Origin of the sequence: Flavobacterium sp. JAS (assembly GCF_020991455.1) — a bacterium.
Taxonomy (GTDB): domain Bacteria; phylum Bacteroidota; class Bacteroidia; order Flavobacteriales; family Flavobacteriaceae; genus Flavobacterium.
Map to the genome: position 1 here is coordinate 173,015 of NZ_JAJMOX010000004.1, position 115,343 is coordinate 288,357.

At 33.2% G+C, this 115,343-nt stretch carries 107 protein-coding genes (2 of these 107 running past the window's edge); 58 read left to right on the forward strand and 49 right to left on the reverse strand.

Annotated elements, in window-relative coordinates; genetic code table 11:
• The 5 genes in view from LPB88_RS06695 to LPB88_RS06715 are tightly spaced (at most 43 nt apart) and all read left to right on the forward strand, a layout consistent with a single transcriptional unit that may run on beyond the window.
• Positions 1-162, forward strand: the final stretch of a protein-coding gene (locus tag LPB88_RS06695) for a hypothetical protein (RefSeq protein WP_230713849.1). It extends 831 nt beyond the left edge of the window; the window shows 162 of its 993 coding nt (coding positions 832-993); its start codon lies off the left edge, out of view; it ends in the stop codon at positions 160-162.
• A 6-nt stretch (positions 163-168) separates the two neighbouring features.
• The gene (locus LPB88_RS06700) at positions 169-1,473 is read left to right on the forward strand and encodes an MATE family efflux transporter (protein ID WP_230713851.1); all 1,305 of its coding nucleotides are present in this window, start codon (positions 169-171) and stop codon (positions 1,471-1,473) included.
• A 10-nt stretch (positions 1,474-1,483) separates the two neighbouring features.
• Positions 1,484-2,503, forward strand: a complete 1,020-nt coding sequence (locus tag LPB88_RS06705; RefSeq protein ID WP_230713853.1) for a glycosyltransferase — start codon at positions 1,484-1,486, stop codon at positions 2,501-2,503.
• Positions 2,504-2,546: 43 nt separating this feature from the next.
• On the forward strand, positions 2,547-3,584 hold the full coding sequence (locus LPB88_RS06710) for a hypothetical protein (RefSeq protein WP_230713859.1): 1,038 nt from the start codon (positions 2,547-2,549) through the stop codon (positions 3,582-3,584).
• Positions 3,556-4,851 (forward strand): O-antigen ligase, encoded by a 1,296-nt coding sequence (locus LPB88_RS06715; protein ID WP_230713862.1) that lies wholly within the window; start codon positions 3,556-3,558, stop codon positions 4,849-4,851. The genes LPB88_RS06710 and LPB88_RS06715 overlap by 29 nt, the downstream gene beginning before the upstream one ends.
• Here the strand turns inward: LPB88_RS06715 and LPB88_RS06720 are convergent.
• The gene (locus LPB88_RS06720) at positions 4,828-5,904 is read right to left on the reverse strand and encodes a glycosyltransferase (protein ID WP_230713864.1); all 1,077 of its coding nucleotides are present in this window, start codon (positions 5,902-5,904) and stop codon (positions 4,828-4,830) included. The genes LPB88_RS06715 and LPB88_RS06720 overlap by 24 nt on opposite strands.
• Before the next feature lie 184 nt (positions 5,905-6,088).
• Here LPB88_RS06720 and LPB88_RS06725 point away from each other — a divergent pair, with 184 nt between their 5' ends.
• Positions 6,089-7,072: a UDP-glucuronic acid decarboxylase family protein gene (locus LPB88_RS06725; RefSeq protein ID WP_230713865.1), complete on the forward strand. Its 984-nt coding sequence runs from the start codon at positions 6,089-6,091 to the stop codon at positions 7,070-7,072.
• A gap of 32 nt (positions 7,073-7,104) precedes the next feature.
• Positions 7,105-7,872 (forward strand): glycosyltransferase family 2 protein, encoded by a 768-nt coding sequence (locus tag LPB88_RS06730; RefSeq protein ID WP_230713867.1) that lies wholly within the window; start codon positions 7,105-7,107, stop codon positions 7,870-7,872.
• Positions 7,873-8,226: 354 nt separating this feature from the next.
• Here LPB88_RS06730 and LPB88_RS23785 read toward each other — a convergent pair whose 3' ends face one another.
• From LPB88_RS23785 to LPB88_RS06740, 3 genes are read right to left on the reverse strand one after another with little or no spacing between them, the layout of a single operon-like run.
• Positions 8,227-8,469, reverse strand: coding sequence for a hypothetical protein (locus tag LPB88_RS23785; RefSeq protein ID WP_255673682.1), 243 nt, complete (start codon positions 8,467-8,469; stop codon positions 8,227-8,229).
• A gap of 54 nt (positions 8,470-8,523) precedes the next feature.
• Entirely contained in the window at positions 8,524-8,757 is a 234-nt protein-coding gene (locus LPB88_RS23790; RefSeq protein WP_255673683.1) for an ORF6N domain-containing protein, read from the reverse strand.
• Positions 8,758-8,799: 42 nt separating this feature from the next.
• On the reverse strand, positions 8,800-10,110 hold the full coding sequence (locus tag LPB88_RS06740; protein WP_230713869.1) for a phenylacetate--CoA ligase family protein: 1,311 nt from the start codon (positions 10,108-10,110) through the stop codon (positions 8,800-8,802).
• Between the two features lie 134 nt (positions 10,111-10,244).
• On the opposite strand from LPB88_RS06740, the gene purD reads away from it, so the two are divergent.
• Positions 10,245-11,519 (forward strand): phosphoribosylamine--glycine ligase, encoded by a 1,275-nt coding sequence (purD, locus tag LPB88_RS06745; RefSeq protein ID WP_230713871.1) that lies wholly within the window; start codon positions 10,245-10,247, stop codon positions 11,517-11,519.
• Here the strand turns inward: purD and LPB88_RS06750 are convergent.
• Positions 11,511-11,741, reverse strand: coding sequence for a uracil phosphoribosyltransferase (locus LPB88_RS06750; protein ID WP_230713873.1), 231 nt, complete (start codon positions 11,739-11,741; stop codon positions 11,511-11,513). The two genes, purD and LPB88_RS06750, sit on opposite strands and share 9 nt — an antisense overlap.
• Positions 11,742-11,881: 140 nt before the next feature.
• Between LPB88_RS06750 and LPB88_RS06755 the strand changes: the two genes are divergently transcribed.
• Positions 11,882-12,811: a DUF6427 family protein gene (locus LPB88_RS06755; RefSeq protein ID WP_230713875.1), complete on the forward strand. Its 930-nt coding sequence runs from the start codon at positions 11,882-11,884 to the stop codon at positions 12,809-12,811.
• Here the strand turns inward: LPB88_RS06755 and upp are convergent.
• Complete coding sequence (upp, locus tag LPB88_RS06760; RefSeq protein WP_230713877.1) at positions 12,806-13,459, reverse strand: uracil phosphoribosyltransferase; 654 nt, start codon at positions 13,457-13,459, stop codon at positions 12,806-12,808. The genes LPB88_RS06755 and upp overlap by 6 nt on opposite strands.
• Before the next feature lie 110 nt (positions 13,460-13,569).
• On the opposite strand from upp, the gene LPB88_RS06765 reads away from it, so the two are divergent.
• Positions 13,570-14,175 (forward strand): DUF4254 domain-containing protein, encoded by a 606-nt coding sequence (locus LPB88_RS06765; RefSeq protein ID WP_089354134.1) that lies wholly within the window; start codon positions 13,570-13,572, stop codon positions 14,173-14,175.
• 39 nt (positions 14,176-14,214) lie between these two features.
• On the forward strand, positions 14,215-15,222 hold the full coding sequence (locus LPB88_RS06770; protein WP_230713879.1) for a glycosyltransferase family 9 protein: 1,008 nt from the start codon (positions 14,215-14,217) through the stop codon (positions 15,220-15,222).
• A 93-nt stretch (positions 15,223-15,315) separates the two neighbouring features.
• Here the strand turns inward: LPB88_RS06770 and LPB88_RS06775 are convergent, their stop codons facing one another.
• Together LPB88_RS06775 and LPB88_RS23795 are read right to left on the reverse strand one after the other, a co-directional pair.
• Positions 15,316-15,714 (reverse strand): hypothetical protein, encoded by a 399-nt coding sequence (locus LPB88_RS06775; protein ID WP_230713881.1) that lies wholly within the window; start codon positions 15,712-15,714, stop codon positions 15,316-15,318.
• A 259-nt stretch (positions 15,715-15,973) separates the two neighbouring features.
• Entirely contained in the window at positions 15,974-17,026 is a 1,053-nt protein-coding gene (locus LPB88_RS23795) for a ferredoxin--NADP reductase (RefSeq protein WP_255673684.1), read from the reverse strand.
• 127 nt (positions 17,027-17,153) lie between these two features.
• On the opposite strand from LPB88_RS23795, the gene LPB88_RS06790 reads away from it, so the two are divergent.
• The 25 genes from LPB88_RS06790 to LPB88_RS06910 all read left to right on the forward strand — a co-directional run bounded on the left by LPB88_RS06790 (position 17,154) and on the right by LPB88_RS06910 (position 43,101).
• Entirely contained in the window at positions 17,154-18,614 is a 1,461-nt protein-coding gene (locus LPB88_RS06790; protein ID WP_230713882.1) for a DUF5687 family protein, read from the forward strand.
• A 114-nt stretch (positions 18,615-18,728) separates the two neighbouring features.
• Positions 18,729-19,424, forward strand: a complete 696-nt coding sequence (locus LPB88_RS06795) for an ABC transporter ATP-binding protein (protein ID WP_230713884.1) — start codon at positions 18,729-18,731, stop codon at positions 19,422-19,424.
• Positions 19,425-19,513: 89 nt separating this feature from the next.
• Positions 19,514-22,123 carry a tetratricopeptide repeat protein gene (locus tag LPB88_RS06800; RefSeq protein ID WP_230713886.1) on the forward strand — a complete coding sequence of 870 codons (2,610 nt, stop codon included), beginning with the start codon at positions 19,514-19,516 and terminating at the stop codon, positions 22,121-22,123.
• Between the two features lie 2 nt (positions 22,124-22,125).
• A complete protein-coding gene (locus tag LPB88_RS06805) occupies positions 22,126-22,539 on the forward strand; it encodes a polymer-forming cytoskeletal protein (protein ID WP_230713888.1) in 414 nt (137 codons plus the stop codon).
• Positions 22,505-22,726, forward strand: coding sequence for an AtpZ/AtpI family protein (locus tag LPB88_RS06810; protein WP_255673685.1), 222 nt, complete (start codon positions 22,505-22,507; stop codon positions 22,724-22,726). The genes LPB88_RS06805 and LPB88_RS06810 overlap by 35 nt, the downstream gene beginning before the upstream one ends.
• A complete protein-coding gene (locus tag LPB88_RS06815) occupies positions 22,726-23,109 on the forward strand; it encodes a hypothetical protein (protein WP_230713893.1) in 384 nt (127 codons plus the stop codon). Before LPB88_RS06810 ends, LPB88_RS06815 begins: the two co-directional genes overlap by 1 nt.
• A 134-nt stretch (positions 23,110-23,243) precedes the next feature.
• Positions 23,244-24,419 carry a F0F1 ATP synthase subunit A gene (gene atpB / locus LPB88_RS06820; RefSeq protein WP_230713894.1) on the forward strand — a complete coding sequence of 392 codons (1,176 nt, stop codon included), beginning with the start codon at positions 23,244-23,246 and terminating at the stop codon, positions 24,417-24,419.
• 40 nt (positions 24,420-24,459) lie between these two features.
• Positions 24,460-24,663, forward strand: coding sequence for an ATP synthase F0 subunit C (gene atpE / locus LPB88_RS06825; protein ID WP_039113322.1), 204 nt, complete (start codon positions 24,460-24,462; stop codon positions 24,661-24,663).
• 83 nt (positions 24,664-24,746) lie between these two features.
• The gene (locus LPB88_RS06830) at positions 24,747-25,238 is read left to right on the forward strand and encodes a F0F1 ATP synthase subunit B (protein WP_089354123.1); all 492 of its coding nucleotides are present in this window, start codon (positions 24,747-24,749) and stop codon (positions 25,236-25,238) included.
• Between the two features lie 4 nt (positions 25,239-25,242).
• Complete coding sequence (gene atpH / locus LPB88_RS06835) at positions 25,243-25,773, forward strand: ATP synthase F1 subunit delta (protein WP_089354122.1); 531 nt, start codon at positions 25,243-25,245, stop codon at positions 25,771-25,773.
• 39 nt (positions 25,774-25,812) lie between these two features.
• Positions 25,813-27,390 (forward strand): F0F1 ATP synthase subunit alpha, encoded by a 1,578-nt coding sequence (gene atpA, locus LPB88_RS06840; RefSeq protein ID WP_089354121.1) that lies wholly within the window; start codon positions 25,813-25,815, stop codon positions 27,388-27,390.
• Between the two features lie 91 nt (positions 27,391-27,481).
• Positions 27,482-28,342, forward strand: coding sequence for an ATP synthase F1 subunit gamma (atpG, locus tag LPB88_RS06845; protein ID WP_230713897.1), 861 nt, complete (start codon positions 27,482-27,484; stop codon positions 28,340-28,342).
• A 396-nt stretch (positions 28,343-28,738) separates the two neighbouring features.
• Positions 28,739-29,416: a hypothetical protein gene (locus LPB88_RS06850; protein WP_230713900.1), complete on the forward strand. Its 678-nt coding sequence runs from the start codon at positions 28,739-28,741 to the stop codon at positions 29,414-29,416.
• Positions 29,416-30,537, forward strand: a complete 1,122-nt coding sequence (locus LPB88_RS06855) for a hypothetical protein (protein ID WP_230713902.1) — start codon at positions 29,416-29,418, stop codon at positions 30,535-30,537. Before LPB88_RS06850 ends, LPB88_RS06855 begins: the two co-directional genes overlap by 1 nt.
• Before the next feature lie 28 nt (positions 30,538-30,565).
• The gene (locus LPB88_RS06860) at positions 30,566-32,380 is read left to right on the forward strand and encodes an OmpA family protein (protein WP_230713904.1); all 1,815 of its coding nucleotides are present in this window, start codon (positions 30,566-30,568) and stop codon (positions 32,378-32,380) included.
• 45 nt (positions 32,381-32,425) lie between these two features.
• Complete coding sequence (locus LPB88_RS06865; protein ID WP_230713905.1) at positions 32,426-33,196, forward strand: ABC transporter permease; 771 nt, start codon at positions 32,426-32,428, stop codon at positions 33,194-33,196.
• Between the two features lie 2 nt (positions 33,197-33,198).
• Positions 33,199-34,029 (forward strand): ATP-binding cassette domain-containing protein, encoded by an 831-nt coding sequence (locus tag LPB88_RS06870; RefSeq protein ID WP_230713907.1) that lies wholly within the window; start codon positions 33,199-33,201, stop codon positions 34,027-34,029.
• Positions 34,030-34,037: 8 nt separating this feature from the next.
• On the forward strand, positions 34,038-35,570 hold the full coding sequence (locus LPB88_RS06875; protein ID WP_230713909.1) for an AAA family ATPase: 1,533 nt from the start codon (positions 34,038-34,040) through the stop codon (positions 35,568-35,570).
• Positions 35,571-35,955: 385 nt separating this feature from the next.
• Positions 35,956-36,402: a GNAT family N-acetyltransferase gene (locus LPB88_RS06880; protein WP_230713911.1), complete on the forward strand. Its 447-nt coding sequence runs from the start codon at positions 35,956-35,958 to the stop codon at positions 36,400-36,402.
• 97 nt (positions 36,403-36,499) lie between these two features.
• Positions 36,500-37,960, forward strand: a complete 1,461-nt coding sequence (locus LPB88_RS06885) for a lipopolysaccharide biosynthesis protein (RefSeq protein WP_230713912.1) — start codon at positions 36,500-36,502, stop codon at positions 37,958-37,960.
• A 28-nt stretch (positions 37,961-37,988) separates the two neighbouring features.
• The gene (gene dut, locus LPB88_RS06890; RefSeq protein ID WP_230713915.1) at positions 37,989-38,423 is read left to right on the forward strand and encodes a dUTP diphosphatase; all 435 of its coding nucleotides are present in this window, start codon (positions 37,989-37,991) and stop codon (positions 38,421-38,423) included.
• A 157-nt stretch (positions 38,424-38,580) separates the two neighbouring features.
• Positions 38,581-39,597 carry a sugar phosphate nucleotidyltransferase gene (locus LPB88_RS06895; RefSeq protein WP_230713917.1) on the forward strand — a complete coding sequence of 339 codons (1,017 nt, stop codon included), beginning with the start codon at positions 38,581-38,583 and terminating at the stop codon, positions 39,595-39,597.
• Positions 39,598-39,646: 49 nt separating this feature from the next.
• Entirely contained in the window at positions 39,647-40,999 is a 1,353-nt protein-coding gene (locus LPB88_RS06900) for a lipopolysaccharide assembly protein LapB (protein WP_230713927.1), read from the forward strand.
• 15 nt (positions 41,000-41,014) lie between these two features.
• Entirely contained in the window at positions 41,015-41,797 is a 783-nt protein-coding gene (locus tag LPB88_RS06905; RefSeq protein WP_230713929.1) for a DUF4292 domain-containing protein, read from the forward strand.
• Positions 41,798-41,820: 23 nt separating this feature from the next.
• Positions 41,821-43,101, forward strand: a complete 1,281-nt coding sequence (locus LPB88_RS06910; RefSeq protein ID WP_305070312.1) for a murein hydrolase activator EnvC — start codon at positions 41,821-41,823, stop codon at positions 43,099-43,101.
• A 45-nt stretch (positions 43,102-43,146) separates the two neighbouring features.
• Here the strand turns inward: LPB88_RS06910 and LPB88_RS06915 are convergent, their stop codons facing one another.
• Positions 43,147-43,566, reverse strand: a complete 420-nt coding sequence (locus LPB88_RS06915; protein WP_230713935.1) for a CBS domain-containing protein — start codon at positions 43,564-43,566, stop codon at positions 43,147-43,149.
• Positions 43,567-43,795: 229 nt separating this feature from the next.
• Here LPB88_RS06915 and rbfA point away from each other — a divergent pair, with 229 nt between their 5' ends.
• The 4 genes from rbfA to LPB88_RS06935 all read left to right on the forward strand — a co-directional run bounded on the left by rbfA (position 43,796) and on the right by LPB88_RS06935 (position 47,657).
• Positions 43,796-44,188, forward strand: a complete 393-nt coding sequence (gene rbfA, locus LPB88_RS06920; RefSeq protein ID WP_042564857.1) for a 30S ribosome-binding factor RbfA — start codon at positions 43,796-43,798, stop codon at positions 44,186-44,188.
• Between the two features lies 1 nt (position 44,189).
• Positions 44,190-45,389: an FtsX-like permease family protein gene (locus tag LPB88_RS06925; RefSeq protein ID WP_230713937.1), complete on the forward strand. Its 1,200-nt coding sequence runs from the start codon at positions 44,190-44,192 to the stop codon at positions 45,387-45,389.
• Positions 45,390-45,560: 171 nt separating this feature from the next.
• Positions 45,561-46,988: an MATE family efflux transporter gene (locus tag LPB88_RS06930; RefSeq protein WP_230713939.1), complete on the forward strand. Its 1,428-nt coding sequence runs from the start codon at positions 45,561-45,563 to the stop codon at positions 46,986-46,988.
• A gap of 66 nt (positions 46,989-47,054) precedes the next feature.
• Complete coding sequence (locus LPB88_RS06935; protein WP_230713941.1) at positions 47,055-47,657, forward strand: N-acetylmuramoyl-L-alanine amidase; 603 nt, start codon at positions 47,055-47,057, stop codon at positions 47,655-47,657.
• Between the two features lie 50 nt (positions 47,658-47,707).
• Here the strand turns inward: LPB88_RS06935 and dusB are convergent, their stop codons facing one another.
• From dusB to hutH, 34 genes are all read right to left on the reverse strand, one after another.
• Positions 47,708-48,700, reverse strand: a complete 993-nt coding sequence (gene dusB / locus LPB88_RS06940) for a tRNA dihydrouridine synthase DusB (RefSeq protein ID WP_230713949.1) — start codon at positions 48,698-48,700, stop codon at positions 47,708-47,710.
• Positions 48,701-48,850: 150 nt separating this feature from the next.
• Positions 48,851-50,140, reverse strand: coding sequence for a phenylacetate--CoA ligase family protein (locus LPB88_RS06945; RefSeq protein ID WP_230713951.1), 1,290 nt, complete (start codon positions 50,138-50,140; stop codon positions 48,851-48,853).
• Positions 50,137-51,804, reverse strand: coding sequence for a C45 family peptidase (locus LPB88_RS06950; RefSeq protein ID WP_230713953.1), 1,668 nt, complete (start codon positions 51,802-51,804; stop codon positions 50,137-50,139). The genes LPB88_RS06945 and LPB88_RS06950 overlap by 4 nt, the downstream gene beginning before the upstream one ends.
• Positions 51,805-51,812: 8 nt before the next feature.
• Complete coding sequence (locus LPB88_RS06955; protein ID WP_230713954.1) at positions 51,813-53,333, reverse strand: NAD(P)/FAD-dependent oxidoreductase; 1,521 nt, start codon at positions 53,331-53,333, stop codon at positions 51,813-51,815.
• 1 nt (position 53,334) lies between these two features.
• Complete coding sequence (locus LPB88_RS06960; RefSeq protein WP_230713955.1) at positions 53,335-57,015, reverse strand: 1-acyl-sn-glycerol-3-phosphate acyltransferase; 3,681 nt, start codon at positions 57,013-57,015, stop codon at positions 53,335-53,337.
• A 97-nt stretch (positions 57,016-57,112) separates the two neighbouring features.
• A complete protein-coding gene (locus tag LPB88_RS06965; protein ID WP_230713956.1) occupies positions 57,113-58,291 on the reverse strand; it encodes a DUF2062 domain-containing protein in 1,179 nt (392 codons plus the stop codon).
• An 18-nt stretch (positions 58,292-58,309) separates the two neighbouring features.
• Positions 58,310-58,795, reverse strand: a complete 486-nt coding sequence (locus LPB88_RS06970) for a hypothetical protein (RefSeq protein ID WP_230713958.1) — start codon at positions 58,793-58,795, stop codon at positions 58,310-58,312.
• 2 nt (positions 58,796-58,797) lie between these two features.
• Positions 58,798-59,169, reverse strand: a complete 372-nt coding sequence (locus LPB88_RS06975; RefSeq protein WP_230713960.1) for a 3-hydroxyacyl-ACP dehydratase — start codon at positions 59,167-59,169, stop codon at positions 58,798-58,800.
• Between the two features lie 4 nt (positions 59,170-59,173).
• Positions 59,174-59,776 (reverse strand): porin family protein, encoded by a 603-nt coding sequence (locus LPB88_RS06980; protein ID WP_230713962.1) that lies wholly within the window; start codon positions 59,774-59,776, stop codon positions 59,174-59,176.
• Positions 59,777-59,812: 36 nt separating this feature from the next.
• The gene (locus tag LPB88_RS06985; protein WP_230713964.1) at positions 59,813-60,448 is read right to left on the reverse strand and encodes a hypothetical protein; all 636 of its coding nucleotides are present in this window, start codon (positions 60,446-60,448) and stop codon (positions 59,813-59,815) included.
• Positions 60,414-61,049, reverse strand: a complete 636-nt coding sequence (locus LPB88_RS06990; RefSeq protein WP_230713966.1) for an outer membrane lipoprotein carrier protein LolA — start codon at positions 61,047-61,049, stop codon at positions 60,414-60,416. The genes LPB88_RS06985 and LPB88_RS06990 overlap by 35 nt, the downstream gene beginning before the upstream one ends.
• Positions 61,039-61,815, reverse strand: coding sequence for a polysaccharide deacetylase family protein (locus LPB88_RS06995; RefSeq protein WP_230713968.1), 777 nt, complete (start codon positions 61,813-61,815; stop codon positions 61,039-61,041). The genes LPB88_RS06990 and LPB88_RS06995 overlap by 11 nt, the downstream gene beginning before the upstream one ends.
• Positions 61,812-62,873 carry a beta-ketoacyl synthase N-terminal-like domain-containing protein gene (locus LPB88_RS07000; protein WP_230713970.1) on the reverse strand — a complete coding sequence of 354 codons (1,062 nt, stop codon included), beginning with the start codon at positions 62,871-62,873 and terminating at the stop codon, positions 61,812-61,814. Before LPB88_RS07000 ends, LPB88_RS06995 begins: the two co-directional genes overlap by 4 nt.
• Positions 62,870-64,069, reverse strand: a complete 1,200-nt coding sequence (locus tag LPB88_RS07005) for a beta-ketoacyl-[acyl-carrier-protein] synthase family protein (RefSeq protein ID WP_230713972.1) — start codon at positions 64,067-64,069, stop codon at positions 62,870-62,872. Before LPB88_RS07005 ends, LPB88_RS07000 begins: the two co-directional genes overlap by 4 nt.
• 79 nt (positions 64,070-64,148) lie before the next feature.
• Entirely contained in the window at positions 64,149-64,406 is a 258-nt protein-coding gene (locus LPB88_RS07010) for a phosphopantetheine-binding protein (protein WP_089350234.1), read from the reverse strand.
• A gap of 2 nt (positions 64,407-64,408) precedes the next feature.
• Positions 64,409-65,023 carry a 3-oxoacyl-ACP synthase gene (locus tag LPB88_RS07015; protein WP_230713975.1) on the reverse strand — a complete coding sequence of 205 codons (615 nt, stop codon included), beginning with the start codon at positions 65,021-65,023 and terminating at the stop codon, positions 64,409-64,411.
• A 1-nt stretch (position 65,024) separates the two neighbouring features.
• Positions 65,025-65,507, reverse strand: a complete 483-nt coding sequence (locus LPB88_RS07020) for a hypothetical protein (RefSeq protein WP_230713977.1) — start codon at positions 65,505-65,507, stop codon at positions 65,025-65,027.
• Positions 65,508-65,532: 25 nt separating this feature from the next.
• Positions 65,533-66,063 (reverse strand): hypothetical protein, encoded by a 531-nt coding sequence (locus LPB88_RS07025; RefSeq protein ID WP_230713979.1) that lies wholly within the window; start codon positions 66,061-66,063, stop codon positions 65,533-65,535.
• Positions 66,064-66,277: 214 nt separating this feature from the next.
• Entirely contained in the window at positions 66,278-67,429 is a 1,152-nt protein-coding gene (locus LPB88_RS07030) for a beta-ketoacyl synthase N-terminal-like domain-containing protein (protein WP_230713981.1), read from the reverse strand.
• 99 nt (positions 67,430-67,528) lie between these two features.
• Positions 67,529-67,978, reverse strand: coding sequence for a thioesterase family protein (locus LPB88_RS07035; protein ID WP_230713983.1), 450 nt, complete (start codon positions 67,976-67,978; stop codon positions 67,529-67,531).
• Entirely contained in the window at positions 67,953-69,236 is a 1,284-nt protein-coding gene (locus LPB88_RS07040; protein WP_230713985.1) for an ABC transporter permease, read from the reverse strand. The genes LPB88_RS07035 and LPB88_RS07040 overlap by 26 nt, the downstream gene beginning before the upstream one ends.
• Positions 69,226-69,978 carry an ABC transporter ATP-binding protein gene (locus tag LPB88_RS07045; protein ID WP_230713987.1) on the reverse strand — a complete coding sequence of 251 codons (753 nt, stop codon included), beginning with the start codon at positions 69,976-69,978 and terminating at the stop codon, positions 69,226-69,228. The genes LPB88_RS07040 and LPB88_RS07045 overlap by 11 nt, the downstream gene beginning before the upstream one ends.
• 7 nt (positions 69,979-69,985) lie before the next feature.
• Positions 69,986-70,984, reverse strand: coding sequence for a BtrH N-terminal domain-containing protein (locus tag LPB88_RS07050; RefSeq protein WP_230713989.1), 999 nt, complete (start codon positions 70,982-70,984; stop codon positions 69,986-69,988).
• Positions 70,984-71,388 carry a hypothetical protein gene (locus tag LPB88_RS07055; RefSeq protein WP_230713991.1) on the reverse strand — a complete coding sequence of 135 codons (405 nt, stop codon included), beginning with the start codon at positions 71,386-71,388 and terminating at the stop codon, positions 70,984-70,986. Before LPB88_RS07055 ends, LPB88_RS07050 begins: the two co-directional genes overlap by 1 nt.
• A gap of 23 nt (positions 71,389-71,411) precedes the next feature.
• A complete protein-coding gene (locus tag LPB88_RS07060) occupies positions 71,412-71,876 on the reverse strand; it encodes an ABC transporter permease (protein ID WP_230713993.1) in 465 nt (154 codons plus the stop codon).
• 7 nt (positions 71,877-71,883) lie between these two features.
• Entirely contained in the window at positions 71,884-72,315 is a 432-nt protein-coding gene (locus tag LPB88_RS07065; protein ID WP_230713995.1) for a hypothetical protein, read from the reverse strand.
• Positions 72,315-73,448: a beta-ketoacyl-ACP synthase III gene (locus tag LPB88_RS07070; protein WP_230713996.1), complete on the reverse strand. Its 1,134-nt coding sequence runs from the start codon at positions 73,446-73,448 to the stop codon at positions 72,315-72,317. Before LPB88_RS07070 ends, LPB88_RS07065 begins: the two co-directional genes overlap by 1 nt.
• Before the next feature lie 16 nt (positions 73,449-73,464).
• The gene (locus LPB88_RS07075) at positions 73,465-74,367 is read right to left on the reverse strand and encodes a dialkylrecorsinol condensing enzyme DarA (RefSeq protein WP_230713998.1); all 903 of its coding nucleotides are present in this window, start codon (positions 74,365-74,367) and stop codon (positions 73,465-73,467) included.
• A 277-nt stretch (positions 74,368-74,644) separates the two neighbouring features.
• Positions 74,645-75,526 (reverse strand): lipid A biosynthesis acyltransferase, encoded by an 882-nt coding sequence (locus LPB88_RS07080; protein WP_230714000.1) that lies wholly within the window; start codon positions 75,524-75,526, stop codon positions 74,645-74,647.
• Positions 75,526-75,780, reverse strand: a complete 255-nt coding sequence (locus tag LPB88_RS07085; protein WP_230714003.1) for an acyl carrier protein — start codon at positions 75,778-75,780, stop codon at positions 75,526-75,528. Before LPB88_RS07085 ends, LPB88_RS07080 begins: the two co-directional genes overlap by 1 nt.
• Entirely contained in the window at positions 75,773-77,008 is a 1,236-nt protein-coding gene (locus tag LPB88_RS07090; RefSeq protein ID WP_230714307.1) for a beta-ketoacyl synthase, read from the reverse strand. Before LPB88_RS07090 ends, LPB88_RS07085 begins: the two co-directional genes overlap by 8 nt.
• 155 nt (positions 77,009-77,163) lie before the next feature.
• Positions 77,164-77,895, reverse strand: a complete 732-nt coding sequence (gene fabG / locus LPB88_RS07095; protein ID WP_230714005.1) for a 3-oxoacyl-ACP reductase FabG — start codon at positions 77,893-77,895, stop codon at positions 77,164-77,166.
• Positions 77,896-77,951: 56 nt separating this feature from the next.
• A complete protein-coding gene (locus tag LPB88_RS07100) occupies positions 77,952-79,169 on the reverse strand; it encodes a WG repeat-containing protein (protein ID WP_230714007.1) in 1,218 nt (405 codons plus the stop codon).
• Positions 79,170-79,208: 39 nt separating this feature from the next.
• The gene (hutH, locus tag LPB88_RS07105; protein ID WP_230714009.1) at positions 79,209-80,729 is read right to left on the reverse strand and encodes a histidine ammonia-lyase; all 1,521 of its coding nucleotides are present in this window, start codon (positions 80,727-80,729) and stop codon (positions 79,209-79,211) included.
• A 101-nt stretch (positions 80,730-80,830) separates the two neighbouring features.
• Here hutH and LPB88_RS07110 point away from each other — a divergent pair, with 101 nt between their 5' ends.
• The gene (locus tag LPB88_RS07110; protein WP_230714010.1) at positions 80,831-82,084 is read left to right on the forward strand and encodes an NAD(P)/FAD-dependent oxidoreductase; all 1,254 of its coding nucleotides are present in this window, start codon (positions 80,831-80,833) and stop codon (positions 82,082-82,084) included.
• A 31-nt stretch (positions 82,085-82,115) separates the two neighbouring features.
• Positions 82,116-82,484 (forward strand): hypothetical protein, encoded by a 369-nt coding sequence (locus LPB88_RS07115; RefSeq protein ID WP_230714013.1) that lies wholly within the window; start codon positions 82,116-82,118, stop codon positions 82,482-82,484.
• A 49-nt stretch (positions 82,485-82,533) separates the two neighbouring features.
• Here the strand turns inward: LPB88_RS07115 and LPB88_RS07120 are convergent, their stop codons facing one another.
• The 5 genes from LPB88_RS07120 to LPB88_RS07140 form a co-directional block, all read right to left on the reverse strand.
• Positions 82,534-83,139, reverse strand: a complete 606-nt coding sequence (locus LPB88_RS07120) for a hypothetical protein (RefSeq protein WP_230714015.1) — start codon at positions 83,137-83,139, stop codon at positions 82,534-82,536.
• Between the two features lie 193 nt (positions 83,140-83,332).
• Complete coding sequence (locus LPB88_RS07125) at positions 83,333-85,033, reverse strand: sodium/sugar symporter (RefSeq protein ID WP_230714017.1); 1,701 nt, start codon at positions 85,031-85,033, stop codon at positions 83,333-83,335.
• Positions 85,034-85,302: 269 nt separating this feature from the next.
• On the reverse strand, positions 85,303-86,364 hold the full coding sequence (locus LPB88_RS07130; RefSeq protein ID WP_230714019.1) for a UDP-glucose--hexose-1-phosphate uridylyltransferase: 1,062 nt from the start codon (positions 86,362-86,364) through the stop codon (positions 85,303-85,305).
• A gap of 17 nt (positions 86,365-86,381) precedes the next feature.
• Positions 86,382-87,542: a galactokinase gene (gene galK / locus LPB88_RS07135; RefSeq protein WP_230714020.1), complete on the reverse strand. Its 1,161-nt coding sequence runs from the start codon at positions 87,540-87,542 to the stop codon at positions 86,382-86,384.
• Positions 87,543-87,601: 59 nt separating this feature from the next.
• Entirely contained in the window at positions 87,602-88,657 is a 1,056-nt protein-coding gene (locus tag LPB88_RS07140; protein ID WP_230714022.1) for an aldose epimerase family protein, read from the reverse strand.
• Positions 88,658-88,759: 102 nt separating this feature from the next.
• Here LPB88_RS07140 and LPB88_RS07145 point away from each other — a divergent pair, with 102 nt between their 5' ends.
• From LPB88_RS07145 to fsa, 3 genes are all read left to right on the forward strand, one after another.
• Positions 88,760-89,758, forward strand: coding sequence for a GntR family transcriptional regulator (locus LPB88_RS07145; protein WP_230714030.1), 999 nt, complete (start codon positions 88,760-88,762; stop codon positions 89,756-89,758).
• Positions 89,759-90,327: 569 nt separating this feature from the next.
• Positions 90,328-92,382, forward strand: coding sequence for a transketolase (locus LPB88_RS07150; RefSeq protein WP_230714031.1), 2,055 nt, complete (start codon positions 90,328-90,330; stop codon positions 92,380-92,382).
• 8 nt (positions 92,383-92,390) lie between these two features.
• Complete coding sequence (gene fsa, locus LPB88_RS07155) at positions 92,391-93,047, forward strand: fructose-6-phosphate aldolase (protein WP_230714034.1); 657 nt, start codon at positions 92,391-92,393, stop codon at positions 93,045-93,047.
• A 406-nt stretch (positions 93,048-93,453) separates the two neighbouring features.
• On the opposite strand, the gene LPB88_RS07160 is transcribed toward fsa, so the two are convergent.
• Complete coding sequence (locus tag LPB88_RS07160) at positions 93,454-94,143, reverse strand: NUDIX domain-containing protein (protein WP_230714036.1); 690 nt, start codon at positions 94,141-94,143, stop codon at positions 93,454-93,456.
• 569 nt (positions 94,144-94,712) lie between these two features.
• On the opposite strand from LPB88_RS07160, the gene LPB88_RS07165 reads away from it, so the two are divergent.
• The 13 genes from LPB88_RS07165 to LPB88_RS07225 all read left to right on the forward strand — a co-directional run.
• The gene (locus tag LPB88_RS07165) at positions 94,713-97,769 is read left to right on the forward strand and encodes a TonB-dependent receptor (RefSeq protein ID WP_230714037.1); all 3,057 of its coding nucleotides are present in this window, start codon (positions 94,713-94,715) and stop codon (positions 97,767-97,769) included.
• A gap of 30 nt (positions 97,770-97,799) precedes the next feature.
• Positions 97,800-99,362, forward strand: coding sequence for a RagB/SusD family nutrient uptake outer membrane protein (locus tag LPB88_RS07170; RefSeq protein ID WP_230714039.1), 1,563 nt, complete (start codon positions 97,800-97,802; stop codon positions 99,360-99,362).
• Between the two features lie 131 nt (positions 99,363-99,493).
• Positions 99,494-100,504 carry an arabinan endo-1,5-alpha-L-arabinosidase gene (locus tag LPB88_RS07175; protein ID WP_230714041.1) on the forward strand — a complete coding sequence of 337 codons (1,011 nt, stop codon included), beginning with the start codon at positions 99,494-99,496 and terminating at the stop codon, positions 100,502-100,504.
• Between the two features lie 58 nt (positions 100,505-100,562).
• The gene (locus LPB88_RS07180; protein ID WP_230714043.1) at positions 100,563-102,110 is read left to right on the forward strand and encodes an alpha-N-arabinofuranosidase; all 1,548 of its coding nucleotides are present in this window, start codon (positions 100,563-100,565) and stop codon (positions 102,108-102,110) included.
• Between the two features lie 12 nt (positions 102,111-102,122).
• A complete protein-coding gene (locus tag LPB88_RS07185) occupies positions 102,123-103,745 on the forward strand; it encodes an arabinan endo-1,5-alpha-L-arabinosidase (protein ID WP_230714045.1) in 1,623 nt (540 codons plus the stop codon).
• 232 nt (positions 103,746-103,977) lie between these two features.
• Positions 103,978-104,928 carry a glycoside hydrolase family 43 protein gene (locus LPB88_RS07190; RefSeq protein ID WP_230714047.1) on the forward strand — a complete coding sequence of 317 codons (951 nt, stop codon included), beginning with the start codon at positions 103,978-103,980 and terminating at the stop codon, positions 104,926-104,928.
• A 172-nt stretch (positions 104,929-105,100) separates the two neighbouring features.
• A complete protein-coding gene (locus LPB88_RS07195; RefSeq protein WP_230714049.1) occupies positions 105,101-106,084 on the forward strand; it encodes an arabinan endo-1,5-alpha-L-arabinosidase in 984 nt (327 codons plus the stop codon).
• Between the two features lie 13 nt (positions 106,085-106,097).
• Positions 106,098-108,083 carry a glycoside hydrolase family 127 protein gene (locus LPB88_RS07200; RefSeq protein WP_230714051.1) on the forward strand — a complete coding sequence of 662 codons (1,986 nt, stop codon included), beginning with the start codon at positions 106,098-106,100 and terminating at the stop codon, positions 108,081-108,083.
• A 374-nt stretch (positions 108,084-108,457) separates the two neighbouring features.
• Positions 108,458-110,443 carry an alpha-L-arabinofuranosidase C-terminal domain-containing protein gene (locus LPB88_RS07205; RefSeq protein WP_230714053.1) on the forward strand — a complete coding sequence of 662 codons (1,986 nt, stop codon included), beginning with the start codon at positions 108,458-108,460 and terminating at the stop codon, positions 110,441-110,443.
• 168 nt (positions 110,444-110,611) lie between these two features.
• Entirely contained in the window at positions 110,612-112,303 is a 1,692-nt protein-coding gene (locus LPB88_RS07210) for a ribulokinase (RefSeq protein WP_230714055.1), read from the forward strand.
• Positions 112,287-112,988 (forward strand): L-ribulose-5-phosphate 4-epimerase, encoded by a 702-nt coding sequence (locus LPB88_RS07215; RefSeq protein WP_230714057.1) that lies wholly within the window; start codon positions 112,287-112,289, stop codon positions 112,986-112,988. Before LPB88_RS07210 ends, LPB88_RS07215 begins: the two co-directional genes overlap by 17 nt.
• A 173-nt stretch (positions 112,989-113,161) precedes the next feature.
• Complete coding sequence (gene araA, locus LPB88_RS07220) at positions 113,162-114,670, forward strand: L-arabinose isomerase (protein WP_230714059.1); 1,509 nt, start codon at positions 113,162-113,164, stop codon at positions 114,668-114,670.
• A gap of 138 nt (positions 114,671-114,808) precedes the next feature.
• Positions 114,809-115,343: the 5' portion of an aldose epimerase family protein gene (locus tag LPB88_RS07225; RefSeq protein ID WP_230714061.1), read on the forward strand. 650 nt of this gene lie beyond the right edge of the window; only the first 535 of its 1,185 coding nucleotides appear in the window; it begins with the start codon at positions 114,809-114,811; the stop codon falls past the right edge of the window.

Consider the following 115,343-nt stretch of genomic DNA (forward strand, 5'->3'; position numbering starts at 1 on the left):
AAAGAGATTAATGCAACGCTAAACATAGATGATCATAAAATTGTAAATGGAAATTTTAAATTATTAATTCCCATGTTCTTTATTTTCATTTTCATTTTAGTGAATTTGTTCCGCAAATTTTATCGTAGGCAACTTGCAATATCAAATGCAACTCAATCTTAAAAACACTTGAAAACCAATTTTCTTTTTGAAAGACTTTCTCAAAATCTATTTTTAAGACAAAGTTTAAGTACTTTGGTTTTAAGAGTTTTTGGAGTTCTTTTATTATTTGGTTTTACAGTATTCTTAACAAAATCGTACAGTCCAAAACTTGTGGGACAATATGATTTTGCCAGATCATTTCTTTTAGCCGTTGGAACTATTTGTTTATTGGGTTTCGATCAGTCTATTTTGTATTTTAAAGGAAAACTGGCCAGTCTCGATGCGCTCGATGAATTAAAGAAAATATATGCCAAAATGATTGCAATGCTTTTTGTAACGTCAGTTTTGGCCTTGGTTATAATCTTGCTGATTGATAAAAAAATAATCAATACTTATTTTGGAGATCCTGAAGTCTATTCCATTTTTTTAAAAGGGTCTGTAACATTATTTTTTTACGGATTATCAACTTTAAATATAGAAGTTATCAGAGCTTTAGACAAACCATATACAGCTGAGTTGTTTAGAAATGTCATCAAATATATTCCGCTTATTATTGGTTCAATAGTTTTATTTTATTGGCATGAAGAAACGTATTTGGTTGATGTTTTTTTAATCGGATTTGTATTTCTTGCCTTAATTAGTTCCATTTTAGTTTTTAGTTATTTCAATAAAACGGCAATAATAAAAACGACCGAAGTTTTTTCGCATAAAGAGGTTTTTTTAAAATCATATCCAATTGCGATTAGCGGTATGGCAATATTTTTATTAATGTGTTTTGATATTATGTTTCTAAAAAAGTATCGAAACGATGAAACGGTTGCTTTTTATTCGGTTGGAGTTAAATTAATGACGATTATTTCGGTGGTAATTTTAACTATAAATATTACGGTTTCAGCCAAAATTTCGGAATATTTTGCAAGTGACAATAAAGCAGAATTGATAAAAGTTTTAAAGAATTGTGCACGTTTAATTTTCGGAATTACATTTCCGGTAATTATATTAATCAGCATTTTTTCTGAGTATATTTTGTCTTTTTTCGGGCATCAGTATGTAGCGGCAAAAGAAGCATTTCTAATTTTAGTTATAGGTCAGGGAATTTGTTCTGCATTTGGTTCAGCTCCTGTTTATTTGAATATGACTGGAAGACAGCATGTTTTCCAGATTATTTTAATTGTGGCGGTTGTACTTAATTTTGTTTTAAATCGATTTTTAATTCCGGAATACGGAATGACCGGAGCAGCAATTGCATTTGTTTCGAGTTCTTTTTTCTGGAATTTTATTGTAGCAATTGTTATTTATCAAAAAGATAAAATAAAGGTTTTTTTGAATTAATAATCGAGAAATGGAAATTCAAAAAGAAGAGATTTTTTTTAGCATAATTGTGCCGGTCTATAATGTTGAGGTTTATTTACCGCAGTGTTTAGAAAGTATTTTATGTCAGAGCTTTTCTAATTTTGAACTTATTTTAGTTAACGACGGATCAACAGATTCTTCGTTGGAAATTTGCAAACAATACCAGAAAAATTTTCATCAAATAAAATTGATTGATAAAAAAAATGGAGGCCTATCTGATGCCAGAAATAAAGGATTACTGGCGGCAAAAGGTGACTACATTATTTTTACGGATAGCGATGATTATTGGATAGGAAATCAAGTTTTAGAGGATTTGAATGATTTAATAAAAGAAACAAATCCAGATGTGATTATACATGAAGAGAGTCGTTTTTTTTCAGAAAATGATGTGACTTGCAAATACAATCAAAAATTTATAAAAACGAAAAGCGGGAAATTTGAAGACGAAATCATAAATCTGGTTTATTATGATTTGTATGTTGCTTCTGCCTGGGATAAAGTGATTAAAAGATCTATTTTGATCGATAATCAATTGTTTTTTCCTGTTGGAAGAAAATCGGAAGATATTGAATGGTGCGGAAAATTAATGCATTATTTAAAGACGTTTAGTATTTATTCAAAATCATTTTATACCTACCGCCAAGTGCGTAAAGGTTCTATAACAACGACGGTAAGCGCGAAACATATAGAGGATGTTTACACAATGGTAAAAAACGGTTTAAATTCGGAAGAGACAGAATCTCAAATAATAAACAAAGCGATAGAAAATTATTGGGCATGTAATTATGTCGTAATTTTAAAAGATTTTTATGTTTTGTCTTCTAAAACGCAAAAACAAATTTGGAATGACTTAGTTTCCTGGAAATACCTTCTTCAAAATGGCAGAAACATAAAGGTTAATAAAGTCATGAAATTTTATTCATTTCTGTCTTTCAAAGCTGTGATTTTCTTTTTGAATGGATATAGATTAAAAACAATTTTGTTTAAAAAATACAGAACATTAAAATAACGTATAGGGTTTTATTATGCAGATTTTAATCAAAAAAAGTACCATGGCATTTTTACTTATTGCCTCAGCTAATTTAGTTGTGGCATTTTTTGCTTTTTTTGTTTTGCCTCCAAAATTTTTCTATGATACGGCTATAATTATCTATGACAAGTATAATGAAATTGGCTATTTTGGAAGTTATCCGCTAACTATTTTGTTTTATAAAATTATAGGTTTTCGGTATCTTCCTTTTCCAATAATAGCGCTTATACAGTTTCCGGTTTTAATGTATATTTTGTATAAAATTGGAATTCCGAATAATTTCGAAAAAGTAAATATTAAAAATCTTTTAGTGTATTTGGGTATTTTTATGATTGCGATTTTCATATCGATGCCATCAAAAGAATTTATTACTTATTTATTTATCGCATTAATTGTTTTTGTTTGCATAAATAAGCGATTATCGCTTCAAAAAACGATTATGGTAATTACTATTCTTTTAATTGTTTTTGGCGTCTTATATCGTCCTTATTTTGCACTGATACCTGTTGTTGGCGGCGGTATGTATCTGGTGAGTTTTATTAATTTTAAAAATAAAACAATAACAACTATTTTCTATGGTTTGCTTGTTGTTGTTTTTTTGTCCTTAAGTTACGGCATTTTAAAAGGAAAGTATTTTTCTGAAATAAGCAGGGAAGCTGTAAACAGTACCCGATTAGTTTCAACAGATGCCAACTCAATGATTACATCACCTGTAAAAACAGATACCTGGTACGGAGAGATCATCGGTATTTTTTATGGGTTTTTTACAGTCAATATTCCGTTAAATGGTTTAAAACATATACTTTCGCCTCAAATTATAGTTTTTGTAATTTGGCAGCTTTTGTTGTTTTATATATTGTTAGTTCGTTTTTCAAAATGTTTAAAAGAAAGAAAAAAATATAGTTATGAACTTTTAATCATGTTCATTTTGTTTTCCTTTTTTATTCTTCAAGGCGTTTTTGAACCCGATTTAGGCTCTTCAATTCGACATAAAATAGGCATTTTTCCTTTAATCTATTTTGCATTATACTATGAACATTTCCGAAAAGAACTTCAATAAAATCTTTCATGTTTTTTTATGTTTGATTGCAACGGCCATGATTTTCAGGAAACCATGTTCATTACTAATCATTGTGTTTGCGGTTTTTAATTTGATTTTCTTTAAAAAATTAAAATACACCAAAACATCATTGTTGTTAATGGCATGTATTGCTTCACCGGTTTTGTTAGAGTTATTGCTTTTCTGGAACAATGATTCTTTTGTAAAAGGTTTGAAAGCGATCGAAAAAAGTACTTCTTTAGTAATTTTTCCATTGTTTATTATAGGTAATTATCAACGGGTTAATTTTCTGAAATTAATTCAGACTTATGTGGTTCTAACTACTTTAATCTTGTTGTTTTTCTTCATAAGATTTAATGTTGTTTATCCTGAGTTGATGCATAAATATCTAAATGGAATTCATTTATGGGAAATGGGCTATCAATTTGCAAATAGCCTAGGGATTCATGCACCGGCTTTGAATATGCATTTGGCTTTTGTTTCCGTTTGTGCATTGTATTTTGTTTTTGAAAGCTTTAAGAATCATGAAAATGTAAAATTCAAAATCTTTCGTTTTATCATTTTTTTACTTTCGTTTTTCTTTGTCCTTTTTGTAAACACCAGAATGGCGCTGATTAATGCGTTGATTGGATTTTTCTTGGTTTTCTTTTTTGAAATCAAATCAAAATTCAATCTAAAAAAGATTGTTTTAGCAGCTCTTACAATCGTTGTTTTATTAGGTGGAATTCTGTTTTTCTTTGTTCAAAAAGATCCTTACATGAAAGAAAAATATTCAACGGTAAGTTTTGCCTATATGGATAAAATAGGAAAATTAGACGAGATTGATCATCCTGAAGTCAAGGTTTTCAATTCGTTGGTAACACGAGTTTCGATCTGGAAATCGGCATGGGAATTGTCTGTAAAAAATCTTCCTTTTGGAGTTGGAGCTTCAGATGGAAAGCCAGAATTGAATAAATATTATAAAGCAACTAATCAGCATTTTTTGGCTAAATATGAATTTCCAACGCACAATCAGTTTCTGGATTTTTTATTAAAGTTTGGAATTTTAGGACCATTAGTGGTGATACTTTATATTTTTACGATTGGATATTTGGGATACGATTTAAAAAACGCCATTATACTTTCGTTTTTTATAATCTTTTTCACTTCAAATTTAATCGATGATTTTTTACTCCGTTTTGATGGAATTGCTTTTAGTGGATTTTGGTTTTCCGTTTTCGGAAGTTATTGGTTACAACAAAAATTATTGATTGTAAATCGCCAATAATTCTTTGAAGTTTTTGTCTTTGTCAAATAAATCATTACATCTCACAAAAGCATTTTCTCCAAAAAGAGCCCTTGTAACCGGATCCTTTAGAATCTCAAAATAGTGATCCAATTCACTGATTTCATTAAATAAAAAACCGGTTTTATTATGCAAAACAGCATCTTTGTTACCAATAATGTTGGTTGCAATTACAGGTTTTTGTAATGCCATTGCTTCTAAAACAGCAATTGGCAAACCTTCCCAAAGCGATATTTGCATATAAATATCAATGTTATTCAACTCTTTGAGTACCGTTTTCCGATCTAGAATCCAACCCGTAATTCTTATATTTGGTGCTGTAATTAATGACTTTAATTCGCCATCGCCAATCCAGACAAAATTAAAATCGGGAAAATTTAGAGCAATTTGATTCAGAAATTGTGGATTCTTTTGAAATGTAATTCTTCCCATTACACCAATCGTTAATTTCTTGTTTTTGTATGGAGCAAATTGTTTCTGTATAGCAGTTAAATCAATACCGTTTCGGACTAATTTTGAAGTTCCGATTTTTTTCGAAATTTCATATTCGGTATCACCGCAAGCGACAATTGTTCCACCAAAAAAGTGTTGGCTTTTTTTTTCAATACTCCAGTAGAGCTTTCTCGCTGATTTTGAAATATCTGTTCTTAGAAAAGAATAGCCGTGCGGAGTATAGAAGAGTTTCTTTTTTTTGAATAATAAAAAATAAGCAATTCGACCTAAAACCCCAGCTTTTGAAGAATGAAGATGAATAACATCCGGGTTTATTCTTTTAAGTTCTTTGGTTAATTCATAAATCGATTTCAAATCCTGAATTGGAGAAAATTCCCGAACCATATTAACTTGGACCAGGTTGACTCCATTTGAAAACTCAGATTTTATTTTTTGAGGATCAATTTCTTTTCTATTGCCACTGTATAGAATAGTTGTCTCAGTGTTTTTATTTATTTCATCATCTCCAAAGAAAGTTGATAAATCTCTAAAATAGGTATAAACTCCGCCACCAAGAGCTTCAATGATGTGTACAACTTTCAAAACAGGGGATTTAATTGGAAGTAAAAATAGATAAATAAGGTTAATTATAATCTGAAAACCGAAAACTTCTTTCAATATATGAGTTCAGGTGTAATTTAAAAGGCCAGATATTTTATTACATTTGTAGCTGTTTGTGGGGTTTTTAATTGAAAACAAAACCCAAAAATGTTCAATAAAACCAATTATGAAAAGAATACTTATTACCGGTGCAGCAGGATTTTTAGGATCACATTTGTGTGACAGATTCATTAAAGAAGGCTATTTTGTGATTGGAATGGATAATCTGATTACCGGAGATCTTAGAAATATTGAGCATTTATTCAAATTAGAAAATTTCGAATTCTACCATCATGACATTACAAAGTTTGTTCATGTTCCTGGTGAATTAGATTATATTTTACATTTTGCTTCGCCTGCAAGCCCTATAGATTATTTAAAAATTCCGATACAAACACTAAAAGTTGGTTCGTTAGGAACGCATAATTTGTTAGGATTGGCGAGAGTTAAAAAAGCCAGAATTTTGATTGCTTCAACTTCTGAAGTTTACGGAGATCCATTAGTTCATCCTCAAACGGAAGAATACTACGGAAACGTAAATACAATTGGACCTCGTGGTGTTTATGACGAAGCGAAACGTTTTCAGGAATCAATTACAATGGCGTATCATACATTTCATGGCGTAGAAACGAGAATCGTTCGTATTTTTAATACTTACGGCCCAAGAATGCGCTTAAACGATGGTCGCGTGATTCCGGCTTTTATAGGTCAGGCTTTACGTGGAGAAGATTTAACGATTTTTGGAGATGGAATGCAAACTCGTTCTTTCTGTTATGTAGACGATCAGGTCGAAGGTATTTTCAGATTATTACATTCAGATTATGTGTATCCGGTAAATATTGGAAATCCGGACGAAATCACGATTAAAGATTTTGCTGAAGAAATTATCAAACTAACAGGAACGAATCAGAAAGTAGTTTACCATCCGTTGCCAATAAACGATCCTTTACAGCGTCAGCCGGACACTACAAAAGCAAAAGAACTATTAGGTTGGGAAGCAAAAGTAAATCGTGCCGAGGGAATGAAAATTACCTACGATTATTTTAAATCACTTTCTAAAGAAGAACTTTTAAAAGAAGAACACAAAGATTTTTCAAGTTACATAAAGTAATAAAGTTTAAATCCTGAAGACATAACCATCTAATGAGCGAATTAGTATCTATTATAATCCCAACATATAATACTGAAAAGTTCATTGGGTTGACTTTACAATCAGTTCAAAATCAAAGTTATAAAAATTGGGAAATAATTTTGGTTGATGATGCATCTACGGATAAAACTGTAGAAATCATAAACAGTTTTGCTGGAAAAGACTATCGGATAAAACTCTTTCAATTAGCCAAAAATTCCGGAAACGGAGTCGCCCGAAATGTAGCTTTAGAAAAAGCAACCGGAAAATATATAGCTTATTTAGATGCCGATGATTTATGGTTTCCGTCGAAATTAGAAAAACAGATTCAGTTTTTAAAAGCAAACAATTTACCTTTTACGTTTAGTTTTTATGATTGTATAGATGAAGAAGGAAACAATTTAAATAGGAGAGTTGAGGCACCATTAGAATTAACTTATGATCAATTGTTTTTTTGCAATTACGTTGGCAATTTAACCGCGATTTACGATGCTGATTATTTTGGAAAAATTGTAATTGAAGCCACTCAAAAAAGACAAGATTGGCGATTGTGGCTTACTATTTTAAAACAAATTCAATTTACCAAACCAGTTCCAGAGCCTTTGGCATTTTATAGAATAAGAAAAGATTCTATTTCATCTTCTAAATTCAAATTGATAAAACACAACTTTGGAGTCTATAGAAATTTTCACGGATTTAATTTTGTGTTTTCTGTTTTATTGATGATCCGATTTTTATTCACACAATTGATTATAAAACCTCGATATATTAAGAAGATTTAGCATTCTTCAAGGTCGTAAAATGCGACCTTGAAGAATCTCGTTCAAGATTGGAGGTCACAATTTGTGACCTCCAATTTTCAAATTATGATTTATTCAGTTCAAACGAAATATCTTCCTGAAAACTTGATGTCGCAATTTGCGACTTCAAGTTTAGAATTTTAATTCTCTAAGGTCACAAATTGTGATCTTAAAAAATCCTCGTCAGAATTGGAGGTCGCAAATTGCGACCTCCAATCTTCAAAATCTGATGTTTAAGTTTAAAAATGAAACCTTCTACAAACTTGAGGTCACAATTTGTGACTTCAAGTTTGTAATTTATCTTTAAGGTCACAAATTGTGACCTTAAAGAATTTCTTATTTTTTATACCCAATTTTTACTCTTTCGCTTTCGTTTTCTTTTTTCTCGGTTAGTTCATCTAAATAAGAAAAAACCAATTCAATATTTTTATCATGATTCTCCAATTTCTTTTGAATTTGAAGAATATCAACTTTAATTTCTGTTGTATCCAGAAGCATTTGTCTCACTTTTGTAAAAATGCGTATAATTTGAATATTAGTTTGAATTGCTTTGTCACTTTTTAATACACTTGAAAGCATTAGAATGCCATGTTCAGTAAATGCAAATGGTAGATATTTTAAGTTTGATCCTCTTCAATTCTTCAAGGTCGCAATTTGCGACCTTGAAGAATTATATTCATTTTCAGTAAGTTGAAACATAAAATCTTCGGGAAATCTAGATAAATTTCTTTTTACCTGCTCATTTAATCTTTTAGTTTCAACTTCATAAAGTGAAGCTAAATCGCTATCAAGCATTACTTTTTGATTACGGATAAAGTATATTTTGTTTGAAATTGTTTCTTCTGAGAGTAAAGATTGATCGTCCATGAGTTTTTAATCAGTAAAAACAAATGTAAGATTTTATTTATATTATAAGAAAGATTTAAATTGCTTTAATTTTCCTCGATTGGTTCTTTCCAGAACATTTTTTCGGACAAAAGTAAAGTTTAAATGGGGTTCGAGATACAATGCAATAGCTTCTTTTATTTTCTGAATTTGATTTGAATTTAATTCATTTTCAGAAACATATTCAATTTCAAAAGAATCTAATTTTGTCTGTTTGATGATAAATTCTTTGACATTTCCATCATCTTCAATAATGCTTTTGGTTACATAGTAAAACGTTAATCCAGGTGATTTTTTCCCGCTTGGTAAAATCGCAACATCATTCGTTCTTCCAATTAGTTTTTTTAGAATCGGTTTTTGAGGAGTACTTTTTTCATCTAAAATCCCAATGTCGCCAATATCATATCTTATAAACGGATTTGCTTTATTAAAAAGAGAAGTAATCACAATCTTGCCCTCTTCCCCGTAAGGCAGAATATTATTATTTTCATCCAAAATTTCGACAAAAAGAGTTTCTGCATTCACTTGCCATTCGCCTTTGGTGTTTTCAAAAGCGATTAAATCAAGTTCTGAAGCTCCATATTCATTGATTATTGGAATTCCGAATTGGTTTTCCAAGAGTTTTTTATCCGATTCAAAAAGCATTTCCGAAGTAACAAAACAAGCTTTTAAAGTTGGGCAGATTTCTTTTAATACGATATTTCTTTTTTCTAAATACTTAGCAAATAAAACAATCGAACTCGTGTAACCATTGAGATAATCGAATTTTTTCGTTTTGAATTTTCGTAGAAATTTTTCCAAAACTTCATCAGATAAATCGAAAACCGGGAATCGAAAACGGCGACTCAAAAAATCTTTAAAACGCTCTTTATGATATCCAATAAAATCCATTGGAATACCGTAAAAACGGGCCTGATACGAATGATTAAAATCAATATCAAACCAGCCAAAACGCATAATATTGGATGCCCAGGTTAAGGCATGAGAATATTTGTCTTTGGCAAAAACAAACGGAGTTCCGCTGGACCCTGAGGTTTTGTTGAGGTAAACGTTTTTTAATGTATAACCTTTTGAAAGTCTTTCGTTAAGTGGTTTTTGTAAATTTTGTTTGTTCAGAATCGGTAAATCTTCCCATTTCCAATCCGTTGTATTACCAACTAATTCCGGATAAAAAAAATTATTTTTTAAATGAAAATCGACAATTTCTTTCTTTTTATGCTGAAGAAAAATAGCATAATCTTCTTCGGATAAATTGACAATTTGATTCAATTCGGCTTTAGCTTTCTTTATCGGAAAACCATTTAATTGAAGCGAAATGTCAAAAAGTGAGATCATCTGGAGACTAAATTTTCACCAAAAATAATATTATCCAAGTACTAACAGAGAAGAATCACGAACTTTTTAAGATTTAATTATTTTTTACGTACAAAAGCAATTATTTTTGCACCACAACTAAATACAACTATAACATGACAATTTTACTATTGGGATCAGGCGGAAGAGAGCATGCTTTTGCGTGGAAAATGATTCAGAGTCCGCTTTGCGAAAAACTTTTTGTTGCACCAGGAAATGCGGGAACGGCTGCAATTGCTACAAACGTTGCAATGTCTCCAACCGATTTTGATGCTATTAAAACATTTGTACTGCAGGAAAACGTAAAAATGGTTGTTGTAGGACCAGAAGATCCTTTGGTAAAAGGAATTTACGATTATTTTAAAAACGACGAAAGTTTACAGCATATTCCGGTTATTGGACCATCTAAATTAGGTGCTCAATTAGAAGGAAGTAAAGAGTTTGCAAAAGAATTCTTGATGAAACACAACATTCCAACAGCAGCTTATGATAGTTTTACTGCTGAAACTGTTGAAAACGGATGTGCTTTCTTAGAAACTTTACAGCCTCCATACGTTTTAAAAGCAGATGGTTTAGCGGCTGGAAAAGGTGTTTTGATTATTCAGGATCTTGAAGAAGCTAAAACAGAGTTGAGAAACATGTTGGTTCATGAAAAATTTGGTGCTGCAAGTTCTAAAGTAGTTATCGAAGAATTTTTGGACGGAATCGAATTAAGCTGTTTTGTTTTAACAGATGGAAAAAGCTATAAAATTCTTCCAACAGCAAAAGATTACAAAAGAATTGGTGAAGGCGACACAGGATTAAATACAGGCGGAATGGGAGCGGTTTCCCCAGTTCCTTACGTTGATGCTGTTTTGATGGAAAAAATTGAAACTCGTATCGTAAAACCAACAATCGAAGGTTTCCAGAAAGATGGAATCGAATATAAAGGTTTTGTATTTATTGGTTTGATTAATGTAAAAAATGAACCAATTGTTATTGAGTACAACGTGAGAATGGGTGATCCGGAAACTGAAGTTGTGGTACCAAGATTAAAATCTGATTTAGTAGAATTGTTCTTGTCTGTTGCAAATCAAAAACTGGATGAATTTACATTAGAAGTTGATTCAAGAAGTGCAACTACAATTATGGTAGTTTCTGGTGGATATCCTGAAGATTTTGAAAAAGGAAAAGTAATTACCGGATTAGAAAATATAACAGATTCTATTGTTTTTCACGCCGGAACAAAATTAGATGGCGAAAATGTCGTTAGTAATGGAGGACGTGTATTGACTGTAACATCTTATGGAGACGATTTCCAACAGGCCATAAAAAAATCTTACCAAAATATAGATAAACTAAATTTTGATAAGATGTATTTTAGAAAAGATATCGGCTTCGACTTACTTTAAGAAAGAGTGAGCTGTAGTATCTTGGTTTTCTGTTCCAGCATCATCAAATATGCGTAATTGTTTAATCCAATAAACGATTGCGCATGCGCAGATGGTCATAAAAATCCAGTTAATTGTGTTTGCACCAAACCAAGTAATTGGTTCTAAATGACGTAAAAAGTCAAGCGGAGCAAATAAAATGTTAACGAATAAGTATTGTATTCCTTCAAAAAAAGCTGTCATAATTTATAAAATTATATGTTATTTATTGTTTTGTAACGCATTGAAGTTAAAATTCAGGTAATAGAATCTTTTTTCAACTTGTTGGTTTTTCCTTTTAAACAAGTATTATATTTACAATCACAAAAGTATAAAATATCCTTATGATAACAAGTGTTTTTAAAAAATCTACGCCATTAAATTATTCATTGGCCGTAATTTTAATACTGGTTTTCTTTTTTCTGTTTCAATTCCAGGAACCTTCCTGGATTAATTCTTACTTTTTGGGATTTCAAAAAGTGAGTTTATTGTGCTTTATATTGGCTTCTTTTTTCATGATTAATTTCATTGTAAAAAAGAATGGGCTCAGTAAAGACAACGGATACGCAATACTTTTCTACTTATTGTTTATATTGTTTTTCCCCACAATATTTAATAATCCAAATGTAATATATGCCAACTTTTTTCTTTTATTGGCGCTACGACGATTGATTTCGTTACAATCCTTAAAAGCCTCCAAAGAAAAAATATTTGATGCTTCTTTTTGGGTTTTTGTAGCTTCTTTATTTCAATTTTGGTGTGTTCTTTTTATTATTTTGGTATTTATATCAATTGTTTTTCATGTTTCAAGAGATTATAGAAACTGGGTTTTACCTTTTGTAGCACTTTTAGCCGTTTCGATCGTTTTTTTAATGGTTTCATTAATCTTTCATATCGATATAGCTGAATTTTTCGGGAAAAGAGCTTTGATTGATTTTAATATTGATTATTTCAAAAACAATTATGAAAACGGAGCACTCTCAATCTATGCGGCAGTAACATTGTTTTTTTTAGTTTCAATGTTAATGACATTATCAAATCGACCACAAATTGTTCACACTTCTTATAAAAAAGTGGTTGCCTGTTTTTTTATTGCGGTCGCTGTTTATATCATTTCGCCTAATAAAAGTAATGATTTATTGTTGTTTAGTATTGCGCCATTAACTATTATGGCGGCAAGTCATGTAGAATATATGCAGCAAAAACTCAATAACGAAATTGTCTTTTATATCTTGATTTGCTGCAGTTTATTTACTTTTTTTTCTCAGTTATAATTTACTTCCATAAGCAAGATCGCCGGCGTCACCAAGCCCTGGAACAATGTAGTTTTTCTCGTTTAGTTTCTCGTCTAATGATGCAACCCATAAATGGCAGTTTTCTGGAAGACTTTTTTCCAGAAAAGCAATTCCTTCCGGCGCGGCAATAACAACTACAATATGAATTTCTTTTGGAGTTGCATTTTGGACTAATTTTTCATGAACCGCAACTATCGATTGCCCTGTTGCCAACATTGGATCAAGAAGTAAAACCGTTTTATTATTGATGTTTGAAAGTGCTTGATATTCAACTAAAATTTCAAAATAATCATCATTGTTTGGATGATGTCTGCAAGCGGAAACAAAGCTATTTTCGGCATGATCAAAGTAGTTTAGAAAGCCATTATGCAAGGGCAAACCAGCTCTTAGAATAGAACATAAAACCAAATCACTTTCGATTTCGGTCGTTTTTTTAATACCAAGTGGAGTCTGAATTTCGACATTTTTATACGACAAATCTTTGCTCAGTTCATACGCCATAATTTCGCCAATCCGCTCTATGTTTCTTCTAAAACGCATGCTGTCGTTCTGAACATTTACATTTCTTATTTGTCCTAAAAAATGGTTTAATACGCTATTATTCTCAGATATATAATGAATTTTCATAATGATTTTTAATATTATCAATTGTTTATGCGATGTAAACGAAAAATTAAAGGTTTTATTCGCACTATAAAAGTATAAAAAGTATCTTTGTGTCTCTAAAAAATAAAGACATGTTTTCAAAATTAGCATATTCTGTTTTCGAACAAAGCATCAAAGACTATCATCAATTTGATAATGTTGATCAGCCAATAAACAATCCTTTCCCTAAAGATAAATTTGAGCATCTATTATATTTAAAAAACTGGATTGATACTGTTCAATGGCATTTTGAAGATATTATTCGTGATCCGCAAATTGATCCTGTAGCAGCTTTGACATTAAAAAGAAGAATCGATGCATCAAATCAGGAACGTACTGATATGGTGGAATATATCGATAGTTATTTTTTACAAAAATACAGTGATGTAAAAGTAAAAGATGGAGCAAAAATCAACTCTGAAAGTCCAGCTTGGGCATTTGACAGATTGTCTATTTTGGCTCTAAAAATTTATCATATGCATGAAGAAGCTACACGTGCTGAGGCTTCACAAGAACATAGAGATAAATGTCAGGAAAAATTAAACGTGCTTTTAGAGCAAAGAAGTGATTTGTCTACAGCAATTGATGATTTGTTGACAGATATTGAAAATGGAGATAAATTCATGAAAGTGTACAAACAAATGAAAATGTACAACGACGATGAATTGAATCCTGTTTTATACCAAAATAAAAAATAATTGGCAGAATTGTCCAATAAAATTAAGCATATAGCCGTCATGAGACTATCCGCAATGGGAGATGTCGCCATGACGGTTCCTGTTTTACGTGCTTTTGTAAAACAGTATCCAAGGGTAAAAATCACCGTAATTTCACGCCCATTTTTTAAACCTTTTTTTGAAGGAATTCCGAATTTGGAATTTTTTGCTTTTGATGAAAAAGAGCGTCATAAAGGTTTTGCGGGACTTTTGAAATTATTTAGTGATGTAAAAAAACTGAAAATTGATGCTTTTGGAGACCTTCATAATGTTTTAAGATCTAAAATTGTGAGTTTACTTTTCGCTTTAAGCGGAAAAAAAAGAGCCACGGTTGATAAAGGAAGAGAAGGAAAAAAGGAATTAACACGTGCCGAAAATAAAATATTCAAGCAATTGCCAACGATGTTCAAAAGACATGCAAAAGTGTTTGAAGAACTTGGTTTTCCTCTGGATTTATCAAATCCAACTTTCCCTGAAAAAGCAAATTTAAGCGCAGATATTCTGGAAATTATTGGAGATCAAAACCAAAAACTAATCGGAATTGCACCTTTTGCACAATATAATTCTAAAGTTTATCCACAGGATTTAATGCAGGAAGTTATTGAAAAACTGGCTGAAAATAAGGGATATAAAGTTTTACTTTTTGGAGGGGGAAAGAAAGAAATAGAGATTTTGGATTCACTTTCGAAACCATTCGAAAATGTAATAAATATGGCTGGAAAAATAAAATTTCAGCAGGAGTTACAATTGATAAGTAATCTTGATGTAATGCTTTCTATGGATTCCGGAAATGCACATATTGCAGCAATGTTAGGTGTAAAAGTAGTAACACTTTGGGGCGCAACACATCCTTATGCAGGATTTTTGCCATTTAATCAAAGTCTTGAAAACGCTTTAACTTCAGATAGAAATAAATATCCAAAATTGCCAACATCAGTTTATGGAAACAAAATTGTTGAAGGTTATGAAGATGCAATGAGATCTATCTCTCCGGAGAAAATAGTTCACAGTATTCAGTCGCAGTTATAGTAGAAAATTCAATAATAAGCTCCAATAAAAAAAATCCAAATTCCAACTTGACAATTGGAATTTGGATTTTTTTTATTGGAATTTTTCAGACTATTATAAATCAAAAAGAAGATATCCCATTGCTTTCTTTTTGTTTCTATCGACTACAACTTTAACAAAATGATTTTCTTTTTCAGTAGCTAGTAAAATATGTTCAAAATCTTCTGTTGAACTTCTATAAACTTTATGTACTAGTTCAGATTCTTTAATTTTTTTTGATAAAATTTTGGCTGCTTTTAATTCATTTACATAGGGCCAAATATTAAAAAAACTATCATTAGTGACTGATATTTCTCTCATTCCATGAATCATTGATGAGTTATATTTTTCTTTCGAAATTAGTTTAGGGCCTTTTCTGTTTCGTCTTTTTATAATTATAAAATAGATGCAAAAAAAAGATGTTACTACAAAAAGTAATATAAAAGATAAACGAAGGTAGTGATGCATTGCCATAGTATTTAATGTTTTAAAAGTTGACAATCAGAAAATTACAATACTAATATAATAAATTTTTAGCATGTTTTTTAAAAAATATTTAAAATGTCACATGCTTTTTTGTTTATTATCTAGAAACATTTTCAAATCGAATACTATACTTTCAAAACAGAAGAGACAATATTGTAAAATTCTGACAAAAAATAGTTCACAAAAAAATCCAAATTCCAATTGTAAAGTTGGAATTTGGATTTTAAATATTTTAGAATTTTAACCTCTAAACATCATCATAATCTATATAAATAGACTCTGATGTTGGATGTGCCTGACAGGTTAAAATTAAACCAGAAGCGATTTCTTTATCTGTCAAAATTGAGTTTTTAGTCATTTCTGCAGTTCCAGAAGTTACACGAGCTAAACAGCTGCTGCAAATTCCGCCCTGGCAAGAATATGGAGCGTCAATTCCTTGTTTTAGAGCAGCATCTAAGATGGTTTGCTTTTGAGACATTTCAAATGAAACTTCGTCATCATCGACTAAAACAGTAATTTTTGTATGACCTTCTAATGAAGTATTGATTTTATGTTCCTGAGTAGAAGACGTAAAAAGCTCAAATTTAATAGCTGATTCTTTTACATTTTTCTCTTTCAAAATATCAGAAACCGTATTGATCATTTCTTCAGGACCGCACAAGAAAAATTTATCAAACTGAAGTTCTTTATGTTTGTTGTTTAGCACAAAATTTACTGCCGATTTCTCGATTCGTCCAAACAATGCATTTTCGGCTTTAGCCTGACTAAAAACATAATGCACGAAAAAACGACCTACATATTGCAATTGTAAATCATGTAATTCCTGATGAAAAATAGTTCCTTCAGGAGTTTTATTTCCGTAAACTAATACAAATGAACTTTTTGGCTCACTTTTTAAAACCGATTTTATAATAGAAAGAACAGGAGTAATTCCGCTTCCAGCAACAAAAGCTGCGTAGTTTTTTTGTCTTTCAGCATCAGGTTCAAAAGTAAATTTTCCTTCCGGATGACCAACTTCAAGAACATCTCCCGCTTTTAATCTGGTATTTGCAAATTGTGAAAACAAACCATTTTTAACTGCTTTTACAGCAATTCTTAATTCGCCGCTTTCTGGTGCAGAACAAATAGAGTAAGCACGACGAATTTCTTGATTATCAAGTGTTAATTTAAGATTTATGTATTGTCCGGCTATAAATTTATAGTCTGGTTTTAGTTCTTCCGGAACATTAAAAAGTACAGAAACGGCGTCGGTTGTTTCGCGTTTTACCTCTTTAATTATGAGTTTTAAAAATGAAGGCATGATTGTATATTTTATGCAAAAGTAGCAAACCACTATTAAATGACAGGTACGAAATTATTTTTTTTAACTTTTTTTGTAATGTTTTCTTACATTTGGTCTCTTACTACAAAACCAAAACCAATTAACCATGATTAAAAAGTTTATTTACCTCGAATGGAAAGCCTTTACCAGATCGGCATCGTTTGGCAAAAGTGTCGCAATGAAAATAGTAATCGGTTTCATGATGATTTATTTTTCACTGCTTTTTATTGGAGGAGGAATTGGAGCATTTTATGTGCTTAAAGAAATGAATCTGGAACCTTTTGAAACTATTAATAGATTCTTGATTTACTATTTCTTATTTGATTTAATTATTCGATTGTTATTGCAGGCGATTCCGGTTCTTAATATTAAGCCTTTATTGGTTTTGCCGTTTAAAAAGCCAACAATTGTTCATTTTTCTTTAGGAAAAACAGCTTTATCTTTTTTCAATTGGCTTCATGCTCTTTTCTTCGTTCCGTTTTCGATTGTGCTAGTTATAGAAGGTTACAGTTTTACAGGAGTTATTTTCTGGAATTTGGCGATTATCGCTTTAATTTATATCAACAATTTTTTAAATATTATTTTAAGTAATATTGATAAATTGTTTGTTGCTTTTCTTGTTGTAATTGTCTCTTTAGCCGGAGCACAATATTATAAGTTGTTTGATATAACGACTTTCACAACACCAGTTTTTCAGGGCTTTTATTCGCAAAAGGGATTGTTTTTGATTCCTGTTTTACTCTTAGTCGGATTGTATCAGCTTACCTTTAAGTATTTTAAGAATAATTTATTTTTGGATGCAGGACTTTCTAAAAAAGAGGATATTGCTACAACCGAAAATCTTTCGTGGCTGAATCAATTTGGAACTTTAGGAACTTTTCTTAAAAACGATATTAAATTGATTAAGAGAAACAAAAGGTCTAAAACGACTATAGTAATGAGTGTAGTCTTTTTGTTTTATGGACTTATCTTTTTCGGAAATTCTCATCAGCCTGAAGTGATGCAAATTTTTGCCGGAATATTTGTTTCGGGCGGATTTTTATTTGTCTTCGGACAGTTTGTACCAAGTTGGGATAGTTCGTATTACCAATTAATGATGACACAGAATATTCCGTATCGCGGTTACATTACTTCAAAATGGTGGCTGATTGTTATTGCCACTTTTGTTTCGACAATTCTGGCTTCTTTTTATCTTTTTTACGGATGGCAAACTTATTTAATCATAGTTGTTGGCGCAATTTATAACATCGGAGTAAATTCTCATTTGGTGCTTTTGGGTGGTGCATTTACAAAAACACCAATTGATTTAAGTAATGCCGGCGGCGCTTTTGGAGACAAAAAAGCATTTAATGTTAATTCGATGCTGCTTTCGTTACCAAAGATATTTTTGCCATTAGTGTTGTATTGGATCGGACTTCATTTTGCTGATAAAACAGTAGGATTGGCATTAGTTGCCGGAGCCGGAGTTTTAGGTTTTATATTTAAAGACAAGGTTTTTTCTTTGATCGAAAAGAGATATAAAATCGAAAAATACAGTACTATAAGTGCTTATAAACAAAAGAATTAATTAGCCAATTTGAAAATATGTCAATTAGATAATTAGCTTCAATTGACTAAATAAAAAAAAATTAAAAAAACATCAAATTAACGATTAACCAAATCAACAATTAAACAGTTAAAAATGATACAAGTAAATCAACTTTCAAAACAATATAACGGTACAACAGTTTTAAACATTAGTAATCTTGAAATTCCAAAAGGGCAGAGTTTTGGATTGGTTGGTAATAACGGAGCAGGAAAAACTACCTTCTTCAGTTTGTTATTAGATTTGATTCAGCCTTCGACAGGATTTATTAAAAACAATGATATTCAGGTAAATACAAGTGAATATTGGAAATCTTTTACAGGATCTTTCTTAGATGAAAGTTTCCTGATAGGTTACTTAACTCCAGAGGAATATTTTTATTTTATTGGAGATTTGCGCCATCAAAACAAAGCAGATATTGATGCTTTATTGATGAAATACGATGAGTTTTTTAATGGAGAAATTTTGAATAACAAAAAATACCTGAGAGATTTATCTAAGGGAAATCAGAAGAAGGTGGGGATAATTGCCACACTTATTGGTAATCCCGAGGTTGTTATTTTAGATGAACCTTTTGCAAATTTAGACCCAACAACAGTTAGCCGATTAAAAAAAATTATTAAAGAATTAGCAGACGATCCAAATGTTACTGTTTTGGTTTCTAGCCATGATTTACAGCATACAGTAGACGTTTGCGATCGAATTGTTGCTCTTAATAAGGGGGAAATCGTAAAAGATATTCAAACTTCAAGAGAAACCTTACAAGAATTAGAGTTGTTTTTTGCAGTATAAGTTTCTAAAGTTTGAAAAAAGAAGTGTATTTTTACAAGTTAATATACTAAATATCTTTTTTAGAAGTTAACTTGATAAACTCTTTTCTATTGAAAAAGAATACTCTAAAATATAGTTTTGTTCTCGTGATTTTACTCTTTTTGATAGCTTGCTCTACCAAAAAGAATTCTTTCTTATCTCGAAACTCACATGCTCTAAGTACAAAATATAATATTTTGTACAATGGAGGAATTGGTCTTGATAAAGGTTTAAAATCTATTCAAGGTAATAATCAGGATAATTTCTGGGAGATTTTGCCTATTGAAAAAATGCAAATTGATGAGAATTTTTCGGAAGCCGAAAAAGCTAAAAATGCCGATTTTGAAAAGGCAGAAACAAAAGCGACAAAAGCTATTCAGAAGCATTCAATGAATATTGGAGGAAGAGAAAAAAATTCGCAAATCGATGAAGCTTATTTGATGCTTGGTAAAGCCAGATATTACGATCAGCGTTTTATTCCGGCACTTGAGGCATTCAATTATATTTTATACAAATACCCAAATAGCAGTAATATTTATACAGCAAAAATCTGGCGCGAAAAGACCAATATGCGTTTAGGAAATGATGCTATTGTTTTAAAAAATATTAAACTATTATTAAAGAATACAGATTTAGACAAACAAACTTTTTCTGATGCGAATGCTTTACTGGCAGAAGCATTTTTAAACTTAGAAGAAAAAGATAGTGCAGTAACGAAACTTGAAATTGCTGAAAAATTTACCAAGGTAAATGAAGACAGAGCACGATACCGTTTTATTTTAGGTCAGATGTATCAGGAGGCTGGAAAAAAAGATAGTGCAAATTATTTTTATGATGGCGTAATCGATATGAATCGAAAGGCTGATCGAAAATACATGATGCACGCTTATGCTAAAAAAGCTGAAATGTTTGATTATGAAAATGGTGACAGGAAATTATTTATCGAATTCTACAATAAATTAGTGGAGGATCGCGAAAACCGTCCTTATTATGATATTCTTTTTTATGAAATGGGTATTTTTTATGATAAATATAAAGTACAGGACAGCGCTCTAATATTTTATAATAAATCATTAGCCAGAAAATCTAAAGATCCTTATTTAGTAGCATCTGCCTATAGAAATATAGGAAACATGTATTTTAAAAATACTGATTATACAATGGCTGCTAAATATTATGACAGCACATTAACAAAATTAGATAAGAAAACCAGAGAATACGCTTTTATTGAGAAAAACCGAAAAAATCTTGATAACGTAATTAAATACGAAGGAATTGCAAAACGCGATGATAGTATTATTAAAGTTAAAGGTTTGTCAGATCCAGACAGAAAAATTTACTTCGAAGGTTATATTGCAGAACTTAAAAAGAAAGATGAAGCAAAACGTATTTTAGAAGCAAAAGAGAAAGAAAAATTAGCCAACATAGATCGAAATACAAATGCTAGTAATTCACCGGTGGCTGTTAATCCAAATTCTACAGGAATGCCTACAGATCCGGGAACACCAATGCTTCCTGGCGGAAACGAGACTGTAAGTACATTCTATTTTTACAATCCTACAACAGTTGCTTACGGAAAACTACAGTTTAAGAAAATGTGGGGAAACAGAACTTTAGGAGGAAATTGGAGATTAGCCGGATTAAGATCTGTTAATAATGCAGCAATGAATGACACGATAAATAACAGTCAAAATGCTGCAAATGTATTGAAAGATACTATTGTTGTTGAAAAATATACAACCGATTTCTATGAAAAACAGCTTCCAACAACGCAAATTGCAATGGATAGCATTAACAAGGAACGTAATTTTTCATACTATCAATTAGGACTTATTTATAAAGAAAAGTTCAAAGAATACAATTTGGCTAGCGACAAACTCGAACAATTATTAAAAAATAATCCGGAGGAAAAATTGATTTTGCCATCAATGTATAATTTGTATAAAATATATCAGATTACAAATCCAGCGAAAGCCGAAAAAGTAAAATCTGATATTACTTCGAATTATCCAAATTCGAGATACGCGCAGATTTTAAACAATACCAATCCAGATGATTTAGCTTCACCTGATAAAGAATACCAAAAATGGTATAAGTTGTTTGAGGAAGAACAGTTTGATACCGTTCTGGACAATATTGATAATTTGATTAATCAATATTCTGGTGACGAAATTGTTTCTAAATATGAATTATTAAAAGCAAATACTTTAGGAAAAGTAAATGGTTTAGCTGCTTATAAAAAAGGACTGGAAGCAGTTGCTGATAATTATCCAAATAGTGAAGAAGGTAAAAATGCCCGAGAGATTCTGGAGAAACAAATTCCAAGTTTAGAAAAACTTGATTTTACTACCGTTGACAATAAAAATTGGAAAATTATATATGTGATTGCAAAGGAAGATACGAAAGCACTTAAAAAAATTGAAGAGGCGATTAAAGTATTTTTGTTAGTTGAAAATTATGAGAGATTAACAACTTCTTTTGATAAATACAATAGAACGCAAAGTTTTGTAGTTATTCATGGTTTAAAGTCTGAGGCTTATGCCAAAGATATTTCAGAACTTTTTAGAGATGATAAAAAGTATAAAATCACACAACCTGCAATTATCATATCGAGTGATAATTATAAAGTGATTCAAATTAAAAAAAATCTCGAAACTTATTTAGCCCCCAAAACCCCATAATAATGTTTGATAAAGTCAAAAAAAACGGAACAGAACTCTTAGGAAAAACAAATAGAATAGTAGAAGGAACCTCAATTGTTGGTGATATCGTTTCAAAAGCAGATTTTAGATTAGACGGAGAATTGATTGGAAATTTTACTTCGCAAGGAAAATTGGTTATTGGAGCATTAGGAATTATAAAAGGAGAAATCGTTTGTAATAATGCTGATATTGAAGGAGAATTTCAAGGAAAAATAAAAGTACTGGAAGTTCTTAATATAAAAGCAACAGCTCGTATTCATGGAGAAGTTGCAGTTGGAAAATTATCTATCGAACCAGGAGCAGAGTTTACAGCAACCTGTGCGATGATAACACCTACCACTAAAGAAGTTACATTAAAAGATGGAAAAGGAGCCGAAGAAAAACTCAAACAATAAATGGCTAGTATTTGTTAATATTCCCATTCAAATGGGAGTCATTATTTTTATATTTTCCTATCTGGGAGTTAAGCTAGATCAGAAGTATTCGAATGGTGGTTCTTTGTGGACAATTATTTTTTCTTTATTTTCGGTTTTTTTAGCACTTTATAATGTTTTAAGACAAGTAAAAAATTTGAATAAATAATGAACAAAACTACCGATTTTCTAAAGTATTTCCTTCCTTTCTCTATTGTATTATTTGTTGCGCAATATTTTGCCATGCAATTCCTATCAGATAAATTTGTCTTCTTGTACTCAGCATGGAGTATTTATTTATTTAATATTGTAGCAACATTTTTGGTATATCTCTTTTTGATTTTTGTACATAAGAATTTTGCAAATTATACAGGATTTGCTTTTCTTGGCGCAAGCTTTATTAGAATGATGGCTGCTATCGTTTTTTTAATTCCTTTGATAAAAGCACATGTTAAAAATCCGATTGTTGACATTAGTACATTTTTTATCCCTTATTTTTTATTTTTACTTTTCGAAACATATTTCACAATTCGCTTAATAAACAAAGGTTAATTGCTTTATTAACAGTAAGATTGCGTATAAAAAACTTAAATATTAAAAATTACACCCATAAATTTTCAATTTTCAATTTTAAATGTACCTTTGCAAAAAATTTTTGGAACCTAAAATTAGATACAGATTTAATAATGATAATTTCAAATAAACCAGTCCAGTACTTATTAGTTACCTTATTAGCACTTACTTCGTCGACAAATTTTGCTTCAACTCCTGTTGATAGTGTTTCTGTGAAACATGAAACAGTTGAGACAGTAGAAGGAAATCATGGAGAAGCAAGCGCTCATGGAGGAAATGTTGGTCACAAGATCGAAGAAGAATTTAACGCTAGTGAGTTGATTAATTCACATATTGGAGATTCGCATGATTTTCATATCGCTGATTGGGATGGGCATCCAATTTCTTTTAGTCTTCCAGTTATCTTATGGACGAATAACGGATTGGAGATTTTTTCATCTGCAAAATTTCACCACGATAATTCAGGTGAACATATAGTTGATATTAACGGTGAGAAATTAGTTCGTTATAAAGAAGTAATTTTTTATGCAGATAAATTTGAAACAATGACGGCTGATCAGAAAAACACTGGTGCTTTTGCTTTCGATGCAAGACCTTTAGATTTTTCTATCACTAAGAATGTTTTTTCTATGTTGATGTCTGCAATTATTTTGTTCTTCTTATTTCTTGCAGTAGCAAGGTCTTATAAGAAAAACGAAAAAGCACCAACAGGATTAGCTGGATTCTTAGAACCGCTGGTTACTTATGTTAGAGACGAAATTGCTGTTCCAAATATTGGTACAAAAAAGGCTGGAAAATATATGCCATACCTTTTGACAATCTTTTTCTTCATTTGGATTAATAATCTTATTGGATTAATTCCTTTCTTCCCATTCAGTTCTAACTTAACAGGTAATATCTACTTTACATTTGTAATGGCATTTATCACTTTCATCGTTACAACTTTAAGTGGAAACAAATCTTACTGGGGACATATTTTCAACACACCAGGAGTTCCTGTGTGGTTGGCTCCAATCATGATTCCTGTAGAAATTATCGGAATGCTTACTAAACCATTTGCATTAATGATTCGTTTATTTGCAAACATTACTGCAGGGCACATTATCATTTTGAGTTTAGTTTCTTTAATCTTCATTTTCAAAAGTATTGCTGTAGGACCAGTTGCCGGAGCATTCGTATTGTTCATGAGTGTATTAGAAATGTTGGTTGCTGCTTTGCAAGCGTATGTATTTACTTTGCTTTCAGCATTATTTATTGGTCAGGCTGTTGAAGAGCACGATCATCATTAATTAGAGTTTTATTAATTATTAACTATATAAATTTATTATTATGGTATTAGCTGGAATCGGAGCTGGATTAGCTGTAATTGGTGCAGGTCTTGGTATTGGAAAAATTGGTGGTTCTGCAATGGACGCTATCGCTCGTCAACCAGAAGCTGCTGGAAAAATTCAGACTGCTATGATTATTGCTGCTGCACTTATTGAAGGTGTTGCTCTTTTCGCAGTAGTTGTTGCGTTAATCACAAACGCATAATTAAAAAATTAAACTTCCTGTAGCGGTTGGCTTCAGGAAGTTTTTTCAAAAAAACGACAAACAAAATTTAAATATATACTGTTATGCAATTAACTTCACCAGAAAGTTTAATTTTTTGGACAACAATTATCTTTATTGTTTTCTTCATTCTTTTGGCAAAATTTGCTTGGAAACCGATATTAGGAGCTGTAAAAAGCCGTGAGGAATCTATCAACAATGCTTTAGCATCTGCAGAAGCAGCACGTTTAGAAATGCAGAATTTAACTGCAGACAATGAGCGTATCTTGAAAGAAGCTCGTGCAGAACGTGATGCAATGTTAAAAGAAGCTCGTGAAATGAAAGAGCAAATGATAGCTGATTCTAAAAATGAAGCACAAGAGCAAGGTCAAAAATTGATTGCTCAAGCTAAATTGGCAATAGAAAATGAAAAAAATGCTGCTATGGCTGAATTGAAATCACAAGTTTCAACTTTATCATTAAGCATTGCTGAAAAATTATTGAAAGAAGAATTATCTAACAAAGAATCTCAAACTAAATTAGTGGAGAAATTGTTAGGTGACGTAAAGTTAAACTAAGATTATGGCAAGTACAAGAGCAGCAATTCGTTATGCACAAGCAATTCTGGACTTAGCAAACTCTAAAGGTGTTGCCGAAGCTGTCAGTAACGATATGAAATCAATTGCTTCAACAATTGGTTCCAATATAGAATTGAGTACCTTTATCCAAAGCCCAACTAAAGTTGAAGTTAAAGAAAGTGCTCTTTTAGAAGTTTTCGCAAATGTAAATGGTGTAACTAAAGGGTTATTTCATTTATTGTTCGAAAATAAAAGATTTGAAATTCTTGAGGCAATAGCTCTTGAATACAATAAATTATTTGATCAAAGTAATGGTGTTGAAGTAGCGAAAGTTACAACAGCAATTCCTATGGACGCTGCTTTAGAAGCTAAAGTTTTGGCTAAAATTGCAACTTTATCAGATAAAAAAATAACAATAGAAAATATAGTAGATCCGTCAATTATTGGAGGATTTATTTTAAGAATAGGTGATCAACAATACAATGCTTCTGTTGCAAACAGATTGCAGGTATTAAAAAGAGAGTTAAGTAATTAGTTTTATTACACATAAAAGTGTCTAAATTATAAATTTAAGATGGCGGAAATCAAACCTGCTGAAATTTCAGCAATATTAAGAAAGCAAGTAGAAGGTTTTGAATCTGGTGCTACGCTAGAGGAGGTAGGAACGGTACTTCAAGTTGGAGACGGTATTGCTCGTATTTACGGGCTATCTAATGTACAATATGGTGAGTTAGTTGAATTTGACAACGGACTTGAAGCTATTGTATTGAACCTTGAAGAAGATAATGTTGGTGTGGTACTTTTAGGACCATCAACAGGAATCAAAGAAGGATCAACAGCAAAAAGAACACAACGTATTGCTTCTCTTAAAGTAGGTGAGCAAATGGTAGGACGTGTAGTTAACACTCTTGGTTTTCCAATTGATGGAAAAGGACCAATTGGTGGAGATTTATACGAGATGCCTCTAGAAAGAAAAGCTCCTGGAGTTATTTTCCGTCAACCGGTAACTGAACCATTACAAACAGGTATTAAAGCTGTTGATGCTATGATCCCAGTTGGTCGTGGACAACGTGAGCTTGTTATTGGTGACCGTCAAACAGGTAAATCAACTGTTTGTATCGATACAATCTTAAATCAAAAAGAATTTTACGATGCAGGAAAACCTGTATTCTGTATATATGTTGCAATTGGGCAAAAAGCTTCAACTGTAGCAGGAATTGCTAAAATGTTAGAAGAAAAAGGTGCAATGGCTTATACAGTTATTGTTGCAGCTAATGCTTCTGATCCAGCTCCAATGCAAGTTTATGCTCCTTTCGCAGGTGCTGCAATTGGAGAATATTTTAGAGATTCAGGTCGTCCGGCTTTAATTGTTTATGATGATTTATCTAAACAAGCTGTTGCTTACCGTGAGGTTTCTCTTTTATTAAGAAGACCACCGGGACGTGAGGCATATCCTGGAGACGTTTTCTACTTACACTCTCGTTTATTAGAGCGTGCATGTAAAGTAATTGCAGATAATGGAATTGCTAAAAACATGAACGATTTACCAGATTCTATTAAGTCTATCGTAAAAGGTGGTGGTTCATTGACTGCTTTACCAATTATCGAAACTCAGGCTGGTGACGTTTCTGCATACATCCCAACAAACGTAATTTCGATTACAGATGGTCAGATTTTCCTTGATGGAGATTTGTTCAACTCTGGAGTTCGTCCTGCGATCAACGTAGGTATTTCTGTATCTCGTGTTGGAGGTAATGCTCAGATTAAATCTATGAAAAAAGTTTCTGGAACTTTAAAATTAGACCAAGCTCAATTCCGTGAATTAGAAGCTTTTGCTAAATTTGGTTCTGACTTAGATTCAGTTACTTTAAACGTAATTGAAAAAGGAAAAAGAAACGTTGAGATCTTGAAACAAGGTTTGAACGATCCTTATCCAGTAGAAAATCAAGTAGCTATTATTTATGCAGGTTCTAAAAACTTATTGAAAAGTGTTCCTGTAAATAAAGTAAAAGAATTTGAAGCTGATTTCTTAGCTTACTTAAACAGCAAACATAAAGATACGCTTAACGCGTTGAAAGCTGGTAAGTTAGATGACAACATTACAGATGTTATCGAAAAAGCAGCAAAAGAAATTTCAGCAAAATATATCTAATTAGATAATTCGTTAATTAGATAATTAGAAAATATCTCAGGAGACTTTCTAATTATCTAATTTTCAAATTGTCACATTTTTTAATCGACAAATGGCAAATTTAAAGGAAATCCGTAATAGAATTACTTCCGTTTCATCGACGATGCAAATTACATCGGCTATGAAAATGGTTTCTGCAGCAAAGCTTAAGAAAGCACAAGATGCAATCACTGCGATGCGCCCTTATGCCGAGAAATTAACGGAGTTGTTGCAAAATCTTTCTGCTACACTTGATGGTGAAGTTGGAGGTGATTATACAACACAACGTGAAGTAAAAAAAGTATTGCTTGTTGCTATAACTTCAAACAGAGGTTTATGTGGAGCATTCAATTCAAATGTTATTAAAGAAGTTAAAAACCGTTCTGCTTTTTACGCAGGAAAACAAGTTGATGTTTTTCCTATTGGTAAAAAAGGAAATGATGTACTAAGTAAAACTTTTAAAGTTCACGGTCATCATAATGCAATTTTTGATCATTTAACTTTTGATAATGTTGCTGGAATTGCTGATAATCTAACAGAGAAATTTTTGTCTGGAGAATACGACAGAATTGAATTGGTTTACAATCAATTTAAAAATGCTGCGACTCAAATTGTTCAAACAGAGCAGTTTTTACCATTAGCACCAATTAAATCTGATGCACCGGTTTCTGGTGGAGATTATATTTTCGAACCTTCAAAAGAAGAAATTGTGTTGACTTTGATTCCAAAATCATTGAAAACTCAATTATACAAAGGTATTCGTGATTCATTTGCTTCAGAACATGGAGCACGTATGACAGCAATGCATAAAGCAACTGACAACGCAACTGAATTGAGAAACCAATTGAAATTGACTTATAATAAAGCACGTCAGGCAGCTATTACAAACGAGATTCTTGAAATCGTTGGTGGAGCAGAGGCTTTGAACGGATAAAATAATTTTTTTTAAAATTTAAAAAGAGCTAACATTAATTTGTTAGCTCTTTTTTTATGCTAATTGTTGAATAAAAAACAGTGATGATTTTGTTTAATTTTCTCTAATTCTGAAACTTAAGTTAATTCTTACTTTTAACTATTGTTTATACTAATATTGATTTTTTATTAAGTATTTTTGGAGGCTATTTTTAATTTGTTTTTTTAAAATGGAACAGAAAAAAGTAGGAATTTTTTCAAACATAAATTAATGTAAATAGACCTGATAATAAATTAGTTACATTATATTTTGAAAAAAGTATATATTTATACTTTTAAAATTAGTAACTTTTTAACACTTTCTGCGTATAACATTTAACAACCAAAAAGTTATTAAAAAATAGATCACCTACAAACGATGACAAAAGAAAGTTTTAATTGGAAGAGTCTTTTCATTAATGACGAGACAGATAATTCAGAGGGCAAAGCGACAACCCAGCAATCAACGCCCATTTTACCAACCACAGAAAATAAATTTCCGAATCAAGCTACAGAATCATTTCCAACAAATGCATTGACAAACCCTTTTCTAAACGAAATTTTTGAAGTTTACGATAAAGGTTTTGAGTCATTGAATGAGCCAGGTTTTGATTTTTTCGAGCTTTATAAATCTGTTATGGCAGTTGGAGTTACAAATCCGCAAAGTTATCAGATGGCTTTTGCAATGGGAAAATCAATTAAATCTGATTTGACTAAAGAATTTCTTTTGCAAAAAGGGAGCTTTTATATTGCCGAAATTGAAAAAGTTTATACTAAATACGATACTATTGGTAAAAACAAAAAAGCCGAATTAGACAATACCATTACCAAAGAAAAGTATAATCTATCGAAAAGTATTTCTGATTTGGAAGCCAAAATTATTGAACTTCAAAAGGAATTAGAAGCTAAAAAAATAGAACTTCAAAAAATTGATCCTGTTAATATGGAGCAGCTTTCAGAAATTCAATTGAAAATGGAAGCGAATAATTTAGCAAAACAAAAAATATCAACCTCAATCAATACTGTAATAACAGGAATAAATCAATACCTACAATAATGGATAAATTCGAACAAGAAAGAAGCACTCTTTTAACGCTGCCAATACTTAAACATTTTGACGAGTCTAAAGGAGAAATTGCTTTAAAATCAGGTGCGCTTAAAAAAGGAGAGAAGTCATTATTTTTGGCTTTGGCATTAGGATTATTAGGAGTTGGAGGTTATTTAGTCTGGACTTATATTATTCCGCCATTATTTACAATGCTTGGACAGGCAATAGCCTTATCTGCAACGGGAGTATTTTTGGTTTTTTTAGTAATGATGGCTCCTGTTATAATGAAAGCGCTTCGTTTTGCAACAAAAAATCTTCATAAAGCATTAATTCAGAGCAATCCTTTTAATGAATTAGAAGAGCAAAAACAAAAAATGATTAAAAACCGTGAAGTTTTTAAGAATACAAAAGCAAAGCTTAAAGGTCTTAAAAATGAAATGGAAATTGAAGCCAGCAAATCAGAAAAAGAAGCAAAAGAATTTCAGGAAGATGTTTTGAGCTTACAACGACAGTCTGAAAAATTGAAATCTGCAATGGACGAGATGGTGAAACAAAACGGAGTTGCTGCAAAGGATACTGATGAGTATGTAGCTCTGCAAAGTGAACTAGCCAGAAAGCTAAGCGATTCTCAAAGAGTTTCAACGCAATACGAACAAAGCAAAAGTTTTATTCAGAAATATGGTGTTCGTGCAAATGTTTTAGGTAAAATGGATCGTAAACTAACTTTAGCCGGAACAGCTATTGATATCAAAATTGCTGATTTTGATGTTACAGTTAAGATGCTTCAGAAAGAATATGAATTTGCTAAAAATGCAAAAGAGGCAACAGAAAGTGCAAAAAGTGCGATGATGTTTACTAAAGACTGGGAATTAGAATATGCTCTTGAAGTGGTTACATCTACTATTGCCTTGGATATTGCCAGAACTTCAGAAAACCTAATCGACATAGATGCATTAACTTCTAAATATTCTGTTGATAATGATGAGCTTTATTCAAGATTAGATTCATTGGCAGATGAAATAAAAACGGGAGATAATACAATACCGGATTCGACTAAATATACAAGTCCAAATTATAAAATGACCAAAGAAGATAAATTATCTAGCGGTGGTTTTGGAGATATTTTTTAATACAATTAAATTTAATTTTTAAATAAAAATGGGAAAAATTTTAAGAACAGAAAAGTTAACGACGTTTTCTGAATTATTAATAGTTATTGCAGGAATTGGTGCAATTCTAGGAGGTGTTTATTATATGTCTCCAGGAATTAAAACAGCAGTTTCAAAACAATTAAACGGAATTGAGCTGAACCAAACAGACGTTAATAACGTTACCAATGCTGCAAAAATTGCACTTCCGTCAACTGAATTATCTTCAGAAGTTGCAGACAAACCTCTAGTGAAAATTGGAGCGTATGCATGGAATGCTCAATCTGGAATTATTGTTTCTAATGGCGGTCCAAAAACAACAAAAGGATCATTGATGGAAAAAAACGGAGTTAATCTTGAAATTATTCGTCAGGACTGGCTTTCAGAATTGCGTAATATGCAAATGAAATTTATCGAGGAATTTGATAAGGGTGAAGCTTTTCCTTCTTCAGATAAAAGTGTTTTTGCTGTTATGATTATGGGTGATGGTGCGCCATTTTATATTAGTTCGGTTCAAAAATCATTAGACGAAAAATACGGAAAAGACAAATACCACTTACAAGTTATGGGTGTTGTGGGTATGAGTTATGGTGAAGATAAATTGATTGGGCCACCAAGCTGGAAATCAGATCCAAAATCTATGAAAGGTTCTGTTATATCTGCAGTTCTTGGAGATGGTGACTGGGTTACTACGGTAAACTATTGCTTTGCAAACGGATTAAAGGTAAATCCAGATCCAACAACTTATGATGCAGACGCGGTAAATATTTATCCATCTGAAAATGATGATTATATCAAATCGGCAGAAGAATTAATTAAATCTCAAACAACAGGATGGACTGTTACTTTGAAAGAAGTAGTAGATGGAAAATTAACTGGAAAATCAGTTAACAGAAAAATCGATGGTTGTGCGACTTGGACTCCTGGAGATAAAACAGTATTTGATAAACTTACTGGTTTTGTTGATATTGTTTCTACAAAAGAATTCAACAACCAAATGCCAACAGCTCTTATTGGAGTGAAAGAATGGGCTGTAAAAAATCCTGATATTGTTTCTAATATTTTGAAATCGGCTTTGACGGCTTCAAACCAAATGAAAAACTATGAAGATTGGAAAGTAAGAGCTTCACAAGCAGTTGCAGATACTTACAAACTTGAAACTCCTGAATATTGGTACAAAATGTTTAAAGGACAACAAGGAACAAAAGCTGGATTGACTTATAATATGGGTGGTTCAAAAGTATTTAACTATGCTGATGTAATGCAATATTTTGGTTTATCAGATGGTGTAAACAGATACAAATCTGTATATAATCAAGTTTCTGGATATTTGACAGAATTGAATCCATTTGGATTTAATGAAAACGTAGGAGCCGTTGTTCCTTACGATCAGGCGGTAAACTTGTTCTTCCTGAAAAATATTAACGACATCGAATCGACTTCTGCAGATAAAGCAGACTATAGCGCTGAAGCGAAAGAAGTTGTTGCTTCTGGAGAATGGAAAATTAATTTTAATACTGGAAGTGCTGAAATTTCAAATACATCTAGTAGAGAAGTAGAAAAAATTTACAATCTTTTAGTACAAGCTGAAAACACAAAATTAACTATTGTTGGACACACTGATAATGTTGGAAATGCTGATGCTAATTTAGCGTTATCAAAAAGCAGAGCAGAAGCAGTTGTAAATTACCTAAAACAAAAAGGTATTCCTGCAAGCCGTTTTCAATTAGTTGACGGAAAAGGTCAAAGCAATCCAGTTGCTGATAATAATACTGCTTCAGGCAAAGCATCAAATAGACGTGTGGTTATCACTTTATTAAAATAATAAATAATAAAAGGCTATCTTTCGGGATGGCCTTTTACAATCAATATGGTAAAATTTTTAACTCCTTTTGAAAAAATATCAAAACTAAACAGAACACTTATTTTAGTAGGATGGTTAGTTCTTTTGATTGTTATTTGGTTTGTCACAACATCTGGCGAAAAACATCTTTTTCCTTCTCCGGCCCAGGTTTTAACAGGTTTTTCAGATTTGTATAGAGAGGGTTTGGTAGTGCACATTTTCAATTCGTTGAAATTATGTTTTATTTCGATTTTTCTAGCGACATTAATTTCGCTGCTATTTGCTTATGCATGGCCAATTCCGTTATTAAAATCAATTTCTGAATTCATTACCAAATTTAGATTCTTACCTTTTACAGGTCTTTCGTTTTACATTACAATGGTAATTCATGAAGCAAGAACAATGCAAGTCTGGATTTTGGTGATTTTTTTGACAACCTTTTTAACGACATCTTTAATTGCTGTAATCAAAGACATTCCACAAGAAGAATTTGATCATGCCAAAATGCTAAAATGTACCCGATGGGAAGTCCTTTGGCAAGTTATTATTTTAGGAAGAGTAGATTATGTAATTGATGTAATCAGACAAAATCTTGCTATAACCTGGATGATGCTCGTAACAGTAGAATCGATCGTAGTAGCTTCTGGAGGTTTAGGGTTTTTAATAAAAAACTCTGATAAGTTCATGAATACAGGACGAATTATAGCACTTCAAATCATCATTTTATTAATAGGTCTTGGCTTAGATGCAGGAATAAATTTCTTAAGAAAAGCATTATTTAGATATTCAAAAATATAATCATGAAACACGAATATAAAGAGACGCTTTTGTATGTTGAAAATCTTAGCGTTGCTTATGATGACACCGTTATTATAAAAGATATAAGTCTTATAGAAAAAGACGTAGTTCGAGATGGAGTTGATTGTACGGGACAAGTCATTGCTTTTGTTGGAAGATCAGGAAGAGGAAAATCAACTTTTTTTAAAGCACTGACTGGACTGATTCCAACAAATTCGGGAAAGATATTAATTAGAGATTTTGAAAACAAAGAACCTAATGCAGCTAAATCTGTATGTGAAGGAGACATTGGTTTTGTAGATCAAAAATATACCTTGTTCAGACATAAAACAGTTACACAAGCGTTGAAATTTTCGTTGAGGAAAACAACACTTTCAAATACTGAAAAAGACCAAAAAATAAAGGAGTATCTAAAAGAATGGGGATTAGAGAATTGTGCAGACAAATATCCTAACGAACTTTCCGGAGGACAAAGACAAAGAACCGCGATTATAGAACAATTGTTTTCGTCAGATCAATTTATTGTATTAGATGAGCCTTTTTCAGGATTAGATGTTGGAAACATTGCAGAGGTAAAAAAGTCTTTTGAATTGTTAAGTAATTCTTCAGATTTTAATACCGTAATTTTTTCTACTCATGATATTGAACTGGCGATAGAATTGGCTCAGACTATTTATGTAATTGGACATCCAACAATAAATGGAAAGAAAGAAAATTACGGAACAATTGTAGCCAAATATGACCTAAGAGATATGGAATTAGCCTGGAAAGATTATTGTGATGATCACTTAAAATTATCAAAAGAAATTATTCATCAAATGATGATTTCTTAAATTAGAATATGTCAAAGAAGAACAATCCGATATCGATTATAGAAGAATCATTTTTGTCTCTAAAGAAATATTTAGAAACAAACATTTCTACCAATGAAGCCGTTTTTACGGCTTCATTTATTATTGATCTGCAAAAAGAAACAAAACAGATTCTTGAAATTTGCAGTGTATTAAATCAAGACACAGATTTTATTCAGAAGATAAATGAAGTAGTAAATCCTGTTTTTTCTAAAGGATTATTATTTAAAGCAGAACATTTTTTTCTTTCGGATATTATTGATCTTTATGAAAGAGAAGCTGAGGCGAAAAATGAAAAACAAGAGTTTGTTCTGGCTTATTATTATGATGCTTTACGCAACAATCATTTTGCAGATGCTAATTCTATCAACGAACTGAATCAGTTGGTTTTTACGGAGAACTTTAAAAATCATCTGATAAAAATAAAAAAAGAGAATAGAATAATAATTTCAAATGCCAATCAAAATCAGTATTTGCTTCCTGAAGTATTGTCGGAAAAAAAACATAGTAAATTAGAAGAAATTCTAGTTAAATATCAAAATTTTATTTATTTCGCTTTTGATAAAAAATTTGAAAACAATACCGTTTTTTGCAACTATTTGGGTTTAAAGGAAAGCAAATCAAAAACTGATAAAAAAGAAATAGACAATCTGCCGGAAGAAGATACGCTTGAAAAAGTTCTTAAAGAATTGAACGATCTTGTTGGTTTAGCAGATGTAAAAAAAGATGTTTCGGAACTGATTAATTTATTAGAAATACAAAAAAAGCGTTCGAAGCAAGGATTAAAAAATGTCGAAATTACTTTGCATACCGTTTTTCTGGGACCTCCCGGGACTGGAAAAACATCTGTAGCAAGACTTCTGAGTCGAATTTTCAAACATCTGGGATTTTTATCCAAAGGTCAAATGTATGAAACAGATAGAGAAGGTCTCGTTGCAGGTTATGTTGGACAAACGGCAACAAAAGTAAATAATGCAGTAGAATCAAGTCTTGGCGGTGTTTTATTTGTTGATGAAGCTTATGCACTAACTCAAAATGCGTTTGGTAACGATTATGGTGCCGAAGCTGTAAATACGCTTTTGAAAAGGATGGAAGATCATCGGGAAGATTTGGCGGTTGTAGTTGCAGGATATACAGAACCTATGAAAATTTTTATAGAATCGAATCCCGGATTGCGTTCTCGTTTTAATAGATATTTTCATTTTGATCATTTTTCTCCGGCTGAATTGTTTCAGATTTTCGAATCGTTTTGTATGAAATCTGATTTTGTTATTTCGGTCGATGCCAAAGAAAAACTGACAGACACGTTTGATTTGCTTTACGAAAGTAAAAATGAAAGTTTTGGAAATGCCAGAGTGGTTCGAAATTTATTTGAAAAATGTGTTCAGAATCAGGCAAACAGAATTGTGAAAATAAAAAAAATCTCTAATAAAGTATTAAAAACACTTACAGAAGAAGATATTCCCGAACCAAAAGAAACAGAAGAAAATGTGAACTTTGAAGTGAAAGATAAAGAGCTTTAAAAGCAAAAGAGCCGACAACTAATTGTCGGCCCTTTTTTTATATATAGGGTTGTTATTTTTGAAGTAAACTTATAAAATGGAGATTCTCAATTTATCCAAAAACAGAGAATCCGGACCATTTTATAAAATTATAGATACAGATTTAACTCTGCGCTTTGTCTTTTATGGGAACAAACTAGCTTTATTAATCCCAATGCTTTGCTTTTTTGAGGGTTGCATTTTAGCTTTTCTCATTCCCTTTGATACAAAGTTACTACAGAAGGACTTCGGGAAATTTATATAATTTTTACTGTTTATTATAAATTTCTCACCTGAAGATGTTCCTATTAATATAACAGCGCAATGAAAAAAATGAGTATTTTTGAAATCTTATTTTTTTATTACAATGAAACTGCAAATTCAAGAACTTACTACGGTCGAAGAAATGTTGGCTCAAATTGAAACCATGAGATTTCTTTATCCAAATTTATCTGTCGAAAAATATAAAACATACCTTTCAGATATGATTCCGCATAATTATATTCAAATTGGTGTTTTTGAAAATGGAGCTTGTTTGGGTATTACCGGCTGTTGGTCTTCAACAAAACTTTGGACAGGAAAATATCTTGAAATAGATAATTTTGTTGTAAATCCTGAGGTTAGATCTAAAGGAATTGGAAAATTACTGACAGATTATATTGAACAAAAAGCGATAGATTCAGATTGCAGTAGTATAGTTCTGGATGCTTTTACCGGAAATTTTGCTGCACATCGTTTTTATTATAACCAAGGATACGGTCCAAGAGGTTTTCATTTTGTTAAAATAGTAGACGAAAACAAAATGACTCGGTAAATTTTAGGGGCAAGTTTTTTTATTGAACCTATAAAATCAACATTAAACCAAAGAATTGGTTATTTTTGTTTTATAAATTTTATTACACACTTATATTTTGGGATTATATAAAAATCTATTCAAACAAACTGCTATATATGGATTAGCAACGGTTCTGCCGCGAATGCTAAGTTTTCTATTGGTCAGATTATATACAGGTATTTTACCAACTGCAGAATACGGAGAAGTTTCGATTGTTTTATCCTGGATGGTTTTCTTTAATGTGGTACTTTCTTACGGAATGGAAACCGCCTTTTTTAGATTTTATAGTAACGAAGAAGATAAGAAAAATGTAATTGCAACTTCTACGATATCCATATTTTGGTCGTCTATAATTTTCTTATTTGTAGCCTTAATTTTTAGAAATACACTGGCAAATCTTGCAGAAGTTGACGTGCAATATGTTACCTATACTATTTGGATTTTAGTTCTGGATGCTTTGGTTTTAATACCATTTTCTAAACTTAGGGCAAATCAAAGACCAATAATGTATGCGGCAATTAAAATTGGAAATGTAATAATCAATTTATTGCTAAATATATTCTTCTTGATGTATTTGCCTAAGTTGGCGGCTTCAAATCCTAATTCGGTTTGGGATAACTTATATGTCGAGAATTTCCAGATTGCTTATATTTTCATTGCAAATCTTATGGCAAGTTTAGCCACTTTTATTGTGCTTTCGCCGAATTATCTTTCACTGGGAAGAAAATTTGATCCGGTACTTTGGAAGAAAATGATGAAATATGGTTTACCAATTTTGGTTGCCGGATTGGCATTTGCCGTTAACGAACATTTCGATAAAATTCTTTTAGGATATTTATTACCGGAAAACCTTGCAAAATCAGAAGTTGGTGCTTATTCAGCTTGTTATAAATTAGGATTATTCATGGTTCTATTTGCAACAGCTTTTAGATTAGGAATCGAACCTTTCTTTTTTAGTCATGCAAAAAATGAGAATGCACCGCAGACTTATGCCGTAATCACAAAATACTTTGTTATTCTGGGATCCTTAATTTTATTAGGAGTTATTGTTTTTGCAGATGTTCTGAAATATCTTTTGCTTGACAATAAATCCTATTGGGAAGCCATGAAAGTTGTTCCGTTAATTATTCTGGCAAACTTCTTTTTAGGAATTTACAACAATTTATCAGTTTGGTATAAACTGACAGACAAAACACAAATAGGGGCTTATATTTCGATTGTGGGCGCTATTGTGACTTTGGTTTTAAACTATTATTTAATTCCAAAATACAGTTACTATGGTTCTGCAATTGCAACCATTTCTGCTTACGGAAGCATGATGTTGATTTCTTATATTTTGGGAAACAAATATTATCCGATACCTTATGATATGAATAAAATTGGAGCTTATTTAGGAATTTCAATAGTGTTTTCGGCTATTTCTTTTTATGGATTTAGAGAAAATTATTTTATTGGAATCCCGTTATTTTTAGGATTCATCTACTTTGTTTATCATAACGAAAAAGACACAATTAAGGGAATTATGAATAAAAAGTAAGGATACTTTTTAAGCTTTTAGAATAAAAATGAAAATACAAATTATCAATAAATCACAACACGCTTTACCAAACTACGAAACAATTGCTTCGGCGGGAATGGATTTGCGTGCCAATTTAAGTGAAGTTATTACGTTAAAACCATTAGAAAGAGCGATTGTAAAAACGGGGCTTTTTATTGAGTTGCCAATTGGTTACGAAGCACAAGTTAGACCAAGAAGCGGATTAGCAGCAAAAAGAGGCGTAACCGTTTTAAATTCTCCTGGTACCGTTGATGCAGATTATAGAGGAGAAATAGGTGTAATTTTAGTAAATTTATCAAATGAAGAATTTGTAATCGAAAACGGTGAAAGAATTGCACAATTAATTATTGCCAAACACGAAAGAGCTGAGTGGATAGAAGTTGAAGAACTTTCTGAAACATCAAGAGGCGAAGGCGGATTTGGAAGTACCGGAGTAAAATAGTTTCGAGTCACACTTTGTGATCTTTAAATAAGCATATAAACTTAGCGGGCTTTGCGAATCCTGATAGCTATCGGGATTGCGAATTTTGCGGTTAAAAATTTAGAACCAAATCAAAGAAGATTTTATTAAATCTTCCCATAAAAAATAAAAACAAAAAATGAAAATAATCGTTCCAATGGCGGGTCGAGGATCAAGACTTAGGCCACATACTTTAACAGTTCCAAAACCATTAATTCCTGTTGCAGGAAAATCAATCGTGCACCGTTTGGTTGAAGATATTGCTAAAATTTTAAAAGAACCTATCGAAGAAGTTGCTTTTATTTTAGGAGACCCAGCTTTTTTTGGAGATGATCTTGTAGCAAGTTTAGAGGAATTGGCAGGAAGTTTGGGAGCTAAAGCATCAATCTATCGTCAGGATTTACCTTTAGGAACTGGTCATGCTATTATGTGTGCCAAAGAATCATTATCAGGTCCTGCAGTAATTGCGTACGCAGATACTTTAATCAGAGCTGATTTTGAATTAGATCCGGAAGCCGATGCCGTAATTTGGGTAAAACAAGTAGAACAACCAGAAGCTTTTGGAGTTGTCAAATTAAACGGTAATAACGAAATTGTAGAATTGGTTGAAAAACCAAAAGAATTTGTTAGTGATCTGGCAGTTATCGGAATCTATTATTTTAAAGAAGTTGGAGATTTGAAAAAGGAACTTCAAGGTGTTTTGGATAATAATATTCAGAATGGTGGAGAGTATCAAATCAACGACGGAATCAAAGCAATGATGGCTGACGGTAAAGTTTTTAAAACCGGAAGTGTCGATGAATGGATGGATTGCGGAAACAAAGATGTTACTGTTGAAACAAATTCAAGAATGTTAGGATTCTTGCATAACGACGGAGAACATTTAGTAGATTACGACGTAAAACTAGATAATTCGACAATTATTCCGCCATGTTATATTGGTGAAAATGTAGTGTTGAAAAACACAACAGTTGGTCCAAATGTATCAATAGGAAAAGGGTGCCACGTAAGTGATAGTGTTATTAAAAATAGTTTAGTGCAAACTTTTTCTCAAATAAAAAATGCTAACTTAGACAATGCAATGATTGGAAATCACGTTGTTTATGACGGTAAATTTAACAGTATCAGTATTGGCGATTATTCGGTTTTAGAATAAATTGTAATTTTAAATAGATTCGTTTTTGTTTAAAAAATAAATTTTAGAGATGATACAAAAAGGAGTTTTAGCAATCTTATTTTTCGTTTTGCTTAGCAATCCAACTTCGGTTATGGCGCAAACTGAGCCGGAAGATATTGCTATGGCAACAGATGAATATCAAGACTCTTTTTATGAATCTTTAAAACAAAAAGGAATCGAAAATTATGATAAAGCCATTATATCATTAGAGAAATGCATCAAGCTGAAACCTAATGATGCTGTAGCTTATTTTGAATTAGGGAAAAATTATCTGGCTCTAAAACAATATAGTAATGCACAGCCAGCTTTTGAAAAAGCGACGCAATTAGATCCAAAGAATAAATGGTATTGGTTAGGAATTTACGATGTAAGTTATGAAACCAAAAACTATCCTTTGGCAATTGAAACGATTCAGAAAATAATTGTTTTTGATGAAGAGTACAAAGACGATCTGATTTCGCTGTATATGATTACGAATCAATTTGACAAAGCACTTTTAGCGATCAATGAAATGAACGATAAATTTGGAAAATCAGAAGATCGTGATCGATATAAAATGCAAATTATGTCTCAGGGCAAATATCAAAATGCCGAAGCTTCGAACCTGATTGATCAGATTAAAAAAAATCCGAAAGAAGAGTCGAATTATGTCGATCTGATTTTTTTATATACAAAAACAGAAGAAACAGATAAAGCATTAGAAGTTGCAAAACAATTGGCTAAGGAAATTCCAAATTCTGAGTGGGCGCAGGTAAGTTTATTCAAAGGATATTTAGATGCAAATCAAGCTGACAAAGCAATTAAATCGATGAATGTAATTTTGTCAAGTTCAAAAATTGATTCAAAAATTAAGCATCGTACTTTAAATGAGTTTTTGATTTATGTGAATAAAAATCCGCAGTACGCACCAGATTTAGAAAAAGCAATATCATATTTTGATAACGATCCGAATGTTGATGTCGCAAAAGAAATTGGGAAGTTTTATCACAGCAAAGGGCAATATGAAAATGCGATTAAATATTATGAAAAAGATTTAAAAGCAAATTCAGATACCGATCGCGAAACTAATTTGCTTTTGCTTGAAGCCTATGTTCAGGCAAAACAATTTGAACCAATGACTAAACGAGCCATGACTATGATTGAGGTTTATCCAAGTCAATCGCAGTTTTATTATTATGCAGGTTTAGGAAACAATAAATTGCAACAATTTAAGAACGCAAAAACCGTTTTAGAAATGGGGCTGGATTATGTTGTAGACGACAAAACGCTTGAAGCAAATTTTAATATTCAGCTTGGAGAGGCTTACAATGGTTTGGGAGATGCTAAGAAAAAAGAGGAATACTTTTTGAAGGCAAATGAATTATTAAAACAAAAGAAGTAAAAGAGAGAATTTCAAATGAAAAAATATATTGCAATATTGTTGTTGTCGGTTTTTGTGATTTCTTGTAAATCAAAAATGCCAGCTGCTCAAAATAATGCCGGTAACGCTGAAGTTACAACCAAAGAAGACAAAAAAGTAATAGAGAAACATTATAACAATACGTTAGATTTTTCGACTTTATACATAAAAGCAAGCGCAAAATATGTTGACGAAAAACAAAGTCAAAATGTTACGGCCGAAATTAAAATAGAAAAAGATAAACAGATTTTAGTAAGTGTTCGTTTTTTGGGAATTACAATGGCAAAAGCATTGATCACGCCAACATCAGTAAGCTATTACGAAAAAATAAACAGCACTTATTACGAAGGAGATTTTACAAGTTTGAGCAAATGGTTAGGAACAGAATTGGATTATTCTAAAGTTCAGAATCTATTGGTTGGAGAAGCTTTAGACGATTTAAAAAAAGGAAAATACACACAGACAATTGTAGAAAACCTTTTTCGTTTAGACGATGAAAAAGATGCCAATTTGAAAAAATCATTCTATATTGATTCAGAAAAATATTTGTTGCAAAAAGAAGAGATTTCACAACCTGCAGAAAACAGAATGTTGCAGATTAACTATTCTGACAGCAAAGTTTTTAATCAGGGAACACTTCCAACAAGCATTGCAATTAACGCTATTCAGCCAAAAGGAAGAACCAATATTAATTTAAATTACAACAATATTTCGTTTAATGAAGAACTTTCTTTCCCATATAGTGTGCCTGGTGGTTATAAGAAAGTTATAATTAAGTAAATTTGCAAAAAGAAAATCGAAACATGCCAAAATTTCTCCTAAGCCTAATTTTTATTTGTGCCACTACTTTTATGTGGGCACAAGATTCGCAACAAGAAAAACTGGAACAACGTAAAGCTCAAATTCAGCAAGAAATTAGAGATAACGAAAAGATGTTGCAATCTGTAAAGAAAAAAGAAAAATCAGCAGTAAATGTGTTTTTAATTCAGGCGAATAAAATCAAATTAAAAGAGAAACTGATTAATACTACGGCAAAGCAAGAAAAACTTTTGAGCAACGATATGTATATTAACCAGGTTAAGGTTAATAAACTAAAAAAGGAGCTGGAAATATTAAAAGCTGATTATGCAAAAATGATTCTGAAATCATACAAAAGCCGCTCAGAGCAAAGTAGAGCGATGTTTATTTTGTCTTCAGAAAGTTTTTTGCAAGCCTATAAAAGAGCACAGTATTTAAAACAATACACTAATTTTAGAAAAAATCAAGGTTTAGAAATTCAATCAAAAACAGCTGAATTAGTTGATTATAATGCAAAATTAAACGGACAAAGACAGGTTAAGAAAAAGATCATTGCTGAAAGCGAAAAGGAAAAACAAAGTTTAGAAGTAGAAAAGAAAGAACAGCAAAAATTAGTCAATTCGATTAAGAAAGATAAAAATAAAATTATTGCTGACACAAAAGCGAAACAACAAGAATCGAGAAGAATCGACGCTAAAATTAAGGATCTTATCCGTGAACAAATTAGATTAGCGAACCAAAGAGCTGAAGAAGAGAGACGTAAAAGAATCGCAGAAGGTAAAGCTAGCGAAGCAGACAAAGCAGAGGCGGCAGCACCTAAAAGTTATTCATCAGATAGAATTACATTAACCCCAGAAGGTAAAATTTTAGCTGCCGATTTTAAAGCAAATAGAGGAAAACTGCCTTGGCCGGTAGAGAAAGGATTTATATCTCTTGGTTACGGAGATCAGCAGCATCCAATATATCCAACATTGACAGTTCATAACTCCGGAGTAGAGATTACTACAGAACAAGGAGCAAGTGCACGCGCCGTATTTGAAGGCGTAGTATCAAAAGTTATAGCCTTATCTCCTGTAAACAAAGCTGTTTTTATTCAGCACGGAGATTACTTTACAGTATATCAAAACCTAAGTCAGGTATCTGTTGACCAAGGTGACAAAGTAAAAGTTAAACAAGTTATTGGAAAAGTAAGAACAAGTGGAGACACTGGAAAAACAATAATTAAGTTTTTAATTCTTCAAAATACAACAAATAACAATCCGGAAGGATGGTTACAAAACAGATGAAAAAAGGGAGCTAATTAGCTCCCTTTTTTAATGATCAAAATTTGTCTAATCATATTGCTCTAAAAAGTATTTAACAACATCGGTAGTGGTAACAATACCTTTTAATTCTCCATTATCTACGACAGGTAAAGCATGGAAATCTTCTTTCGCAAAAATTTCGGCTAAATCTCTTATAATAATATCCGATGATACTGTTTTAGGTTTTGAAGTCATAACCTGAGAAATAGTTAGCATATCCAGAATAGCTTCGTCAGCACCTTCCTGACCTTCAAATAAAGCTCCAAAAGTCAATCGATTTATGTCTGTGCGGCTTATAATTCCAACTACTTCTTTGCCTTTAACGATTGGAATATGACGAATTGTATTTTGTTTTAGCTTTTCTACTACTTTTCTTAGATCGTCATTTTCGTTTGCAGTAATAACTGTTCTAGTCATAATATGACTGATTGGTTCTCTCTTTTTCATAATAAATGTGTTGTTATATTTCTATCAAATATGTAGAATAAAACTGATAAATAACATGACTTTTATCATTCATCAGATCAGAAAAAAATGGTAAACTAATGATCTGGTTGTTGGATATTTATTAGAAAAAGTACTCAAAATGGAACAAAAGTTGGTTAGAATGCAAAAATGATCCTATTGTTCATTTGAAATTGTATTGATTGAAATTTAAAAATAGTATTTTTGCAGTATGGAAACAAATAGACAGAAAAAAATAGGCGGTGTCATCCAAAAAGATTTGGTTGATATTTTGCAAGGTGAAGTGAGAAAAAACGGAATTAGTAATTTGGTAATTTCAGTATCCAAGGTTAGTGTTACTTCAGATTTATCTGTGGCAACAGTGTATTTAAGCATTTTTCCTCAAGATAAAGCAAAAGAAACATTAGAAGGTATAAAATCAAATACTACTTTAATTAAACACGATTTATCTCAGCGCGTGCGTTTGCAATTGCGTCGTGTACCAAATTTGGTGTTTTTTATCGATGACTCTTTAGATTATATCGAAAAAATCGATAATGCTTTATCAAACAGAGAAAACCCAATCGAGAACCGTGATCTTTTAGAAAAAAGAAGAAAATCATAAATTGAATTTCCCCCTTTACATAGCCAAACGTTATATTTTTAGCAGAAGTAAAAACAATGCTATTAATATCATAAATCGCATTGCCAGCATGGGAATTATTGTTGGCACAATGGCTTTGTTTGTGGTTTTGTCTGTTTTTAGCGGACTAAAAGTATTCAGTCTTTCTTTCACCAATGAAATAGATCCGGATTTAAAAATCACCAGTACTTTAGGTAAATCTTTTTTAGTTACACCAGATCAGGAAAGCCAGATAAAAAAAATTGACGGTATTGTTTCGTACACCAAAATTATCGAAGAACGTGTTTTGTTTTTGTTTAAAGACAAGCAAAAAGTAACCTATTTAAAGGGTGTCGATCGCAATTATCCTGTGGTCAACGATATCAAAAAAAAACTTTTTAACGGACAATGGTTAAAACCGGATACCTATCAGGTTGTTATAGGATATGGGATTTCTCGCGATTTTTCTTTAGGAATTCTTGATTTCGAAAACCCGCTGCAAATATTCGCACCTAAACCAGGAAAAGGGGGTATTGAAAACCCGGAAGACGCTTTCAATAAAACAGATGTTCTGCCAGTTGGAATTTACTCTATCAGCGAAGATTTGGATTCGAAATATGTGTTTGCCGATTTGGGTTTAGCACAGGAATTATTAATGTACAAACCGAATCAGATTTCAGGAGTCGAATTTAATTTGAAAGATAACGCAGATGAAGCTGCTATTGGCGCAAAGCTAAAAGCAATCTTTCAGAATAAAATTACGATTAAAAACAGAGCGCAGCTTAATGAGTCTTTGTATAAAATGCTCAATACCGAAAATATTGCCGTTTATCTGATTTTTACTTTAGTAATTATTGTAGCGCTTTTTAACTTAATCGGAGCTTTAATAATGATGATTTTAGAGAAAAAAGGGAACCTAAAAACCTTATTTAATCTCGGAACAGAAATCAATCATTTGCGAAAAATATTCTTGCTTCAAGGAATATTGCTGAGTGTTTTTGGAGGTCTAATAGGACTTCTTTTAGGAATCATTCTGGTAGTGCTGCAACAAAAGTACGAGATGATTATGCTTACGCCAACTTTGGCTTATCCGGTAGTTTTTACTTTAGAAAATGTTCTCATTGTTATGGGAACTATTGTTTCACTTGGTTTCGTCGCATCGTTGATTGCCAGTAGCCGAGTAAGTAAAAAGCTATTAGATTAATATTTCTACTCAAAAAATATTACCTATATTTATCGTCTCAAAAATTTACAGTTTATGATTGTTTCTGCCTAATCCTATTTTATTTTTTCAAATAATTAGGATACTTACGTTTATTTTCTTCAGTTCAGATTATTACATCTGGACTATTTTTATCATTTATCCTAACATATCATGACAGAAATTACCATAAAGAAAAGTTTATTTTCTAAAATTTTCACCACATTAAAACAAGCAATCAAAGGAGATGAATCTTTTGATTATACCGCCGGAAGCATCAAAAAAGCAGTTATTCTATTAGCCATTCCAATGGTTTTAGAAATGATGATGGAATCGGTTTTTGCCTTAGTCGACCTATATTTTGTAGGACATCTTGAGCACAGTAGTTTTGCTATTCAAACCGTTGGATTAACAGAATCTGTACTTGCTATTATATATTCATTAGCGATAGGGATGAGCATGGCGGCAACTGCAGTTGTAGCCAGACGAATTGGCGAAAAAGATCCTGTTGCTGCTTCAAAAGCAGGAATGCAGGCTATTCTTGTTGCATGCGTTATCAACAGTATTATGAGTGTTTTTGGAGTTATATACGCCAAAGATATTCTATTGTTCATGGGTGCATCTGTAGATGCGGCTGAACACGGTTATCGATTTACACAAATTATGATTGGTTCAAGTTTGTGTATTATGCTTTTATTTTTAATAAACGGAATATTTCGCGGAGCAGGAAATGCTGCAATTGCCATGAAAAGTCTTTGGTTGGCAAATATTTGTAATATTATTTTATGTCCAATATTAATTAATGGTTTTGGTCCAATTCCGGCTTTCGGATTAATTGGTGCGGCTTTGGCTACTACATTAGGAAGAAGCATGGGAGTATTATATCAAGTGTATCATTTGTTTTCAGGAAATGGAGTTTTGAAGATTAAAATCTCTTATTTCATCCCTGATTTTAAACAAATAAAAGCATTGGTAAAGATTGCAGCTCCAGGAATTTTACAATTTGTTATTGCCTCTTGCAGCTGGATTTTTCTGGCACAATTAGTGGCCACAACCGGAGGGGATCATGGTTCGGCGGGTTATCAGACCGCGCTTAGAATTATGATGTTTTTTATACTTCCGGCTTGGGGATTAAGTAATGCAGCAGCAACTTTGGTTGGACAAAACTTAGGAGCAAAACAAATCGAACGTGCCGAAAAATCAGTATACACAACCGCAAAATACAATGTCATTTTTATGGCAAGTATTATGGTGATTACCTTAGGTTTTGGTCAATATATTATTTCGTTTTTTACCAATGATGAAATGGTGAAAGTCATCGCAGTTGAAGCTTTGCAAATTATGAGCATCGGATTTATTTTCTACGGAATAGGGATGGTTTTGATTAACACTTTCAATGGAGCAGGAGATACCTGGACACCGACAGGAATTAATTTCTTCGGGTTTTGGTTGTTTCAAATTCCGCTTGCTTATGTATTAGCCAAACATTTTAATATGGGACCAACAGGTGTTTTCATTGCAATTCCGGTTGCTGAAACCGCTATTACACTCGCAGGGATTTTCTTTTACAAAAGAGGAAAGTGGAAACGTGTTCAGGTTTAGATTTTTATTTTGTACAATATTTCTTAAAAACAAGCGTTGATTTTAAATAACCAAAAACAAATTGACATGAAAACCAAGACTAAAGTTCTGCTGCTTTTAAGTACAATACTTTTTGCACTTTTTGCTTTTAAATCGTTAGAAACGAAAAAGATAATTGTTATTGATGCCGGTCACGGTGGAGATGACTTTGGAGCTGTTTTAGGTGGACTCCAGGAAAAAAAGATTGTAGAGGCTATTTCGAAAAAAATTAAAGATCAGAATAAAAATGAGAATTTAGAAATTGTTTTGCTTCGCGATGGAGATCATTTAATGAAATTATCCGAAAGAGTTTCAATCATCAACAATCTAAATCCGAGTTTGGTAATTTCATTGCACATTAATGCTTCTGAAAATTTTAGGAGGAATGGTGTGGAGGCATACGTTTTTTCTAAATCTAAATTTTACAGCGAATCTAAAACAAATGCCGAGATTCTGATTGATAAAGTAGCGGGAGATTATTTTTCGAAAGGAGAAGTAAAAGATGCGTCATTTTATATTTTGAAAAATTCAAATTGTCCGGCAATGACTTTAGAGGTCGGATATTTGTCCAATGTAAATGATAGAAATTATATCACTAGTGAAAAAGGGCAAACCGAAATTGCAGATAAAATACTAGAAGCCGTAAAATAAAAAGATAATTAAATAAAAAAGACCTTCAATCGAAGGTCTTTTTTTATGTTCTAAGCAAACTCATATCCTGCATAAACCTGTTCGATTTCTTTCATGATATTGAATAAATCTTCAGGCGCATCAGTTGTAACCAGTTTTTGTTTGAATTCTTTAAAAGAGTGAATACCTTTAAAATAATTGGTATAATGACGACGCATTTCAACAATTCCTAAACGTTCACCTTTCCATTCCATCGACCACATTAAATGGTTTCTGGCAGCTTCTACACGATCAACAACCGTTGGAGCAGGTAAATGTTCTCCGGTTTTAAAGAAATGCTTGATTTCATTAAAAATCCATGGATAACCAATTGCGGCACGACCAATCATGATTCCGTCAATACCGTATTCATTTTTATATTTTAATGCTTTTTCAGGACTGTCGATATCGCCATTTCCAAAAATAGGCATTGTAATTCTAGGATTGTTTTTTACACGAGCAATATGCGACCAATCGGCATGGCCTTTATACATTTGCGCACGGGTTCTGGCGTGAATCGTCAAAGCCTGAACACCTATGTCCTGTAACCTTTCAGCAACTTCATCAATATTAATAGAGTTGTCATCCCAACCTAAACGTGTTTTAACAGTAACCGGTAAATCAGTACTTCTGATCACGGCTTTTGTTAAACGCACCATCAAATCAACATCTTTCAAAACTCCGGCTCCGGCACCTTTACAAACTACTTTTTTTACCGGACATCCAAAATTAATATCCACTAAATCCGGCTTTACAGTAGAAACAATTTTAGACGAAAGCGCCATTGCTTCTTCATCACCACCAAAAATCTGAATTCCAACAGGGCGTTCGTAATCAAAAATATCCAACTTCATTCTACTTTTAATAGCATCACGAATCAATCCTTCCGATGAAATAAATTCAGAATACATCATGTCAGCGCCATGCGTTTTGCATAATCTGCGAAACGGTGGATCACTAACATCTTCCATCGGTGCGAGTAATAAAGGAAATTCAGGTAATTCTATGTTGCCAATCTTGACCATCTTCAATATTTTTTGCAAAATTACAACATTTAGTTCAATTTGTACCAAATTGAGGTTCAAAGGTTCAGAGAGGCAAAGGTTCAAAGGTTTTTTATCAGGCTAATGAGAAAACCTTTGTTCCTCTGAACCTTTGTCGCTTTGTACCTACTATTAAGTTCTATAGTCAAAAAATCGAATTGGTTTTCGACTCATCGGATTAAAAACTAAAGGATTCAAAGTTTCTTTCGAAGCGAATTCTATTTTTGGAGTTACTCTTAATTTGGCTCTGAAATGGTCTTTTATTTCCTGTAAAAATTCAGGAGTTTGATTTTTTACAGCAATCTTTATCACGATTTCATCAGTTCCTAAATCGTTGGTAGAAATCTCGATAATATGATTTTCGATATTATCAAAACCACTCAAAACATCATTCATCGCTGGCGGATAAAGTGTTGTTCCTTTGTATTTTATCATTTGTTTTTTGCGTCCAATTACGGGACCAACACGCAAAGTATTTCTTCCGCAAGCACAAGGCTCGTTATGAAGCTGAACAATGTCTCCGGTTTTAAAACGTAACAAAGGCATCGCTTCAATACCCAAAGTAGTAAAAGTTAATTCGCCAACTTCGCCATTTTTTACAGGAATATTATTCTCATCCAGAACTTCAACGATAATCAATTCGGGATGATGATGACCACCAATTCCGTGTTCACATTCTGTAAAAGCCGTACTCATTTCGGTAGAAGCATAAGTTGAAAACAACTTAATATTCCATTTTTCGATAATTTTTTGAGACAAAGTATTCATCGAAAAATCCTCATTTCGCAAAGACTCTCCAATACAAATAGCACCTTTTATGCTTGAATTATTATAATCAATCCCATGAATTTCGGCGTATTCAATTAATTTCAAAAGAAAAGAAGGAACCGTAATTAAATAAGAAGGTTTGTATTTTAAAATAGAATCCCATTGTAATTCTGGAATTCCCGCACCAACACGAATTACACCAACTTTTAATTTTCGCAATCCCAGAAAATAAGCCAGTCCAGCCATAAATTTTCTGTCGATTGTCGTCATTAATTGTACCACATCGCCTTCCGCAATTCCGGCGCAGGCAAACGAAATCGCTTCATTATAAGCCAATCGATCTAAATCAGAATCGGTTAAACCAAAAGTCACAGGATCGCCTAAAGTACCTGAAGTCGAGGCATAGTCGATAATTTTATGTTGCGGAACACAGACAAAATCATCATTGTATTCTTGTAGATCTTCTTTTGTGGTTACAGGTAAATGTTGTAAATCTTCAAGTGTTTTAACTTTCGAAAGATCAATGTTTTGTCCTGCAAAAAGACGTTTGTAAAAAGGAGAATTTTGACTGATATACTGTAAAAGTTCGGCTAGTTTTTGTTCCTGAAAAATTTTAATTTCTTCTAAAGAATTTTTTTCTATTGCTGGAATCATTGTAATTTTCTTTTGAGTTTTTTTAAATATTTTTCAATTTCTGCTTTATCAGGAACTGTTGTAATTTCTTTGGTCAAAGCTTTTTCAAAATTAGATTGAGCCAGCTGATATTCTTTTTTTTGATAAAAGTACAACCCTGCTTTGTAATACACAACCCAATAATCAGGGTTTAAAGATTGATAGTTCTGGATAAATTCCGGACTTATTGTTTCTTTCTTTTTCAGATACAAATCTATTTTATCGTCTTCAATTCTAAATTTTTGATAATTTGCATAAGCCGTAGTTTTTAGAAAAGGATCTTTTGCAATATTTAGATTTTCTTCTTGAAATGAAATCACAGAATTTGTTTTTCTTTCTTTAAAAATAGAATCGAGATTGTAACAAACAAACTCACCCAATTGATATGGATTTGCCGAAATCCAAACCAATTTTTCTTTGGGTTCAAAAATAATTCCGTGATGTGCCATCAATTGATTCAATGCTTTTTCGTTACCATAACCTAAAGAAATATTCTGCAAACCCTCTTTATTTCTTAGAATTTCAGAAGCAATTTTTGGATTGATTTTAGGGTTTTCTGTAAAAAGCTCTTCTATTCTTTCCAGTCGATATTCAGAATGACTATTGGCAATTTGAAGCTGATTTCTCTTTTCATCTTTTAAATCTTCGCCTTGAAAATGATTCGAACAAATTAATTGATCACTGTTTGGAACATCATAAACATCCATTTTTTTAGGAGAAACTTCAATCAAAACGGCTTTGTTATCGTGAGCACTTCCCACCATAATTGATTCTGAAACAAACACTTTTCTTTTTTTGGCGATTGCAATTGCTTCATCAATAGTTGCGGCATGCTGTAAAATTTCGCGAGTCACAACTGAAATTGGTGTTTTTGCAATCATCGGAATTTTTGATTTTGAGGCATTAATCGTAACCGTCAAACCTTCCTGATTCATACCAGAAACCGCTCCAATCATTCCGGGCCAGGTAACCATCATAAATTTGTGACCCTCTTTCGGATTTATAAACGCAATGATTTTATTTTCCGCGAAAGCGTCACTTACATAAAAATCAAAATTGCGTCCAAGAATTAAATTTCCAGTCTCGGATTTTTCTCCCCAAGCCGCAAAAGATGAGCAGCCAACCAAAGCCAAATCTTGCAAAGCGTGACCAATATCGTGTGCGGCATGCAGGTATAAACTTCGTTGATATTGCGGTGCGATGTTATCAAAATCGAGGGAAGTATATTGAGAAACCCCATAAATTTCTGATTGATATTCTGGAGTAACATTTGAATATAATTTTCTATTGTACCATTTTAAGAAATAACGCAGCATTTTTTGCTCAAATTTTGAAGGAATTAAATCCTTTATTTTGGAGAAAAATATCTGCTCTTGTTTTTTAAGAAGAGAATCCGACAAAGCTCCGGTTGTTAACCCAATTTGAAACGGATCGCCTTCAACATATAATTCCCAAAGACCTTGCTTATTTTTTAAAAGTGAACTTTTTCCGGAGATAAATAAACTGTCAGATTGTTTGGTTACGACTGGTTTTGTGGCATTATAATTTGAAGTATCAGGCAGATGATGCATTGATTTTGAGGTACCGCAAGAAGCGAGTATCAATAAAAAAACGATCAGGGTAAATAATTTAATTCGGTTTTTCATACGCACATTTATTCAGCAGAAACCTGATTAATTTTATTCACCAAATATTCTTTTCCAATAATTTCGGAGCACGTTACAACAGCTCCAATGGTCACACCAAGAACGCCGTGCATGTTGATACTTTGACCTGTAAGATACAAATTATCAAGTTTAGTTTTTGACGGAATCAAGGTTTTCATAGGATTGTCTGAATCCTTAACATAACCGTACATATTACCATTGTGTCCGCCAATATAATCACGATACGAAAGCGGAGTAGAGGTATGAATCGACCGTATACAATCTTTTATACCCGGAAATTTTAGTTCGATTTCATCCAGAAATTTAGCTGTTTTTCTCGATTTGAATTGCTCATAACTTTCTCCACGATCATTTTCTTCGACAGTTGTATTAAAAGTATCGATCCAGGGTGCAACATCATCATACTTCATATAGGTAATAAAAGTCATTCCTTCAGCCCAGATTTCCTGTTTTTTTGAGGCATTCATAGAAGCCATAAAAGCTTTTGGCCAAGAAGTTTCGTCATAGTCATGTGCGCTCCAAACCTCACTGCTTTTCTTAAAATGATAATGATTATGATTGATGTATTTGAAAGTTTCGGGCTTAAAAACAACATATAAACTAAAGGCCGAAATAACGCCTTCGAGACTCTGAATCCGGCTAAAAAAAGCTTTCCTGAAATTCTCTTCGCCAACAAGTTTCAGCGTAGCTTTTGGGTCTATATTAGAGATGAAACGAGTTCCGGAAACGGTAGTTCCATCTTTCATTTCTACCGATGTTACTTTGTTGTTTTCAACATTAAAACGAGTAACTTCTTTGTATTTATAAAATTCGCCACCGTGCTTTTTGAGCTGCTTTAAAAGTTGTTTCGTAATCTGACTCCCGCCATTAATGCAACGCCATGAACTTTGAATATACGAGTTGACCGAAAGGGCATGAACGTAAAAAGGCGATTTATCCGGAATTCCTGCATACAGAAAATTTGAACCGGCCAAAACTGCTTTTAGTTTTTCATTTTCGGTAAAAGATTCGATAGTTTCTTTGGCGTTGAGAGCCAAAATTTCATTGTCATATTTCCCTTCCCAGTTTAAATTATAAAGCGGAAAAGAGTCGCAGATTGTTTTTAATTTTTCGCAATATTCTTTGATGTTTGCTTTTTCATCAGGAAAATAAACACCCAATTGATCGACAAAATTTTCGTAACCCTGCGCATGCGGATATTCGTTTTTATCATCTTCAAAAGAGATAATGTCGAAACCATTTTCATCTAATTTTTTCAGATTTAATTGGTCAATAATCCCCAGATATTTAAAATACTTATATAGATTTTGACCTTTTTCAAGACCGCCTATGTAATGGATTCCAGTATCAAAAATGGTTTTGTCTCGTACAAAAGTCTGTAGATTTCCGCCATATTGATTGTTTTTTTCGAGTACACAAACGCTGTAACCTTCTTTTGCCAGAATAATAGAGGACACTAAACCGCCTAAACCGCTGCCAACAATTATTACATCGTAATGCTCTTTCATACTATTTTTTCTTTAATACGATTATAGAATTTTCGTCAAAAACACAATCAAAACCAAAGTTAATCAAAGTGTTTTTTAAATTAGAACTATCCATTAAAATAACGCACGTAGTTGTAGAAACAATTTTTTCAAGATCATTTTTATAACTTTCATCAGAGATTAAAACTGCATCGAATTGATTTTCCAGAAGGGTTTCGAGATTTTCTTCATAGAATATTTTTCTTTTTTTAACGATATAATTGGTTTTAGAAATCTCACGTTTTTCTTCATCATTATTATAAGAATAAATTTTTCGCTGCGGTTCCTGCAAGGCCAGTAACACATCTAATTGTCCATAATCATTAGACAAATGCGCAATTTTGGCTTTCGCCGAAATGTGCTGATTTAAGTGATAATAGTTTTCAAGATTCTTTTTTAAATCGGTTTTTACACCTTTTATAATTTCAATTTCTTTGTAGTCGTAACTATGAAGAAGCATTTTCTTGAAATATTCCGGACCTTCTATTTCCTGACGGATTTCTTGAAATTTAGACTTAAAGAAAACACTTATTTCCTTTGTTCTTTCGGCATAATTTTTTCCAAAAGAAAGATTCTCAGGTGCAATTCTTTCTAAAATAGAAAGCGTAAGACTGCCGTCATGAATTACAAAATCACCTTTTGGAAGCCTTTCTGAAGCACCATGAATAAGAACAGGAAGAATGTCTAAATTGAATTCTTCGGCAAGATAAAAAGCACCTTTATGAAAGCGTTTAATCTGATTACTTTCAGAACGGGTTCCTTCAGGAAAAATCATTAACGAATATCCTTCGTTTACTTTTTGACGTAAATGTTCGACACCTTCTTCAAGTCCTTCAGAAACGGGATAGAAACCAGCTTTTCTAACCGTGGCACCAAAAATTGGTGAATTGTAAACCCAATCATTTACCAGAAAAATAATTTTCGGACTCAACATTCCGATAGCCAAAATATCTAAAAACGAAGAATGATTGGCAATAATAATCGCCGGTTTTTCGAAATTTTCATTAAACTTATTGATGATTTTTTTATGCATAAATGGATTTGAATACAATACCGATTTCATGAATTTTGAAATACAATATCTAAATCCTTTCATTTTTGTTTTTTCATTTAGCGGAATTATCGGCATAATGATCAAACAGAAAAGAGACATTAAAACACCGCCAAGTCCGTAATAGAAAAAAGATAAAACACCATGTACAAATGATCGTAACTCAAAAGGAGCATTTCCGTTTTTTGGTCTATTTGATAAGAATAATTTAAAGAGAATTGGATAGAAAATAAACGTAATAATCAAAGCTGCAAAAACCCCAATTAATGAAACCGATGAAATAGATCGTAACGCCGGATGTTGTGCAAAAATCATGGCGCCAATTCCTAAAATAGTCGTAATAACTGCCAGAATAATTGAAGTTCTGTAAATGGCAATTTCGTTCTTTCCGGTTGTATATTCTTTTTGAAGTGCGCTCGTCATGAAAATACTAAAATCGACACCATGACCAAAAATCAAAGTGCAGACAATCATACTGAAAATATTTAATTGAATGCCAAAAATGCCCATGATTCCTGCCGTAACAATTCCCGTTAAGGCAATCGGGATACAGCTTACGATGACTAATTCGACTCTTCTGAAAAAGAAAAATAAAATCAGAATTACAGCCACAAAAGAATAATTTACAAGCGAATTAAAATCAGTTTTTAAAGTGCTGAAAAAAGTTTCATTCATTTGCTGACGGTCAATCGCAATCAGATTATTTTTGGCTGAAGCCGATTTTACAAAAGCGTCACGCTGTTGCGGCGTAACTTTTACCAAAGTTGAAATCGTGAAAAATCCATTTTTTTCGGTTACAAATTCTTTTAGCTGTAAAGCCTGAATTTTTAAATAATCATCAGCTTTGATCGGTTTGAAATCAAAATCTAAATGATCAAAAAAGATGGAATATGTTGTGGGTTTAAAACCAAGTTTAGAACCTTCGGTAATTAGTCCAGATTTTAAAAGTTGTTTTTTATTCGAGTTCCAGAACGAATTCCATTTGTCGATTTTCTGTTTTTGTTCCTTCTGCGAAAGCATAATTCCGCCAACAGAACTGAAATTTAAGATTTTATCTTGTTGCTTTTCTTTTGATAAATCGGCAAAAAGCCGACTGTTGTTTTGCAAAACTTCCTCCATACTATTTCCGTATGAAGCCACGTAAATTGTTTTTGAAGTTAAACTCGTACTTTCTTCGAGTTCTTTTTCGGCTGCTTTGATTTCTTTCGGAACAAAATTTAATTGCGATAAATCGTTATTGAAGCCAACATTATTATAAGTAAAAAAGCAAATGATTGTGATTAAAACGCAAAAACCAATTAAGAATTTATTGTTATGAAAGGAAAAATGAGCCAGTTTGTCGATGACATTTTTCTTGTGATCAAAATTGTTTTCTTTCGGTTTATATAAATGCGGAACTATCAAAAGCGAGAAAAACGCCGAAGCCATAACAATTACAGCAGCAAAAATCCCTAAGTCATTTAACGCATCAGATTTCACAAAAAGCAAACACAAAAAGGCAACAGCTGTTGTTGAACTACTCATGATTACCGGCATCGTAATGTCTTTGTACAAAGTTTTTACATCGCTATTATGTTTGTAATGTGTTAGAATATGTATCGAATAATCGATTGTGATTCCTAATAGAATAGAACCAATTCCGAGTGAGATTGCTGAAATTTGTTCCTTGACAAAATATAAAAATGCCACGGCAAACAAAGCTCCAAATACGGTTGGAAGAAAAATAATTAGCGGAATGAATACCTTACGATAAAATAAAATCAGAATCAACATCAGCGTAATCATTGCGATAGTTGTTGTTAAAATAATATCGCTTTTAATTTGATTGGCATTGGCAACCGCAATCAAAGCCGAACCAAAATAACTAATCGAAGTTTTGGTTTTAAATTTCTGATTTAGATTATCCTGAATTGATTTAAGTTTAGCGGCAAAAAGGGTATTTTTTTCTGTTTCGCTCGAAGGAAGATTTGAGGTAATAAAAAGCAGTAATTTCTTTTTGTCCTTAGTCATTACAAAACCATTATCGAGCGTAAAGTCGTCACCAATATTAAGTTGCTGTAATTTTTTAAGGGCAATAAATGAAATCCCAAGCGGATCTTGCAGAATAAAATCTTTGGTGATAAATCCTGACGGCGAAATAATCGATTTGTAATTTCCCTGAACAGTTGCAGCAATACTATCTTTTTGAAGCTTTTCCTGAATCGCTGCGTAATCTTTATTGTCTAGAAAAAGCGGAAGATTATTGTAAACAAAATCAATAGTTTCCTGAATATTTTCTTCGTCAACTTTTCCCTGAATTCCGGTTACGTAAGGTTTGCAGGATTTGGCAACGCTGTCTGAAAAAGCAGTTGCCATTTCTTTTAAATCTTCGTCGGTTCCGTTTTTTTCGAGTTTGAAAATAACGGTAATTTTATCAGCAAAATTAAGTTGTTTCAAAACTTTTGCCGTAACGTCACTTTTGTCGTTTGTTGGAATAAGTTTGGTAATGTCTTCTTCAAATTTAATTTGTGAAGCAAAAAATCCAAACGCAAAAAGCATCAGAATTGCCAATACAACCGAGAGAGATTTTCTTCGGTTTACAAACAAATGAATGGCGTAGAAATATTGATGCATAATTATTTTTTAAAGTTTTTTCGCCACGAATTTCACGAATTTTTCACGAATTGATTTGCGTTAATTTGTGAAATTTGTGGCGGAAAATAAATGTATTTTATTCTGTGCGTTTTTTACTAAAAGCTGTTAAAAGCAAATAGCTTAAAAGCCCAACAGATAATGCTGAAACGGATGCTAAAATAAGACTTCCTACGATATATTGTGTTGCATTTTTTTGAATATCATCGAGTGTAATGGAACTGTCTAAAATCAAAGGCGCGTCGTTGGACACAAAATAACTTCCCATTTTTAATGAACCATAAATTATGAACGGAATAAAAGGGGGGAAGCTCACATTTGAAGACAGATAAGCTATGACTTTGTTGAGTCTGAATAAGGCGGCAAAAGTAAAAAGTAATATCGTTTGAAATCCCCAAAACGGAGAAATGCCAATGAAAATACCTAACGCAATTGCTGCTGATTTTTTGAAATTAGAATCACTGCTTTCTAAAATATCTTCAAGGAAAAACTTTTTAAAACCTTTTTTTTTTGCTTTTCTAAGATAATCTCTTGGCTTGATATACAACAATGCATTGATTACCAAAACGGTATTTAAAATACTAATTCTTGTAAAATCTTTAAACGGACGAAAATGTGAAACGCGTTCTACAGGATCGTATAAAATTTGAATCGGAATGTTTTTGACCACAATACCTTTCCAGGCTGAACGAACAATTACTTCAATTTCGAATTCAAATTTGTTGGTATAAAATTGTTTCGGAATCAAATTTAAAGGATATAATCTAAAACCGGATTGTGTGTCATCGAGTTTAATTCCGGTTTCGAACTTAAACCAAAAGTTCGAAAATTTATTTCCAAAACTACTTTTCTTAGGCACATTTTCTTGTGTCATATTCCGGCTTCCAATCAATAAAGAATTTGGTTCTTTTTGAATTTCGGCAATAAATTTCGGAATGTCAGATGCAAAATGTTGTCCATCAGAATCAATCGTGATCACATATTCAAACTGCATTTCGATTGCTTTTCTGAAACCATTTCTCAACGCTCGTCCTTTTCCTAAATTTTTAGGATGATGAATTTGCGTGAGTTGTGCATATTGTTTTAAAATCTCAAAAGTTTCATCAGTCGATCCATCGTTGACAATAATAATATTGGTAGTGAAATCTAAAATAGAATCCAGCACTTTTTTTAAAGTTTTGTGATTGTTGTATGTGGGAACAATAACACAAAAATGAGTCGAATTAAGCAATTCTTGCTGTGATAAAATAGGTTTCATTTGGAGGTTTTCTTTAGCTTACTTTACGAATTGTTTCTCTTTTTCAGAGAAGCTTTTCGATTGTAAAATAAAGTCTTTTAGATAGTCTTTTAAAGCACTGTTTTGCTCAGCATAATGTGCTGTAATATATTTTTTGTCTTCTTTAATATTCTTTTTATAGCCAGTAATTCCGGGTACATTTTCCTGAATACTCAACCGAATCATTCTAATTTCGATATTATTAGGCTCGCTTTTTATGGTCGATTCCAGAAGAGTTGCACCTTGTTTAAAACGATCCATTTTATCTCTTAGTTTTTTCTCAAACTTAGAATCCAGCAAAATGGAAGCAGCTTTGTAAGCCACTAAAATTTTTGCATCATCGTCTGAAACCGTTGCCAGTTTTTCTGAGAATTCTTTGGCATTACTTTCTGATTTTGTAACGCCTGTATACATTTTTCTAACGGTCGCCAAATCTGGAGTTCCGCCAAAATTAATCCACAAAAGTAAAGACAGCAGCAGTTTCATAATTATATTTTTTTGTACACATTGCTAAGTTTTAAAGCAACAGTATCGTTAAAATAAGTTGTGTTTTTTACTTTAACCAAATCGTCTTCGGTTGTTGTAATATCAAGTTCTAAACGCAATTCAGGAGTAGTTTCAGGATTAATCAGTGCCATAAACTTCACATTGACCAGTGTTTGAATCATCAATGTACTTTTAGTAATTGCTTCTGTAAGTTCTTTAATAATCTGAATCATGCAAACTCCCGGCATAATTGGATTTCCTGGAAAATGACCATTGAAAACTTCATGTTTTTCATTGATCAAAATAGCAACATTATATTTAGAATCAGATATTTTTTCTTCTGATAGAACTTTGTAAAAATCTTTTAAAACCATCGTTTTATTTTACTTTAAAAGTATAACTGATACCAATTTGAAAAACCTGATTTAAAATAACGTCATTATAGTAATAATCGTTATTATTGTCAATTCCATCATAACCATAAATATCAACTAATCCTTGTTTAATTCTGGCTTCAAACGTTAATCCGTTTGGCAATGTATAACCAACACCTCCAACAATGGCAAGATCAAAATTTTCAGGATTGCTGTTGATATAATTATCAGAAACTTTAAAATCTACAGACGGACCTCCTAAAATGTGAAAACCTTTACCGCCAATATTAAATTTTGCAACTGCACCAAGTGTTAAGTAGTTTAATTCATAACTTACATAACGATAATTATAGCCGTTTCCAAGATATTCTCTTCCTTGATCACCTTGTCTTGAATAGGTTATCTCAGGCTGTAACGAAAAATATTTATTAAATCTAATGTTTACTAATCCACCAACATAAAAATCTGTTTTAGATTTATTATCATCAATATTAGTTAATGTTGAAACGTTTAAACCTCCACGAATTCCTGGGCTTACTCTAACTTGTGCATTTGATGTTATTATTCCAATAAACAAAACAAAGGCAATTACGGCTATTTTTTTCATTTTTGATTTGATTTAAGTTTAGGTTTTGATTAAGTTTTACTCTGATTTAAAATAGTTTAACTCAATTTTTAACTTGATATTCTGATGAATAATCTGAATTTTCTCCGCAAAAATATTGTTTTCTGAACTAAAAAGCAGTGTTATTTTTTCTTTTGTTTTAGATGCATTAACAACCTTCTCTAATTTCGATCCATTTTTAGAAATAAAAAGATAATTATCACGGTTTCCATCTGCTGATTTATAGATATTATCAGATTCATTTTCAAATTGTTCCTGAATTAAATAGTCACTTTTAAGAAGCAAACGAAAATCTTCAGTCAAAGTATTAATTAAAATTTTTCGGTCTAATTCAGATACAATCGAGTTAACTTTAAAAGTCTTTTCTGCAATTTCAAAATCTAACAATTTGTTACCAAACTCGGTTGTAAAAACAATGCGATGTGTTGTGTCATTTATTTTTTTAGCAATAAAAATTCCGGACATTTCATGACCATAAACTGTGATGTTTGCTTTGTAAACATAATCAGTTTTTGAGTCTGTAAAATAGGGAACCTGATAAGACGTTTTGTCTAATTTTTTGGGCGTGTAGTTTTTTGTGACCGAGCCACAAGAAACTAAAACTAATGCCAAAAGGCAATTAATTAGTAAAAACTGAATCGTCGATTTTTGCATTGATCACTTTATTTTTAAGAACAATTCGTGTATAATCTTCAGAGGATTCCAGTAGTTTAACCTGTACAACTGTGGCTTCTTCTTTATCAAAAGTCAGTTCGATTTGTTTGATGTATTTTTTCAGCGTCGCATCTTTGGGAACAAATTTCGCAAGATTTTGTCCTTTTAGTTTAAAGTACGAAATCGTAAATTCTTTGTCATCAAACATGTTTCCGCTTACGCTGCCTACGATTAATTTATTAATACGGCCAAAGATTTTGCTGTTCCCGATGTCAACGGCACTTTTCTTTCCTTCGTCGTTAATCAGGATTTTCCCGTTTTTAAAAACAATGCTATAATTGTATGGTTTTTTATATTGCCATTGAAGCAGACTCGGTTCTTTAAAAATCATTTTACCCGAAGTTTCAATGTCTTTCGATAAAAAATCTAAATGTTTGTATTGAACAAAATCAGTACTTAGGGTTTTGATTTTTTTAGAAACCACATTTACATCTTGCTTGAAAGCGGCAATTTCTGCATCAGACATTTTTTGTTCCTGAGCAAAAATCGGATTGATTGTAATGTTTAATAAAAAAAGGAATATATATAGTTTAGTCTTCATAAGCTTTAAGATTCAAAAGTTCTTCAACCGAAATCACTTCATAATTGTTTTGTTGCAAAAATTGCAAAAACTGTTCCAATACCAAAACCGAGTGTGATCCCGTATCGTGCAAAAGTACAATTCCGCCGGGAGAAACGCGTTTTATAATGCGATTGAAAATTAAATTTTGATTTTTTGTTCCGCCGTCAAGCGAACGAATATTCCAGCCAATAACTTTATGACCGGTGATTTTTAGAGCTCTACGAATCGACGGCGTAGTAACTCCGTAAGGCGGACGAAAAAAGTTGATTTTTTTTGAGGTGAATTTTTCTAAAAGGGAATCTGTTTTCTGAAGTTCTTCGGTGATTTTTTTTGCATTATAAAAGTCAAAAAATTTCGAGTGATTATAAGAGTGATTTCCAACCAAATGACCTTCGGCGATAATTTGTTTTATGATTTCGGGATGCGTTTCGATATTTTTTCCAATGCAGAAAAAAGTAGCTTTTGCATTGTGTTTTTTTAGCAATTCTAAAACTTCCAAAGTAAAAATACTCGGACCGTCATCAAATGTAATGGCGATTTTTTTTTCCTTTTCGGAAGAATTATTACAAAATGCTTTTACATGATAATTGGAAGAAATTCGAGAAGAACCAAAAGCATTTATTCCTATCCAAATCAAAATAATTGCTACAAACCACCCAAAATGTATTGCGATATATAAGTTCAGAAGAAGTAATAAAAGCAATAGAAAAATGAAAAAAAGCGATATGTTTTTATGCGTTATCATTTTGAAAGTAACGTAAAACTATGATTTTTTCCGTTTAATTGGTTGTACAATAAAATGGTATTATAAACTGGTTTTTCAACCGAATTTACTTTTATAATTTCAGGAATTTCCTGCGTCTTGATTACTTTGGCAGCCATCCATAAAGCAAAAGCCGAAGACGTATCATATTCACCACTCAAATGTTTGTAATACAACTGAGGCGTTTTTGCGAAGGCATTTTCAGTTAAATTTTTATAATAAGAATCGAAAGTAATGTTTCCATCCAAACCCAAAACTACAGCATCAATATCTGAAATTTGTAAATTATTGGCATTTAAAAAAGTAATTATCTCCCCTTCAATTTCGTTTTGTTCTAAAGTGTTTTTAATTTCGACATCTAAAACCTGCGCATAAGTAGTGCTCTTTTTTTCATTTTCTAAAACAAAAAAACTAGCACCTTCACCAAAAACAGCTCCAGGTGAAGTGGGATTTAAAACATCATAAGGCTGATTTCCATCTTGTTTAATTCGGCCCATCAGTTTAAAAAGTGACGTCGTGTATTCGCCATTTTCATCAATTCCGCCCACTAGAACCGAATTGGCTTCGTTTTCTTCGATTTGCATTTTAGCATCCAAAAGTGCCGACTCAAAAGAAACAGCTCCGTTTACATACGTAAAATTATATCCTTTGCATTGTAATGATAAAGCAATTTGTGCACCAACCGTATTATGAGTCGATTGTATAAACGAAGTTGGTGTTAAGAATTCTTCGTTATTGTCGAGAATGTTTTTCAGAAATTTTTCAGAATCTTCAATACATCCCAAACCAGTTCCGGTAATGATCGCATCGACATTTTCAAGCTGAGCATCTTTTAAGGCTAAAGCCGAAGCTACAATTCCGTTTTTTACACCTTTTGCCATTCTTCGAATCGCGGCCGGCGTAATAAAATCTTTGTAAACCGGAGCAACTATCGAAAGGATAGTGTCATTTTGATTGTGCACCGCTTCTTCTAAAAAAACAGTATCAAATGTTTTTTGAGCCGAAATACAACCTACTCCATTTATATATGTCTTGTTCATTCGCTTTTAGAAAATATAAGGGTTGAACAATTTCCTCCAAAACCAAAAGAGTTAGATAAAACGTGTTTGATATTTTTCATTTTTAAAGAAGTTTGTGGCTCCAGATCAAATTCTTCCATTGGAGTTTCGAAATTCAAATTCGGATAAACCACACTATTCTGAATTGCCAAAACGCTGTAAACGGCTTCAATTGCTGCGGCTGCTGCCAAAGTATGGCCTGTAAAAGGTTTTGTAGAACTGAAATCAGGAACTTTTTGATCTCCATAAATTCGGAGTAAAGCTCTTCCTTCAGACAAATCATTATTAGGAGTTGCTGTTCCGTGAACGTTGATATAATCAATTTCACTTGGTTTTAAACCCGAAACTTCAAAGGCTTTTTTCATTGCCAAATAAGCACCATCACCATTTTCTGAAGAAGCAGTTTGATGAAAAGCATCGTTTGCATTTCCGTAACCTGAAACGCGAGCCAAAACTTTTTTGTTTTGTTTCTCAACGATTTCATCAGATTCTAAAACCAGATATGCAGCCGCTTCACCAAGGTTCAATCCTTTTCGGTTATTGTCAAAAGGTTTGTTGTAATCGTCAGATAAAATCATCAAGGTTTTAAATCCGTTGATCGTGAATTTTGCCAAAGCATCAGTTCCGCCAACGATAACGCGATCCAGTTTTCCGTTTTTGATCAAGCGCGCGCCCAACATAATCGAGTTTGCTGCAGATGAACATGCGGTACTTATAGTAGTAACCATTCCTTTCAAGCCAAGTTCTTCAGCAATCTTTTCGGCAACATCGCCGCCGTCATGACAACTTATATACTTAACAAGTTCAGGATCTTTAAAATAATTGTAATAATGTTTTTCGGTCATGTCCATTCCGCCAACACTTGTCGCCGAAATAAGTCCGGTTCTAAATTCGTTGATCGATGTAATTCCTGCATTTTCAACCGCTTGTTTGGCTGCAAAAGTACCAATCATAGCCGTTCTCGAAAAGTTATTGTCTTCAGGAAGTTTTAATTCATTGACCAATTCAGCATTGGTTTTCTTAATTTCTCCAACCTTAATAACATCAACATGAACGGTTGAAATGTTCTCAATGCGAGTTATAGCAACTTTATTTTCGATTAACGAAATAAAATTTTCCTCGACTGAATTTCCAATCGAAGAGATAATTCCCATTCCCGTTATTGCAACACCTTTCATTCAATTTTAGATTTATGATTTTAGATTGTAGATTATTACAACTTTGTCAAAGTTTCAAACTTTGACAAAGTTTACGCAACTACTTCGTTCTATTGGTATTAATATATGCCGCCATTGTTTCAATAGACTGAAAAATTGATTTTCCTTCTTTTGGGTCAACTAGTTTAATTCCGTAATCTTTATCCAGAATCACGATCAATTCAAGTGCATCAATTGAGTCTAAACCCAAACCGTCTCCAAACAAAGGATCGTTATCAGCAATGTCTTCGATTGCGATATCTTCAAGATTAAGAGTGGTAATGATTTTGTTTTTTAATTCTTCTTTTAATGCTTCCATGATTATTTATTATATAATGTATTGATAGTTTCGTTCGTATATTTTGTGCTTTCTTCTTTGCTAATTGTGCAAAGAAAAGCTTTGTAATTGTCATTAAAAAATTCTACCCAACCGCAAAGAACCATATCTGCTTTGTTTGAATTCAGCAAAATATTCGAATAATTCGACATAAATTCCGTGTTGAAAGCATCAAATATAAAGAAAGAATTTTCACTTTTCAGCTGATGACGAATACTTATTTCGCCCAAACAAATATTTGGCAAAGTATAAACGAAAACTGCCGGACTTGGATAATAGTTTTCTTTGTCCGAAATAGATTCCTGATACTTTACATCGGTATCTAAACTTGATGATTTATTGGCCAAAACCAAAGCAATATTATTTTCGTGTTCAGAAGAAATTATCGGACTCAAAAGCAATTCGGCACCTAAAAAAGCCAATTTACTCAAAGCGTCCATTTTGAAAAACTTTGGATATTGAATGTCAAAATTACGATATGCTTGTTTGGAGAAATCAGCGAAATTGGTTTGTTCAATTTTGAATACAGAAGTTCCGTTCAAAACAATTTCGTTGTTTTGGATTGTGATGTAGGATTGTATGTGTGTTTTTTGAGTCATTTTATTTTATATAATCTTCCGCTTCATAAGCATCAATAGGAAAATCATTTTCTGTTATTGATTTGTAATAGAACTTTCCAATACTCATTTTTAGGTCAATGTAAATTTTATTCAAATCTTCAAGATTTTCTTCTTCCCAAAGAATGTCATGAAGAATATACCCAACATTCATTGTCTTCATATTTAAAACGATTGGATCACCATTTGCGCCTGAACCAATTATCAATAAATCTTTTTTATAGATTTCTTTGTTTTCTTCATCAAGATTTTCAGCTCCGATTTCATTAACACAATTAAAATAGATATTTCCAAATTTGATTTCTTCCTTAAATGAAAATGATTTAAAAAAATCTATTAATTGAGGCGATAGATTTAATTTTTCTAAAAATTCAATAGTTTTATCAGTTACTTTGATTACATTATTTTTGCGATCAAAATTTTCAATTTCCAGTGCTTGTTCAAAAAGAGGGTCATCTATATTCATCAGATCTTAATTACTAATTTATTTTTTAAGAAACCCAAGTATTTTTAATTTTTGTAATATGCCATTTCCCAGATTTTTTTTCAATTGTAATTTCAAATCCTTGTCCACATTTTCCTCCGCCACATGAAGCACTGGCAGATATGGTTCCCAAAGTTTTATTTTTATTAAACTTAATATTAGAAATCTCAATTGTACCAGCAGGCATTCCGCTCTTTTTATCTTCTACATCCCAAAATCGTTCTTCGGGAAACTTAGAAGCATATTGAAAATCAAATTTTTTATTGTTTTTAAAAGGGCTTAAATCAAATTTGCCATTTCTAATTTCATTGTTTATTATAAAATCATGAACGCCAATTAAAATTCTTGCTTTACTATTTTTGATACTATCTTGATAGTGCCAATATCTTTTTAATTCATCGTGATACCCAACCGTATCTCTTATATTCTTTTTAAAATCTACTATTCTTGGACCTGGAGGCGGAAGCATAATTCTTCGGTCCATATAAATAGAATCTACAATTTCGATAAAAAACGCTATTTCTTGCCTCTTTTTCAAAATCAGATTCAGATAGTTCTTTCTTTTTACATCCAAAAAAAGAAAGAAGAACTAAACTAATAAATATAAATTTTGATAATTTCATTTACTTTTAAAAAATTTGAACTTGCAAGGTTTTCTTGAAAGTTGAATTTTAGTTTGAACTGTTCGGAATTTCCGAACAGTTCAAACGATATTATTTAAGCAAAAAATCAAAGAATTTAATCCGTGAAAATTAGTGTAATTCGTGTTTAACTTTTTCAAAAACCACAGCCGTATTACAACCTCCAAATCCAGAAGCTGTCTTTAGGAAAAACTCAATACTTGCCTCTTCATTTTTCTCAATAATATTAATCGTTTCGCTTACGCCGATTTCGTCAAAACCTTTCGATTCAAAAAGCATATTTTGATTTGCGGATTCAATTGCGATTACGGTTTCTAATAATCCCGAAGCTCCTAAAGTATGACCGTAAAATCCTTTTAAACTATTTATTGGAACATTTTGTAAATCTAAACGATTTAAAGCAATCGCTTCCATTTCGTCATTGAAAGGAGTTGCGGTTCCGTGTGCTGAAATATAATCGATTTGATTAGAATTGATTTGCGCTTCTTTCAACGCATTCTGAATACTTCTGAACAAACCTTCGCCCGTTCTTGAAGGACCCGAAATATGATTGGCATCGTTTATCGAACTGTCTCCAATAACTTTTATTTTTGCGTTTTTGGCTTCCGCCGAAATTAAAACTGCTGCGGTTGCTTCGCCTAAACTTACTCCGGTTCTGTTTTTAGAATAAGGCTTACAAGGCAAATCGCTCATCGCCTGAAAAGCATTAAAACCAGACAAAACAAATTCTGAAACTTCGTCGCCGGCAACGACAAAAACATGATCATAAAGCTCCGATTGAATCATTCTTTTGGCAACAGAAATGGCTAAAATTCCCGAAACACAAGCGTTTGAAACTACAATTGGCTGTGTTTTAAACCCGAAATAATTGGCTACATTTTGAGCTAAAACATCTAAATGTGCATTATTAAAACTTTCTTCAGAATCATTTTTTAATGCCGTAACATTTCCTTTTGTGGTCGAAAGTATAAAAGCAGTTTTCGAATTTAATTCAATTCCTGATTTTTTGATAATCGGCTCTAAAGCCAAAATCATCATTTTCTCTAAACGAGAATGTTTTGTGTTGGCACTTACTTTTTCAAAAGCACTGATTATTTTTTCATCATTAATAATCGAAGCATAAAACGGCATTGGCATTAGAGAAATATCCTGGTGCAATTGAATTCCGGATTCACCACGAAGAATCGCTTTGATGTTTGATTCAACATCAAAACCTAAAGGCGTGATACAATTGGTTTCAGTGATATATACTTCTCTTATCATTTTGTGATTTTTGCTATCCTGCAAGGTTTCCAAAACCTTGTTGGTTTGTCTAGAATTACACCTACAAGGTTTTGGAAACCTTGCAGGAGAACTTTGTGTTTATTTTAAAAGTCCAACTTTTCGTTTCCATTCTTCATAGAAAGGAGGATTCGTCAACATTAAATTTCCTTCTTTGTCCAGAAATACCTGAACGGTTTCGCCGGTGCAGGCAACTTCGCCTTTTTCGTCTATGATTCTAAAACGATAAATCATTTTGGCAGCGGGCGTATCAACAACTGTTGTTTCTATTGTTACAACATCGCCGTAGCGCAAAGACAATTTATGTTCGCATTTTGATTTTACGATTGGCGTTGTAAATCCGGTTTTGGCAATATCTAAATAGGTAAGTCCGTGTTGACGGCCAAACGCTTCCCGTCCATCTTCAAAGTAGGTAATATAATAGCCATGCCAAACAATTCCGAGGGGATCAGTTTCGTTAAAACGAATTCTGATTTCATGCGAAACCGTTAAGTCAGTTGCCTCGTTAAACTGTTCTTTTCTTTTTGTCATAGAATAATGCGATGGATGTTGTGATTATAAAGAACAAAAATAGCAAACTTATTTTTGGGATGATTTCCAGGAAAGAAACGTTGCGCAATAAAACATCGTAAAAAGCTTCAAGAGCCCAATTCATTGGTGATGATTTGGCGATAAACTGCATGATTTTTGGCATTGCAAAAACGGGAACCCAGACTCCGCCAATAGCAGCAAGAATGATTACACTTGTTGCACCAAACGGAGCCGATTGTTCTTGTGTATTAGCAATAGTTCCTAATAAAATTCCGAAACCAATTGCTGCAAACCCTGAAAATAAAGCAACAACACTCATTAAAAATAAATGTCCTTCGATATTTAAGGGAGGCAAACCAATATGCGGAAATAAAAATATAGCAACGGCAACCATCATATAAAACTGAATCATACAAATGACTGAATAGGTAATGGTTTTCCCGATAATGACAATTAAATTAGAAACCGGATTGGTCAATAATCGAACAAAAGTTCCTTGTGATTTTTCTTTTACAATATTAATAGACAACGGAATTACGATAAAAAATATCGCAAAAAGTGTCCAAGCCGGAACATTATGCTGCACCGAATTTGGTAAGACTTCCTTGTTGTTTACTTTTGGAACAATTTCTTTAAATGTAATAAAACTCTTTTGCTCGAATTTGGTATTTTCTTCTCCTAATTGATTTTGGAAAGTGGTATAAATTGACTTTGTTTCGATTTGCGAAATCATTTTATCAATAGAACTCATCACAGAGTTTTTGAAGCTAAGCTGAACTGCCGGATCAAAATATAATTTTACTTCTTTTTGCTGAATTATTTTTGAAGTTTGCGGTTTTGCAATACTATCTGAGAAGCCCATTTTACTCACAATGTTTTCTACATTCTGATCGATTTTGGCTTGTAAATCTGTGCTTAGATTTTTTGGAATTATAATCGCCAATTGAAATTTTCCTTTGTAAACATTTTCTTTGGCAACTTCTTCTGTAAGTGGTTTGTTGTCTATTTGAGTAACAACACTAAAAAGCTGACTCTTTTCGAGATTATCAAAAACAGTTTTAGAAACCGAACCTTTGTCGTTGTCGACCAATAAAATCTGAATTTTAGTATCGCTAATGGTTTTAAAAGTACTGTCTTGTATTAAGGTTACTGTAATAACCAAAACCAAAGGCATTATAAACAAAATGACTAAACCTCCTAAATCTCTCTTGAGCAGGATAAATTCTTTTACGACGGACATCCAAATTTTATATATCATCTCTCAGATCTTTACCGGTTAATGAAATAAAAACTTCTTCAAGATTTCTTGCTTCTTTAGTCGAAGCAATTAAACCTGATGGTGTGCCTTGTGCATAAATTTTGCCTTGATCTAAAATGGCAATTGTCGTGCAAAAATCTTCGGCTTCAGCCAAATGATGCGAGGTATAAATAATTGTAGTTCCGTTTTGATTTAAAAGTTTGAGATAATCTATAATTGCATTTTTAGATTGCACATCAACACCAACAGTTGGCTCGTCCAGAAATAAAACTTTTGGATTGTGGAGAATTCCCGCAATCAAATTGACTCTGCGTTTCATTCCGCCTGAGAAAGTTTCAATGCGTTTGTCGGCAAATTTTAATAAACCCAAAAGATCTAAAGTTTCAATTACTTTGTCTTTTAAGTCAGAACCTTTTAAACCGTACATGCTTCCAAAATAATGTAGATTTTCTCTCGCTGTCAACGTAGGATATAAAGCATATTCCTGAGGTACAACTCCAATAATTTTTTTGATTTTGGTGGAATGGCCAGCATAGTTCAAACCATCAATGGTGAAATGTCCCGAAGTTGGTTTTATCAATCCGCAAAGCATGGAGATTAAAGTGGTTTTTCCGGCACCATTTGGACCTAATAAGCCAAAAATCTGACCTTGATTTATATCCAGCGAAACATCGTTCAAAGAATACAGTTCTGCATCTTTGTACTTTTTCGAAAGAGATTCTATTTTTATAACAGTTTGCAAAATATAGTTAGCTAATTGCTTTTTTTAGTTTTTTGAAAAAGATTTCTTCGCGATTAGCAATGTCCAGAAGTTCATCGGCAATGGCATTGTAAGCGTCTTCTTTGGCACTTCGGTTTTTATAAATACGGGAAGCTTCAACGGCAAAATCTCTCCACGAATCTCCAATTTTAGTCATTTCTTTAGAAAGTACTTTCAATTCATCATTGTTTAAAATAACCGAAGCTTCTTGTAAAAATGCCGCATAAATAAAACGGAATCCTCCGCCGCCGGTTCCTATTTCTTCCTGCATTCGTACCATTTGTGCAAGATAATGATTGGCTTTTCTAACGCCGTGTTTTGCAGGCCATTTTCTAATTCGGCGAGAAACAAATTTAATTCCGCGAACACCTACAATTGGCATGGGCGCCAGCATAGTGCGACAAGTATCTTTGATTCCTTTGATGATGGCAGTTTTGAAATCAACTTCACTCGGAACCTGAATTGGATAATACATTTGTCCTCTTGGAGCAAAAGCGCCTTTGGCAAAACGTACTTTGTCTAATTCTTCATGTGTTAAAGTAGTCACGGTTTCCATTACAGGATCGCTGATTAAATAATCGGTTTCGGTTTTTCCGTAAACGACTAAATTGTGCGCGTTGAAATGAAAACGATATTCATCAGGAAAATAGCTTAAATGATAAACTCCAACTTGTAATCCGGTTGGGATATTATTTTTTAAATTTTCGTCTAAAGCTTTAGTGGCATTTGGAACAGAAGAAAATTTTTGTCTTTTTATTTTAAGATTTAAACGATTTGCAACTTTATTAAAAATCTGTCCAGGCAAAGTTCTGTAACTAATTGCCGGTGCATGATTTACTTTTATAAAAGGCAGATACACAAACAAAAGTCCGGAACCGATGCCAAAAACCATTGGTTCGCTGATATTTAATCCGCTATTTTTTAAGAGATTTGAAGCCACTCCATTTTCACAATGAGCAGATTGATGGTGTGTAAAACTAGTTTGCATTAATCGTTTTTAATATTTTTTAATTCGGCTATTGAGATCTCAAAAGCGTCGGCATATTTCTGTAAAACTTTGTCACTCAATTTGGCAAAAACAGCGGGTTTAAAATGTCTTTTTACGCGCCATTTCCACATTTCGACGTAGCCGGCAAGAATGGTAAGATCCATTTTATTGAGTTCCATATAATAACAAATCGGACTTAATTCGCCAATCTGAACCTTCAGTTTTGCTTCTTCTGCACGTTCTTTTATATCATCTATTGCGTTCGAAAGTGCAATGGCTTTTGGTTCCCAACCCGTACTTAACGCGGTGGTATAATTGCCATTTTCATCAGTAGCATAAACAAGTTCTTTGAGGTTCTTTTTGCTTAAATTTCCATCGTGCTGAGGTACATTTTCTTTTTCCATGACGGTTTTATTTTCGATCAGAATTATGTTGTTGTCGAAACTGTTTTTTGAATGAATAAATTAATTTCACATTCTAAAAGTATTTTGTCTCCGAGTAAGCTTTGACAGCTCATCGTACATAAGGTATAATCATCGCCAACAAATTTGGATACTAAGTTTGCTTTGGTAATAATTGTATCACCGGTTTTTGGCAGTGAATGTATTTTTAGATTTTTTAGGGCGCTGATAAAACCAATAACATTTACATTTTCATTTTCTGTTCCGTCTTCGTCAAAAAAATACTTTTTGCCTACAATTGCAGAACAGGTTTGTGCTGTGTTTTCGATTAGACCGGCTTCGATAAAAATGTCATTATCAACAAAAATATTGTCTTCTTGTATCAGAAATGTCGTTTCTACAAAATTAGAATCTATATCCAAAATTAGATCTACCATAAGCATTGGCGCTCGGTGCGGAAGGTAATTTTGTATGTCAACTCCAATTTTCATAGGTATACTATTTTGCCAAAACGGTTTTCATTTGTCCGCGGGCAATTTCTTCATTATTTAAAGTAGTCACAATATCAACCAAAGTTATTCCTGCAAATTCCTGCAAAATAGTTACGGTTGATTGAATGGTATCATCGACTTGGGGAAACTGTTTTATTTCGATATCTTTTATAGAACCTATATAACCTGTTGGGGCTGTTTCGTTTTTCAAGAAAAATTGATATCCGGTATGCAAGGCCACAGATTGTGCCATGTGCTCGATTATACCTGCTTCTAAAAAAGAATTATTATCTGCAAAGATATTGTCGCTCTGAATTTTTAAACCGGAAACCAATGATGTTTCGGTATAAGAATACATTTTATCTACCATGACAAAAGGAAACTTTTGTGGCAATAAATTTTCGACTGCTTCTTTATTTAAAAGAGATAGTGTTTCCATTAGCAAACCGTTAAATACGCATACGCAAAAGAGAATCTTCCGCTTTCCGGAACTGATAATAAAATACGATCTCCTTTTTTCAGTTTACCTGAATACATTAATTCTTCAAGGGCGATATAAATTGAGGCAGAACCAACGTTACCAACTCTTAAAAGGTTCATGAACCATTTTTCGTCTGTAAGTACAATTCCTTTTTCGTTTAATCCGTTTTTTAGTCCTTCTACAAAAAAGTTAGAAGAAACGTGAGGTAAAAAATAATCAACCTGATCTGCCGTAACATTGTGCTTTGCCATTGCATCGCTCATACTTTCGACACCTTTCGGTAATATAAATTCGTCTAATATTTTTACATCCTGTTTAACAGCAAATACAGATTCGTTTAACCATTGCTCCGGATTGTAATCGCTCCAGGCTTTGATTTCGCCATTTTCTAATTTATCTCCACCGGCATACATGCAAGTTTCTAATTCGAATGCATAAGAATACGCTTCCATCCATTCGATTTTTAATGAAATTTCGCCGCTTGGTTTATTTTCTAATAAAAATGCACCGGCTCCATCAGATAACATCCAACGTAAAAAATCTTTTTTGAAGGCGATTATAGGCTGCTCTTCAAGGTTCTTTAAATTGATTACTTCGTGCTTGTATTTTGGAGAAGAAAGCCAGGTCGAAACTTTTTCTGATCCTGTGCAAATGGCATTTTTTGAGTTCCCTGATTTTATAGAAAGAAAACCATATTTCAATGCATTCATTCCTGAACAGCAAATACCCATGGAAGAATTTAGCTCTACGGATCTGTTTTTTAATAATCCGTGAACCATTGCAGCATGTGATGGTGCTAAAACATCAGGTGATGAGGTTCCGCAGGAAAGTACCTCCAGATGCTGATCTGTAAAATTCTCATCAAATAGTTGTAAAACGGCATTGCGTGTTAACTCAGCGTTACTATGTGTACTTTTTCCGTTTTTATCTACGGCGTAATATCGGCTTGTAATTTTATTATTACGCAAAATAATACGTCTTGCCTTTGAGGCGGTGTCATTTATTAGGCCTAAATAGCTTTCCATTTCATCATTTGAAACAGCTTCATTTGGCAAATATTTTGCGGCTTTGGTAATATATACGTCAAACATAATTAAATTTCGTCTTCTAAACTCCTTGATAATATTGAGTTTCTTTTTTTATGGTTTTGAACTTGAATGGATAGGTAATAAGGTGCAATATATATACTATTGGCGAGATTAGCCATATCGCGAGGAATAAATAAACATAAAATATTTTAAGAAGCGTTTTCCTGTTTTTTTGATGCTTATGAATCAGATTAGACCACTTATTAAAAATCTTATTGGCAGTTTTATCTACAATAACTAAATATGGGCTGATTTTTACGGCGCCAATCTCGGCTAATTTGGGCTGTAAATCGTCAAGTTTGTCTTGTTTAAATTGGGAAAGTATGATTTCTCCAAATTTATCAGACTCCTGAATGTCTTTATCTGAAACTCCCGGAAGCGGAAAAAAACCGAGATATCGCTTCTTTACACCAGAGAACATCCAATTTACAATAGTAATCACGCTGATTAAATTTCCAACCCGATCGACTAATGCGACATTTCCAACCAATTTTGCATTGGCGTCACGCAATAAAACTTTAATTTTTTCCTGAGCCATGATCCACATATTACGAGAACCATTAATAGTTACAACGGGTGTATTGTTTAATATTGTTTTGGCTTCGGCACTTTTTAAAAACGAGTTGATTGGAATTGAAGGTGATAAAAACCAAACTTGATAATGAAAAAGTATCAAATCAAATTTTGTGTTTAAAATTTCGCTGGAAACTGGTTTAAGCTTTGTTGGAATCTGTAAAAAAGATTCCGGAAAGGCATCAAAAAAAGAAGTTTTATTCCACGGAAATGGGAATGGTTTTTCTAATTGTATTTCGTGAAAAGTTACATTTATCTCCTCTGAATTTAAGAATGGTTTTGCAATATTTTTCGCAATCGATTCTAGTTGTCCGGATTGGGAATAAAAAATAACGAGAACATTTTTCATTGGGTTAGTTGCTTTGGTGCTAAGCAAAAATAAGTAAATTTATTTAAACGAATTTTCTTGTTTAATGTTTTGATTTTTGGCGCACGGGTTTAACGGATTAAACGGGTTTTCGCTGGTTTTTTTTAATCTCGCAAAGTTGCGAAGTTTTTAAATTGGCGCACGGATTTGGCGGATTAAACGGGTTTTCGCGGATTTTATTTTTTTGTAAACTTTTTAGGTTACAAAAAATAAGAAGTAAATATCAGTGTAAATCTGTTTAATCCGCCAAATCTGTGGGCTATTTTTTAAGATCGTTCCAGAAGTCGAAATAATTGAACCACTGCAATGGATATTTTTGCAAAATGCTTTCAACGCTTTTTACGTATTCTTTTAATAATGCTTTTTCGTCGCGGTGTTTTACGGTTGCTTCCCTGGCGTATAAATGATAATGTAAGTTGGCTTCTTTCATTACATAAACAAAAACAACAGGAACTTTTAATCTTGAAGCAATTAAAAATGGACCAGCCGGAAAGTTGGCTTCTTTACCCAGAATTTCTTCTGAAAGAGATTTGGTTCCTTCAAAGTAACGATCGCCGGTAAAACAAACCAATTCGTTATTGGCTAAAGCCGCATTGATCTCAAAAATATGAGAAAGATCGTCTCTGATAATAATAAACTTTACGGTTGGTTTTTGGGTTACACTTTCCAGATAATTCTTAATAGCCGAATGTTCTAAATCGGTTGTAACCAAATTGATTTGAAAATCAAGATCTATTTCACCAAAAAAATGTTCGGCAATTTCAAAATTTCCTATATGAGCACTAATAAGAACTCCGCCCTTTTTTTCGGCCAGAAGCTTTTTAAGAGTTTCTATTCCGTCAAACTCATAGGTAAATTTATTTCGCATTCCTGCCGAAATGGAAATTTTATCAATAATGGTTTGTCCAAAAGTGTAATAACTTTTGAAAACCATTTTTTTTGATTTGAAATAGGAATAGTTCAGCCTTTCTTTAAAATAATAAAAAATAGCCTGATTGCTTTTCTTTAGAAACAAAAAGTAGTAAGAAGCAACAAAATAAAGTAAGACATAAGCAGACTTGACACCCGCTTTTTGTATTAAAAAAACGAATATTCTATAGCCTAAAACTGTTCCTTTTGATTTGCCATCCCATTGACTCATTAAACAGCTTTAGCTTTTAGTTTGGTTTCGATAAGGTCATAAAAATTTTGAAAAGTAGCAATACCAACAAAATCAGCTTCAACCAGTTTTACACCAAAGTTAGATTCAATAGAAACTACTAAATCTACATAATCTAAACTATCTAACCCAAGTGTATCTTTTAGATTAGCATCTGGTTCAATATCATCATTATCTACTTCAAATTCATCAACCAAAAAACCATTAATTTTTGCTATAATCTCTTCTTTATTCATCGTTCAATTTAAACTTTTTAACCACCAACGCCGAGTTGGTTCCTCCGAATCCGAAGGAATTGGACAAAAATATGTCAAATTTTTTGTTTAAAGTAGTTTTGACCAAATTTAATTTAGAAGCATCTTCATCTGGGTTTTCTAAATTGATGTTCGGAGCAATGAAATCGTTCTGCATCATTAAGATAGAATAGATTACTTCGCTCGCACCAGCCATCCAACATTCGTGGCCTGTCATTGATTTTGTAGAACTTACGTAAGGATTTTTCTCACCAAAAACTTCAAAAATTGCTTTTGCTTCGTTTCCGTCTCCAACCGGAGTTGAGGTTGCATGTGCATTTATATAATCAATATCAGTTGCTTTTAATTGTGCATCTTCAAGCGCTCGTTGCATGGCTATAGACGGTCCTTCTACATTTGGCGTAGAGATATGTCCACCGTTTGATGAAAATCCGTAACCTACAACTTCGGCAATAATATTGGCACCTCGCGCAATTGCTGATTCATAGCTTTCCAGAATTAACGTTGCACCGCCACCACTCGGAATTAATCCGTCGCGATCAGCATCAAATGGGCGGGAAGCTTTTTCAGGTTCGTTTTCTCTTCTCGAAAAAACACCTAAACCATCAAAACTGCTCATCGCATATTTGTTGATTTCCTGAGCTCCTCCGGTAATAACAATATCCTGAAAGCCGCTTTTTATTAAAAAATAAGCCAACCCAATAGAGTGTGAGCCACTTGCACAAGCAGCGCTTATAGTAAGATTGATTCCGCGGAGTTTAAAAATTGTAGATAAATTCATTGTTACCGTTGAATTCATTGATTTAAAAATGGCTCCGGAACCTATTAATGCGGTATCTTTTTTCTCGCGAACAATGTCTGTCGCATCAATAATAGCTTTTGAAACGCTATCATTTCCATACATGATCCCTACTTCGCGATTGTCAAAAAAAGCATCGTCGATATTGGCATTTTTCAAAGCTTCTATTGTAGCCATATAAGCATATTCGGTTTCTTCACCAATGCTCATACGTTGTCTGCGGGTCAATAAGTTTTTTAGATCCGCTTTCGGAACCATTCCTGTTAAGGCAGATTGAAAGCCAAATTCTTTTCTTTCGGCGTCAAACTTAATACCTGATTTTCCGTTATACAAAGATTCTTTTACTTCGTCTAAAGAAGTTCCGATACAAGAATAAATTCCCATTCCAGTAATTACAACTCTCTTATTCATCATCTTTCAAAGTAATTTTTTAGTCTGTTATGCATATTTTTAACGCATAGCAATTTATGCGAGAAAAATATTTTTTTTTAAATTGTTTTACACATACAAGCTATGTTTCTATGTGTTTATACGAATTTTAAAAGCCAGACTTTATGAGTAATTTTTTATGAATATATTCCTCCGTTTATGTTGATAATTTCTCCTGTAATATAGCTTGACTTTTTAGAAATCAAAAAGCTTACCAAATCTGCAACTTCTTCGGCTTCGCCAAAACGATTTACCGGAATTAGTTTTAGTAATTCTTTTTCGTCTAATTGGCTAGTCATATCTGTCCTGATAAAACCAGGAGCAACCGCATTTACAGTAATATTTCGTTTGGCAACTTCTTGAGCTAATGCTTTTGTAGCTGCAACAATTGCGCCTTTTGCTGCCGAATAGTTAGTTTGCCCTGCTGTTCCTTTTACACCAGAAACTGAAACCATATTTACGATTCGGCCATATTTATTACGTAACATTTTTTGAATAAAAAACTGTGTCACATTAAAAAATCCGTTTAAACTTGTGTTTACAACACCGTTCCAGTCTTCGGGAGTCATCCACATAAAAAGACCATCTTTTGTAATTCCGGCATTGTTTACAATCGCTTCAACAATTGCTTCTGGGTTAGCTTGCTGCCATTTTGTTAAAGTAGTTTGTACTTCTTCATAATTAGAAACATCAAAACCTAAGATTTCTCCCGTTGCGCCTAATTTTTGTATTTCCTGAAGTGTTTCTTCGGCAGCTGTTTTATTCGAATGATAATTAATCAGAATATGATAGCTGGCTTCAACCGCTAATTTTTTACAAATAGCACTGCCAATTCCTCTCGAACCGCCTGTTACTAATACACATTTCATTTATGTAAGTTTTATTTTTTAATATATGTTATCTCCTTTTTAAGTGGAGATAACTATTATTTCTTCTTTTTAGCTACTGGTTTGGTTGCCGGCTTTGCTTGTTTTATTTCTTGCTTTGGTTTTTCAGCCGCGATTTGAGCTGGTTGAATTTTTTCTGGTGATTTCGAAAATAGTTCAGCATTTTCAAACCATTGATTACTTAACACCGTTCCGTCTGGTTTAAGAAATCCCCATTTTCCTTCGTTTTTTACCCTTGCAATACCATCAATAAATCCTTTGTCTTGTTGTATAAACATGGCAATAATTCCGTTTGAGGTAATTCCGTATTGTGTTGGGATAACTAATTTTCCTGATTCGTTGATGAATCCCCAGTTTTTTTCTTTTACAGGAGCCAATCCGTTTGCACTAAAAACTTCAGCATCACTATAAGTTGGTTCAATTACGAATTCTGCTTTTGGGTTAATATATCCCCATTTAGATCCAACGCAAACCGGAGCTAAATTTTTCGAGAATGCTTTTGCCTTATCATATATAGGAGTAATGACCCAATTTCCTTTTAAGTCAATGAATCCAATTTTTCCATTCTTTTTAGCAAATGTTAAATCCTGTGTTTCAAAATCCCAGATTTTTTCGGCGCCATCAACCGGAATAAAACTTCCTGCACTTACAATTCCAAAGGTTTTGTCTTTTCTTGCCCAGCTTGTGTTTTTAAAATAGTTTCCTATTTCGTCGTAAGCAGGTTCTATTAATTCTTTTCCAGAAGTATTAATAATTCCCCATTTTTTATTGTTTGCTACTCTTGCAAAACCATTTTCAAAAGGCTTGATTACGTCGTATTTTGGTTCTAAAACAACATCCATTTTTGAGTTGATTAACCCAATTTTGTTTCCTTGTTTTATGAAAGCAACGCCGTTATCAAAATCATATAATTTTTCAGAAGCTGGTGCTTTCTGAATTTCACCTTTAGTATTAATATACACCCAGTCTTTATCGTTTTTTACTACTGCGATCCCGCTGTTAAACTCTTTGGCATCAGTAAAAGTTGCCGGAATTATCCAGCTTCCTTTTGTATCAATAAAACCCCATTTTCCACCGTTTTCTACAGCAGCCAATCCTTCAGAGAAACTCTTTGCAGATTTATATTGAGGCTCAATTTTAAAGTTTCCGTCTTTAGAAATATATCCAATTTTAGAGTCTTTTTTAACTAACGCCAATTCTTGACTATTAACAAATTGAATGCAACATACGAATAAAAAAATAAGTGTTTTTTTCATGGTCTTAAAGGTTCAATATTAATAATGTGAAATAAAGTCTTAACTGTTGATCAGGTAATCTTTTACTTTTTGAACGAATGGATACATAACCTGATCTTCATTAAATGTAGGAATTATGCTTCTAATATCATCATACCATTGTTTCGATACTGACGATATTTTGTCTTTTTGTTCTAAATAATCAATTGCCTGAACAATTGTAATCATTTCGATGCTTAAAACTTCAAAAGCATTTTCGATTACTTTTGAGGTAATTACGGCTGCATTTGTTCCCATACTTACAATGTCTTGATTGTCATTGTTGTTTGGGATACTGTGAACGTACATTGGGTTAGATAACATCTGGCTTTCGGCAGTTGTTGAGGTTGCAGTAAACTGAACACCCTGCATTCCGAAATTAAATCCTAATGTTCCTAAATTGACAAACGGAGGAAGAATTTCGTTGATTTTTGAATTCAATAAATAATTCAATTGACGTTCTGCCAACATGGTTAATTTGGTAATAACAATTTTCAGTTTATCCATTTCAAGCGAAATATAATCGCCGTGGAAGTTTCCTCCGTGATAAACGTGTTTGTTTTTTACATCTATAATAGGATTATCGTTTGCCGAGTTAAATTCGTCTTCTAAAATAGAAGCAACATTGTTTATGGTTTCTAAAACCGGACCTAAAATTTGAGGTACACAACGTAGTGAATAATATTCCTGAACTTTTTCTTTAAAGATTTCTTCGGTGTTTTCACCAGAATATAAATGGTCTTCTCTTTTACGGATTAAAGTACTGTCCGAAAGATTTTTTCTCATTCTTAATGCTACTTCCTGTTGTCCTTTATGACGTTTGGTTTGGTTTAATTCTTCAGAGAAATGATCGTCATAAGCCTGAACCAATTCGTTTATGGCACAAGAACATTTTAGCGACCAGTCTAATAATTTATTAGCATGATGCACATTTACAACTCCAATTCCGGTCATTACAGAAGTTCCGTTTATTAAAGCCAGACCTTCTCTGATTTCTACCTGAATCGGTTTTAAACCTTCGATTTCGAAAACTTCTTGAGTTGGTCTTCTGTCTCCTTTATAAAAAACTTCGCCTTCGCCAATTAAAACTAGAGCTAAGTGCGATAATTGTACCAAATCTCCACTTGCACCCACACCGCCGTGTTCAAAGATAAGAGGTGTAATGTCTCTGTTAATCAACTCTGCCATTAAATGAATTACAGAAGGATGAACTCCTGAATTTCCTAATGATAAGGTGTTTAAACGAGCCAAAATTGCAGCTTTTGCACAAACCGGGCTTAAAGGTTTTCCGGTTCCGGAGGAGTGGCTTCTGATTAAATTGTATTGTAACTGGATTTGATCAGCTTCTTTAATTCTATATTGAGCCATTGGCCCAAAGCCAGTATTTACACCATATATAATTTTATTTCCCGAAAATTCTTTCAGAAAATTAAAGCTTTCATTTACTCGATTTAGGACTACATCGCTGATTGCAACTTTGTTATTTCCAAAAATAATGGATTCGAATTCTCCTAAACTTAAATATTCATTAATTGTATTCATTAAATCGTTTTTGGTTGTGCTAATTTAATTTTATTTATCAAAATAAATGTAGTTATTTTGATGATGGCAAATGTAAGTTAATAATCAATAACATTCTTATTATGATAAAGGAGTTTGTGGATGTTTTAGTGATAGGTGCAGGACCGTCTGGATGCGTTTCGGCATCGCATCTTCATAACAATAATGTTAAAGTTAAAGTAGTAGAAAAAACAAAATTTCCAAGACTTGTTGTTGGCGAAAGCCTGATACCAAGAGTTATGGATCATTTTGCTGAAGCTGAGCTTTTTGAAAGTCTTAATGCAATGAATTTTGAGAAAAAACTCGGAGCTCGTTTCATTAGAGGCGAAGAAATATGTGTTTTTGATTTCAGTCAGAAATTTGGTGAAGGCTGGGATTGGACGTGGCAAGTGCCGCGCGCTGATTTTGACAACACCATGGCGCAGGAAGTAGTCAGAAAAGGAATAGATCTGGAATTTGAAACGGAGGTTTTGGAAGTTTCTTTTGAAGGGAAAAATTCGAAAACAATCGTAAAAGATAAGGACGGAAATTTAAAAGAAATTCACGCCAAATTTATTATTGATTCCAGCGGATACGGCAGGGTTTTACCAAGACTTTTGGACCTTGATGCGCCATCAAAACTGGATCCGCACTCATCGATATTTACACACGTAAAAGATATTAATAGAGAAGAAGGAGAGGAAGGAACTCAAATTTCATTTGATATTCTGGAAACCGAAGTTTGGTTATGGGTAATTCCGTTCTCGAATGGAAATACAAGTTTGGGAGTTGTTGGGCCAACAGATTTTATCAATTCACTTTCTGAAAATAAAGACAATGCTGAAGCTTTGCGAAATGCGATTCAGAAGTCAGATTATTATATCAAAAGATTTAAAGGAACAGAGTTTTTGTTTGAACCTGTTAAATTAGAAAATTATTCAAGAGCTGTAAAAAGAATGTACGGCGATGGTTTTGCTTTGACTGGAAATAGTTCTGAATTCTTAGATCCTGTTTTTTCATCAGGAGTTGCTTTTGCGACAGAATCAGGAATGTTGGCGGCAAAATTATATATTAAAGAATCACAAGGAATCGAAGTAAACTGGGAAGTTGAATTTACAGAATACATGAAACGCGGAATTGCTGTTTTTACTACTTACGTGAAAGAATGGTACACTGGAAACCTTCAGACTTTGTTTTTCCACCAGCCCGAAAATCCGGATGTAAAAGAAAAAATATGCTCGGTTTTGGCAGGTTATGTTTGGAATGAAGAAAACCCGTTTGTCAAGAAACATGATCATGTGATTCAGAATATGGCGTATTTGCTAAATATGCAAAAAGATGATTTAAATAAAGAATAATGGTTTAAAGAAGAAAGCGACAAAAAATAAGATGAAAAACAATATTAACAAATTCATTCTTCTTATTATGGTTTTTGGTCTCATTTCTCTTTTTATAAAAGGACATTTAAGATCGAAAGAAATTCAGGAAAATAAAAAACTAACTATATGTAAGTTTACTTTTTGTAAAACGTTTCCCAAGACTACGGAAAGCTTTTTCAAATATAATGTAAACAACAAACAGTATAGAAATAGTTATGGCCGCTGTCCTGATAATTATGATGAAAAGATTAATAAATTTTTTATAATATACTATTCTTCTAAAGACCCCAATAAAATAATTGTTGATTTTTCAAAACAAATTACAGATACAACAGCTATTTTAAAAGCTGGATTTACTCGAGAAGAAATAGGCTCTTAAACATAAAAAAGAGGATGCCAAATTAGCATCCTTTTTTTATGTTTAATTTTTATTTATAAGCTTTTTTAAGAATCATTTTCGAAAGTGATTTTGCTGTTTTAGCATATCCTTCTCCAATTCGTGATTCGTTGCTAAAATTGTTTCCCCATTGATCTCCGGGAGCATCTTCGCTGGTAATTTCTAACAGTACTTTTGATTTATTTGCAGTTTCAACAAATTTTAAATTAGTAGTAACTTTTGCTGGTTGCTTCATAATACCTGCATCCCAACCCGGGTATATCCAAACGGTTTGCACGATTAATGTATAAGGTGTGTTTAATCCTTCCTGAAAATTCACCTCTTTACCTGCTTTTGAAAGTACAACATTTCCAATTTCTAAAAACTTTGGTGTCCAGATTTGCTCTTTTGCAGAAACCCATTTTTTTTGCCAAATGTTTCCATTTCCTTTTGCTTTCTTATCCAATTCGGCTTTGTGTTCTTCGACATATTGGGCTTCCGATTTTTTCTCTTTCATCATAGTGAAATTACTATAATCAAATTCGATATTTATTTCTTTTTGATCTTTTAAAAAATCGAAATTTCCCTGAATAACATTCATGTCTTGAGCAGAAACAGCTCCGGAAATAAGTAATAATGCAAATGCTAGTTTTTTCATTTTTTTAATATTGGTTAATTTAGTTAAATAGTTAAGGAGCGAATGTAATTTAAAATTCAATATGAAAAAATAAAACTTTTACATTGTTTTTCTTGTTAAAACAAAAGAGCAACAATATTGCCAGATAAAAAAAGAGGATACCAATTTGGTATCCTCTTTTAATCTTCAAAAAATAATATAGTAAAAAATTATACTACCAGAATTTAACGTACAATGCAATAATAGATAATAAAGTGATTACGATTAAAACCGTTGTTTGTGGTTTTACTTTAAACATTTCATAATCTAATTCAAAAGCTTTTGGATTCACTTTTGGTCCTGCAAAACTTATTAGAACCATAGTTAATGTTGTAAAGAAGAATGATAATCCCATACAAATATGGAACGGAATTTCGAATGCTCCTTTACCATTAGAATAAGCAGTATATAATAAAGTCTCATTTCCGAATAATGCCGGAGCATATTCATTGAATAAAACTGATAATAAGAATCCTAAAATTACACCAACAATTGCCGCAGCTCCAGTTGTTCTTTTCCAGAACATACCAAGGATAAACATTGCGAAAACTCCAGGGCTAATAAAACCTGTATATTTTTGAATGTAAGTGAACCCACCAACTCCGCCAATTCCTAAAAGGTCATTCCAAGTAAATAAAACAGCTAAAAGCATTGCAGCAAAAACGGCAATTCTACCAATGTTTACTTGTTGTCTTTCGCCAGCTTCTTTCTGGATGTATTTTTTATGAATATCTAAAGTATAAATTGTAGAGATACTGTTTACTTTTCCAGCTAATGAAGCCACAATTGCCGCAGTTAAAGCAGCTACAGAAAGTCCTTTTAATCCTGTTGGCAAGAAAGTTAATACAGCAGAATAAGCGCCATCTTTTCCTCCAACTAATTGAGGTAAATGTCCATTTTGGTATAAAACATAAGCAGCAATACCAGGCAACATTACGATTAATGGCATTAATAATTTTAAGATACCGGCAAATAAAATACCTGTACGAGCCGTTTGCAAATCAGCACCCAAAGCTCTTTGAGTAATGTATTGGTTACAACCCCAGTAGTTTAAGTTGATGATCCAGATACCTGCCAGGTAAGATAATAATCCTGGGAAAGTTAAGTATTTGTCAATAGCAAGTTGAGATGTTTGTGCCGTAACTACAGTATCGTGTGGTTTTGGGATAATCATTTTAAAATGCTCCGGAGCTTCTCTCATTAAAACTTTGAACCCTTCGATTGCATTTTCGCCAACTCCAAAATATTGCCCAACAGTTGTAAGAGCAATGTATGAAGTTACCAAACCTCCAATGATTAAAACCGCAACCTGAATAACGTCAGTATAAGCCACAACTTTCATTCCTCCAAGAGAAATAAACAAAGCAAAAACAGCCAATCCAATCATGATTACGTGCAGATATTCTCCGCCCGCCAAACCATTAATTGCAACTGCTCCTAAATATAATATAGAAGTTAAGTTTACAAAAACATACAAAAACAACCAGAAAACAGCCATAATCAACGCAGTCGATTCATTATAACGTGTTTTTAAGAACTGAGGCATTGTATAAATCTTATTTTTAAGATATACCGGAATAAACCAAACCGCAACGATAATCAATGCAATAGCAGCAATCCATTCGTAAGCAGCAACGGCAATTCCTAAAAAGAAACCTTCACCACTCATTCCGATAAATTGTTCAGCTGAAATATTTGATGCAATCAGAGAAGCTCCAATAGCCCACCAAGTTAAATTTCCTTCAGCTAAAAAATAAGCTTTAGCATCATGTTCGTCTTGTTTACGCTTGCGGTAAACGGAGTAACCGTAGGCAGAAACTACGATAAAGTAAATAATAAAAACCGCATAATCTGCGAAAGCGAGGTTCTGGTTCATTGTTAGTAGTCTTTAAAAATTAGTATAGGTGATTGTTTAATTAAGTTTAAAAATTAATTGATTAGAAAAATCTTCAAACCTGTTTTTGTTGTTCAATAGTGGTTTAAAATGTGATATATGTTTTTATTTTGTTATTTTTTTATGAAAATAAGAACGAAAGTCAAAAGTAAAATAAAAAATGAGAACTACGCTATTTTAAATGTGTTTTTTACATTTATAAATAAAATATTCTGTTAAATTTTTATATCACATTCAGTTAAGCCCTTTTTTTACTTGATTTTCACCTCTTTTTTATAATGTACTTCAGACTGTTGTCTTAAAATTTCTGCACTTTTTTCAGGAGTAATATCTCGCTGTGATTCTCCTAACATTTCATAACCAACCATAAACTTTTTAACCGTTGCAGATCGTAATAATGGTGGATAAAAATGCATGTGAAAATGCCACTCAGGATGCTCTAAACCATCTGTTGGAGCTTGGTGAATTCCTGATGAATACGGGAATGAAGTACTAAATAAGTTATCGTATTTTGTTGTTAGTTGTTTTAAGATTTTAGCAAAAGCGGTAGTTTCTTCCGCATTAAAATCAGTGATTTTGTTAATTGCTTTTTTGCTTATGATCATAGTTTCATAAGGCCAGATTGCCCAAAAAGGAACTAACGCTACAAAATGATCATTTTCGATTACAACACGTTCTCCAACTTTTAATTCTGCTTTTACATAATCTTCAAGAAGTGTTCTGCTGTTTTTATCAAAATAAGATTTTAGGCTAATCTGTGTTTTCTCAACCTGAGTTGGCAATGACGATTGTGCCCAGATTTGTCCATGCGGATGTGGGTTACTGCAACCCATAACGCTTCCTTTATTTTCAAAAATCTGAACGTGATTGATATATTTGATACTTCCTAAATTAGTATATTCTTTTTGCCAGGTTTTGATAATATTCTCAATTCCGTCAATTTCCATTTCCGGTAATGTAAGATCATGTCTTGGAGAAAAACAAACCACTCTTGAAATTCCCTGTTCTGGTTTTGCTTTAAAAAAAGTGTGTTTGATATCTTCTTCAAAAATAATTTCGTCCTGCTTCATGGCAGCAAAATCATTTTCAAAAACAAAGCTGCTATCGTAATTAGGATTGTTTACGCCGTTGGCGCGCACATTCCCCGGACACAGATAACATGTCTCATCGTATTTTGGTAAAGATTCAGTTGAAATTGTTTCGTTTTGTCCTTGCCATGGACGTTTCGCGCGATGAGGTGATACTAAAACCCATTCGTTTAATAATGGATTAAAACGTCTGTGAGGATCCTCGTTAATGTCAAAATTTTTCATTTTTGTTTTGGTGGTTTTTAAAGTAGTGTTGTTCCGTTTGAGATTTTTACATCATAAAATTTTAATTCAATCCCAAATGTATCTAAATAAAGATTTGAAAACTTACTTTTTACCTCATTTTCATGCCCTTTTTTTATTAAATTAATGGTGCATCCGCCAAAACCTCCACCCATTAAACGCGAACCAATAATCCTATCGTCAGATTTTGCGGTATCTACGAGCATATCCAGCTCTTCGCAGCTTACTTCATACTCTTGCGATAGACCATAATGCGTCTCAAAAAGCAATTGTCCTAAAATTTCTATATTTCCGTTATCCAAAGCCTCACAAGCCTTAGTTACACGGCTAATTTCTTTTACAACATAATGTACTCTTTTAAATACAGTTGCATTAAATTTATCCTGAATGCTCAAAAGCTGTTCCTCAGTACAATCTCTAAAACTCTTTACTTCCGGAAAGTGATTTTTAATGATCGACAAGCCTTCTTCGCACTCAAGCCTTCTCGTATTATATTCAGATGTAAAAAGCGAATGTTTTACATTACTATCGAATAAAACCAATGAATAATCTTTAAAATCAGCATTGTGATATTCAAACTCCAGGGTATTACAATCCAGTTTTATAACTTTATTATCAAGACCGTGAACACTTGAAAACTGGTCCATGATACCGCAATTAATACCCACCCAATGTTCTGCTTTTTGTCCTAACAAAGCAATATCAACTTTCTCAATTTTTAAATCGAAAAGTTCTTTTATGCCGAAAATTGTTCCACATTCCAAAGCTGCCGAAGAAGACAACCCGGAACCAACCGGAATATTACTGCTAAAAACACAATTGAAACCCTCAAAAGAAAATCCGTTATCCTGCAATTGTTTCATTACACCACGGATATAATTGGTCCAGACAACATCGCTCAATTGAATTTCCTGAGTTAAGTCAATTTCGAATTCTTCATTTAAATCAATAGCGATTATTTTAGATTTTTTGGTTTTGTTTTTTTCAAAAGCAAAACAAATTACTTTGTCAATCGCCGCTGGTAAAACATAACCGTCATTATAATCAATATGCTCTCCAATAATATTAATTCTTCCAGGAGAAAGGACAATTTTTTGAGGAGCAGATCCAAATGATTTCTCAAAAAATGCTGTTGTGTTTTGTATTAAAATATCATTCATTATAGTCAAATTGTAATAGTGTTGTCTGGTAGTTTTTGCAAACCAATTGTTTAGAATTGTTAATTTATATTTTCGAATTTATAAACTGTTTTTTGGTTGTATTCAGCTCCTTTTTTCAAAACTGAATTCGGAAAATGAGCATGATTTGGCGCATCCGGAAAATTCTGAGTTTCAAAACAAATTCCGCTTGACGAATGATACGTTACATTTTCTTTTCCTTTAAGAATATCAAAACAATTTCCGCCTACATATATATGTACACTTGGCTGATCTGTGTAAACACTCATCTGCAAGTTGTTTTTTGTACTGAATAATTTTGCAACAACCTCATTTGTAGGTTCAATTACAAAAGAATTATCGATAGAAACCGGACATTTTTTTGCAGTTCTAAAATCAAAATCATGATTAGAAAGCGCCGTGAAATTTCCGGTTGGGATATTCTCGTCGTTCGTTTCTAAAATCTTATCAGAGTTGATAAACATTTCCTGATTTAAAACAGAACCATCGTGACCATCCAGATTAAAATAACTGTGATGCGTTAAATTAATCACCGTATCTTCTGTAGAAGTTGCTTTATAATCCAGTTGCAATTCGTTATTTTCAGTCAGCGTATAGGTTAAATCTACGTGTAATGCTCCGGGATAATTTTCATCTAAATCGGCACTCAAAAGACTGAAGGTTATCGACGGATTTTCATCAGAAGTTATGTTGGTAACGTTCCATAATTTTTCACCAAAACCAGCATTTCCACCATGTAAAGCATTTCCATTATTATTGGTATTTAATTGAAATGTTTTACCATTTAAAGAAAAAATACCTTTATTAATTCTTCCGGCATAACGCCCAACGGTTGTTCCTAAATAAGGCGCGCTTGGCAAATTATAAGAAGCCAGATAAGATGTTCCAGAATCAAAGCCTAAAACAACATCTATCAGTTTTCCGTTAGTAACCGGAATTTGTAAGGAAGTAACGGTTGCTCCAAAATTTGTAATCTGAACTTTCATTCCGTTTTTGTTTGATAATTCAAAAGCGAGAATTTCTTCGTTGTCAGCCGATAAACCAAATAATTTAGAACTAGTTTTATCTTGAAAATGCGATATGTGTTTTATTTCCATGCTATTTTTGCAAAAAATGAAATCCAAAAATAGAAACATTATTTGCGTTAGCATACCAGTACCTACCAGTTTTTTGTATATTGCACCAAAATCTATTTTTTTATGAATATCATTTCTATCCAAAACAACATAGGATTGCCAAAATATAAGCAGATAATTCTCTCAATAGAAAAGGCAATCGAAGAAGAAAAATTAGTTAAAGGAGATCGACTTCCGTCAGTAAATAAAGTCTGTCTGGCTTTTTCATTGTCACGCGATACTGTTTTGTTGGGTTATGATGAGCTCAAAAAAAGAGGAATTATTTATGCCATTCCCGGCAAAGGATATTACGTTAAGAGCGTTGAAACCACTATAAAACAAAAGATTTTTTTACTTTTTGATGAGTTAAATATTTTTAAAGAAGATATTTATAATTCATTTTTAAAAAATATTGGAAAAAATGTACAAGTCGATATTTTCTTTCATCACTTCAATGTTCAGGTATTCCGAAAACTAATAAATGACAGTAACGGAAATTATACCAAATACATTATCATGCCAACCAACTTGGCTGGTGTGGCAGATATTTTAAAAACCCTACCAGTAAATGAGGTAATTATTTTAGATCAGACCAATCCTGATTTAAAATTATATCCCGCTATTTATCAAAATCACCAAAAAGATATTTTTGAAGGTTTGTTTAAAGGAAAAGTGAAACTGAACAAATACGAAAAACTAATTTTGATCTTTCCAGGCTTTAGAGAACCGCTTGGAATGAAAATGGGATTTGAACATTTTTGCAACGAAAATAACTTTGAATACGAAATCATAACGGAGTTTACCGACAGAGAAATTACGTTAGGTGATCTTTATATTATTCCGAATGACAGAGATTTGGTTCGTGTAATTGAAAGTGCCAGAGATCAACATTTGAAACTTGGTGTCGATTTTGGAATTATATCTTATAATGAAACTCCCCTAAAAAAGATTGTCGCAAACGGAATTACAACTATTTCTACACATTTTGAAACGATGGGAAAAATTCTGGCAGAGATGGTTCTTAAAGGAAATAAAGACCAAATCGAAAATAAATCGTCTTTGATTATTAGAAATTCGTTGTAAGAAGCAGTTTAGATTATAATTAAAATTGTTTTGTTTGTGAATTCTAACGCGGTATGTTTAGTCCCTACGGGACACTTTATAATCCGGTCGATATTATTTTCTACCAACATTTAATCTCTCCGAGATATACTTCTTTTCGAAATTACTGGAAAATTATATTATGCAACGATTCTATTAAGTGTTTAATATCTGTGAGATATACTCCGTTAGGAGTTAAATGTTGGTAGAAATTAAATTGCCACCACCCAGAAAAAATGTCCCGTAGGGACATAACGCATACGGTTTTCAATCTCGAATTATGGATTTAAATTTTTTCTTGAAAAATCAATATCTCATAATATGAACACGGAATATGGTAAATCAATAAAATTTTAATTAAAAAAATAACGAAACAATTTTTTTGTTTTTGTGGAATTATTTTACATACATTTGTAAATGTAAATTTTACACTTATTATTTGATTTGATTCTGTTTTGAATTTATAGAAATGTTTCTATTTGAAATTCAGAGCAAACAAATAAAATTACGCTATTAAACCAAACCAAAAGATTTCAAATTTTTTCTTAGAAATGAATAACAAAATAGACCAATTATCCGCAGATAATATACGTGCTTTAGCCATTTCGATGGTCGAAAAAGCAAATTCAGGCCATCCGGGAGGATCAATGGGTGGCGCCGATTTCATGCATATTTTATATTCTGAATACCTAAAATACGATCCAACAGATATGCATTGGATTTTTAGAGATAGATTTTTTATGGATGCCGGACATCTTTCGGCATTGATGTATGCCCAATATCATTTGTTGGGAAATTACGAAAAATCAGATTTGGAAAATTTCAGACAATGGGGTTCTGTAACTCCGGGACATCCTGAAATTGATGTAAAAAGAGGTGTCGAAAATACTTCAGGACCATTAGGTCAGGGACATGCAATGGGCGTTGGAGCGGCAATTGCAGCCAAGTTTTTATCGGCAAGATTTGAGAATTTATTCGATCATAAAATTTACGGCTTTATAACTGACGGAGGTGTTCAGGAAGAGATTTCACAAGGTGCCGGACGTATTGCAGGACATTTAGGGTTGAACAATTTTATCATGTTTTATGATTCTAACGATGTTCAGCTTTCGTCAATGACAGATGAGGTTACGACTGAAAATACGGCAATGAAATACGAATCTTGGGGCTGGAAAGTGATCACAATTGACGGTCATAATCATACTCATATTCGCTCAGCTTTAAATGCAGCGCACGCCGAATTAGAGCGACCAACTTTGATTATTGGACGAACCATTATGGGAAAAGGCTGCGTTACCGCCGATGGAACAATGTACGAAGGACAATGCGAATTGCACGGAAAACCTATTGGTGCAACAAAAGCAGATTTTGAAAAAACGCTTGTGAATTTAGGTGCAAATCCAGAAGATTCATTTGCAGTTTATGAAGAAGTTGAGGTTCATTATAAAACTATTTTAGAACAAAAAACAAAAGAAGCTTCAGAAAGGAAAGAGCAAATTTTGGCTTGGGAAAATCAAAATCCAAAATTGGCCGAAAAGATAAAACAGTTCTTTAACGGTGATTTACCAAACTTAGATTTTAGTTCAATTGTTCAAAAAGCAAATGCGGCAACACGCGATGCTTCGGCGGCAGTTTTAGGATATTTGGCGGAAAATGTAGAGAACATGATTGTGTCTTCTGCAGATTTATCGAACAGTGATAAAACAGATGGTTTCCTGAAAAAATCTTCGGTTTTACAGAAGAATAATTTTAACGGAGGATTTTTGCAAGTGGGTGTTGCCGAATTAACAATGGCAGCAATCGCAAACGGAATCGCACTTCATGGCGGAGTTATTCCCGTTGTGGCTACGTTTTTTGTGTTTTCAGATTATATGAAACCAGCGATTCGTTTGGCGGCAATTCAGGAATTAGCCGTAAAATATATTTGGACGCACGATTCTTTCCGCGTAGGCGAAGATGGACCAACGCATCAACCAATCGAACAGGAAGCGCAAATAAGATTATTAGAAAAAATCAAAAACCATTCAGGCGATCAAAGTTTATTGGCTTTGCGTCCTGCAGATGCTGTTGAAACTTCTGTTGCCTGGCAAATGGCATTAGAAAATAAAAAAACACCAACTGGTTTGATTCTTTCCAGACAAGATATTAAGGATCTTCCAACGAACGGAAAGTCAAGATTTGAAGAAGCTTCTCAGGCTAAAAAAGGCGGTTATCTGGTAAAAGAAACTCATAATCCAAACATTACTTTGATTGCAAACGGTTCTGAAGTGGCAACATTAATTGAAGCTGCAAACGAGTTGGAGAAAATTATTAAAATAAAAATAAATGTCGCTTCAATTATTTCTGAAGGACTTTTCAGAGCACAATCTGTGGGGTATCAGGAAAGTGTTATTCCGAATGGCGCATTAGTTTTTGGACTTACAGCGGGACTTCCTGTTAATCTTGAAAATCTGGTTGGAAACAGAGGACAGGTATTTGGGTTGGATCATTTTGGATATTCGGCTCCAGCTTCAGTTTTAGATCAGAAATTTGGATTTACCAGTAAAAATGCCTGCGAAGAAATCCTTAAATACTTAGAAAAAAATAATTATAACTTATCAAAATAATAGAAAGAATGAAATTTTTTATAGATACAGCAAACTTAAAAGATATTAAAGAAGCCAATGATTTAGGAGTTTTAGATGGGGTAACCACAAACCCGTCATTAATGGCAAAAGAAGGAATTACAGGAGCACAAAATATTTTAGATCATTATATAAAAATCTGTGAATTGGTAGATGGCGATGTTAGCGCCGAAGTAATTTCAACAGATTTTGACGGAATGGTTGCCGAAGGAGAAAAATTAGCTGCTTTACATCCGCAGATTGTCGTGAAAATCCCAATGATAAAAGATGGTGTAAAAGCGATTCGATATTTTTCTAATAAAGGAATCAGAACCAATTGTACTTTGGTATTTTCTGCAGGTCAGGCTTTATTGGCAGCAAAAGCCGGAGCAACTTATGTGTCTCCATTTATTGGTCGCCTTGATGATGTTTCGACTGACGGAATGGTTCTAATTGAAGACATCAGATTGATTTATGATAATTATGGTTTCGAAACTCAAATTCTGGCAGCTTCAGTTCGTAATGTAATGCACATTATTAATTGTGCCAAAACCGGATCTGATGTTATCACCGGACCATTAAGCGCAATCGAAGGTTTATTAAAACATCCGTTAACGGATATTGGTTTGGCTACTTTCCTGGCAGATTACCAAAAAGGAAATAGCTAGAATTTTTTTTGGCCCACGGATTTGGCGGATTAAACGGGTTAGCGCGGATTTTTTAATTCTTTGAAATGTGTTTTTTCACGCAGATTTAGCAGTTTTTTTAATTTTTAGTATCTGCCAGATCAGCAAAATCTGCGGGCTATTAATCTCAAACAAGAATAATTTGTTTAGTTTTTTAATAGTAGTTTTATTGAAGAAAAAACCCTGAGAGTTTGTGGCTTTCAGGGTTTTGTTTTTTTATTGTTGAGCAGTTTTCTCTCGCAGATTTAGCAGATTCGGCAGATATTTAGAATTAAAAAAGAAATCCGCACAATCTGCTAAATCTGCGAGAGAAAAATTATCGTTTTTCTATTCAAAAAAAATCCGCGCTAACCCGTTTAATCCGTAAAATCCGCGGGCTAAATTTTAATTACAAATTCAACACAAAATCATTCAATAATTTCTCTTCGTATTTTTCTTTATTGAAAGTATACAAATAAGATCCTTTTCTAGACGATTGCATGTCTTTTTCTTCCAGTTTATTCAGGATTTCCAAAGAATTAATTTTACTGATAAAGTTTCTTTTGTCTAATTCCTTACTTAAAATTGCTTCATACAATTCTAACAATTGACGCATTGTAAATTTCTCCGGCAACAACTCAAACCCAATAGGTTTTATTGAAGTTCTGTAGCGCAATCTTCTAATGGCGTGATCGACCATTTCGTTATGGTCAAAAATTAAGTTTGGAGCATCGGCAACACTAAACCATTGAGCGTGGTAATTTTTGATTAGTTCGGCATTATGGTTTTCGATGTTAATCAATGCATAATAAGAAACCGAAATGGTTCTTTCGACAGGGTCACGGTCAATTTCACTGTAAGCATATAACTGCTCCATGTAAATATCGTTTAAACCTGTATATGTATTTAAAATTCGGGTAGCAGCATTGTCTAATACCTCGTCACGTTTTAGGAAACCGCCAATTAGGGACCATTTTCCTTTTTCGGGTTCGAAATCTCTTTTGATCAAAAGTATTTTTAAACCTTCATTATCGAATCCAAAAATGATGCAATCTACTGCTAATAAAGCTTTGTCTGCAGAGCTATAACTGTTTAGCATATGTTTGTTTTTATTGGTAAATATATAAACTTCCTAATTCGTATCATAATTTTATTAATGTATATTATACACTTAAATTCATAAAACGACAAATTAGTGTTAAAAAAGATAACTTTTAATCTGGGAAAAAACCTTAAAATTTCTCTTTTCAATCGTTTTCGAGACTAAATTAAGTTGTTTTTCAGAATAAAAGATAAAATGTGACTCAAAATTTAGTAGAGTAAACAAGATTTTTTTTACAATATCGTTCTTTTTTTGGTAATAAAATAGCCGTTAAAGTCTTCATTTTTAAGTTTTTTGATTTTTTTTCGGAACCTGAAAATTTTGATTAAAAAGTTGCTTTTTAATCAAAAGTGTTGATTATACACAAATTACATTCAGAAAAGGCTATTTTTTTTGAAAATAACATTAATTTTTAAATGTTGTTTTTACACTTAATTTACAAGATGCGTTTTTTTTACCACTTTTTTTTGCCATATTAATTTGTTTTTAAGGTTTTTTTTTAGTTAAATTTACAAATGTAAAATTAACACTTATAATTATACACTAACTAACTTAAATAAACCAGTATGATAACAAACCAACGATTATTTTTTTATTGCAATTTTTTATTGCCAAAAAAAGAATGGCTTTTAGCATTACTAATGCTACTATTTTCTGCTAATCAAATGTCGGCTCAAGGCAAAGTGATTAGCGGAGTTGTTACCTCGGCATCAGACAAATTGCCTTTGCCGGGAGTGAATATTATGATAAAGGGAACAAAAACAGTTGCAGTAACTGGTTTTGATGGAGAATATTCGATTAAAGCATCTCCAAATGATGTATTGGTCTTTTCATTTATAGGATTTCAAAATAAAGAGTTATCAGTTGGAAATCAATCTAAGGTCAATGCCACATTAAGCGAAGACACTAATAAACTGAATGAAGTAGTAGTTATTGGATACGGAACACAAAAGAAATCTGATTTAACAGGATCTGTAAGTGTTGTAAATCTGGAATCGGCTAAAAAAACAGTTACATACGATGCTGCAAAAATGCTTCAGGGACAGGTTCCGGGAGTAACAGTGCAATCATCAGGAGAACCGGGAGGTTTTGTAAATATCAAAATTAGAGGTATAACTTCTTTCAGTAATAACAACCCTCTTTTTGTTATTGATGGTATAATGGTTGATTCTCCTTATGATTTTGCACCGGGAGAAATTGAATCTATGCAGGTTTTAAAAGATGCATCTTCGGCAGCTATTTATGGTGTTCGTGGAGCAAATGGAGTTGTAATTATTACGACCAAAAAAGGAAAAGCAGGTAAATCTGAAGTTAAATTCAAATCAATCGTTGGACTTCAGAATGTAACTAAAAAATGGGATGTAACAGACCGCTTGGGTTATCAGCAAATTACGAGCGAAGCAGAAAGAAACAGAGATATCAGAGCTGGTGTTCCGGTAAGTATTGCGCCTGGGAATGATCCTACAAGTCCTTCTTATATTACAAATGTAAATACAGACTGGCAAAAAGAAGCATTGCAAACTGGTGTTGTACAAAATCAGGCATTGACTTTTACAGGAGGTGCAGAAAGCATTGCTTATAGTTTTAATATTGATTATTTCAAGAATACAAGTTATGTAAAGACGCCACAAGATTATGAGAGATTGTCAACGAACTTGAATTTGAATGGTAAAAAAGGAAAATTCAAATACGGAGCAAAAATCGCTTATACACAATCTGATAAAGAGATTTTTAACGAATATAATGCAGGACAAACTGTAATTAGCGACATTTTAGGTGCGGTACCAACCATGCCGGTTTATGATGCGAACAGACTTGGAGGTTACGGAGGTACAGATAACCTGACACAAAGAGCAATCTCGATGAACCCAATTGGGTATAACAATTTGATCACTAACAACGGAAAAAGAAACCGCTTTATAGGAGATGTATGGGGAGAAATTGAGATCGTTAAAGGTCTTAAATATAAATTGGATGTGAGTTATGACAGAACGGACTGGGAAACTAGAAAGTTTATTCCGCCAAGTGATTTAGGCTGGTATTATATTACGACAAATGATGAAGCTTCATTAGATGCAGAAACTGGAAATGAGTTAAGAACGTTCATGAATAATTTATTGACTTATGAAATTTCTCTTGGAAAACATAAAATTGATGCTCTTGCCGGTTGGATTCAGGAAAAGAGAGACTATCACAGATATAATTCAAGAGGTGTAGGTTATAAACCCGGAGAAATCCCAATGCTTCAATTTGCTGATGCAAGAAATGCCAGCGAATATAAATTTACAATTACGGGAATATCATACATTACGAGATTAAATTATTCTTATGATGACAGATACTTGTTGCAGGCAAATTTTAGACAAGACAGAACATCACTTTTCAGCGAAAAAAATAATTCGGCAAACTTCTACTCTTTTTCAGGAGGTTGGAAAATTAGTAATGAAAAGTTCTTGCATTTGCCAAAATGGGTAAGCAATATCAAACTTAGAGGAGGTTACGGTACATTAGGTAACAATACAATTCCGCAATATTTCTTTGCTTCAACAGTAAACAGTTTTGCAGGATACGATTTTAACAATGAGCTTGCTAACGGAACAACTGTAGTAGCGGCACTTGATCCTAATGTAAAATGGGAAAAAACAACCAGTAAAAACATTGCACTTGAATTAGGTTTTCTTGATAATGACTTACAATTTACAGGAGAGTATTTTATTAAAAAATCAACAGATTTATTATTAGGAGTTCCATTGCCATTTTCTACAGGAGCTTTTCCGGCAAATATCACTACAAATGCAGGAGATATGGAAAATCATGGGTTTGAGTTCACAGCTTCTTATAGCAATCACCATAATAAATTTAAATATGATATTTCAGGTAACGTAGGTACTTTGAAAAACAAAATCACAAAAATAGGTGTTAACGGAAATCCTATTTATGGGGCAGTATCAAAAACAGAAGTGGGTAGATCAGCAGGAGAACTTTTTGCATGGGAAGCGATTGGTATTTTTCAAAACGCAGCCGAAGTTGCAGCTTCTCCAAAACAAACTGGTGCAGCACCAGGCGACGTAAAATTTAAAGATGTAAACGGTGACGGAATCATCACAGATGCCGATAGAACTTTTCAAGGGGTAACAATTCCTAAATATGGTTTCGGATTGAATTTCAGTGCGACTTATTCAAACTTCGACTTCTCAATGTTTTGGCAGGGAAGCGGCGGAAACAAAGTTTTCAACGCCATGTATCGCAATTTAATGGCAGGACAATACGGAAATCACAGTACTGATGAATTGAATTACTGGACTCCAACAAACACAAATACAAATATTCCGGCTCCGGTTATTGGAGATCCTAACGGAAACGGCAGAGATTCTAACAGATTCATTGAAAGCGGTGACTATGTGAGATTGCAAACAATGGAAATAGGTTTCAATATTCCGATGAAAGATAAATTTATCCAAAAAGCAAGAGTATATCTTAATGGACAAAACTTGTGGACTATTACGAAATATTCTGGATATGATCCTGATTTTAATAGCGACGGATTAATTTCAAGAGGATATGATGCGGGATCTTTTCCAAATCCAAGAACAATCTCTCTAGGAGTAGAAGTAAATTTCTAAACTGGTTTAACCAATTAAAAACGTATTAAAATGAAATATAAAATATATAACTATATAGCAGTTTTCTTTTCACTGGCTGTTGTAACAACAAGCTGCGTTGATAATGAAGATTTGACTCAACTTGACCCTAATAACGATGCTGTCGATTCATTTTGGAAAACAGATCAGGATGCCATTGAAGGTATAAATGCTACTTACGGAAGTTTATTGACAGATGGAACGTACATGAGAAGTACACCATTATTATTAGACGCAAGATCAGATGATGCCCGTACAAACAGCCCTTGGGGTTCTATGTATAATGCAGGACATTTTAACTCAAACGTAGCCGATGCTTCGATTTACGGTTGGGCTTTTGAAACGTATTATCAGGGAGTTTACCGTGCCAATCAGGTTTTGGCAAACGTACCAGGTATTAAATTTGAAGACGAAGCACTTAAAAACAGAATATTAGGACAAGCTTATTTCTTAAGAGGATTATATTTATTTCATGCTGTAAACATGTTCAAAAATGTTCCGTTACCAACAGAATTAGCAGTTTATTATCCACAAAAACCACAAGCAGAAGGTTGGGCACAAGTAATTGCTGACTTTAAAGCTGCCGCTGAATTATTGCCAACTTCATACGATGGTATTTCAGGACTTGATGCAGGTCAAAAAGGGCGTGCTACAAAAGGTGCAGCATTAGGATATTTAGGAAAATCTTATTTGTTTATCAAAGATTTTACGAATGCAAAAACAACATTCAAACAAGTTATCGATTTAGGAGTTTACTCATTAGTTTCTAACTATCGCGATAATTTTACAACAGCTAACGAAAATAATTCAGAATCACTTTTTGAAGTACAATTTAGCAGAGATGCAGGTGGAGTTGACTTAGGTTGGGGAGGAGCTCCGGCATCAGGTTGGGGAAAAACTTCGGCTCGTGCGATTACTTATGCACCAAGAGCTTTTGGGTGGACAGACGTACAGCCTTCATGGGCATTATTCAATGAATTTCATGATGAAAAAACAAAAACAGGAGATCTTGACCCTCGTTTAGACGCTACTATATTTTACAATAAACCAGGCGGAATGAAATTATACGGACAAGACTTCGCGACTTTTTATGCTTCAAGTCCGGGAGATTTAAATGATATATTCTGTAGAAAATATCAAAATTCTGATGGGGAATTTGCAAACGAATACGACTGGCGTTCCGGTATCAACGAGCGTTTGTTAAGATATGCAGATATTCTTTTAATGTATGCTGAATGTTTAAACGAAACAGGAGATACTCAAGGAGCTTATGGATACATTCAAATGGTAAGAAACAGAGTTGGATTGCCGGATTTAGCAGTAACAAAACCAGGAATGACCCAAGATCAAATGAAAGAACAAATTGGACATGAAAGATTCTTAGAATTCCCTCTTGAAGGACACCGTTTTGATGATATTCGTCGTTGGGGATGGTTGCAGGATGCGACAAAATTAGCTTGGTTAAAAGCAAGAGATGCCGAGTTTAATTCGTACACAGCAGGAAGAGAATATTATCCAATCCCACAATTAGAAATGGATAACAACCCAGGAACTGTTCAGAATGACAGTTATTAATATTTATTGAATTAGTTAGAATATTTAATATCATGTGAAGATTTAAAAGTTTTCACATGATATTATCTTAAAAAAACAGAATGAGATTGCAATGAGATAATAATTTAAACAGTAACTAAAAATTATAACAAATGAAAACAATTACAAGTTTGGTTTTATTAGCAGTATTATTAGTAAGTTGTCAAAATGAAGATGTTATTAAACCTTCATCTGAGGAAGCAACCGCGGTTGTAGAAACTCAAAATTCTCAAACAAAAATTTCAACAGCAAAAACGGTTACCGGAACAGTTGCTTCGCATGATCCGAGTACGATTGTAAAAAGTGGCGTAAATTATTATGTTTTTACAACTGGTGATAATATCCCAATGACTTATTCAACAAATTTAGTAAACTGGACATGGGGGACATCAGTATTCACTTCTACTCCAAGTTGGATCACAGGATACGTACCCGGATTTGTAAAAACATTTTGGGCACCAGATGTAGCTTGGTTCAACAACCGTTGGAATATGTATTACTCTTGTTCAACTTTTGGTTCAGCAACTTCGGCAATTGGTTTGGTAACTACACCGGCAATTTCGCAAAGCGCAGGAACAACCTGGACAGACAGAGGCGTTGTAGTTTCGTCTTCTTCATCTTCAGATGTAAATGCAATTGACCCTTCAATTTTAGTCGACGGAAGCAATGTTTATATGGCTTATGGTTCCTGGCATGCCGGAATTGGAGTAATCCAAATTAATCCTTCAACAGGAAAAACCACAGGAAGCAAAACAATAGTCGCCGGCGGAAGCAGTACAAGTTGGGAAGCGCCATGTTTAATCAAAGAAGGAAGTTATTATTATATGTTCGTAAACCGAGGCAATTGCTGCAACGGCGTAAACAGTACTTATTATATAGTAGTTGGTCGTTCAACAAGTCCGTTTGGACCATTTGTTGACAAAAACGGAACAGCCTTAACAAATGGTGGGGGAACGACAGTTCTGGCAACGCAAGGAAATTATATCGGACCGGGACATTTATCCCGAATCGTAGGCACTCAAAAAGGATCAGTTCATTATTATGACGGAGCTGATAACGGAAATCCAAAACTAGAAATTGTATATTTTACCTGGGCATCAGGATGGCCAACACTTTCTTATTAAAAAACTATTGAGAGGAAAGTTCATAACGCTTTCCTCTTTATAACTTATAAAACATATCATGAAAAAAGCACTTTTAATCACATTTCTTATTACCCTTTGTAGTCAGGCTAATTTCGCTCAAGGCGGAGTTACCGTAGTAACTGTAAAAAACAATGCAGATGCACCAACGATCAATAGAAACATCTACGGACATTTTGCAGAACATTTAGGACGTTCCATTTATGGAGGTTTTTTTGTGGGAGATACATCAAAAATTCCAAATACAAAAGGAGTGAGAAATGATATTATCAAGGCTTTAAAAGAATTAAAGATTCCAAATTTAAGATGGCCTGGCGGATGTTTTGCCGATACATACCATTGGAAAGATGGAATTGGACCACAACAAGAAAGACCAACTATTGTAAATAAATGGTGGGGCGGAGTAACAGAAGATAACAGTTTCGGGACACACGATTTCCTGAATATGTGCGAGCTTCTTGGAGCAGAACCATATTTGTCAGGAAACGTTGGAAGCGGAACCGTTCAGGAATTATCTGATTGGGTTCAATATACCAACTTCAGCGGCAAAAGCCCAATGAGTGATTTGCGTAAAAAAAACGGAAGAACAGAACCTTGGAAAGTAAAATTCTGGGGAATTGGAAATGAAGCATGGGGATGCGGAGGAAATATGACGGCAGAATATTACGCAAACGAATACCGTAAATATGCCACTTTCATGTCAGATTGGGAAAATACTGGAGGAATCACTCGCATCGCTTCAGGATCAAATAGCGCCGATTATAATTGGACAGAAGTTTTAATGAAGAACATTCCGATCAATATGTTAGGCGGAGTTGGAGTTCATCATTATGCCGTAATTGATTGGGGTAAAAAAGGCGACGGTAGAAATTTTACCGAAGACGGATATTTCCATACGATGCAATCGGCGCTAAAAATGGAAGAATTGGTTACCAAACATTCAGCGATTATGGATAAATACGATCCGGAGAAAAAAGTAGCCATGATCGTTGACGAATGGGGCGCTTGGTATGAAGTGGAACAAGGAACAAATCCTGATTTTTTATACCAGCAAAATACGATGAGAGACGCCGTTTTAGCCGGAGCAACACTAAATATTTTCAACAATCACGCAGACAGAGTTCGTATGGCAAACTTAGCACAATGTGTGAATGTTTTGCAAGCTGTAATCTTAACGGACAAAGCAAAAATGATCACAACACCAACTTACAGCGTAATGAAAATGTACAGCGTTCATCAGGATGCTAAATTATTACCGGTAAGTTTTCAATCGCCATTATACAGCTTTAACGGAGAAACACTTCCGGCAGTTTCAGCATCAGCTTCAAAAGATAAAAGCGGATTAGTTCATATTTCAGTAGTAAATATTGACGCAAAAAATAAAAACACAATCGAAATTGATGTAAAAGATCTAGGCGTTAAAAATTTTACAGGAACAATTTTAACATCGGCAAAATTGCAAGATTACAATTCATTTGATACACCAAACAAAATTGTACCAGCAGTTTTTAAAGGTTTCGAAAACAAAAAAGGAAAACTTGAAATTACAATTCCTCCTTTTTCAGTAGTTGTTTTAGAAGGAAAATAAAAGATAAGAAAAATGAAAAAATTAAATTCCATTTTAAAAATTGCCTCGTACGTTGGGCTATTTTTAGTTGTCCTTGCCATGTTCAGCTGTTCAAAAGATGATCCGGCAACAGAAACTCCTACTCCGCCGGTAGTAGTAGATCCGCCAGTGGTTACGCCCACTTTTCCCGGACCAACTTATGGAGATAATTATACAGCAATATCAGGTTGGGGAACTAAATCACAATGGAATTTAGCCAACGTACACGATCCATCTGTCGAAAAATGTGGCGAATACTATTATATGTATCAAACCGATGCTTCTTACGGAAATGCCACAGACGGTCACGGACACTTTTTTTACAGAAGGTCAAAAGATTTAGTCAATTGGGAATTTATGGGATCATCAATGACCGAAGCTCCGGCTTGGGTAAAAGATTCCTTAAACAATAAAAGAGCCAGAATGTCTCCGGCTTTGGCACCAATTACAAACCCTAATTATGGATATTGGGCGCCTTGCGTTCGAAAAGTGGGCAATATTTACAGAATGTATTACAGCATTGTGGTTACAAACCCAATTGTTGGGACAGATACCAATACTTCCTGGACAGAGCGCGCTTTTATTGGCTTAGCCGAAACAGATGATTTGGCTTCGAATAATTGGACAGATAAAGGAATGGTAGTTTGTTCAGAACCAGACGGTGTAAAAAGTTATGTTAGAAACGGAGGAAATGATTGGGATGCGTATTTTAAATTCAACGCCATTGATCCAAGTTTTATTCAGACACCAGAAGGTGATCAGTATCTAATTTACGGTTCATGGCATTCCGGAATTGCAGCTTTAAAACTGAATCCAACAACAGGAAAACCGGATCAATTAAAAACAATTGACGATTACGGAGTACGAATTGCGGGACGCGGAAATGTAAATACAAACCGTTGGCAAGCATTGGAAGGACCGGAAATTATTTATAATCCAGATACACAATATTATTATTTATTTCTGGCTTACGACGAATTATCAGTTGCTTATAATACACGTGTTGCACGTTCAAAAAGTATTTTAGGACCTTATCAAACCATAAGCGGAATGAGTATTACAAATGGAGCAGAATGTTTTCCGATGGTTACACATCCGTACTCTTTTAAAAATCACACAGGTTGGGTTGGAATATCGCATTGCGCTGTTTTTCAAAACCCTGAAACTAAACAATGGTACTACGCATCACAAGCCCGTTTACCGGAAGGAGTTCCTGGAATTGCAGTTTCAAATGCTGTTATGATGGGTCATGTTCGAGGTATTCAATGGACAGAAGATGGCTGGCCAGTTATTGATCCTGAACGTTATGCAGCAGTGCCAGCAACGACAATTGTCGAAGGAAGTTTTGTTGGAACCTGGGAACAAATCACAATGAACTATCAATACAAAACCATTCAAAAATCAGTTACACTTTATTTAACCGCAGATAAAAAAGTAAGTGGTGATGCAAACGGTACATGGTCGTATGACAGCACCAAAAAAATCCTGACTATAAATGGTGTAAAATGTAATGTAACAGATGCCTGGGATTGGGAATTAGCCACCAGAAAAGTAACTATAAGTTATTCAGGTTTAACATCAGGCGGATTACCGGTTTGGGGTAAAAAGATCAATTAAAATTATTTTTTAACACATAGAAACATAGTCCAACAGATCGTATAAAAGACGTTTCACTCGCATCAATACACATAGCTATGTGTATTAAAATTAAGTGAAACGCCTTTTTCAACACAAAGAATTTTATGTCTCTATGTGTTAAAATAAGAGCCACAGATTAAAGGATTAAAAGGATAAAAATCTGCCTGATCTGCAAAATCTGCGAGAAAATATAATGTGTAAAATAATCATAATGAAAAATATAGTATCACTTTTAGTTTTGCTTGTCTTCTGTCAAACAGTTCAAAGCCAAATTGATCCAACAAAATTCAATAACCCAATCATAAAAGATCAATATACAGGCGATCCGGCGGCATTGGTTTACAAAGACAAAGTGTATTTGTATGCAGGTCATGACGAAGCACCAAATGATTTTAATTTTTATAAAATGAATGAATGGGTGGTGTATTCTTCATCAGATATGAAAAAATGGGAATCACATCCGGTACCTTTAAAAGTAACTGATTTTAAATGGGCAAAAGGCGATGCATGGGCTTCACAAGTAATTGAAAGAAACGGAAAATTTTATTGGTATGTAACGGTTGAACATGGCTCAGTACCCGGGAAATCTATTGGAGTTGCAGTTTCAGACAGTCCAACCGGACCTTTTAAAGATGCTCTAGGAAAAGCCTTGATTACAAATGATATGACAAAATTTAGCGATATAAGCTGGGATGATATAGATCCAACGGTTTATATCGATACGGATGGACAAGCTTATTTATTTTGGGGAAATACGGCTTGTCATTATGCCAAATTAAAAGAAAATATGACTCAAATTGATGGTCCAATTCATCACATCGATTTACCACATTTTACCGAAGCACCTTGGATTCATAAACATAAAAACTGGTATTATTTATCATACGCCTATGAGTTTCCGGAAAAAATTGCCTACGCCATGAGTAAATCCATTACTGGTCCTTGGGAGTTTAAAGGAATTTTGAATGAAATTGCAGGAAACAGTAATACGAATCATCAGGCGATAATAGATTTTAAGGGACAATCGTATTTTATTTATCATAACGGAGCGTCAATTCCACACGGAGGAAGTTTCAGAAGATCAGTTTGTGTAGACAAATTATATTATAACAAAGACGGAACAATGAAACGCGTTGTAATGACATCTGAAGGAATTCAGTAAATAGTTTACAGTCGTAGTTTTCAAAATAACAGAACAAATTTTCACCATATAAGTTATATAAGTTCATTTAAAACCAGGGTTGGAAAAACTTATATGATTTAGAAAGTAACAGTTTTCAGTTCAAACTTAAATTATCTTACATCACTTATATGGTGAAAAAAAGCATCAACTTATGAAGTTTTACAAAAACATAAAACAGGTACTTTCTCTAATAGTGATGCTGACAGCTTCGGTTTCATTTGCGCAGGAAATTGTTGTTCACGATCCCGTTGTCATCAAACAAAAAGACACTTATTATTTGTATTGCACCGGAAACGGAATCAGCGTTTTTAGTTCGAAAGATTTAAAAAACTGGAACAAAGAACCACAAATTTTCAAAGAAAAACCAGTGTGGGCAGATGGCGTTGCAGCCGATTTTAAAAACCATATTTGGGCACCGGACATTTCGTTGCACAACAATGTTTATTATCTGTATTATTCTGTTTCGGCTTTCGCCAAAAATACATCGGCAATTGGCGTTGCGACCAATACAACATTAGATCCAAAAGACAAAAATTACAAATGGGTCGATCAGGGAATTGTAATTCAATCGCAGCCCAACCGTGATATGTGGAACGCCATAGATCCGAATTTAATTTTCGACGAAAACAATACACCTTGGTTATCATTTGGTTCTTTTTGGGAAGGATTAAAAATGGTAAAACTAAATCCCGATTTAAAATCGATTGCTCAGCCTCAGGAATGGCATACAATTTCAAAACGTAAAAGAACCTTCGAATTACCAGATTCAGATCCTGGAGATGGCGCACTTGAAGCTCCTTTTATCTTTAAGAAAAACGGCTATTATTATCAATTTCTTTCCTGGGATTTATGCTGTCGCGGAGAAAAAAGCACGTATAAAGTCGTTGTTGGAAGATCTAAAAAAGTAACAGGACCTTACGTAGATAAAGACGGAAAATTATTGACAGAAGGTGGAGGAAGTATCGTCGTTCAGGGCGATGAAAATTACTTTGGCGTAGGCCATAACAGCGCTTATACATTTGAGGGTAAAGATTATATTTTTTATCACGCTTACGAAAAGAAAACAAACGGAACACCAAGATTAGTAGTTAAAGAAATGACTTGGGACAATGATTTGTGGCCCGTTTTAAAATAGAATAAACCATATAATGAAAAAATACACTTTCCATATTTTGACGATTTGTATGTCACTTTTGATTTTGATTTCCTGTAAAGAAATCAAAAATAATGTGGTACAAACCAGTGACAAAACTTCTGCCTTAAAAGCAGGTTATCAAATTGAACCCGTAAACATTCAAAATGTAAAATTGACGGATTCTTTCTGGTTGCCTATTATCAAAAGAGTACAGGAAGTTACGATTGCATACGCCATTCAAAAATGTAATGAAGAAGGTCGATTTGAGAATTTCTTGATTGCTGGAAAACAAAAAACAGGAACAGTAAGAGGTGAAATGCCTTTTGATGATACCGATGTTTATAAGATTATCGAAGGCGCTTCGAATACTTTAATCAGCGCACCAAATCCAAGATTAGATCGCGTTTTAGATTCGTTGATTGCAATCGTAAAAATTGGTCAGGAAAAAGACGGATACCTTACAACGTGGAGAACTATAAATCCCGCAAAACCGCCAGCACCATGGGTTCCGGTTATCGAAGGAAAACGTTGGGAATCACTACAAATCAGTCATGAATGCTACAATTCAGGACATTTAATTGAAGCTGCTGTTGTGCATTTTGAAGCTACAGGGAAAAGAAATTTCCTTGATATCGCCATTAAAAATGCCGACTTATTAGTGAAAACTTTTGGTGATAAACCAGGTCAGGTAAAAGGAGTTCCGGGACATCAAATTGTAGAAACGGGTTTAATAAAATTATATCAAATTACAGGAAAAGAAGACTATCTAAAACTAGCAAAATATTTTCTGGACAATCGCGGAAATCCAAACAATCATAAATTATATGGCGAATATGCACAAGATCATATTCCGGTGGTACAGCAAAATGAAGTGGTTGGTCATGCCGTAAGAGCCGTTTATATGTACGCTGGAATGACTGATATTGCTGCGATGACAAAAGACAAATCTTATACGGATGCTGTAAATAATTTATGGAATAATATGGTAAACAAAAAAATGTATATCACAGGCGGAATTGGTTCGAGGCACGACGGAGAAGCTTTTGGAGACAATTATGAATTACCAAACTTAACGGCTTACAACGAAACCTGCGCTGCAATTGGAGATGTATATTGGAATCACAGATTGCATAATTTATACGGAAAATCAGAATATTTTGATGTGATCGAAAGAACGATGTACAACGGATTAATCTCGGGAATTTCATTAGACGGAAAACAATTTTTCTATCCAAATGCCTTAGAATCTGATGGCGTTTTTAAATCAAACAGAGGATCTTGTACACGTCAGGCTTGGTTTGATTGTTCTTGTTGTCCGACTAATTTAATCCGATTTATTCCTTCGATTCCGGGATTGATTTATTCGAAATCAAATGATGTTTTGTATGTGAATTTATACGCTTCAAGCAACGCTTCTTTCACCTTAGGAAAAACCGATTTACAAATCTCACAACAAACCGGATATCCCTGGAATGGAAAAGTAATTCTTTCGGTTAACCCGAAAAAAGAAAGCCAATTCACGATTAAACTCAGAGTTCCGGGTTGGGCAAGAAATGAGGTTTTACCGGGAGATTTATATTCTTATAAAAAAGCATCTACTCAAAAAGCAACCATTAATTTAAACGGAGAAACTTTAGAAATTCAGCCACAAGATGGTTATTTCACCATTACAAGAAATTGGAAAAAAGGAGATAAAATCAATCTTAATTTCCCAATGGAAGTTCAGGAAGTTCAAACCAATGCTAAAGTAGAAACGAATAAAAATAAAGTTTCTTTAGAATATGGCCCAATCGTTTATGCCGTAGAAGAAATCGACAACAAAACCAATTTCGATAAAATAGATGTAACAGCCGGAGATACTTTCAAAGTAAAAAAAGAAGCAAATCTATTGCAAGGTGTAAACGTAATCGAAAATTCAAAATTTAAAGCAATTCCATATTACAGCTGGTCAAATCGTGGTGTTGGGAAAATGAAAGTTTGGTTGGATTATAAGAATTGAGAGTAAAGAATTAAGAAAATAGAGGCAAGAAGAAAGAATCAAGATTTAGTGACTGATTAAAGATTAGAAAAAATCTATTCAATCTGCCAAATCTGCGAGAAAAAATATTTAAACACATAGAAACATAGATTTTAAAATGAATAAAAAGAGTATAAAAACAAATCTAGATTTGCACACATAGCTATGTGACTTTTAATAAAATGAAATGCCTTTTATAAGAAATCAAAGCTATGTCTCTATGTGTTTAAAAAATAAAGTCAAAGTATAGAAAATAAAATCTGCTCAGATCTGCAAAAATCTGCGTGAAACAAAAAATAAAAATCCGTTTTATCCGCGTCATCCGCGTGCCATAAAAACACATTAATTATAAAAAAATGAAGTCCAATTTAATTACCAAAATTACCCTTTGTGGTTTATTGCTGAACGGCTTTTTAGCTTCGGCACAAAAAAACAATCTTCAGGTTGATGTTGCAAAAACAGTGACCAAAATCGAACCGACTATGTATGGAGTATTTTTTGAAGATATCAATTTTGCTGCCGATGGAGGTTTGTATGCCGAAATGATCAAGAACAGATCGTTTGAATTTGAAACGCCAATGATGGGATGGAGCGAACCAAACAGCGACCGTCATAAATTAAATCTACAATCCGGAATTGCCAATATTATTCAGTATTCGCAGAAAGGAACCAATCATAATTATTGTCGCGTTACGGTAAATGATGCAAGCGGTTATGAAATGATCAACGAAGGTTTCAGAGGAATGGGAATCAAAAAAGATCTTCATTATAATTTGTCTTTGAGAGCTTCAAAAATATCAGGAAACATTTCGAAGATTAAAATCCAATTCATTGATAAAAATAAAAAGGTTTTAGGAGAAACTTCGATTGTTCCAACAGCAAAAGACTGGACGAATTATACAGCACAATTAACCGCAACTGCGACCGAAGCAAAAGCACAAATCAGAATCACTTTTGAAGGAACAGGAGTTATAGATTTAGATGTGATTTCGTTGTTTCCGGAAGATACATGGAAAGGCAGAAAAAACGGAATGCGTGCTGATTTAGTACAATTATTATACGATTTGAAACCAGGATTTTTACGTTTTCCGGGAGGTTGTATTGTTGAAGGAAAAACTTTGGCATTACGTTACCAATGGAAAAAATCGATTGGAAATGTAGAAGACAGAGAAACGATGATTAACCGTTGGAATACCGAGTTTGCACACAAATTGGCACCGGATTATTTCCAGAGTTTTGGTTTAGGATTCTTCGAATATTTTCAACTTTCAGAAGATATTGGGGCTTCGCCGTTACCGATTTTAAGCTGTGGAATGGCGTGTCAATTCAACACCGGAGAATTAGTTCCGATGGATCAAATCGATCCTTATGTGCAAGATGCTTTAGATTTAATTGAATTTGCAAATGGAGATTTAAATACCGCTTGGGGAAAAGTAAGAGCGGATATGGGACATCCAAAACCATTTAATTTAAAATTCATAGGCGTTGGAAATGAGCAATGGGGGCCAGATTATATTGAGCGCTTCAAAGTGTTTCAAAAAGCTATCAAATCAAAATATCCAAACATTACTATTGTTTCAGGAACGGGACCATTTCCTGACGGAGATTATTTTGATTACGGTATGACCGAACTTAAAAAATTAAACGCAGAAGTTGTTGATGAGCATTATTATAAAGATCCTGCTTGGTTCCGTAAAAATGTAACCCGTTACGATAATTACGATCGTAAAGGACCAAAGATTTTTGCTGGAGAATATGCAGCTCAAAGTGTAGCGATTGCAAGTCCGGATAATAAAAATAATTGGGAATGTGCGTTCTCAGAAGCGGCTTTTATGACGGGAATGGAACGTAATGCTGAGGTTGTTCACCTGACTTCTTACGCACCTTTATTGGCTCACGTAGAAGGTTGGCAATGGACGCCGGACATGATTTGGTTTAACAATTTACAATCATACGGAACGCCAAATTATTATGTTCAGAAGTTATTCTCGAACAATAAAGGAACAGATTTAATCAACATTACAAAAGACGGAAAAGCAGTTACAGGACAAAATGATTTGTTTGCATCGGCAGTAAAAGATGTGAATTCTAAAGAAGTAATTCTGAAAATTGTGAACACAGCAGCAACGTCTCAAAATGCTTCAATTGATTTAAAAGGAGCAAAATTAGATTCAAAAGGAACAGCTATAACTTTAAAAGGAGACGGAATAAATGATGAGAATTCTTTTGAGGCTCCAACTAAAATTAGCCCAAAAGAAAGCGAATTTAAAGTAAGTGGAAGTAAAGTTCAATATGATTTTCCAGCCTACTCAGTTACGGTTTTGAAAATTAAGTTGAAATAATCGCAACAGAATAAATGTAAAACCAACGTTTATTTTTTGTTTTGACCTTAAACTCTTGTTTTGATGCATTATTTGTAAAAATTACAGCCCTTATTTTTATTAAGTGTTTTTTATACACTTATAAATTATTTATATTTATATTTGTCATTATTATAAAATGAATTTCGAATGAAAAATTACGTTATAGGATTGGATTACGGAACAGATTCTGTTCGAGCGATGCTGATTGATACTGAAAATGGGCAAGAACTGGCATCGAATGTTTCTCATTATAAAAGATGGAAAAACAAGCAATATTGTGACGCATCGATCAATCAATTTCGTCAACATCCATTAGACCATATTGAAGGTTTAGAAATCACCATTCAAACGGTTATAAAAGAAAGTAAAGTTGATCCTTCGCAAGTTCGTGGAATTTGTATTGATACAACGGGATCTTCACCTGTGCCTGTAACGAAAGACGGAATTCCGCTTGCTTTGACAAAAGGTTTTGAGGAAAATCCGAATGCGATGATGGTACTTTGGAAAGATCATACTTCTATAAATGAAGCAAACGAAATCAACGAACTGGCAGTAAGCTGGGGCGGAGAAAACGTAACCAAATATGTAGGCGGAATTTATTCATCAGAATGGTTTTGGGCAAAAATTCTGCACATTGCCAGAGAAGATGAAGCGGTTCGAAATGCAGCGCACACCTGGATGGAACACTGCGATTTAATGACGTATTTATTGATTGAAGATAAAGATTTAAAAACATTCAAAAGAAGCCGTTGTGCCGCTGGACACAAAGCAATGTGGCACGAAGACTGGAACGGACTTCCTCCAGTTGAATTCTTAGAAAAATTACATCCGTATTTGGCAACACTTCGTGGTAATTTATATGACGAAACCTATACATCAGATTTAGTTGCCGGAAATTTAAGCAAAGAATGGGCAGATCGTTTAGGACTTTCTACAGATACAGTTGTAGCGGTTGGAACTTTCGATGCACATTCGGGAGCGGTTGGAGCAAAAATTGGAGAGAATACTTTGGTTCGTGTTATGGGAACTTCAACCTGTGATATTCTTGTAGGTTCAAAAGAAGAAGTAGGAACTAAAACCGTTCGTGGAATCTGCGGACAAGTTGACGGATCTGTGATTCCGGGTTATATTGGTTTAGAGGCTGGACAATCTGCTTTTGGAGATTTATTGGCTTGGTACAAAGAATTATTGCTTTGGCCAACAGATCATTTATTAACTGCTTCGATGGTTTTAAATGAAACTCAAAAAGAACAATTAAGAGAAGAATTCAGCGATAAATTAATTGTGGAATTGACAAAAGAAGCAGAGAAAATTCCAGTTTCAGAAAGTCTTCCAATTGCTTTAGACTGGATCAACGGACGCAGAACTCCGGATGCCAATCAGGAATTAAAAAGCGCGATTTCAAATTTATCTTTAGGAACAAAAGCACCTCATATTTTTAAAGCTTTGGTAAATGCTATTTGTTTTGGAGCAAAAAAAATTGTAGATCGTTTTGAAGAAGAAGGTGTAAAAATTGACAGCGTAATCGGGATTGGTGGTGTTGCGAGAAAATCGCCTTTTATCATGCAGACTTTGGCAAATGTTTTAAACAAGCCAATTAAAATTGCAGCTTCAGACCAAACTCCGGCTTTAGGAGCAGCGATTTATGCAGCAGTTGCAGCGGGAATTTATCCGAATGTAATCGAAGCAAGTCAAAAAATAGGAAGCGATTTCGACGGAGAATATTTTCCTCAATTAGACAAAGTTTCCGCCTATCATAAACTGTTATTGGCGTACGATCAATTAAGTGCTTTTGAAGATCCAACTATTAAAATATCGCAACATGAGCTCTCTTTATAAAGATTTAAAACAGGAATGTTACGAAGCCAATATGCAATTGAACGCATTGAATTTGGTTGTATATACCTTCGGGAATGTAAGTGCTGTAGATAGAAAAAATGGTGTTTTTGCCATTAAACCAAGTGGCGTTCCGTACGAAGATTTAAAACCTGAAGATATTGTGATTGTTGATTTTGACAATAATATTATCGAAGGTTCTATGCGTCCGTCATCGGACACAAAAACACACGCATACTTATATAAAAACTGGCCAAATATTGGCGGAGTTGCTCATACACATGCAACTTATTCAGTTGCTTGGGCACAATCGCAACGTGATATTCCAATCTTTGGAACCACGCATGCAGATCATTTAACAGCTGATATTCCGTGTGCGTCACCGATGGCAGATTCTCTTATCGAAGGAAACTACGAACATAATACGGGAATTCAGATTTTGGATTGCTTCAAGGAAAAAAATCTTTCGTACGAAGAAGTAGAAATGGTTTTGATTGGAAATCACGGTCCATTCGCCTGGGGAAAAAACGCCGCCAAAGCAGTTTATAACAGTAAGGTTTTAGAAGTCGTTGCTGAAATGGCGTATCTGACTTTACAAATAAATCCAAATGCACCAAGATTAAAAGATTCCTTAATAAAGAAACATTACAACCGCAAGCACGGAAAAGATTCGTATTACGGACAGTAGGAAAAAGTTTCAGGTTTCAGGTTTTTTTTGTTTCAAGTTATTGGAACGTGAAACTTGAAACCTGAAATAAAGAAAACTTGAAACAAAAAATAACAAAATAATTGATAACAAAGATTTTCGACGATTTCAAAACTTGAAACTTGAAACAAAGAAAACTTGAAACAAAATAAGAAATGATAGATATATCTCAAAAAGAAGTATGGTTTGTAGTAGGAAGCCAGGAATTATACGGACCGGAAACTTTAAAATTAGTGGCGGAACATGCTGCAATTATGGCAAAAGGTTTGGATGCTTCATCACAAATACCGGTAAAAATAGTTTGCAAAGACACTTTAAAATCGCCTAAGCAAATTTTAGATTTATGTTTAGAGGCGAACTCAGCTAAAAACTGTATCGGAATTATTGCTTGGATGCATACTTTCTCTCCAGCAAAAATGTGGATTGGAGGATTGAGTATTCTAAAGAAACCATTATGTCATTTACACACACAATACAACGCTGAAATTCCGTGGGGAACAATCGACATGGATTTCATGAACCTGAATCAATCGGCACACGGAGATCGTGAGTTTGGTTTTATCATGTCCAGAATGCGTAAAAAACGTAAAGTAGTTGTGGGACATTGGGAAGATCCTCGTGTTTTAAACAAACTTGGAGTTTGGACAAGAGTAGCTTTAGGTTGGGACGAACTTCAAAATTTAAAAGTGGCTCGTATTGGAGACAATATGCGTGAAGTTGCCGTTACAGAAGGTGATAAAGTTGAGGCTCAAATTCGTTTCGGAATGTCGGTAAACGGATATGATTCATCAGATGTGACCAAACATATTGAGAAAGTTACAGACCAACAATTAAATGATTTATTGGCTGTTTATGAATCTTCTTATTCTCTAACCGATTCATTAAAAGAAGGCGGAGCACAAAGAAGTTCACTAGTTGAAGCAGCAAAAATAGAATTAGGGTTAAGAGCTTTCCTTGAAGAAGGAGGTTTTGGAGCTTTTACAGATACGTTTGAAAATCTTGGAGTTTGGAAACAACTTCCTGGAATTGCAACACAAAGATTAATGGCCGATGGTTATGGTTTTGGTGGAGAAGGAGATTGGAAAACCGCTGCAATGGTTCGTGCTTTGAAAGTGATGAACGTAGGTCTTGAAGGAGGAACTTCTTTCATGGAAGATTATACTTATCATTTTACACCACAAAAATCTTATGTTTTAGGATCACACATGTTAGAAATTTGCCCATCAATTGCAGATGCAAAACCTTCATGCGAAGTACATCCGTTAGGAATTGGAGGAAAAGAAGATCCTGCTCGTTTGGTGTTTAATTCGCCTGCGGGAGCTGCTATAAATGTTTCATTGATTGATATGGGGAATCGTTTCCGTTTGATCGTGAACGAAGTTGAAGCGGTTAAACCAATGGCAGATTTACCAAAATTACCGGTTGCGAGAGTTTTATGGGATTGTAAACCAAATCTTGATATCGCAGCAACAGCCTGGATTCTTGCAGGAGGAGCGCATCATACCGTATATAGCCAGGCAATTACAACAGAATATATGGAAGATCTTGCGGATATCGCCGGAATCGAATTATTGGTGATTGACGAGAAAACTACGGTAAGAGACTTTAAAGATAAGATCAATGCCAATGAAGCGTATTATCATTTGTTTCAACACGGCCTGTAAGGCAGTAAAATGTAATTTGTAAGATATAAAATGTGAAAAAACTTAAAAAGGTAATTTTTACATTTTTAAAATGATTAAATTTCACATCTAACATTTTACTTCTAACATTTAACTTTTACAAACCAAAAAATATCATTTATGAATGTATTAAAACGTTGCCTTTTTGGAATTAGCTTAATGAGTTTGGCTACACTTTCAGTTCAATGCAAAAACGATAAAAAAATGGATGCTACAACAGTTTCTTCGAATGAAAAAGCTACGGTTACAATCGAAAAATCTTCTTACGGAACAACTGCTAAAGGAGAAAAAGTAGACAGTTATAAATTGAAAAACCAAAATGGGATGGAAGTTGGCATCATCACTTTTGGTGGAAGAATTACAGATTTGAAAGTACCTAATAAAGAAGGTGTTTCTGAAAATGTGGTTATCGGATTTAATTCTTTGGCACAATACGAAAAAGAAAATCCATTCTTTGGAGCTTTAATTGGAAGATACGGAAACCGAATTGCTAAAGGAAAATTCTCTTTGGACGGAAAAGAATATCAATTAGCAATCAATAATGCTCCAAATGCTTTGCACGGAGGTCCGCAAGGATATTTTAACGTTGTTTGGAAAGCCGATGAGGTTAAATCAGGAACAGCTGCTACATTGAAATTATCTTACTTAAGTAAAG

What these genes read in the sequence shown, in the direction of transcription:
- LPB88_RS06705 (WP_230713853.1), top strand. Translation starts at nt 1,484, where the DNA reads ATGGAAATTCAAAAAGAAGAGATTTTTTTTAGCATAATTGTGCCGGTC.
- LPB88_RS06710 (WP_230713859.1), top strand. Translation starts at nt 2,547, where the DNA reads ATGGCATTTTTACTTATTGCCTCAGCTAATTTAGTTGTGGCATTTTTT.
- LPB88_RS06715 (WP_230713862.1), top strand. Translation starts at nt 3,556, where the DNA reads ATGAACATTTCCGAAAAGAACTTCAATAAAATCTTTCATGTTTTTTTA.
- LPB88_RS06725 (WP_230713865.1), top strand. Translation starts at nt 6,089, where the DNA reads ATGAAAAGAATACTTATTACCGGTGCAGCAGGATTTTTAGGATCACAT.
- LPB88_RS06730 (WP_230713867.1), top strand. Translation starts at nt 7,105, where the DNA reads ATGAGCGAATTAGTATCTATTATAATCCCAACATATAATACTGAAAAG.
- LPB88_RS23785 (WP_255673682.1), bottom strand. Translation starts at nt 8,469, where the DNA reads ATGCTTTCAAGTGTATTAAAAAGTGACAAAGCAATTCAAACTAATATT.
- LPB88_RS23790 (WP_255673683.1), bottom strand. Translation starts at nt 8,757, where the DNA reads ATGGACGATCAATCTTTACTCTCAGAAGAAACAATTTCAAACAAAATA.
- LPB88_RS06740 (WP_230713869.1), bottom strand. Translation starts at nt 10,110, where the DNA reads ATGATCTCACTTTTTGACATTTCGCTTCAATTAAATGGTTTTCCGATA.
- purD (WP_230713871.1), top strand. Translation starts at nt 10,245, where the DNA reads ATGACAATTTTACTATTGGGATCAGGCGGAAGAGAGCATGCTTTTGCG.
- LPB88_RS06750 (WP_230713873.1), bottom strand. Translation starts at nt 11,741, where the DNA reads ATGACAGCTTTTTTTGAAGGAATACAATACTTATTCGTTAACATTTTA.
- LPB88_RS06755 (WP_230713875.1), top strand. Translation starts at nt 11,882, where the DNA reads ATGATAACAAGTGTTTTTAAAAAATCTACGCCATTAAATTATTCATTG.
- upp (WP_230713877.1), bottom strand. Translation starts at nt 13,459, where the DNA reads ATGAAAATTCATTATATATCTGAGAATAATAGCGTATTAAACCATTTT.
- LPB88_RS06765 (WP_089354134.1), top strand. Translation starts at nt 13,570, where the DNA reads ATGTTTTCAAAATTAGCATATTCTGTTTTCGAACAAAGCATCAAAGAC.
- LPB88_RS06770 (WP_230713879.1), top strand. Translation starts at nt 14,215, where the DNA reads ATGAGACTATCCGCAATGGGAGATGTCGCCATGACGGTTCCTGTTTTA.
- LPB88_RS06775 (WP_230713881.1), bottom strand. Translation starts at nt 15,714, where the DNA reads ATGGCAATGCATCACTACCTTCGTTTATCTTTTATATTACTTTTTGTA.
- LPB88_RS23795 (WP_255673684.1), bottom strand. Translation starts at nt 17,026, where the DNA reads ATGCCTTCATTTTTAAAACTCATAATTAAAGAGGTAAAACGCGAAACA.
- LPB88_RS06790 (WP_230713882.1), top strand. Translation starts at nt 17,154, where the DNA reads ATGATTAAAAAGTTTATTTACCTCGAATGGAAAGCCTTTACCAGATCG.
- LPB88_RS06795 (WP_230713884.1), top strand. Translation starts at nt 18,729, where the DNA reads ATGATACAAGTAAATCAACTTTCAAAACAATATAACGGTACAACAGTT.
- LPB88_RS06805 (WP_230713888.1), top strand. Translation starts at nt 22,126, where the DNA reads ATGTTTGATAAAGTCAAAAAAAACGGAACAGAACTCTTAGGAAAAACA.
- LPB88_RS06810 (WP_255673685.1), top strand. Translation starts at nt 22,505, where the DNA reads ATGGAAAAGGAGCCGAAGAAAAACTCAAACAATAAATGGCTAGTATTT.
- LPB88_RS06815 (WP_230713893.1), top strand. Translation starts at nt 22,726, where the DNA reads ATGAACAAAACTACCGATTTTCTAAAGTATTTCCTTCCTTTCTCTATT.
- atpB (WP_230713894.1), top strand. Translation starts at nt 23,244, where the DNA reads ATGATAATTTCAAATAAACCAGTCCAGTACTTATTAGTTACCTTATTA.
- atpE (WP_039113322.1), top strand. Translation starts at nt 24,460, where the DNA reads ATGGTATTAGCTGGAATCGGAGCTGGATTAGCTGTAATTGGTGCAGGT.
- LPB88_RS06830 (WP_089354123.1), top strand. Translation starts at nt 24,747, where the DNA reads ATGCAATTAACTTCACCAGAAAGTTTAATTTTTTGGACAACAATTATC.
- atpH (WP_089354122.1), top strand. Translation starts at nt 25,243, where the DNA reads ATGGCAAGTACAAGAGCAGCAATTCGTTATGCACAAGCAATTCTGGAC.
- atpA (WP_089354121.1), top strand. Translation starts at nt 25,813, where the DNA reads ATGGCGGAAATCAAACCTGCTGAAATTTCAGCAATATTAAGAAAGCAA.
- atpG (WP_230713897.1), top strand. Translation starts at nt 27,482, where the DNA reads ATGGCAAATTTAAAGGAAATCCGTAATAGAATTACTTCCGTTTCATCG.
- LPB88_RS06850 (WP_230713900.1), top strand. Translation starts at nt 28,739, where the DNA reads ATGACAAAAGAAAGTTTTAATTGGAAGAGTCTTTTCATTAATGACGAG.
- LPB88_RS06855 (WP_230713902.1), top strand. Translation starts at nt 29,416, where the DNA reads ATGGATAAATTCGAACAAGAAAGAAGCACTCTTTTAACGCTGCCAATA.
- LPB88_RS06860 (WP_230713904.1), top strand. Translation starts at nt 30,566, where the DNA reads ATGGGAAAAATTTTAAGAACAGAAAAGTTAACGACGTTTTCTGAATTA.
- LPB88_RS06865 (WP_230713905.1), top strand. Translation starts at nt 32,426, where the DNA reads ATGGTAAAATTTTTAACTCCTTTTGAAAAAATATCAAAACTAAACAGA.
- LPB88_RS06870 (WP_230713907.1), top strand. Translation starts at nt 33,199, where the DNA reads ATGAAACACGAATATAAAGAGACGCTTTTGTATGTTGAAAATCTTAGC.
- LPB88_RS06875 (WP_230713909.1), top strand. Translation starts at nt 34,038, where the DNA reads ATGTCAAAGAAGAACAATCCGATATCGATTATAGAAGAATCATTTTTG.
- LPB88_RS06880 (WP_230713911.1), top strand. Translation starts at nt 35,956, where the DNA reads ATGAAACTGCAAATTCAAGAACTTACTACGGTCGAAGAAATGTTGGCT.
- dut (WP_230713915.1), top strand. Translation starts at nt 37,989, where the DNA reads ATGAAAATACAAATTATCAATAAATCACAACACGCTTTACCAAACTAC.
- LPB88_RS06895 (WP_230713917.1), top strand. Translation starts at nt 38,581, where the DNA reads ATGAAAATAATCGTTCCAATGGCGGGTCGAGGATCAAGACTTAGGCCA.
- LPB88_RS06900 (WP_230713927.1), top strand. Translation starts at nt 39,647, where the DNA reads ATGATACAAAAAGGAGTTTTAGCAATCTTATTTTTCGTTTTGCTTAGC.
- LPB88_RS06905 (WP_230713929.1), top strand. Translation starts at nt 41,015, where the DNA reads ATGAAAAAATATATTGCAATATTGTTGTTGTCGGTTTTTGTGATTTCT.
- LPB88_RS06910 (WP_305070312.1), top strand. Translation starts at nt 41,821, where the DNA reads ATGCCAAAATTTCTCCTAAGCCTAATTTTTATTTGTGCCACTACTTTT.
- LPB88_RS06915 (WP_230713935.1), bottom strand. Translation starts at nt 43,566, where the DNA reads ATGAAAAAGAGAGAACCAATCAGTCATATTATGACTAGAACAGTTATT.
- rbfA (WP_042564857.1), top strand. Translation starts at nt 43,796, where the DNA reads ATGGAAACAAATAGACAGAAAAAAATAGGCGGTGTCATCCAAAAAGAT.
- LPB88_RS06930 (WP_230713939.1), top strand. Translation starts at nt 45,561, where the DNA reads ATGACAGAAATTACCATAAAGAAAAGTTTATTTTCTAAAATTTTCACC.
- LPB88_RS06935 (WP_230713941.1), top strand. Translation starts at nt 47,055, where the DNA reads ATGAAAACCAAGACTAAAGTTCTGCTGCTTTTAAGTACAATACTTTTT.
- dusB (WP_230713949.1), bottom strand. Translation starts at nt 48,700, where the DNA reads ATGGTCAAGATTGGCAACATAGAATTACCTGAATTTCCTTTATTACTC.
- LPB88_RS06945 (WP_230713951.1), bottom strand. Translation starts at nt 50,140, where the DNA reads ATGATTCCAGCAATAGAAAAAAATTCTTTAGAAGAAATTAAAATTTTT.
- LPB88_RS06950 (WP_230713953.1), bottom strand. Translation starts at nt 51,804, where the DNA reads ATGAAAAACCGAATTAAATTATTTACCCTGATCGTTTTTTTATTGATA.
- LPB88_RS06955 (WP_230713954.1), bottom strand. Translation starts at nt 53,333, where the DNA reads ATGAAAGAGCATTACGATGTAATAATTGTTGGCAGCGGTTTAGGCGGT.
- LPB88_RS06960 (WP_230713955.1), bottom strand. Translation starts at nt 57,015, where the DNA reads ATGCATCAATATTTCTACGCCATTCATTTGTTTGTAAACCGAAGAAAA.
- LPB88_RS06965 (WP_230713956.1), bottom strand. Translation starts at nt 58,291, where the DNA reads ATGAAACCTATTTTATCACAGCAAGAATTGCTTAATTCGACTCATTTT.
- LPB88_RS06970 (WP_230713958.1), bottom strand. Translation starts at nt 58,795, where the DNA reads ATGAAACTGCTGCTGTCTTTACTTTTGTGGATTAATTTTGGCGGAACT.
- LPB88_RS06975 (WP_230713960.1), bottom strand. Translation starts at nt 59,169, where the DNA reads ATGGTTTTAAAAGATTTTTACAAAGTTCTATCAGAAGAAAAAATATCT.
- LPB88_RS06980 (WP_230713962.1), bottom strand. Translation starts at nt 59,776, where the DNA reads ATGAAAAAAATAGCCGTAATTGCCTTTGTTTTGTTTATTGGAATAATA.
- LPB88_RS06985 (WP_230713964.1), bottom strand. Translation starts at nt 60,448, where the DNA reads ATGCAAAAATCGACGATTCAGTTTTTACTAATTAATTGCCTTTTGGCA.
- LPB88_RS06990 (WP_230713966.1), bottom strand. Translation starts at nt 61,049, where the DNA reads ATGAAGACTAAACTATATATATTCCTTTTTTTATTAAACATTACAATC.
- LPB88_RS06995 (WP_230713968.1), bottom strand. Translation starts at nt 61,815, where the DNA reads ATGATAACGCATAAAAACATATCGCTTTTTTTCATTTTTCTATTGCTT.
- LPB88_RS07000 (WP_230713970.1), bottom strand. Translation starts at nt 62,873, where the DNA reads ATGAACAAGACATATATAAATGGAGTAGGTTGTATTTCGGCTCAAAAA.
- LPB88_RS07005 (WP_230713972.1), bottom strand. Translation starts at nt 64,069, where the DNA reads ATGAAAGGTGTTGCAATAACGGGAATGGGAATTATCTCTTCGATTGGA.
- LPB88_RS07010 (WP_089350234.1), bottom strand. Translation starts at nt 64,406, where the DNA reads ATGGAAGCATTAAAAGAAGAATTAAAAAACAAAATCATTACCACTCTT.
- LPB88_RS07015 (WP_230713975.1), bottom strand. Translation starts at nt 65,023, where the DNA reads ATGACTCAAAAAACACACATACAATCCTACATCACAATCCAAAACAAC.
- LPB88_RS07020 (WP_230713977.1), bottom strand. Translation starts at nt 65,507, where the DNA reads ATGAATATAGATGACCCTCTTTTTGAACAAGCACTGGAAATTGAAAAT.
- LPB88_RS07030 (WP_230713981.1), bottom strand. Translation starts at nt 67,429, where the DNA reads ATGATAAGAGAAGTATATATCACTGAAACCAATTGTATCACGCCTTTA.
- LPB88_RS07035 (WP_230713983.1), bottom strand. Translation starts at nt 67,978, where the DNA reads ATGACAAAAAGAAAAGAACAGTTTAACGAGGCAACTGACTTAACGGTT.
- LPB88_RS07040 (WP_230713985.1), bottom strand. Translation starts at nt 69,236, where the DNA reads ATGATATATAAAATTTGGATGTCCGTCGTAAAAGAATTTATCCTGCTC.
- LPB88_RS07050 (WP_230713989.1), bottom strand. Translation starts at nt 70,984, where the DNA reads ATGCAAACTAGTTTTACACACCATCAATCTGCTCATTGTGAAAATGGA.
- LPB88_RS07055 (WP_230713991.1), bottom strand. Translation starts at nt 71,388, where the DNA reads ATGGAAAAAGAAAATGTACCTCAGCACGATGGAAATTTAAGCAAAAAG.
- LPB88_RS07060 (WP_230713993.1), bottom strand. Translation starts at nt 71,876, where the DNA reads ATGAAAATTGGAGTTGACATACAAAATTACCTTCCGCACCGAGCGCCA.
- LPB88_RS07065 (WP_230713995.1), bottom strand. Translation starts at nt 72,315, where the DNA reads ATGGAAACACTATCTCTTTTAAATAAAGAAGCAGTCGAAAATTTATTG.
- LPB88_RS07070 (WP_230713996.1), bottom strand. Translation starts at nt 73,448, where the DNA reads ATGTTTGACGTATATATTACCAAAGCCGCAAAATATTTGCCAAATGAA.
- LPB88_RS07075 (WP_230713998.1), bottom strand. Translation starts at nt 74,367, where the DNA reads ATGAAAAATGTTCTCGTTATTTTTTATTCCCAATCCGGACAACTAGAA.
- LPB88_RS07080 (WP_230714000.1), bottom strand. Translation starts at nt 75,526, where the DNA reads ATGAGTCAATGGGATGGCAAATCAAAAGGAACAGTTTTAGGCTATAGA.
- LPB88_RS07085 (WP_230714003.1), bottom strand. Translation starts at nt 75,780, where the DNA reads ATGAATAAAGAAGAGATTATAGCAAAAATTAATGGTTTTTTGGTTGAT.
- LPB88_RS07090 (WP_230714307.1), bottom strand. Translation starts at nt 77,008, where the DNA reads ATGAATAAGAGAGTTGTAATTACTGGAATGGGAATTTATTCTTGTATC.
- fabG (WP_230714005.1), bottom strand. Translation starts at nt 77,895, where the DNA reads ATGAAATGTGTATTAGTAACAGGCGGTTCGAGAGGAATTGGCAGTGCT.
- LPB88_RS07100 (WP_230714007.1), bottom strand. Translation starts at nt 79,169, where the DNA reads ATGAAAAAAACACTTATTTTTTTATTCGTATGTTGCATTCAATTTGTT.
- hutH (WP_230714009.1), bottom strand. Translation starts at nt 80,729, where the DNA reads ATGAATACAATTAATGAATATTTAAGTTTAGGAGAATTCGAATCCATT.
- LPB88_RS07110 (WP_230714010.1), top strand. Translation starts at nt 80,831, where the DNA reads ATGATAAAGGAGTTTGTGGATGTTTTAGTGATAGGTGCAGGACCGTCT.
- LPB88_RS07115 (WP_230714013.1), top strand. Translation starts at nt 82,116, where the DNA reads ATGAAAAACAATATTAACAAATTCATTCTTCTTATTATGGTTTTTGGT.
- LPB88_RS07120 (WP_230714015.1), bottom strand. Translation starts at nt 83,139, where the DNA reads ATGAAAAAACTAGCATTTGCATTATTACTTATTTCCGGAGCTGTTTCT.
- LPB88_RS07125 (WP_230714017.1), bottom strand. Translation starts at nt 85,033, where the DNA reads ATGAACCAGAACCTCGCTTTCGCAGATTATGCGGTTTTTATTATTTAC.
- LPB88_RS07130 (WP_230714019.1), bottom strand. Translation starts at nt 86,364, where the DNA reads ATGAAAAATTTTGACATTAACGAGGATCCTCACAGACGTTTTAATCCA.
- galK (WP_230714020.1), bottom strand. Translation starts at nt 87,542, where the DNA reads ATGAATGATATTTTAATACAAAACACAACAGCATTTTTTGAGAAATCA.
- LPB88_RS07140 (WP_230714022.1), bottom strand. Translation starts at nt 88,657, where the DNA reads ATGGAAATAAAACACATATCGCATTTTCAAGATAAAACTAGTTCTAAA.
- LPB88_RS07145 (WP_230714030.1), top strand. Translation starts at nt 88,760, where the DNA reads ATGAATATCATTTCTATCCAAAACAACATAGGATTGCCAAAATATAAG.
- LPB88_RS07150 (WP_230714031.1), top strand. Translation starts at nt 90,328, where the DNA reads ATGAATAACAAAATAGACCAATTATCCGCAGATAATATACGTGCTTTA.
- fsa (WP_230714034.1), top strand. Translation starts at nt 92,391, where the DNA reads ATGAAATTTTTTATAGATACAGCAAACTTAAAAGATATTAAAGAAGCC.
- LPB88_RS07160 (WP_230714036.1), bottom strand. Translation starts at nt 94,143, where the DNA reads ATGCTAAACAGTTATAGCTCTGCAGACAAAGCTTTATTAGCAGTAGAT.
- LPB88_RS07165 (WP_230714037.1), top strand. Translation starts at nt 94,713, where the DNA reads ATGATAACAAACCAACGATTATTTTTTTATTGCAATTTTTTATTGCCA.
- LPB88_RS07170 (WP_230714039.1), top strand. Translation starts at nt 97,800, where the DNA reads ATGAAATATAAAATATATAACTATATAGCAGTTTTCTTTTCACTGGCT.
- LPB88_RS07175 (WP_230714041.1), top strand. Translation starts at nt 99,494, where the DNA reads ATGAAAACAATTACAAGTTTGGTTTTATTAGCAGTATTATTAGTAAGT.
- LPB88_RS07180 (WP_230714043.1), top strand. Translation starts at nt 100,563, where the DNA reads ATGAAAAAAGCACTTTTAATCACATTTCTTATTACCCTTTGTAGTCAG.
- LPB88_RS07185 (WP_230714045.1), top strand. Translation starts at nt 102,123, where the DNA reads ATGAAAAAATTAAATTCCATTTTAAAAATTGCCTCGTACGTTGGGCTA.
- LPB88_RS07190 (WP_230714047.1), top strand. Translation starts at nt 103,978, where the DNA reads ATGAAAAATATAGTATCACTTTTAGTTTTGCTTGTCTTCTGTCAAACA.
- LPB88_RS07195 (WP_230714049.1), top strand. Translation starts at nt 105,101, where the DNA reads ATGAAGTTTTACAAAAACATAAAACAGGTACTTTCTCTAATAGTGATG.
- LPB88_RS07200 (WP_230714051.1), top strand. Translation starts at nt 106,098, where the DNA reads ATGAAAAAATACACTTTCCATATTTTGACGATTTGTATGTCACTTTTG.
- LPB88_RS07205 (WP_230714053.1), top strand. Translation starts at nt 108,458, where the DNA reads ATGAAGTCCAATTTAATTACCAAAATTACCCTTTGTGGTTTATTGCTG.
- LPB88_RS07210 (WP_230714055.1), top strand. Translation starts at nt 110,612, where the DNA reads ATGAAAAATTACGTTATAGGATTGGATTACGGAACAGATTCTGTTCGA.
- LPB88_RS07215 (WP_230714057.1), top strand. Translation starts at nt 112,287, where the DNA reads ATGAGCTCTCTTTATAAAGATTTAAAACAGGAATGTTACGAAGCCAAT.
- araA (WP_230714059.1), top strand. Translation starts at nt 113,162, where the DNA reads ATGATAGATATATCTCAAAAAGAAGTATGGTTTGTAGTAGGAAGCCAG.